111 protein-coding genes, 1 tRNA gene and 1 riboswitch (2 of these 113 only partly in view) are annotated in these 115343 nt (G+C 44.3%); of the genes, 73 read left to right on the top strand and 39 right to left on the bottom strand.

Annotation, left to right across the window (positions count from 1 at the left end; all coding sequences use genetic code 11):
* The 8 genes from AAAA78_RS09890 to AAAA78_RS09855 all read left to right on the top strand — a co-directional run.
* Nucleotides 1-217, top strand: the 3' portion of a protein-coding gene (locus AAAA78_RS09890) for a KH domain-containing protein (protein WP_041875527.1). Its footprint begins 23 nt before the window's first position; 217 of the gene's 240 nt are visible here — the last part of the coding sequence; its start codon lies off the left edge, out of view; the stop codon is at nt 215-217.
* 105 nt (nt 218-322) lie between these two features.
* Nucleotides 323-838 carry a ribosome maturation factor RimM gene (rimM, locus tag AAAA78_RS09885; RefSeq protein ID WP_340591851.1) on the top strand — a complete coding sequence of 172 codons (516 nt, stop codon included), beginning with the start codon at nt 323-325 and terminating at the stop codon, nt 836-838.
* Nucleotides 838-1665, top strand: a complete 828-nt coding sequence (gene trmD, locus AAAA78_RS09880) for a tRNA (guanosine(37)-N1)-methyltransferase TrmD (protein WP_340591849.1) — start codon at nt 838-840, stop codon at nt 1663-1665. Before rimM ends, trmD begins: the two co-directional genes overlap by 1 nt.
* Nucleotides 1658-2239: an RNA methyltransferase gene (locus tag AAAA78_RS09875; RefSeq protein WP_340591847.1), complete on the top strand. Its 582-nt coding sequence runs from the start codon at nt 1658-1660 to the stop codon at nt 2237-2239. The genes trmD and AAAA78_RS09875 overlap by 8 nt, the downstream gene beginning before the upstream one ends.
* A gap of 49 nt (nt 2240-2288) precedes the next feature.
* Nucleotides 2289-2669 carry a 50S ribosomal protein L19 gene (gene rplS / locus AAAA78_RS09870; RefSeq protein WP_340591846.1) on the top strand — a complete coding sequence of 127 codons (381 nt, stop codon included), beginning with the start codon at nt 2289-2291 and terminating at the stop codon, nt 2667-2669.
* A 159-nt stretch (nt 2670-2828) separates the two neighbouring features.
* Complete coding sequence (locus tag AAAA78_RS09865) at nt 2829-3521, top strand: ribonuclease HII (RefSeq protein ID WP_340591845.1); 693 nt, start codon at nt 2829-2831, stop codon at nt 3519-3521.
* Entirely contained in the window at nt 3406-3858 is a 453-nt protein-coding gene (locus AAAA78_RS09860; RefSeq protein ID WP_340591843.1) for a YraN family protein, read from the top strand. The genes AAAA78_RS09865 and AAAA78_RS09860 overlap by 116 nt, the downstream gene beginning before the upstream one ends.
* Nucleotides 3859-3890: 32 nt before the next feature.
* Nucleotides 3891-4229 (top strand): hypothetical protein, encoded by a 339-nt coding sequence (locus tag AAAA78_RS09855; protein ID WP_340591841.1) that lies wholly within the window; start codon nt 3891-3893, stop codon nt 4227-4229.
* 89 nt (nt 4230-4318) lie between these two features.
* Here AAAA78_RS09855 and AAAA78_RS09850 read toward each other — a convergent pair whose 3' ends face one another.
* The gene (locus AAAA78_RS09850) at nt 4319-6895 is read right to left on the bottom strand and encodes an LPS-assembly protein LptD (protein ID WP_340591839.1); all 2577 of its coding nucleotides are present in this window, start codon (nt 6893-6895) and stop codon (nt 4319-4321) included.
* On the opposite strand from AAAA78_RS09850, the gene AAAA78_RS09845 reads away from it, so the two are divergent.
* A complete protein-coding gene (locus tag AAAA78_RS09845) occupies nt 6894-7220 on the top strand; it encodes an STAS domain-containing protein (RefSeq protein WP_340591837.1) in 327 nt (108 codons plus the stop codon). The two genes, AAAA78_RS09850 and AAAA78_RS09845, sit on opposite strands and share 2 nt — an antisense overlap.
* Here the strand turns inward: AAAA78_RS09845 and AAAA78_RS09840 are convergent.
* Nucleotides 7217-8350: a hypothetical protein gene (locus tag AAAA78_RS09840; protein ID WP_340591836.1), complete on the bottom strand. Its 1134-nt coding sequence runs from the start codon at nt 8348-8350 to the stop codon at nt 7217-7219. The two genes, AAAA78_RS09845 and AAAA78_RS09840, sit on opposite strands and share 4 nt — an antisense overlap.
* 142 nt (nt 8351-8492) lie before the next feature.
* Between AAAA78_RS09840 and AAAA78_RS09835 the strand changes: the two genes are divergently transcribed.
* Entirely contained in the window at nt 8493-9080 is a 588-nt protein-coding gene (locus tag AAAA78_RS09835; protein ID WP_295900739.1) for a hypothetical protein, read from the top strand.
* Nucleotides 9081-9177: 97 nt separating this feature from the next.
* Here the strand turns inward: AAAA78_RS09835 and AAAA78_RS09830 are convergent, their stop codons facing one another.
* On the bottom strand, nt 9178-10377 hold the full coding sequence (locus AAAA78_RS09830) for a vitamin K epoxide reductase/DsbA family protein (RefSeq protein WP_340591833.1): 1200 nt from the start codon (nt 10375-10377) through the stop codon (nt 9178-9180).
* A gap of 80 nt (nt 10378-10457) precedes the next feature.
* On the opposite strand from AAAA78_RS09830, the gene AAAA78_RS09825 reads away from it, so the two are divergent.
* Nucleotides 10458-12086: a ChaN family lipoprotein gene (locus tag AAAA78_RS09825; RefSeq protein WP_340591831.1), complete on the top strand. Its 1629-nt coding sequence runs from the start codon at nt 10458-10460 to the stop codon at nt 12084-12086.
* Nucleotides 12083-12511, top strand: coding sequence for a DUF4339 domain-containing protein (locus tag AAAA78_RS09820; protein WP_340591830.1), 429 nt, complete (start codon nt 12083-12085; stop codon nt 12509-12511). The genes AAAA78_RS09825 and AAAA78_RS09820 overlap by 4 nt, the downstream gene beginning before the upstream one ends.
* On the opposite strand, the gene AAAA78_RS09815 is transcribed toward AAAA78_RS09820, so the two are convergent.
* Nucleotides 12491-12763 (bottom strand): HU family DNA-binding protein, encoded by a 273-nt coding sequence (locus tag AAAA78_RS09815; protein WP_295900749.1) that lies wholly within the window; start codon nt 12761-12763, stop codon nt 12491-12493. The two genes, AAAA78_RS09820 and AAAA78_RS09815, sit on opposite strands and share 21 nt — an antisense overlap.
* A 174-nt stretch (nt 12764-12937) precedes the next feature.
* Between AAAA78_RS09815 and AAAA78_RS09810 the strand changes: the two genes are divergently transcribed.
* The 5 genes from AAAA78_RS09810 to pyk all read left to right on the top strand — a co-directional run bounded on the left by AAAA78_RS09810 (nt 12938) and on the right by pyk (nt 18362).
* Nucleotides 12938-13651 (top strand): hypothetical protein, encoded by a 714-nt coding sequence (locus AAAA78_RS09810; protein ID WP_340591826.1) that lies wholly within the window; start codon nt 12938-12940, stop codon nt 13649-13651.
* A gap of 41 nt (nt 13652-13692) precedes the next feature.
* Nucleotides 13693-14373: an outer membrane protein assembly factor BamD gene (locus AAAA78_RS09805; protein WP_340591824.1), complete on the top strand. Its 681-nt coding sequence runs from the start codon at nt 13693-13695 to the stop codon at nt 14371-14373.
* Nucleotides 14370-15107: a hypothetical protein gene (locus AAAA78_RS09800; RefSeq protein ID WP_340591822.1), complete on the top strand. Its 738-nt coding sequence runs from the start codon at nt 14370-14372 to the stop codon at nt 15105-15107. Before AAAA78_RS09805 ends, AAAA78_RS09800 begins: the two co-directional genes overlap by 4 nt.
* 86 nt (nt 15108-15193) lie before the next feature.
* Nucleotides 15194-16870: a hypothetical protein gene (locus tag AAAA78_RS09795; protein WP_340591820.1), complete on the top strand. Its 1677-nt coding sequence runs from the start codon at nt 15194-15196 to the stop codon at nt 16868-16870.
* 4 nt (nt 16871-16874) lie between these two features.
* Entirely contained in the window at nt 16875-18362 is a 1488-nt protein-coding gene (gene pyk, locus AAAA78_RS09790; RefSeq protein ID WP_340591819.1) for a pyruvate kinase, read from the top strand.
* A 46-nt stretch (nt 18363-18408) separates the two neighbouring features.
* Here the strand turns inward: pyk and AAAA78_RS09785 are convergent, their stop codons facing one another.
* From AAAA78_RS09785 to AAAA78_RS09765, 5 genes are all read right to left on the bottom strand, one after another.
* Complete coding sequence (locus AAAA78_RS09785) at nt 18409-22671, bottom strand: tail fiber domain-containing protein (protein ID WP_340591817.1); 4263 nt, start codon at nt 22669-22671, stop codon at nt 18409-18411.
* A gap of 140 nt (nt 22672-22811) precedes the next feature.
* Nucleotides 22812-23795, bottom strand: coding sequence for a cyclic nucleotide-binding domain-containing protein (locus tag AAAA78_RS09780; RefSeq protein ID WP_340591815.1), 984 nt, complete (start codon nt 23793-23795; stop codon nt 22812-22814).
* A 110-nt stretch (nt 23796-23905) separates the two neighbouring features.
* Nucleotides 23906-24562 carry a CoA transferase subunit B gene (locus AAAA78_RS09775; RefSeq protein WP_340591813.1) on the bottom strand — a complete coding sequence of 219 codons (657 nt, stop codon included), beginning with the start codon at nt 24560-24562 and terminating at the stop codon, nt 23906-23908.
* 2 nt (nt 24563-24564) lie between these two features.
* The gene (locus tag AAAA78_RS09770) at nt 24565-25263 is read right to left on the bottom strand and encodes a CoA transferase subunit A (protein WP_340591812.1); all 699 of its coding nucleotides are present in this window, start codon (nt 25261-25263) and stop codon (nt 24565-24567) included.
* A 5-nt stretch (nt 25264-25268) separates the two neighbouring features.
* On the bottom strand, nt 25269-26444 hold the full coding sequence (locus AAAA78_RS09765) for a thiolase family protein (protein ID WP_340591810.1): 1176 nt from the start codon (nt 26442-26444) through the stop codon (nt 25269-25271).
* 81 nt (nt 26445-26525) lie between these two features.
* Between AAAA78_RS09765 and AAAA78_RS09760 the strand changes: the two genes are divergently transcribed.
* The 4 genes from AAAA78_RS09760 to AAAA78_RS09745 all read left to right on the top strand — a co-directional run bounded on the left by AAAA78_RS09760 (nt 26526) and on the right by AAAA78_RS09745 (nt 30908).
* Nucleotides 26526-27506 carry a DUF4097 family beta strand repeat-containing protein gene (locus AAAA78_RS09760; protein WP_340591809.1) on the top strand — a complete coding sequence of 327 codons (981 nt, stop codon included), beginning with the start codon at nt 26526-26528 and terminating at the stop codon, nt 27504-27506.
* Between the two features lie 29 nt (nt 27507-27535).
* Nucleotides 27536-28477 carry a hypothetical protein gene (locus AAAA78_RS09755; RefSeq protein ID WP_340591807.1) on the top strand — a complete coding sequence of 314 codons (942 nt, stop codon included), beginning with the start codon at nt 27536-27538 and terminating at the stop codon, nt 28475-28477.
* Nucleotides 28478-28619: 142 nt separating this feature from the next.
* Nucleotides 28620-28715: riboswitch (purine riboswitch) on the top strand.
* Nucleotides 28708-29187, top strand: a complete 480-nt coding sequence (locus tag AAAA78_RS09750) for a hypothetical protein (RefSeq protein ID WP_340591805.1) — start codon at nt 28708-28710, stop codon at nt 29185-29187. It overlaps the preceding riboswitch by 8 nt.
* Before the next feature lie 146 nt (nt 29188-29333).
* Entirely contained in the window at nt 29334-30908 is a 1575-nt protein-coding gene (locus AAAA78_RS09745; protein WP_340591804.1) for a hypothetical protein, read from the top strand.
* On the opposite strand, the gene AAAA78_RS09740 is transcribed toward AAAA78_RS09745, so the two are convergent.
* A complete protein-coding gene (locus AAAA78_RS09740) occupies nt 30905-31540 on the bottom strand; it encodes a hypothetical protein (protein ID WP_340591803.1) in 636 nt (211 codons plus the stop codon). The two genes, AAAA78_RS09745 and AAAA78_RS09740, sit on opposite strands and share 4 nt — an antisense overlap.
* Nucleotides 31541-31699: 159 nt before the next feature.
* Between AAAA78_RS09740 and miaB the strand changes: the two genes are divergently transcribed.
* The 12 genes from miaB (at nt 31700) to AAAA78_RS09680 (ending at nt 49393) form a co-directional block, all read left to right on the top strand.
* A complete protein-coding gene (miaB, locus tag AAAA78_RS09735; protein WP_340591802.1) occupies nt 31700-33061 on the top strand; it encodes a tRNA (N6-isopentenyl adenosine(37)-C2)-methylthiotransferase MiaB in 1362 nt (453 codons plus the stop codon).
* A 3-nt stretch (nt 33062-33064) separates the two neighbouring features.
* A complete protein-coding gene (locus AAAA78_RS09730) occupies nt 33065-33622 on the top strand; it encodes a bifunctional nuclease family protein (RefSeq protein ID WP_340591800.1) in 558 nt (185 codons plus the stop codon).
* Nucleotides 33623-33640: 18 nt separating this feature from the next.
* Nucleotides 33641-35854 (top strand): cation:proton antiporter, encoded by a 2214-nt coding sequence (locus tag AAAA78_RS09725; protein WP_340591799.1) that lies wholly within the window; start codon nt 33641-33643, stop codon nt 35852-35854.
* Nucleotides 35855-35908: 54 nt separating this feature from the next.
* Nucleotides 35909-37108: a patatin-like phospholipase family protein gene (locus AAAA78_RS09720; RefSeq protein ID WP_340591797.1), complete on the top strand. Its 1200-nt coding sequence runs from the start codon at nt 35909-35911 to the stop codon at nt 37106-37108.
* 55 nt (nt 37109-37163) lie between these two features.
* Nucleotides 37164-37679, top strand: coding sequence for a gamma carbonic anhydrase family protein (locus tag AAAA78_RS09715; RefSeq protein WP_340591796.1), 516 nt, complete (start codon nt 37164-37166; stop codon nt 37677-37679).
* 60 nt (nt 37680-37739) lie between these two features.
* Complete coding sequence (gene guaB / locus AAAA78_RS09710) at nt 37740-39203, top strand: IMP dehydrogenase (RefSeq protein WP_340591794.1); 1464 nt, start codon at nt 37740-37742, stop codon at nt 39201-39203.
* A 3-nt stretch (nt 39204-39206) separates the two neighbouring features.
* Nucleotides 39207-40727 (top strand): glutamine-hydrolyzing GMP synthase, encoded by a 1521-nt coding sequence (gene guaA / locus AAAA78_RS09705; RefSeq protein ID WP_340591793.1) that lies wholly within the window; start codon nt 39207-39209, stop codon nt 40725-40727.
* 87 nt (nt 40728-40814) lie between these two features.
* On the top strand, nt 40815-41783 hold the full coding sequence (locus AAAA78_RS09700) for a hypothetical protein (RefSeq protein WP_340591791.1): 969 nt from the start codon (nt 40815-40817) through the stop codon (nt 41781-41783).
* A gap of 71 nt (nt 41784-41854) precedes the next feature.
* Nucleotides 41855-45394, top strand: coding sequence for a DNA polymerase III subunit alpha (gene dnaE / locus AAAA78_RS09695; protein ID WP_340591789.1), 3540 nt, complete (start codon nt 41855-41857; stop codon nt 45392-45394).
* Between the two features lie 6 nt (nt 45395-45400).
* On the top strand, nt 45401-46579 hold the full coding sequence (locus AAAA78_RS09690; RefSeq protein WP_340591787.1) for a hypothetical protein: 1179 nt from the start codon (nt 45401-45403) through the stop codon (nt 46577-46579).
* Between the two features lie 11 nt (nt 46580-46590).
* A complete protein-coding gene (locus tag AAAA78_RS09685; RefSeq protein WP_340591785.1) occupies nt 46591-47517 on the top strand; it encodes a hypothetical protein in 927 nt (308 codons plus the stop codon).
* Between the two features lie 112 nt (nt 47518-47629).
* Entirely contained in the window at nt 47630-49393 is a 1764-nt protein-coding gene (locus AAAA78_RS09680; protein ID WP_340591784.1) for a sugar ABC transporter substrate-binding protein, read from the top strand.
* A gap of 5 nt (nt 49394-49398) precedes the next feature.
* Here the strand turns inward: AAAA78_RS09680 and AAAA78_RS09675 are convergent, their stop codons facing one another.
* A complete protein-coding gene (locus tag AAAA78_RS09675) occupies nt 49399-49968 on the bottom strand; it encodes a TetR/AcrR family transcriptional regulator (RefSeq protein WP_340591783.1) in 570 nt (189 codons plus the stop codon).
* A gap of 97 nt (nt 49969-50065) precedes the next feature.
* Here AAAA78_RS09675 and AAAA78_RS09670 point away from each other — a divergent pair, with 97 nt between their 5' ends.
* The 5 genes from AAAA78_RS09670 (at nt 50066) to AAAA78_RS09650 (ending at nt 54442) form a co-directional block, all read left to right on the top strand.
* Nucleotides 50066-51346 (top strand): acetyl-CoA C-acetyltransferase, encoded by a 1281-nt coding sequence (locus tag AAAA78_RS09670; protein WP_340591781.1) that lies wholly within the window; start codon nt 50066-50068, stop codon nt 51344-51346.
* Nucleotides 51347-51349: 3 nt separating this feature from the next.
* Nucleotides 51350-52180: an alpha/beta fold hydrolase gene (locus AAAA78_RS09665; RefSeq protein WP_340591779.1), complete on the top strand. Its 831-nt coding sequence runs from the start codon at nt 51350-51352 to the stop codon at nt 52178-52180.
* A gap of 20 nt (nt 52181-52200) precedes the next feature.
* Nucleotides 52201-53571 carry a CoA transferase gene (locus AAAA78_RS09660; RefSeq protein ID WP_340591777.1) on the top strand — a complete coding sequence of 457 codons (1371 nt, stop codon included), beginning with the start codon at nt 52201-52203 and terminating at the stop codon, nt 53569-53571.
* A gap of 96 nt (nt 53572-53667) precedes the next feature.
* Nucleotides 53668-53743: transfer RNA gene (locus tag AAAA78_RS09655), tRNA-Val, on the top strand.
* 84 nt (nt 53744-53827) lie between these two features.
* Entirely contained in the window at nt 53828-54442 is a 615-nt protein-coding gene (locus AAAA78_RS09650; RefSeq protein ID WP_340591776.1) for a glutathione S-transferase family protein, read from the top strand.
* On the opposite strand, the gene ttcA is transcribed toward AAAA78_RS09650, so the two are convergent.
* Both ttcA and AAAA78_RS09640 read right to left on the bottom strand, forming a co-directional pair.
* Nucleotides 54372-55205: a tRNA 2-thiocytidine(32) synthetase TtcA gene (ttcA, locus tag AAAA78_RS09645; protein ID WP_340591774.1), complete on the bottom strand. Its 834-nt coding sequence runs from the start codon at nt 55203-55205 to the stop codon at nt 54372-54374. The two genes, AAAA78_RS09650 and ttcA, sit on opposite strands and share 71 nt — an antisense overlap.
* Entirely contained in the window at nt 55202-56257 is a 1056-nt protein-coding gene (locus AAAA78_RS09640; protein WP_340591772.1) for a mechanosensitive ion channel family protein, read from the bottom strand. Before AAAA78_RS09640 ends, ttcA begins: the two co-directional genes overlap by 4 nt.
* A gap of 111 nt (nt 56258-56368) precedes the next feature.
* On the opposite strand from AAAA78_RS09640, the gene AAAA78_RS09635 reads away from it, so the two are divergent.
* From AAAA78_RS09635 to AAAA78_RS09615, 5 genes are all read left to right on the top strand, one after another.
* Nucleotides 56369-57916: a hypothetical protein gene (locus tag AAAA78_RS09635; RefSeq protein WP_340591770.1), complete on the top strand. Its 1548-nt coding sequence runs from the start codon at nt 56369-56371 to the stop codon at nt 57914-57916.
* A gap of 156 nt (nt 57917-58072) precedes the next feature.
* A complete protein-coding gene (locus tag AAAA78_RS09630; protein ID WP_295905623.1) occupies nt 58073-58735 on the top strand; it encodes a L,D-transpeptidase family protein in 663 nt (220 codons plus the stop codon).
* Between the two features lie 90 nt (nt 58736-58825).
* Nucleotides 58826-59569, top strand: a complete 744-nt coding sequence (locus tag AAAA78_RS09625) for a PilZ domain-containing protein (RefSeq protein ID WP_340591768.1) — start codon at nt 58826-58828, stop codon at nt 59567-59569.
* Between the two features lie 63 nt (nt 59570-59632).
* Entirely contained in the window at nt 59633-61435 is a 1803-nt protein-coding gene (locus tag AAAA78_RS09620) for a hypothetical protein (RefSeq protein WP_340591766.1), read from the top strand.
* Nucleotides 61436-61456: 21 nt separating this feature from the next.
* Nucleotides 61457-62086 carry an RDD family protein gene (locus AAAA78_RS09615; protein ID WP_340591764.1) on the top strand — a complete coding sequence of 210 codons (630 nt, stop codon included), beginning with the start codon at nt 61457-61459 and terminating at the stop codon, nt 62084-62086.
* Here AAAA78_RS09615 and AAAA78_RS09610 read toward each other — a convergent pair.
* Nucleotides 62063-63046, bottom strand: coding sequence for an RNA methyltransferase (locus AAAA78_RS09610; protein WP_340591763.1), 984 nt, complete (start codon nt 63044-63046; stop codon nt 62063-62065). The two genes, AAAA78_RS09615 and AAAA78_RS09610, sit on opposite strands and share 24 nt — an antisense overlap.
* 253 nt (nt 63047-63299) lie before the next feature.
* Between AAAA78_RS09610 and AAAA78_RS09605 the strand changes: the two genes are divergently transcribed.
* Nucleotides 63300-63734: a hypothetical protein gene (locus tag AAAA78_RS09605; RefSeq protein WP_340591762.1), complete on the top strand. Its 435-nt coding sequence runs from the start codon at nt 63300-63302 to the stop codon at nt 63732-63734.
* Here the strand turns inward: AAAA78_RS09605 and AAAA78_RS09600 are convergent.
* Nucleotides 63728-64381, bottom strand: coding sequence for a hypothetical protein (locus tag AAAA78_RS09600; RefSeq protein ID WP_340591760.1), 654 nt, complete (start codon nt 64379-64381; stop codon nt 63728-63730). The genes AAAA78_RS09605 and AAAA78_RS09600 overlap by 7 nt on opposite strands.
* Before the next feature lie 62 nt (nt 64382-64443).
* On the opposite strand from AAAA78_RS09600, the gene AAAA78_RS09595 reads away from it, so the two are divergent.
* A complete protein-coding gene (locus AAAA78_RS09595; protein ID WP_340591759.1) occupies nt 64444-67371 on the top strand; it encodes a M28 family peptidase in 2928 nt (975 codons plus the stop codon).
* On the opposite strand, the gene AAAA78_RS09590 is transcribed toward AAAA78_RS09595, so the two are convergent.
* Both AAAA78_RS09590 and AAAA78_RS09585 read right to left on the bottom strand, forming a co-directional pair.
* Nucleotides 67372-67812: a metalloproteinase domain-containing protein gene (locus AAAA78_RS09590; protein ID WP_340591758.1), complete on the bottom strand. Its 441-nt coding sequence runs from the start codon at nt 67810-67812 to the stop codon at nt 67372-67374.
* 160 nt (nt 67813-67972) lie between these two features.
* Nucleotides 67973-68671 (bottom strand): hypothetical protein, encoded by a 699-nt coding sequence (locus AAAA78_RS09585; RefSeq protein ID WP_340591756.1) that lies wholly within the window; start codon nt 68669-68671, stop codon nt 67973-67975.
* A gap of 151 nt (nt 68672-68822) precedes the next feature.
* On the opposite strand from AAAA78_RS09585, the gene AAAA78_RS09580 reads away from it, so the two are divergent.
* From AAAA78_RS09580 to AAAA78_RS09550, 7 genes are all read left to right on the top strand, one after another.
* Nucleotides 68823-69221 (top strand): hypothetical protein, encoded by a 399-nt coding sequence (locus AAAA78_RS09580; RefSeq protein WP_295902856.1) that lies wholly within the window; start codon nt 68823-68825, stop codon nt 69219-69221.
* Between the two features lie 44 nt (nt 69222-69265).
* Complete coding sequence (locus tag AAAA78_RS09575) at nt 69266-70150, top strand: alpha/beta hydrolase (RefSeq protein WP_340591755.1); 885 nt, start codon at nt 69266-69268, stop codon at nt 70148-70150.
* A gap of 3 nt (nt 70151-70153) precedes the next feature.
* Entirely contained in the window at nt 70154-70465 is a 312-nt protein-coding gene (locus AAAA78_RS09570) for a KH domain-containing protein (RefSeq protein WP_295902851.1), read from the top strand.
* A gap of 62 nt (nt 70466-70527) precedes the next feature.
* Nucleotides 70528-71445 carry a hypothetical protein gene (locus AAAA78_RS09565; protein WP_340591753.1) on the top strand — a complete coding sequence of 306 codons (918 nt, stop codon included), beginning with the start codon at nt 70528-70530 and terminating at the stop codon, nt 71443-71445.
* A 111-nt stretch (nt 71446-71556) separates the two neighbouring features.
* A complete protein-coding gene (locus tag AAAA78_RS09560) occupies nt 71557-72192 on the top strand; it encodes a GNAT family N-acetyltransferase (protein ID WP_340591751.1) in 636 nt (211 codons plus the stop codon).
* A 66-nt stretch (nt 72193-72258) separates the two neighbouring features.
* A complete protein-coding gene (locus tag AAAA78_RS09555) occupies nt 72259-72888 on the top strand; it encodes an FMN-binding negative transcriptional regulator (protein WP_340591750.1) in 630 nt (209 codons plus the stop codon).
* Nucleotides 72889-73018: 130 nt separating this feature from the next.
* Nucleotides 73019-73312 (top strand): hypothetical protein, encoded by a 294-nt coding sequence (locus tag AAAA78_RS09550; RefSeq protein ID WP_340591749.1) that lies wholly within the window; start codon nt 73019-73021, stop codon nt 73310-73312.
* Here the strand turns inward: AAAA78_RS09550 and AAAA78_RS09545 are convergent, their stop codons facing one another.
* Nucleotides 73313-73693: a hypothetical protein gene (locus tag AAAA78_RS09545; protein WP_340591747.1), complete on the bottom strand. Its 381-nt coding sequence runs from the start codon at nt 73691-73693 to the stop codon at nt 73313-73315. It lies immediately after the preceding gene.
* A gap of 172 nt (nt 73694-73865) precedes the next feature.
* Here AAAA78_RS09545 and AAAA78_RS09540 point away from each other — a divergent pair, with 172 nt between their 5' ends.
* Nucleotides 73866-74246: a hypothetical protein gene (locus tag AAAA78_RS09540; RefSeq protein ID WP_340591746.1), complete on the top strand. Its 381-nt coding sequence runs from the start codon at nt 73866-73868 to the stop codon at nt 74244-74246.
* 153 nt (nt 74247-74399) lie between these two features.
* On the opposite strand, the gene AAAA78_RS09535 is transcribed toward AAAA78_RS09540, so the two are convergent.
* The 8 genes from AAAA78_RS09535 to AAAA78_RS09500 all read right to left on the bottom strand — a co-directional run bounded on the left by AAAA78_RS09535 (nt 74400) and on the right by AAAA78_RS09500 (nt 84882).
* Entirely contained in the window at nt 74400-76082 is a 1683-nt protein-coding gene (locus AAAA78_RS09535; protein WP_340591745.1) for a hypothetical protein, read from the bottom strand.
* The gene (locus AAAA78_RS09530; RefSeq protein ID WP_340591744.1) at nt 76061-78406 is read right to left on the bottom strand and encodes a hypothetical protein; all 2346 of its coding nucleotides are present in this window, start codon (nt 78404-78406) and stop codon (nt 76061-76063) included. Before AAAA78_RS09530 ends, AAAA78_RS09535 begins: the two co-directional genes overlap by 22 nt.
* Nucleotides 78407-78636: 230 nt before the next feature.
* Nucleotides 78637-79017 (bottom strand): hypothetical protein, encoded by a 381-nt coding sequence (locus tag AAAA78_RS09525; RefSeq protein ID WP_340591742.1) that lies wholly within the window; start codon nt 79015-79017, stop codon nt 78637-78639.
* A 3-nt stretch (nt 79018-79020) separates the two neighbouring features.
* Nucleotides 79021-80175 carry an outer membrane protein assembly factor BamB family protein gene (locus AAAA78_RS09520; protein WP_340591741.1) on the bottom strand — a complete coding sequence of 385 codons (1155 nt, stop codon included), beginning with the start codon at nt 80173-80175 and terminating at the stop codon, nt 79021-79023.
* A gap of 12 nt (nt 80176-80187) precedes the next feature.
* On the bottom strand, nt 80188-80994 hold the full coding sequence (locus tag AAAA78_RS09515; RefSeq protein WP_340591739.1) for a tetratricopeptide repeat protein: 807 nt from the start codon (nt 80992-80994) through the stop codon (nt 80188-80190).
* Between the two features lie 265 nt (nt 80995-81259).
* Nucleotides 81260-82375, bottom strand: coding sequence for a Glu/Leu/Phe/Val family dehydrogenase (locus tag AAAA78_RS09510; protein WP_340591738.1), 1116 nt, complete (start codon nt 82373-82375; stop codon nt 81260-81262).
* Between the two features lie 144 nt (nt 82376-82519).
* A complete protein-coding gene (argS, locus tag AAAA78_RS09505) occupies nt 82520-84295 on the bottom strand; it encodes an arginine--tRNA ligase (protein WP_340591736.1) in 1776 nt (591 codons plus the stop codon).
* Entirely contained in the window at nt 84292-84882 is a 591-nt protein-coding gene (locus AAAA78_RS09500; protein ID WP_340591734.1) for a hypothetical protein, read from the bottom strand. The genes argS and AAAA78_RS09500 overlap by 4 nt, the downstream gene beginning before the upstream one ends.
* A gap of 382 nt (nt 84883-85264) precedes the next feature.
* On the opposite strand from AAAA78_RS09500, the gene AAAA78_RS09495 reads away from it, so the two are divergent.
* Nucleotides 85265-85798, top strand: a complete 534-nt coding sequence (locus tag AAAA78_RS09495) for a tyrosine-type recombinase/integrase (RefSeq protein ID WP_295902819.1) — start codon at nt 85265-85267, stop codon at nt 85796-85798.
* A 60-nt stretch (nt 85799-85858) separates the two neighbouring features.
* Here the strand turns inward: AAAA78_RS09495 and AAAA78_RS09490 are convergent, their stop codons facing one another.
* Nucleotides 85859-86191 carry a hypothetical protein gene (locus AAAA78_RS09490; RefSeq protein WP_340591732.1) on the bottom strand — a complete coding sequence of 111 codons (333 nt, stop codon included), beginning with the start codon at nt 86189-86191 and terminating at the stop codon, nt 85859-85861.
* 193 nt (nt 86192-86384) lie between these two features.
* Here AAAA78_RS09490 and AAAA78_RS09485 point away from each other — a divergent pair, with 193 nt between their 5' ends.
* The 4 genes from AAAA78_RS09485 to AAAA78_RS09470 are packed head-to-tail and all read left to right on the top strand — an operon-like array spanning nt 86385 to nt 89447.
* Nucleotides 86385-86999 (top strand): 2OG-Fe(II) oxygenase family protein, encoded by a 615-nt coding sequence (locus AAAA78_RS09485; protein WP_340591729.1) that lies wholly within the window; start codon nt 86385-86387, stop codon nt 86997-86999.
* Nucleotides 87000-87002: 3 nt separating this feature from the next.
* Nucleotides 87003-87752: an ABC transporter ATP-binding protein gene (locus AAAA78_RS09480; protein ID WP_340591728.1), complete on the top strand. Its 750-nt coding sequence runs from the start codon at nt 87003-87005 to the stop codon at nt 87750-87752.
* Complete coding sequence (locus AAAA78_RS09475; RefSeq protein ID WP_340591726.1) at nt 87749-88504, top strand: ABC transporter permease; 756 nt, start codon at nt 87749-87751, stop codon at nt 88502-88504. Before AAAA78_RS09480 ends, AAAA78_RS09475 begins: the two co-directional genes overlap by 4 nt.
* A gap of 10 nt (nt 88505-88514) precedes the next feature.
* A complete protein-coding gene (locus tag AAAA78_RS09470) occupies nt 88515-89447 on the top strand; it encodes an ABC transporter substrate-binding protein (RefSeq protein ID WP_340591725.1) in 933 nt (310 codons plus the stop codon).
* Here AAAA78_RS09470 and AAAA78_RS09465 read toward each other — a convergent pair.
* From AAAA78_RS09465 to AAAA78_RS09455, 3 genes are all read right to left on the bottom strand, one after another.
* The gene (locus AAAA78_RS09465) at nt 89444-89839 is read right to left on the bottom strand and encodes a hypothetical protein (protein WP_295906128.1); all 396 of its coding nucleotides are present in this window, start codon (nt 89837-89839) and stop codon (nt 89444-89446) included. The genes AAAA78_RS09470 and AAAA78_RS09465 overlap by 4 nt on opposite strands.
* 147 nt (nt 89840-89986) lie before the next feature.
* Nucleotides 89987-90361: a hypothetical protein gene (locus AAAA78_RS09460; protein ID WP_340591723.1), complete on the bottom strand. Its 375-nt coding sequence runs from the start codon at nt 90359-90361 to the stop codon at nt 89987-89989.
* A gap of 169 nt (nt 90362-90530) precedes the next feature.
* On the bottom strand, nt 90531-91397 hold the full coding sequence (locus tag AAAA78_RS09455) for an alpha/beta fold hydrolase (RefSeq protein WP_340591721.1): 867 nt from the start codon (nt 91395-91397) through the stop codon (nt 90531-90533).
* A gap of 167 nt (nt 91398-91564) precedes the next feature.
* Between AAAA78_RS09455 and AAAA78_RS09450 the strand changes: the two genes are divergently transcribed.
* The 10 genes from AAAA78_RS09450 (at nt 91565) to AAAA78_RS09405 (ending at nt 99288) form a co-directional block, all read left to right on the top strand.
* A complete protein-coding gene (locus AAAA78_RS09450; RefSeq protein ID WP_295906123.1) occupies nt 91565-92119 on the top strand; it encodes a YceD family protein in 555 nt (184 codons plus the stop codon).
* Between the two features lie 82 nt (nt 92120-92201).
* Nucleotides 92202-92387 carry a 50S ribosomal protein L32 gene (gene rpmF / locus AAAA78_RS09445; RefSeq protein WP_295906120.1) on the top strand — a complete coding sequence of 62 codons (186 nt, stop codon included), beginning with the start codon at nt 92202-92204 and terminating at the stop codon, nt 92385-92387.
* 32 nt (nt 92388-92419) lie between these two features.
* Complete coding sequence (locus tag AAAA78_RS09440; protein ID WP_340591719.1) at nt 92420-93406, top strand: beta-ketoacyl-ACP synthase III; 987 nt, start codon at nt 92420-92422, stop codon at nt 93404-93406.
* 3 nt (nt 93407-93409) lie between these two features.
* A complete protein-coding gene (fabD, locus tag AAAA78_RS09435; protein ID WP_340591717.1) occupies nt 93410-94384 on the top strand; it encodes an ACP S-malonyltransferase in 975 nt (324 codons plus the stop codon).
* A 79-nt stretch (nt 94385-94463) separates the two neighbouring features.
* The gene (gene fabG / locus AAAA78_RS09430; protein ID WP_340591716.1) at nt 94464-95213 is read left to right on the top strand and encodes a 3-oxoacyl-[acyl-carrier-protein] reductase; all 750 of its coding nucleotides are present in this window, start codon (nt 94464-94466) and stop codon (nt 95211-95213) included.
* 97 nt (nt 95214-95310) lie between these two features.
* Nucleotides 95311-95547 (top strand): acyl carrier protein, encoded by a 237-nt coding sequence (acpP, locus tag AAAA78_RS09425; RefSeq protein WP_041871683.1) that lies wholly within the window; start codon nt 95311-95313, stop codon nt 95545-95547.
* 6 nt (nt 95548-95553) lie between these two features.
* Entirely contained in the window at nt 95554-96822 is a 1269-nt protein-coding gene (gene fabF, locus AAAA78_RS09420) for a beta-ketoacyl-ACP synthase II (protein ID WP_340591712.1), read from the top strand.
* A 7-nt stretch (nt 96823-96829) separates the two neighbouring features.
* Nucleotides 96830-97306, top strand: coding sequence for an RpiB/LacA/LacB family sugar-phosphate isomerase (locus tag AAAA78_RS09415; RefSeq protein WP_340591710.1), 477 nt, complete (start codon nt 96830-96832; stop codon nt 97304-97306).
* Between the two features lie 60 nt (nt 97307-97366).
* On the top strand, nt 97367-98614 hold the full coding sequence (glyA, locus tag AAAA78_RS09410; RefSeq protein WP_340591708.1) for a serine hydroxymethyltransferase: 1248 nt from the start codon (nt 97367-97369) through the stop codon (nt 98612-98614).
* Nucleotides 98615-98715: 101 nt separating this feature from the next.
* Nucleotides 98716-99288 carry a M23 family metallopeptidase gene (locus AAAA78_RS09405; RefSeq protein ID WP_340591706.1) on the top strand — a complete coding sequence of 191 codons (573 nt, stop codon included), beginning with the start codon at nt 98716-98718 and terminating at the stop codon, nt 99286-99288.
* Between the two features lie 363 nt (nt 99289-99651).
* Here the strand turns inward: AAAA78_RS09405 and AAAA78_RS09400 are convergent, their stop codons facing one another.
* From AAAA78_RS09400 to AAAA78_RS09385, 4 genes are all read right to left on the bottom strand, one after another.
* Nucleotides 99652-100077 carry a hypothetical protein gene (locus AAAA78_RS09400; protein ID WP_340591705.1) on the bottom strand — a complete coding sequence of 142 codons (426 nt, stop codon included), beginning with the start codon at nt 100075-100077 and terminating at the stop codon, nt 99652-99654.
* A complete protein-coding gene (locus AAAA78_RS09395; protein ID WP_340591703.1) occupies nt 100068-101156 on the bottom strand; it encodes an RHS repeat domain-containing protein in 1089 nt (362 codons plus the stop codon). The genes AAAA78_RS09400 and AAAA78_RS09395 overlap by 10 nt, the downstream gene beginning before the upstream one ends.
* A gap of 227 nt (nt 101157-101383) precedes the next feature.
* Nucleotides 101384-103297, bottom strand: coding sequence for an RHS repeat domain-containing protein (locus AAAA78_RS09390; protein WP_340591702.1), 1914 nt, complete (start codon nt 103295-103297; stop codon nt 101384-101386).
* Between the two features lie 149 nt (nt 103298-103446).
* Nucleotides 103447-104448, bottom strand: a complete 1002-nt coding sequence (locus AAAA78_RS09385; protein ID WP_340591701.1) for a hypothetical protein — start codon at nt 104446-104448, stop codon at nt 103447-103449.
* A 445-nt stretch (nt 104449-104893) separates the two neighbouring features.
* Between AAAA78_RS09385 and AAAA78_RS09380 the strand changes: the two genes are divergently transcribed.
* Nucleotides 104894-105187 carry a hypothetical protein gene (locus AAAA78_RS09380; RefSeq protein WP_340591700.1) on the top strand — a complete coding sequence of 98 codons (294 nt, stop codon included), beginning with the start codon at nt 104894-104896 and terminating at the stop codon, nt 105185-105187.
* Nucleotides 105188-105199: 12 nt separating this feature from the next.
* On the opposite strand, the gene AAAA78_RS09375 is transcribed toward AAAA78_RS09380, so the two are convergent.
* Together AAAA78_RS09375 and AAAA78_RS09370 are read right to left on the bottom strand one after the other, a co-directional pair.
* Nucleotides 105200-105802: a hypothetical protein gene (locus tag AAAA78_RS09375; RefSeq protein WP_340591699.1), complete on the bottom strand. Its 603-nt coding sequence runs from the start codon at nt 105800-105802 to the stop codon at nt 105200-105202.
* Between the two features lie 246 nt (nt 105803-106048).
* Nucleotides 106049-106639: a YceI family protein gene (locus AAAA78_RS09370; RefSeq protein WP_340591696.1), complete on the bottom strand. Its 591-nt coding sequence runs from the start codon at nt 106637-106639 to the stop codon at nt 106049-106051.
* Between the two features lie 580 nt (nt 106640-107219).
* Here AAAA78_RS09370 and AAAA78_RS09365 point away from each other — a divergent pair.
* Nucleotides 107220-108356, top strand: a complete 1137-nt coding sequence (locus tag AAAA78_RS09365; RefSeq protein WP_340591695.1) for a patatin-like phospholipase family protein — start codon at nt 107220-107222, stop codon at nt 108354-108356.
* Here the strand turns inward: AAAA78_RS09365 and AAAA78_RS09360 are convergent.
* Entirely contained in the window at nt 108353-110218 is a 1866-nt protein-coding gene (locus AAAA78_RS09360; protein WP_340591693.1) for a potassium transporter Kup, read from the bottom strand. The genes AAAA78_RS09365 and AAAA78_RS09360 overlap by 4 nt on opposite strands.
* Before the next feature lie 284 nt (nt 110219-110502).
* A complete protein-coding gene (locus AAAA78_RS09355) occupies nt 110503-111096 on the bottom strand; it encodes an NADPH-dependent FMN reductase (protein ID WP_340591691.1) in 594 nt (197 codons plus the stop codon).
* A 76-nt stretch (nt 111097-111172) separates the two neighbouring features.
* Here AAAA78_RS09355 and AAAA78_RS09350 point away from each other — a divergent pair, with 76 nt between their 5' ends.
* Nucleotides 111173-111859, top strand: coding sequence for a PilZ domain-containing protein (locus tag AAAA78_RS09350; protein WP_340591689.1), 687 nt, complete (start codon nt 111173-111175; stop codon nt 111857-111859).
* Nucleotides 111860-111919: 60 nt separating this feature from the next.
* Nucleotides 111920-113230, top strand: a complete 1311-nt coding sequence (locus AAAA78_RS09345) for a hypothetical protein (protein ID WP_340591687.1) — start codon at nt 111920-111922, stop codon at nt 113228-113230.
* Here the strand turns inward: AAAA78_RS09345 and AAAA78_RS09340 are convergent.
* Nucleotides 113227-114579: a hypothetical protein gene (locus AAAA78_RS09340; RefSeq protein ID WP_340591686.1), complete on the bottom strand. Its 1353-nt coding sequence runs from the start codon at nt 114577-114579 to the stop codon at nt 113227-113229. The two genes, AAAA78_RS09345 and AAAA78_RS09340, sit on opposite strands and share 4 nt — an antisense overlap.
* 420 nt (nt 114580-114999) lie before the next feature.
* On the opposite strand from AAAA78_RS09340, the gene AAAA78_RS09335 reads away from it, so the two are divergent.
* Nucleotides 115000-115343, top strand: partial view of an outer membrane lipoprotein-sorting protein gene (locus AAAA78_RS09335; protein WP_445291978.1) — the 5' end (the start) only. It continues 2539 nt past the right edge of the window; the window shows 344 of its 2883 coding nt (coding positions 1-344); it begins with the start codon at nt 115000-115002; the stop codon falls past the right edge of the window.

Raw genomic sequence — 115343 nt, 5'->3', positions numbered from 1 at the left:
AGAATTCATGGCAAAGTCCTTAGTGGACAAACCTGAAAAAGTCGAAGTTGATGAAATCCCTGGTCAGCAAACTACACTTCTTGCTTTGAAGGTTGATAAAGAAGACCTCGGTAAAGTGATTGGTAAGCAAGGTAAAACTGCTGCGGCTATGAGAACAATTATCCGTGCAGCTGGTACTAAGCTAAACAAACGTTATCACTTAGATATCGTCGAATAAGCTTAAGCAAATAGATTTAATTCTCTAAGGAAGGGGTTGTCATTGAGGCAACCCCTTTTCTTTTTTCGGCGCAAGTCGAGTGGTAGAGTTAGTTGGAGTATGAAAATGAAATTAGTTGGAAAAGTTCGCGAAGCCCATGGTCTTAAAGGGGATCTTTATGTTGTCATTTTTTCTGGCGACATCACATGGGCAAAGAAAATGAAAAACTTTGGCTTAAAAGCTAAAGGTTCTGAAGAGATCAATAATTTCTCTGTGGAAAGAACGAAACCTTTCAAAAAAGGTTTTATCGTGAAAGCAAAAGAAATTGCGGATCGCACGGCTGCTGAAGGTGTTGAGCACATGGAGTTCTTCGTTGATGATGATCTCTTTGTTTCTAAACCAGGCGAAGGCATTTATCTTTCTGAAATTTTGAACTTCAAATTGAAAAATCCAGAGCAAGTCGTATTAGGTGAAATCGTCGGTTTCTCTTCCAATGGCGTTCAAGATCTTCTGGTTGTCGATATCGCAGGGAAAAAAGCGGAAATTCCATTCGTCGATGCTTTCATCAAGAAAATCGATTTCAAACATCAATCTATCGTGATGGATTTGCCTGAAGGGCTTTTGGATATCGAGAACGCTTAATGCTAACGATTGATGTGATCACTCTTTTTCCTGAGATGATTGAAACGGCCGTGTCTCACGGTGTTTTAGGTCAGGCTTTAAAGAGTGATCTCTTGTCCGTCAAAGCGCACACACCTCGTGAATTCGCCTCTGATCGTCATCGTACCGTGGATGATCGTCCTTTCGGCGGCGGCGACGGCATGATCATGCTGCCAGAGACTCTCGAAAAAACGATTCAAAAAGTGCAACATAAGAATTCCAAAATTGTGTATCTGTCTCCGCAAGGAAAAACTCTGACAGATGAAACCGCTCGCGCCCTTTCTAAAGAAGAACATTTGGTTTTTATCTGTGGCCGCTACGGTGGTATCGATCAAAGAATCATTAATGAATATGTCGATGAAGAGCTTTCTATCGGTGACTATGTGTTGTCGGGTGGGGAGTTGGGGGCACTCGTTGTGATTGATGCTCTGGCGCGTTTTATTCCAGGCGTGTTGGGTCACGACGATTCAGCTCAAAAAGACAGTTTTTCAGAGGGGCTTTTAGAGCATCCTAATTTCACAAGACCGCGTGAGTGTTTAAATCAAGAAGTGCCGGAAATTTTATTGAGCGGAAATCACAAGCTCATTGAAGAGTGGAAGCACAGGGTTTCTGCTCTCGTGACTTTGAAAAAACGCCCGGACTTATTTAAAGAATATATAAAAAAAGAAAACGAAAAGTATTACGCACAGAAGAAGAAAAAGACGGGACCTCCGTTAAAGGAACTCAAAGAATTTTTCTTTCAAATGTCGGCCCAAGAAAAACAAGTTTTGGGTTTAGAAGATGTGCGTGAGGAAGATTTAAATGGCTGAGACTCCCTATGTTCCTCGACTTGCTATAGGACTGGTTCATTATCCCGTGCGCGATCGTTTGCAGAAAACGGTGGCGACGAATATCACGAATTTCGATATCCATGACATCGCACGGGCGGCTCAAGTTTATGGGGTGGAAAAATATTACATCATCCACCCCATGCAAGAGCAGCTCATGTTCGTAGAACGGGTTTTAGACCACTGGAGAACGGGGCAGGGGGCGAAGTTCAATCCGATGAGAAAGACGGCTCTAGGCCCCGTTAAAACAGCCGAGAGCGTTGAAAAAGCTCTCGCCGACTGGAATGTTCCTGACTGTCTGACGATTGCAACCTCGGCGCGGGTCGAGTGGGCGAAGAAAAAATACTCATTTGCTGAGCTGCGCAATCAAATGCATGTAGAAAAGAAACCCGTTTTTATGCTATTTGGTACTGGCTTTGGCATGACAGAGGAACTGATTGGGTCTTGCTCTGGGGTTCTTGAGAGTATTCGAGGAGCTCCCCCCAATGATTACCGCCATCTTTCTGTGAGATCGGCAGTAAGTATCTGTCTTGACCGCGTAATGGGTCCATGGTAGACCCTTATTTTACTTTTTTGAGATAATTGACTGCTACAAGGATTAAGCAATGGCTACTAAAGAAACAAACCTCGTTCGTCGTGTAAGCGTTAAAGCTGCTAACAAAAACATTCAAGCGTTCAGCTCTGGTGATACTGTTAACGTATTCGTTAAAGTAAAAGAGGGTGAGAAAGAGCGTGTTCAGCTTTACAAAGGTATCGTAACTAAGATCCAAGGGTCTGGCGCTCAAAAAACTTTCACAGTTCGCAAGATCTCTGCTGGTGTTGGCGTTGAGAGAACTTTCCCATTCGCAAGCCCTGCTCTTGATAAAGTAGAAGTTGTGAACATCGGTAAAGTACGTCGTTCTAAACTTTACTACCTTCGTGCACTTGAAGGTAAAGCAGCTAAGATCGAATCTGAGCTTGTTTCTTCTGCTGATAAAGCAGAGTAATTTTGTAGCCAAGTTTGTTTTTACATTTAAAAGACCTAGGACATTACGTTCTAGGTCTTTTTCTTTTTGTCCGTCTACCTTTTCTCTTTTTCTTAAAGTTGTTACGCAAATAGTTCTGCAGTGACCAAAGACCAGCTCTATGTCTAATATCTGCGAACTATGGCAGTATCTAAAAAAACAGCATCTAAGAAACCCGCATTTTCGAAATCATCTAAGGCACCAGCTAAGAAAAAATCCGCAAAAAAGGAAGACTATCCTAAAGTGGACTGGCGTGAGTTTTCACCGACACCTGTGATTGGCGTTGATGAAGTAGGGCGTGGATGCCTTGCGGGGCCTGTCTATGCAGCGGCTGTCATTTTTAAATCAGATGCTCTTACTGATGTTGTCACAGATTCTAAATTGATATCCGAAGAACGTCGTGAAGAGTTGGCCGAGCTTATTTTAAAAGAACATCAAGTAGGAATCGGTCATGCAACAGTGGAAGAAATTGATGAACTCAATATTCTTCAAGCGTCGTTGCTAGCGATGAAGCGTGCGATCGAAAGCTTGGGTGTTGCCGGAGGTCACGTGTTGATCGACGGAAATATGAAAATCCCGGGGCTTGAAGGTTTTGAGCAAACGACGATCGTCAAAGGCGACTTGCGAGTGGCTCCGATTTCGGCGGCTTCTATTGTTGCAAAAGTGGCCCGAGACCGTTTGATGAAAGAACTGGGAGCAAAGTTTCCTGTTTATGGATTTGAAACGCACAAAGGTTATTCAACACAAGTCCACATGGACAGCATCGTCGCGCACGGCCCGTGCGAAGTGCACAGAAAATCCTTCGCCGGCGTTAAAGAATACGTCACCGCCTAAAACATACTGGGCCCACGAGCGTGGGCTTGATTCTGAAAAACACGTTCAAAAATTTTACGAGCGCAAAGGTTACGAACTTCTTGGGCAAAGAGTGAAAACGCCCTTTGCCGAAGTGGATCTGATTTTTAAAACTCCCGAAGGTCATGCGCTCATGGTGGAAGTGAAAACAGCCAACATCGCTGATTTTCAACCGCATCGAATTTCACAAAGACAGAAAACCCGTCAACTGCGAGCATTGCAGTTTCTGGCAGAGCGCTTGGATTCCTTGGTGGAAGCTCACTGGGCCTTCGTCACAAAAGAAGGTGTCGTAACAATCATCGAAGACATCAGTGGTTGACGAGAGGGCACCAAAGTAGGGGAGAATAGATTATGAGAAAAATCGCTCTTCTAGTTTGTATCGTCGTTTTTCAAGCCCAAACAGTCTTAGCTCAAGATCTCAAAGAATTCTTAAAAAGCTGCGCCTGGGGAACATTAGCAGGAGCGGGGGCCGGGGTTGTAAGTCTCGCTTTCACTGATAAACCGAGTGATTCCTGGAACAATGTTGCGAAGGGCGCCTCACTGGGGCTTTACGCGGGAATCGCTTACGGCGTTTATAAAATGAATAAAGAGCCGGAGAAATATCAACAACCTGATTTTGCGGTGACGCCTTCCTTTAGCAAAGGCACTGTCGATGGAGTCCAAGTTGTAAGCACTGTTTTTTCGTTTTAAAAATTTAAACAGCTGCTCTTTGTTCTTGAGATAGTCTGACCATCCGTGAGTGGCCTTTCTGAAGCGCATCGTGCGCTTCAGACCGATGTTTAGTAGAATCCGTAAGCGTCCAGCGCTTCTGGTGGCAGTGGTGGTTTTGGTGTTCCGTCGAATGTGAACTCGAAGTTGAGTTTGAATCTTGTGTCACTGCCGACAACTTGTTCGTGAATGAATGTGATCAACATACAATCCCCGGGTGGCTTGTATTGTGCGATGTAGGCCCATGACTTAATTTGTTTTCCGTTTTCTGCTTCGGCCCAGTTGGCATCGTAAACGAACTTACCCATCAAGTTGATGTAACGAGAAATAAATCCGGCAGAGAAAGTATAATCTTCCTGACGAGTGCTGGTATCCACAGGTTGTCCTGGTGTGATCTTGTACTGACGAGTCAGTTGCACTTGGAAGAATTGTCCCTTGTCATTCAATAAACGCACACGCGAAGACGCGTTGGTCACATTTTGATAAGGAAAGTAGTTAAAGATTGAATACGTTTGGAAGTGATCTAAACGCATATCCAAAGTTGCCGTGAGGTCCGACCAATTTTCGGTACTGCGGCCCTCCTGGGAAGCATCGTAGGATTGTGCTAGTTTTAAATAACCGATCTGACGATATTCAGGACGGTCGCCGACCCAGCGTTTTTCTGTGACTTTGTTTAACAAAGACACCGTCACCAGATTGCGATCGTAGACACGGTCGTTATAGTCAAATTGCACTCCGAAATCACTGCCGATATCCAAATCACTGATGCCGTCGCGAGAAGAATAAGGAGCATCCGAAAGATTTCCCGTTCCAAAGAATGGATGATTTTCTTGAGAGAACCAAGGCAGACGACTGTACGTGATCTCGGGCACGATCTCATGCTTGTAGCGAGTGGCCTTGGAGCTGACCGTGTCTCCGTAGATACGGCTGAAATTCATGCGTGTGCTTAGCTCTGTGCGCAGATAACGGCGAACCAAGTAAGGGTTTTCTTCGACGTTAAAATTATAATGAGTTTCGCGGTAGCTGAGCTTTGGTAAAAGATCTAATCCTTCGCCCATTTTGATTGGATAATAAAGTGTCGGACGGAAATCCAAGCGCTGGCCTGTGCGAATCTGATCAATGGAAGGATCGTATGTGCCGTCGTAAATACGTTTACAATTTGGATCGTCTTCCCACTTCGGAGAATGACACGTGTTTTTCGGGAAGCGAACTTTAGCGCCATCAATGATGACCTCTTCCATGTCATCGTAAGCATTTCCCGAGCGGGCGAAGTTTGTGTAAGTCAGATCCAAAGAGTAAATAAAATTGGTATCGCCAATATTTTTTTGTGCTTGGGCAAAACGGAGTTCCGGTAAACGGTGAACGGCATCTTCATTGCCCGCAAGAGGATTTCCGTGAAGCATATTCACGTAGTAGGACGAATCAACGCTGTAGTGTTGGTCTTGATTGTTCTTCGTGTATGAAACACGGTTTTCCATCGCCGAGTCCCCGAAGTTGAGAGTCTCTTCAGGGAAGTCTTTGGGATATTGTAAATCGCTCGCAAGATTTATTTGTGCGCGGTGAACTCCGCCGTCGGGCATTTCGTAATAATGATTGTAGCGCGTAAACCAACGATCAATCGGATCATTTTGCTGGCCTGCGGGACGATAGGTATTTAAGCGTGGATCATCCGCAAAAGCTTTATCGAAAATACTCGCGGCACTTAATGAGCCATTTGAGTTTTCATTTAAGACATAACGATATTCAAAGAGCGCTTTAAGACCCCGCTTGGCGTAGTCTTTGGCTTCAATCGTGGCATCACTGCTTCTTGAAATCGCCCAGAAGTAAGGAATTGAAAAAGCAAAACCCCCCGTTTCGGAGACCTCGAAATTCGGAGTGAGAAGTCCTGATTGGCGGTCACTTTTCAGAGGCACAATCAAGTAGGGAAGCCAGAAGACGGGGACGTGACCGAAACGCAAGACCGCGTTTTTAATGTAAGCATAACCGCCCAGTTCTGCGCGCACCGTGGTTCCTGAAAAACTCCAAGACGCGGGACAGTTGGTACAAGCCGTGTAGTCTGCGGTATTAACGATGTACTCGGACTCTCCGGTTTTTTGTAAGAGAGTTCCAGCAAACATCACCGAACCTGATTGAACGTAGCCGTTATAAATCACACCGGTGTTGTTTTCGTAATCCAGGAAGACTTGATCACCGACAATGGTGTTCTTTGCATCCATGATCTCGACATTGCCGTAAAGTTCGACTTGGCGAGAGCGGCGATAGACACGAGCTTTGTCGGCTTTAAGATGTTGTCCTTGGAAAACGATTTGAACTTTGCCTTCAAGTTCGGCGGTGTCTTTTTCGTTGTCGCCAAACATGCTTTCGGCGTTGATTAACATGCCATGGATTTTAGCTGTGGGAGCAGCCTCGGCAGCCCACAAAGTCGTGTCCGCAAAAAGGAACACTGCTAGAAATGAAAAGAAGAAAATCCAACGATGCAATACCAGTCCAGTTCTACGGCCCACGCCGCCCGAACTATTGTATGGAGCCCTTGGGCGTTTGTCGAGGTTGAAATCCAAAAATCCCTGGCCTCTTTTTGGACTCAAAACGTCAGAAATCTCCGCCGAAAAGAGGAGTGACAAGTTAATCCAAAGAATGAGGTCTTTCATGGAAATTAAACTCGTGCTCGACGGGGATATCACCGTTGTGTCTTTGAGCGGTCGCATCGAAATTGAAAAAACACAATCTTTCAAAAAAGCGTGTCTGCAGAATTTCTCTCAGAGAAAAGTCGTTTTCTGCATGAAAAATTTGAATTTCGTTGGATCTTCCGGAATTCAGAACTTCTTTGGTGTTCTTAATGAACTTAATTCTTCAAACAAACTCAACGCGAAAATCGCGGGTTTGAACCCGGATTTCCAACGTCTTTTTAGTTTCTCTGAGTGTGCAAATCTTGAAGTGCACGAAAGTATCGAGAACGCCCTGCAAAGCTTCTAAACAGAAGCGTCCTGTTTACGCAACTCGTTGAGTTTTTGGCTCAGCTCAAGGTTCAGACGCTCCAAAGCGGAGACTGCAACTTTGAGCTTTTCGTGTTCTTCGTTCTTGGCATTCCACATATAGCGAAGACTTTCCAATTGCTCCATATATTGGAAACTTTCTTTTTCCAACTTTTGGATTCTTTCCTGATCTTCGACAACGCGGATTTGCAGATCGGCGTGTTCCACGCCCAATTTTTGATTTTGACGAGAAAGTTCGCTGATACGCTCTTGCTGGCGCTCGATTTCTTTTTCAAAGCGCTCTTTCATGTCTTCTTTAGTGCGGCGAAGTGTCACGATTTCATTCTCAAGAGCATCTTGGCGCTCCAAAGCCGAGTGCAACTTCATCGACTTCACTTCCAATTCTTCTTGGATTCCGTGAAGCATCTGAAGTTCGCGATTCATGCCTTGAATTTGTTCTTCATAGAACTGCACCATCTCTTGGGCTTTTTTCTCGGAAGCTTCGACTTGATAGCGGGAGTTCTTCGTCACTTCGATAATTTGATGACGAAGATCGCGAAGCTGTGCTTCTCTTTGCGCAAGAGAGCCCTCAAGCTCCTGTACTTTCAGATCTTGCGTGCGAGAGTATTCTTTTAGTTGAGAGATGTAAGGCTTCACCTGGTTTTTAATGCGATCATGATACTTCACATGGCGTGTGAGTTCCGCGCCCATGTGTTGTACTTTTTCTTGAAGAGCGCGGAGTTTTTCCGTGTGGATTTCTTTTTCTCTTTCAAGCTGATCGATTTTTTGGCGCCACAAATTATCTTTTTCTTTCCAGACAAGAATTTGATCTGTCACGGAAGATTGGGACATGCGGGCTTTGTTGGCTTCTTCAGCTAGTTTTTGATTTTCCGTTTCCAGAATAGAAAGACGGCGCAAAGAAACTTTAAGTCTTGCCATCAAGTCTTCATTCTGTGAAATCAAATTTTCAACGGTGGATGATTTCAAAATCTCTTTAGGGAGATGACTGAAATCGTTTCTGCGGGGAAGCTCATCCGGCAATGGAATTTGTCCCACTGTCGTCTGTGCGGCTTCCGCCGATTCAAAATCGAGATGTCCTAATTTCGCCGTCTGGAAAGATTCGGTTTCCATAGCCCTCCTCCATGAAGTCTAGGTCGCCCAGCCTTGATTTTCTCAATATGAGTCGAGTTTAGTCAAACTAAGGTCGCAAGACTAGACTAAGATCTTGCGAAAAGGACTTCACTTATCAAATAGAATTCCGAAAAGAAAAGGTATGTCAGTACCAGCACTTAAAGAAAACAATGCAGCACCCGACGTAAAAAAGCAGGAAGACTCCGCGTTCTTTGATGTGGGTTTCGACCGAGCCGAGCTGGGAAAACCAGATTCGCTGCGTTTCAATATTCTGACGTGGGTTTTAGATGAGCGCTATGACAAAGCGATCGAAGAACTGAAAGATTTTTTGGAAAAACCCTCGGAGTATCCTAACTTTCAATCCAAGATCACTCGGTATATCCATCATGCTGTGGATTTGATTTATGCGATCAAAGCAAAGCGCAGTTTTCCTGGAATTAATTCTTTAACTCGCGCCAAACAACAAGAGTTGCGTGAGAAATTCAAAGGGCACTTTAAAGAACTTCAATATATCCTTAAAATAGTTGAGAAAATTCACGGTGATCTACGTGTGCAAGACGTGCGATCTACAATCTATGTTGTGCGTGCATTATGGTTTGCTGCTTTAGGGATCGTGATTTTAGCGTTCTGGTTGGATGTTTTTCATGGCCTTGCAAAGACAAGCTACGTTGTCTTTGATGATCTTTTTGGGCAAGTCGCCAACTTCCTTGCTGAAAAAATTGGGTTTTAGCCCGTGAGGGCACAGTGTGAAGCGGCCCGTAGGCCGCGCAACTGGAGTAGGGCCGGACGGCCACCATAGCTGAAGTAGCTCTTTAATATCTAATAAACTACTTTAAACTTCTATAAGCCGCTTCCAAAATCGGAATCAACTGGCCGCCACTTAAAAGTTTTCCATTAACAAAGACAGTCGGAGTGCCTTGAATCTGGGCCGTTTTTCCTTCGTTCGCCATTTTGCGAATCAACTCTTGAGTGCCTGGATCTTTCACGCAGGTTTTTAGTTCTTCTGCTGCAAGCCCCACAGCCTTAGAAACATCTTCAAGATTTTTATCTAAGTTCTGAGTTTGAATAACTTCCATTTGGTTTTCAAAGAAGTAGTCATGAGCGGCCCAGCCTTTTTGGCTCATTTTCTCTGCACACATCACTGCGGAAGCCAGTCCGCAAGAAATACCATCGCCACCACCTGTGATCGCTTCATTGCATGTGCCATCAAGAGGGAAAGGCTTAAAGAGGAATTTTACATCCGGATGGCTTTGCGTGAAAGCGTGGAGTGAAGGAGCCGCATGCTTACAATGTGGGCAGCGGAAGTCTGCAAATTCCACGATTGTCATCACCGGTTCGCCAGATCCTTTTTGCAAAGAAAGCCCTGCAGAAAGATCAAAGTTTTGTTGAGGGGAAGCTTGCCAGTAAGCGATTTTTTCTTTGGCTACTTTTTCGATCTCAGAGAAACCATGGCTTTCAAGGTACATAATATTTGCTAGGAATGCGAATGCCGGGATGGCGATCAAAAAGCCGCCAACCCATCTTTCCGTTACAAAAATATCTTTGATATCATTAATAAGGTTCGAAGCACTGACGTCTTCAGCGCCCAGCCATGTTCCGATAAAACCGATGATTGAAAAAGCGTAAGCACTAAGGCAGAAGATGCAAAGATTTGTCATCGTTGTTGAGATCAAACCCATCACGATAGACGCAAGAACTGTGACTCCTGAAATAAGTAAAGCATATCTTGAAGTTTTCGCACGATCTTGAACCATGTTAAAGCGAGTCACCGCAAGGAAGTAAAGAAGCACGATGTTGGTGACAATACCCCACATCGCCATTGGCACTCCCAGGAAAGCAGAGTACTTGCTGGCTGTCACAGCATCGCAGTTCATCACTTCATTGATGTTGCACACGGAGCCACCTTCAGCGCCGCCAAACTTTAACGCATAATAATGTTGCGTCAGGTAAGTATGAACGCCCACGGCGATCAAAGTAGTGAGCAAGGCCAAAAGAAGAAATTTGTTTTTGCTAGCTGTAGTTTTCATGTCCCCATTGAAACGTAGTTTCGTGTTTGAAATCAATCAAAATTATGTAAAAATCGGTAGACGCTATCAAGGAAGACAGCTTGAACGACTTACAGAAGTGGATACGCATTCGCAAAGATCTTTACCTGCAAATGAGAAAGCAGGTTCGCCATCGACTTGGAGAGGACACTCCCGAGTTGATGCACTATCACAAGGTCTATGATAAGGAATTCTCAAAAAAATGGACCGCTTCAACGAAGGAAGCCTTGTGGGAGCAAATGGCTCAATCCCAAGTCGTCATGGTCGGGGATTTTCACGCACTTCATCAATCGCAAAAAGCCCAAGTTCGAATTTTGCGCCATATTCCAAAGGATCGTAAAATTATTTTGGCCGTTGAGTTTTTTGAGGCGGCAGATCAAGAGAAAATCAATAAATACCTTGCTGGCAAAATTTCTGAGCGGGAATTTCTAAAATCCGTTCAATGGCAAAGCAAATGGGGATTTCCCTGGGAGCATTACCGTCCTTTGTTGCGATGGGCTCAGAAACATAAGATTTCCGTGCAAGGATTAAATAAGAGCTATAAAAAACGCAACGCTGCGACTTTAAAATCCCGTGATGTTTTTGCCGGAAAAAAAATCGCCGAGCTGGTTCGCCAGAATCCAGAGCATCTGATTTTTGTGATTTACGGTGATCTGCATTTGGCTTCTTCGCACATTCCAAAAGAAATTGAAAATATTCTGGGAAGATCTTTTGGAAAGAAAATTCTGCGTATTTTTCAAAACGCCGAACAGATCTATTTCCAGCTTCTCAATCGTGAACTTGAAGCGACCACAGATCTTGTGCGTATTTCCCAGAATACATTTTGCCTGATGAGCGTGCCTCCATGGGTGAAATGGCAGAACTACCTCATGTATCTTGAGCAGGCTTACGATGTGGAGCTTGATGAGGATGACGACGATGAAGATTCTTTTTTGGATTATACAGATCATGTCGGACGTTATGTGAAAATCATCTCTGAGGAGTTGGGGCTGGCCGTTACGAATGCGAACTTGTCGGTTTATACGGCCCGCGATACGTCGTTTTGGAGTCAGGTGCGTGAGCACTATGACGTTAAAAAACTTCGTTGGATCGAATCCTTGATTGCCGAAGAAATGTCTTTTTATTTGCCGGAAATCGGTGCGGCCTATCTCGCTCGGGGAACGGTCAATCACGCGGCCTCTTTAGCGATGCGCTACGTGCATGCACAAAGCAGTGGGACTAAAAGATTTCTAACTGAAATGCCCCAGGATTTTTTCGGATTTATCTGGCTAGAAGGTGTTGCGTATTTTGGTTCAAAAATTATCAATCACAAAAGAAAGGCCGACACTATTGCAGATATTAAAGCCAGTTTGTCTTCGCGGGGACCTTCGGATCTGGGAAAAGAGGCGCTGCAATTGGCTCTCGCGCAAAAAATGCATGAGCTCATGGTGATCACCGGTGTGCCTCAACATCGCTTGCAGGCAAGTCCACGTAAAAAGTGGAGCTATGTCTTGGCCGCAAACCTTCTGGGTGGAATGTTGGGTGAAAGACTTTATGGGGGATATCGCAAAAAAATGATTTCTCCAGCGACGATTATCAATTTTCTAAAAAAGCCGGTAGATGGCAGTGGATTTAACGTGGCATACTATGATCTCTTGGAAGTGATTGAATCGTTGCCCGCGCCATTTCATAGTAAAAGGGAAAAGTTATGAAGAACGTTTCTTGGTACTACAATCTGAATTTAAAACCTCAAGGTCCTCTGAGTTTTGAAGAGATGCGTGCGCGTATTCATCGCGGCGAAGTCGGTCCGCACGATTTGATTTCAAATGATGCCGATGGTTCATGGAGACCTGCTTGTGAATGGGGCGTTTTTGAAGTCACGTTGTTTCCGGCAACTCAAGCTTTCATGCAGGGGCAAGATGTTGTTGAAGATGAAAAAGAATGGGTTCTTTTAGTTCCTGCCGCCGATGGTAAAGGTGTTGTGCAAGAAGGTCCTTTTTCGGTTCGTGAAATTCGCGAGGCTTTGCGAAATCATTCTGTGAATGGTCAGCAGTATATTTGGAAATCGGGTCTCAGCGGTTGGTGTCGTATCCAAGACAGACCCGAATTTGCAGCACTAGTTGAGAGCGTCCTTTAAGTCTTTTCCTGGTTTAAAGCGCGGAACATAGGCGCTGGGAATTTTCACCGTTTCGCCAGTTTTAGGATTACGGCCTTGGCGTGGTTTGCGGGCGCTGCGAGAGAAAGTGCCGAAACCCACAAGCTTCACTTCGTCGCCTTTTTTTAAGGCTTCTTGAATAACTTTAAGTGTGGCATCGAGGATTTGTTCTGATTGGCTTTTGGTAGTCTTTGTTTTTTCGGCAACGAGTTCAACCAACTGAGCTTTGTTCATGGGCACTTGTCCTTAACTCAAAGAATCCTAACCTAGAATTCTGAGCGAAGATGGTCAAGATAAATGCAGGTGCGCAGTCTAGGATGTGATGCAGAAAAGCTTATTAATGTTAAGTATCATGCATCTTTTTAAGGTACGCTTCTTTAATATAGACAAACATCCTGGAGGTTAGCAGTGACAGCTCTTATTGCGTTTCTCATGCCTTTGTTCAGTTTTGCTCAAGACGCAACAACAAGCGCAACACTTTATGATTTGAAATCCAACCAAGCAAAAAAACTTTACACTCTGGATGTGCAATTAAGCGCTCAGGATGACGGTGTTCACAGTAAAGCGACTTATAAAGACATTGATGGCAAAGAAGTCGTTCGCGAGGACGGCGTGATAAAAGGGGCGCAAGTCTTGCGCTATGAAATCAATCAAGGACAGACTCAAGAGAAAGGACGCTTCGTTGTTGAAGGAGATCTGATTCGCTTTGAGTACGAAGGAAAAGGAAAGAAAAAAAATGCCGAAGAAAAAATCAAAGGCCCGATTCTTTCGACAGCGAATTTCAATGCGTTTGTAAAAGAGAACTGGGAAAAACTAAACAGCGGCAAAGGCATAGAAGTTCGTTTCGCCGTTTGGGATCGCCTTGAAACGGTGGGTTTTACTCTGCAAAAAATGGGTGAAGTTGAAAAGGGCAGTGATAAATGGATAGAGCTTCGTATGAAGCCGACAAGTTTTATTATTGCTGCTTTGGTGGACCCTATTTTCTTGTGGTACGCGCAGTCGGATAAAAAGCTGATGTTGATGAAAGGTCGCGTGGCTCCCAAACAATTGAAGGACGGGAAGTGGAAGGATCTCGACGCAGAAGCAGTCTATACCTATGACCAGAAGGCCGTCTCAAAATAAAACAGTCTCAATTTTTATCGGTTTTTGCCGATAAGTGAGACATGAAGAATCAAAACTCTTTATTCGTTGTTTTCTGTTTGTGTCTGACTGTGGGGTTCGTGGCTGCTTATGCGGGCTTTGTTGGACACTTTAATGGTCACGATCAGTACGAACTGCGCTTGGCTCAATTGCAAAAACAAGTGGAAAAAGAGAAGTTTAACAATGCTCTTTTAACTTATCAGTTAAAAGATTTCCAACAGTCTGTCGCCCAAGTTCTTCCTGATGATAAAAAACTTCAAGCAAATTATGAGCTTCGTAATTTTGCGGCGGTTGTAAGGTCGCCAGCCAGTGAAGATGCTATTGATTTGTCTGCGGTTCTTTATGAAAAAGGAAAGAAGTACTTTAACGATAAAGACTATGACAAAGCGATCAAAGAGTTTAACGGTCTTTTAGATAAATTCCCTCTGTCTCAGCACGGTGTTGAGGCGCATTTCTTTATTGCTGAAAGCTATTTCTTAAAGAAAGACTTCCGTAGCAGTCTTACCGAAATCGACAATATGGTGACTCAGTTTCCGCAGCACGATTTGACGGGATTTATTCTTTTAAGAATGGGTCAAATCAGCGAGTTGAATAATCAAACCGAAGAAGCTTCTGAGATCTATAAAACCGTTTCTAAAAATTTCAAAAACGAAGACCTCAAGAAACAAGCTAAAAAACTTGCGCAAAGTGTTGAGTACCGATGAAAAAGTGGGTTCGTTTAACACTCTTTTTATTAGCTTTTCAAATGGAAGTCCGGGTGCGCGCTTCCGGTGAAGTGATGCAGCAGCCATCGGCGTGTCTTAAATCAAAAGAGACTTGTGCGATTCAGGTGACGGGTTCGGGATTTCATCTTCTTCAAGATTCTTTAAAAATTCATGCGAGCGAAGGAGCGACGCTGGTTCGCCTTTCCAATAAACAATGGCGTTTTGTTAAAGGCGCTTTGTGGATGGAAAAGGGAGCGAATGTCGAAGTCGAAACTCTTTATGGCAGCTTGAAAGCCAGTCAAGGTCAGTACTGGGTGATTGAACAGCGTGATCAGGTTTTGATTCGTAATATTGATGCGACTTTAAAGGTGACTTTGCGTGACGGAAAGTCCCTGGAAGTGCCTGAGGGTTTTGAGTTTTGGATTTCCGGAATGAACTCAAAAGGTGTTTCTAGCTACGGTATGATCCAACCTATTGACATGAAAAACCATCTTCCCTTATGGAATTCCCTGTATCGTGGAAGTAAGGAAGACTTCGTGAAAGAGGTCACTCACTTGCGCGACAATTGGGGTGATCTGACTGAGAAAAGCAGTTTGATTTATAAAACTGTGGTTCAACGTGAAATCGCCTCTGAGCTTGTAAAGCAGAAGATCGTCGAGCAAAAGAAGCAACGTCTGGAAGCGGAGCGCCGCCAGGTGAAAGAACTTTACCGTCAAAGAGTCTTTGAGCGCTAGACTTCGGTCTTAATTTTAAATTCCCATGAATGTGAATTGAAGTTTCTTGTCAGGCCTCATGTTAATCTGAGGTCTGGGAGGATAGGATGTCTTCTATTTCATCATCGGATCGCTCGCGTCAGGACGAACAAATTCGCCAAACTCGTGAAGAGTATGAGAATCGCGAAAGCGAAAACGCCAAACGCCGTAACGCGGAAATCAAGCGTCTTGAAAAACGTCATAATGACGAAATCCGTAATATTACTGAAAATTATGAAGATCGCATCGCGGAGTTGAAAGACCGCAATCGCGAAACTATGAATGACAAAGACTTTGAAAACAATCGTAAGATTGAAGAAGTTCGTCAGACTTATCGCGAATCTTTGCGCAATAAAACAGAAGATGCATATAACGCTCGTCAGATTCAAAAAGAAAGCTACGAGGGGGCCCTTCGTAAGCAAAAAGAAGTATCTGAATCGCAACGTGAAAACGTCACCAGCCAGTTGAGCAATGAAATTTCGTCGCGTGATCAGCAGTTCCGCGATATGGCGGAAGAAAACCGTCTTAAATCCCAGGAAGCTATTAAAAATAATGCGCGCAAATTGAATGATGCGCATGAAAAAGAAAAAGATGCGATGTTGAATAGCTATCAGGAAATGTCGCAAACAAAAGACCGCAATGCGCGTGAGATGCGTAAGTCTTACGAATCTCGCTTGAACGCCAGTGAACGTCAGCGCGAAGCAGACAATGCTCGTTGGTCGCAAAAGTATGTCGATACAGTAAATAACAAAAACGAAGAGTTCGGCGATAATATTCGCATGAAGCAGATGATTATGAACGAAGAGCGCGAGGCGATTCGTGGCAAGTATGAAAATGCTTTAGATCAAAAAACGGCGGCTATTGACTCGCAAAATGAAGAGTTCCGCGATTCCGTGAATGATCGAGTGAATTCGCAAATTCGCTCTCGCGACAGTCAGATTCAACGCCTGAGCAGCAAGCTGAATAATGAAATGTCCAAAAATGAACGCCTGCGTGGCATTGAACGTCGCAATCTTACGAACGCTTATGAGAAACGTTTGGGGTTGGTGAATGAACAACGCGAAAATGCCGTGGACCATATGAAGGATCTGAACGACGAACGTATCGGTAAAGTTCTTGATGAAAATAATAAACTATTGCGTAATGCCGATCGTGAAAACAAATCCCAAGTAAACGTTATGAACGCCCGTCATCGTGAAGAGCGTGAGAACATGATCCAACAACATAAGGATCAGGTGACTCAAGTTTCTAACAATGCTGAAGGTCGCGTGCAGAAGATTTTGGATCTAACGAATAAAAACCAAGATCAAATGGGCAAATACTATACGGACTCCTTGGAAACCATGAAGACAAACTACATGGACCGCATGGATGTTTATCGTGATAAAACCGTGGCAGACCAGGTGGCGACCAACAAGGTTATGACTGAACGGTTTAGAAATATGGAAACCAATTTCAACTCCAAGCTTGAACAAACAGTGAAGAACTATGAGGACAAGTTGGCCCAGTTGAAAGAAGGCCAAGATCGCGAGATCAAACGCCTTGAGAATCTGTATTCACAACGTTCTGGTGATCGCGAAAAAGCCGCGAAGATGGAAAAAGAGTCTCTGGCGATGAAGTATGAAGCTAAAATTGCTCAACTCAACGAATCACACCAAGATCAGTTGGATAGAATGAATAGACGCCATCAGGAAGATATGCAAAACTTATCTGTGAAGATGAGTTCATATAGCAGGAAGGCGTAGAGGAATGTTAGCGGATCGTCGTGCAAAAATTGTGGCCACAATCGGGCCTGCGACTCGTGATGAAAAAAATCTAGAAAAAGCAATCAAGGCGGGCATGAACGTGGCTCGCCTTAACTTTTCCCACGGAAGCCATGAAGATCACCTCAAAGTGATTCATAGTCTTCGAAAACTGACTCAGGAGCTTAAAGCTCCGGTGGCAATTCTTCAAGATTTGCAAGGACCTAAAATCCGTGTTGGAAAGTTTGAAAACGGCCTTATCGAAATCAAGCCTGGTGAAAAGGTTGTGATTACGACGGCGGCGGTTTTAGGAAAACCGGGTCTTATTCCTTCTGACTTTAAAGAACTTCCTTTGGCTTGTTCCGTTGGTACCAAAATTCTTCTTGATGACGGGCTTTTGGAGTTGAAAGTACTTCAAGTACGCGGAGAAGAAGTTGATGCTGAAGTGGTTTACGGCGGAATTTTAAAAGACCGCAAGGGTATGAACTTACCGGGCGTCAATCTTCCGGTGGATTGCATGACGCCGAAGGATCTTGAAGATCTTGAATTCGGTCTTAATAACAAAGTAGATTACGTCGCGTTGAGTTTTGTTCGTCACGCTCGTGACATTCGTAAACTTCGCGAATTGATTGAAGCTAAAAAATCTTCAGCAAAAATCGTGGCGAAAATTGAAATGGTGGAAGCTCTAGAAAATCTGGAAGAGATCTGCCGTTTGAGTGACGTAGTGATGGTGGCGCGAGGGGATTTGGCAGTGGAAGTCGGGCAAAGTCGTTTGCCGGGATTCCAAAAACGCATCATTCAAGTTTGTAATCAATTAGGTAAGCCGGTTATCACAGCAACACAGATGCTCGATAGCATGGTTGAAAATCCTCGTCCCACAAGAGCCGAGATCACGGATGTGGCCAATGCTGTTTTGGACGGTTCAGATGCTTTGATGCTTTCGGCAGAATCGGCGAGTGGAAAATATCCATTTAGATGTATCCGCACGATGCATGAAATTATCACGGAAGTCGAAAACAATGAGGAAGAGTATTATAAAATTTCTCTTGAGAATGAATTCCTAAGTGCGCCCGCAGCGATTGCAGCCAGTGCTTCGCTCAGCGCTTTGAAATTAAATGCGACGGCGATTATCTGTCTAACAACGTCAGGTAAAACGGCGAATATCATTTCAAGCTTCCGTCCGCGTGCACGTGTGATCTCAATCACTCAGCATATGGACGTTTTAAATTCGATGGAAATGATGTGGGGGATTCAAACTCACGTTATTAAATCCTATAAAACCATGGAAGATATTCTTACTCAGGTCGATCAGTTGATGGTCACTCACGGATTGGCGAAAACTGGCGACCGCGTGATTTTGACTTTGGGGCAACCCATTGCTCAAGGTGCGAAGACGAATTCAATTTATGTGCATACGGTGAACGGGGAGCAGTACTCGAAACTTCCTGACAGCCAATTGCCGTTAAGATGTCAGACGATTCCAAATGTGGAATAAAAAAAGGGAGCTTAAGCTCCCTTTTTAGTTTTTATTTTCGAAGATTTTATTTCTCTTTCAAAAGAGCTTTTTCAAGTCTTTCAAGGCGCGCTTTCAAAGCCTGATTTTCTTTTTCAAGTTTTTGTACGCGAGCTTCCGTTTCAGTTTGTACGCTGGCCACTTGCCGCGATACTTGTTTTACCTGAGCCTCGCAACGGTTTTGAGCGTCAAGACGTTCTTGATGTTCTTGTTTAAGGGCTTCGACCAATGCGGCAACGATATTGCCGTATTGCACGGCTTTATATCCTGAATTCGAATCGGTGCGCACAAGCTCTGGATAAACTTTCTCCACTTCTTGTGCGATGAAACCCATCGTTTTTTGATCGTTCGCTTTCCAAGTGAAGTTCACTCCGCGAAGCTGTAAAACTTTTTGAAGAGCGTCGGGGAGAGTCACAACATCTTTTTTAAGACGTGCATCCGAAGTATACAAGAATTCTGTGGCTTTGATATTTCCAGCGACTTCCAATTTTTCTGAAGGCGCTGTCACGCCGATCCCCACATTTCCTGAATCCATAATGCGCAGGCGTTCTTGAGCGGCTCCTGCAGAGTCAGCAAGCGTGATTCCAAAAATACCGCCCGAGCCTGTGTTGTTTCTCATTGTCCAAATAGAGTTTTTCCAAGTGCCGGCAGTGTAGAAGTCCATGCTTGTTGTGGCGTAAGCTGCTGTTGAAGGATTTCTAAGAATGAATCCCGTTTCGCTTGCGGCAGATCCCGCCGTGGCAATATCCAATCTAGAAGCGGGGCTCGTCAACCCGATCCCCACGCCTGTTGCGGTGACATTAAGTCCCCCAGTTGCAAGTCCGCCAGGAGCTAGGGAAATAGTCGAAGCATCAATTTGCAAAGCGTTGTAAGCGCTCGTGTTGCGATTGTAGGAAGAAATGCCCGTTGCTCCACCTGGCCAGTCACCCGGCCAGATTTCAAGACCTTCTGCTCCACTTTTTGAAACGACGAATTTTCCGAGGGGATTTGTTGTTCCGATACCGAGATTTCCCGCGGATGTGACGCGTACTTTTTCTGTACCCGCTGTTGCTAAAGACAGGGCATCGGCTGCTGGAGAATAAATTCCTGTGTTAGGATCTCCGACAAATGAAAAGGCTGGAGAGCCTGCGGAACCCAGACTGCTGGAGGCAAAACCTGCGGCTGTCGCCACTCCACCCACGGTCATATTATTTGTGACGGAAAGCCCTGTGCCTGCGCCACCCGCGGTAAGAGTGCCTGTGAAGGTTTTGTTTCCGGCGATAGTTGTTTGATTTGTTGAAGTATCAACATAAGCACCAGGATTGAACGCTGTGCCGCCAATACTGATCGAAGTGGCATTGAAAGAGCCATTCACATCCAATGTGTAACCAGGCGTGGTTGTGCCAATACCTACTTTGCCAGCGGTATCGATGCGAACTCTTTCAGAGCCATTCACAGTGAATGTTGTAGGCTGATTTCCAGAAACCAAATTTAGACCATTTCCTGAATAGACTTTAATATCATTGTTGGCTGGGCTGGAATCGCCAAAGAAACCGTACTCCGTTCCTGCTGAGTCGCGAAGACTTACGCCCGCCGTTGCGGCTACGCCTGTGTCATTGGAATCTTCGATGGTTAAATAAGGAACAGGGTATTTAACTGTAAAGACAGCAGGGAAGGTAGGTGCGGCTCCAGCGTAAATATTGCCATTTGCTTGTACTGTGAACCGATTTGTCGATGCCGTAGAAATGCTCAATTCGTTGGCGGCAGAGCGATATATACCCGTATTAGGACTTGAATTGAAGGCGAGGCTTGGATTTGTAGCTGTACCGTCAGCAAGTTTTAAAGGAGCCGTCATCGGAACCGTACCGTTAGCCATGAAATCACCACCCGCAGGCCAAGCACTGCGACAGTTGGTGCCAATACAAAGTTCTGTGCCCTTCACTCGTCCAGCTACTTCGAGCATTTCCGTCGGATTGTTTGTGCCAATACCTACGTTACCATTGCGATCAATGCGCATTCTCTCAGTTCCAAGAGTCGTGTTTTTAGTCGGCGTTGTATAGAAAATAATATTTTGAGCTGCAGCTTGTGTGGACATATTCGTGCTACCACCGACAAGAACTTCATCGCGGTCCAAATAGGAGTTACCACCAATCAAAGTATAAACTTTATCCGTCGCAGAATCATAAGCTGGAGCCTGCGCCAAAGACTCGTGTTTGTTCACTCCATTGCCGACGTAATCACCGAGTAAAATGGAAGTGTTTGTTGAGTTCGTGATATTCAGAGGAGCTGAAGGTGTCGCTGTTTTAATACCGACGTTTCCCGCATTATAGTAAATATTTGAGCCCGAAGTGACCCACTGGCTGGCAGCTCCCGTCGGAAGAACAGAAGGATTTAATTTTCCACTGCCATCCAGTTGTGGAATCTGATTGGCTCCCGTTCCCGCATCAACAACAAGGTTTCCGGAGTTTGTTGTCAGACCATTACCAATGCTAAGACCAATATTAGTTCCGGTATCAACGAGAGGGGCCGTCACGCCAAGAGTTGTGTAGGCTGCAGCTCCAGTGCGTTTCACAATACCTGTTGAGCTTAAAGACGCGATCTCAGTTGCGGAGACATCTCCGTATTCAAGGCCTGAAGTCGTTGCTGAGTTGGCGCGCAGATATTTGAAATCAGCGCCAACAGGAAGACGAATGTTGTTTGTAGTGTCGCGAGTGACGAGATCACCTTTTGTCGTTAAAGGACTAAGAGCATTAAACGCTGCTTGCGCTGTTGTTTGTCCGGTTCCGCCTTTATTAATAGGAACGGCCGCACTTAAGCTTGCGGGATTTAAATTTGTAACGAGGCTTCCATCCACAGCGGGAATTTGTGAAGAGCCATTCAATTGAAGAATTTGACCGGCATTAGTACCGACGTTGATATTGAGTGTGCCCACGGAAGTGATTGTTCCACCGGGCCCCGCACCCACATTAAGACCTGTGCCCGCCGTGACTGAAGTCACGGAACCCGCACTGGCAGCAACCCAAGAAAGATTGCCGTTTCCGTCGTTGGATAAAACTTTTCCTGCGCTGCTCGCGTTTGTTGGCCAAACAATCGTAAAGTTCGCCGCTGCCGCTGGATCTAAATTAAATTTCACAGTCTTGTTTGAAGCATTGCGAATGTATAAATCCGTCGCATAAGTTTCATTGGAATTAATTTGATTTGCGGAAATATTGCGCGCGGAAAAATCACCGCTGGAGTCGCGCAAAACCAAAGTGTCCGGCGTATTCGCTGATGTCCCCGTTGTTGCTGAATTAGCCACTTTGCCAGCGGTTGTGATGGTTGCAAGTTTCGTGTCGACGATCGCGGCTGTGGCGGAGATATCGGCATTCGCAATTTCGCCATCTTTGATTTTTGCAGACGTTACGGCGTTATCGGCTAGTTTGGATTCGTCGATTTTTCCAGCACCCACAGTTGGATTTGGATAAGTGCCAGTGAGATCTCCACCAGCTGTACCGCTTGCAGGAATTCCAGAGATATCAACTTCGGTTACGGCCGTAATGCGACCCTTGTTGTCGTAAGTGATTTGTGGAACTTTTGTAGCAGTACCTTTCGTTCCGCCAGTTACAACGTCCTTTAAAGCGACAGAGCCCGTGGATGTGATCGTTCCGCCAGTAAAATCGCTAGGGGAGAATGCAACAGAAGTGACTCCGTTTGTCGCAGAGGTCACATACTGAGTTGATGAACCATTAATTAAATTCATCAGTTCGTTAAAGTCGGCTACGGTTAGCGGGGCAACAGCACCATCACTAACACGCAAAAGATTTTGTGAAGTGTATCCAGAGATTTGATAAGACTCGATAGCAAAAGGAACGTAAGAAATATTTTGTGAAGGAATGGTTTCAATCGTCGGACTTGAAAGTGTGAGATCCTCAAAACTCACGACAATTTTACGATCATCATCCGCATTCGGAGAATAAGTTCCACCCGTACAACCCGAAAGCCCCGTAAAGCTTCCACGATTTGTAAATACGGAACTGAGTGAAGAGCCAACATAGTTATGAATCTGTGGCGCTGGGGCAGAGCCGATGTTTAAAGAGAAAACTCCAGAAGAAGAAGAGAGGTTGACGGTTTGTGTTTCTTGATAAAGAAGGCAGTCGTTGTAACTTTTAATTTCGATTGTGAAGCGAACGTTGCTGGAATCCAATGGAGTGCCATCAGGTTTTAAAATTCTTCCCTGGTAGGTAAGGCCGATGCCAGCAAAAGCTATGGAGTGCGAAAGAAAGACAACGGTCGCAATGATCCATTTTTGCAGGAACTTTCCGGTTACGTTCATAAAGTTCTCCGTTTTATAAAGAACTTATCGGTATTTACGGACCTTTTTTTGAATGGATTCGAGCGCTTATGGAGGAAAACTCATTAAATATTTGCTAAGTTTTCACAAGCAACGTCTCAGTTTGAGAAACTCTCGACCTTTTATCTGAGCTTTCGTTTAAGATTATTAACGATAGTCCAGTTGCGAGCCAAGGATTCCACATCCTCTAGAGAGATCATAATGTAGACGCCTTGTTCATCCATGATCTTTTCTGTGAGATATTTTTTCTCAATCAAAGGATTCACATCGTCGGAGCGAATGAGGTTTCCTGTTTCTTTCATGGATTCATTTTGTACATCATTCAAATTCACTTTGCGGAAACCTTTGTTGTTAGGTTCCACTCGGCGCGCGAATAAAAGAATTCCATTAAGAACTTTTACTTCGGCATCGGTCAAAGCCGGCAAGCGGTCTTTTTCTTGTTTAAAGAGCCATTCGTTGTACCAATCAACAAAAGAAAAAAGTTCCTGAGGTTTGGAGTTGATGATTTTCTGAGTTCCGTCACCACGGTCTTCTTGCGCGATATAACCAAGATCCGTCAAAGCATTCACCACGCTTTGCATTTTGTTGGTGGCTTCCTGGAAAATTTGAATCGTGTAGTTGCGAAGAAGAACAGAGGAAAAGCTCACGCCGCCGCCTTCTTCAGGTTTTCCGTATTTATGACCCACAAGATTTAAGATCGAAATATATTTATTCACGATATGAGGCGGGAAGCGCTCTTCATCGGGATTGGCATTTTCAAGAATTTTAATTTTCTTGTTCGCTTCACGCAGATTTTCGTTCAGCGTTTTCATGATCGCGCGCACCCACACAGGCAGTTGATCCATTTGCTTCGTGAGAGATTCATAGGGGAGGGCGATCACTTCAGAGTCTTTTGTCGCTTTGACATTGGCACTGCGGGGCTTGTTGTCGAAAAGAGCCATTTCTCCCACCATCGCGCCTGCATTGATTTCTGCGAGAACGACTTCGGAAGTGCCTTTGGTTTTTGTGACTGCAAAAGTACCGGATTTAATAATGTACATGGCGTCAGGTGCATCGCCATCACGAAAAAGGTAAGTATCTTTTGCTACTTTTTTAGCTTCAGCCACGTGCAGACCTCATCTCTTGATTGAAATTTATTATCTCATCAAAAAAGACGGAGCTGCAATAGGATGGGATTATATCGAGACAACCCCGACCTTGGATCGGGGTTGGATTTTTAGAATTTCATGGGTTTGCAGTCAGGAGCGATTGTCATCTTTCCTTCCGTGGCCGCAAGAACTTTCTCAGGACTCAAATCAGGAGCGTATTCTTTGAGGACAAATCCTTGTGGAGTCACCTCAATCACGCCGAAATCGCTGACGATTTTTTTGATACAGTTCACACCTGTTAAAGGAAGCGTGCACTTCTTGCGAAGTTTGGAGTTTCCTTCTTTATCCGTGTGTTGCATAGCCACGATCACGTTGCGAGCGCCCGCAACCAGATCCATGGCGCCGCCCATACCTTTTACCATTTTGCCTGGAACCATCCAGTTGGCGATGCTGCCAGTTTCATCAACTTCCATCGCACCCAAAACAGTCAAGTCCACGTGACCACCGCGAATCATCGCAAAGCTGTCAGCACTTGAAAAGAAACTAGCCCCTGGAAGAGCGGTCACAGTTTGTTTTCCCGCGTTGATAAGATCGGCGTCGATTTCGGATTCACGAGGGAAAGGGCCCATTCCTAAAAGACCGTTTTCGCTTTGTAACATAACGAATTTGTCTTTCGGGATGTAGTTGGCAACCAATGTAGGAATACCAATTCCCAAATTCACGCAATAGCCATCTTCAACTTCTTGAGCAATACGCTGAGCGATTTGTTCTCTATTTAAAGGCATGGTTAGTCCTTTCTCACGGTCTTTTGCTCAATGCGTTTTTCGTAGTTCGTTCCTTGGAAGATACGTTGTACGTAAACGCCTGGAGTGTGAATTTGATCTGGATCAAGTTCACCAATTTCAACCAATTCTTCGACTTCAACGACAGTGATTTTACCAGCTGTTGCTGCCATCGGGTTAAAGTTGCGCGCCGTTTTTCTGAAAATCAGATTTCCGAACTTGTCGCCTTTCCAAGCTTTCACGAAAGCAAAGTCGCCTTTGATTCCGCGCTCAAGAACATAATCGCGTCCGTCGAATTGTTTGATTTCTTTTCCTTCAGCAACCAGAGTTCCCACTCCTGTTGGAGTATAGAACCCAGCGATTCCCGCGCCACCGGCACGAATACGCTCCGCCAAAGTTCCTTGAGGGCAGAACTCAAGTTCGAGTTCGCCGCTCATGTAGAGTTTTTCAAAAAGAGCATTCTCGCCGACATAAGACGAAATCATTTTTTTGATCTGACGGTTTTGCAAAAGCTGACCCAAACCAAAATCATCCACACCGGCGTTGTTAGAAACGCAAGTGAGATTTTTAACGCCCATGTCGCGCAAGACAGCAATGCAGTTCTCAGGGATTCCGCAAAGGCCGAATCCACCAAGAACCAAAGTCATTCCATCTTTAACGTCAAAGAGCGCACTCTTTGCATCTTTAAAGACTTTTTTGCTCATAAGGCTTAAACCTTCTCGATGATCAAAGCGACAGCTTCACCGCCACCAATACACAAAGTAGCAAGACCATAGCGCTTGCCGTGTGTATGAAGAGCGTGAACAAGAGTTGCCAGGATGCGAGCGCCCGAAGCGCCGATCGGATGACCGATAGCTACCGCACCACCGTGGATGTTCACTTTCGCCGCTGGGATTTCAAGTTCTTTCATCGCCACTTGAGTCACGACTGCAAACGCTTCGTTGATCTCCCAAAGATCGATATCCGCAATTTTAAGACCGGCTTTGTTCAAAGCACCACGGATCGCGCCCACAGGAGCTGTTGTGAAATATTTTGGATCATGCGCGAATGTTCCGTGCGCTACGATTTTTGCCAAAGGTTTGATACCGCGTTTTTTCGCTTCGCTTTCCGCCATCAAAACGTGAGCTGCTGCTCCGTCATTGATTTTAGAAGCGTTCGCCGCCGTGATTGTTCCTGCTTTATCGAAAGCGGGTTTCAAACCAGGGATTTTATCGAAGTTTGTATTGAATGGTTCTTCATCTTTATCAATTGTCACAGCGCCTTTTTTGCCTTCAACGACAACGGCTGCGATTTCATTTTTGAAAAGACCTTTGCTCCAAGCGTCTTGAGCTTTTTTGTAAGAATCAATCGCGAAAGCATCTTGCTCTTCACGAGTGAAACCATGCTCTTTCACACAGATCTCTGCTGCATTTCCCATGTGGAAATTGTTGTACGGATCCCAAAGACCGTCTTTGATCATAGAGTCTGTCATTTGTGTGGGTCCCATACGGTAACCAGAGCGAGAATTTTCAAGCAAGTGCGGAGACAAAGTCATGTTCTCTTGGCCACCGGCTACGGCAATTTTTGTATTACCAAGAGCGATAGAATCAGCCGCCAACATCACAGCTTTAAGGCCAGATCCGCAAACTTTATTGATCGTCATGCACGGAGTTGAATTTTTAAGTCCAGCATACAACGCCGCTTGACGAGCCGGAGCTTGACCAACACCTGCAGTCAAAACTTCACCCATAATGCATTCGTCGATTTCATTTGCGGAAACACCCGCACGAGAAATAGCTTCTTTAATAGCAATTGCACCGAGCTTTGGTGCAGCCAGAGTGGAATAACCACCTTGGAAAGTTGCTACAGGAGTTCTTACGCTGCTCACAATCACGACATTTTCCATTTTTCACCTCTATTAGTTTGTAAATGCCCGGATACTTTTTTATATTTTAACGACAGAGTCAATTTCGTAGGGAGTCAACGCATGTCAGCGATCACTTTCATTCTCGCACATCTTCTATTTCAACCCGTTATGGCAGCCACTTATGAAGTCCCTGTCGCAGAGGGAGATCGTCTGGTCCTCAAAGGATTAGAAGCCCAGGTGCAGGTTGTGGGACAGGTTGGCAATTCTTTGAAAGTATCGGGCGTAGAAGAGTCCGGCACCGAGGGCGTTTTTGTCGTTACAAAAAAAGATAATATCATTGAAGTGAAAATGAATGAATACGCAGGAAAAAGATCCTGGCTGAACATCTTGCCCAAAGCGGCTTCACAAATGAAAAAAATTGAAATTTGGGGACCAGCAATGCCTGCAGATATTCAGTTGCGCGGCGGCTCCGTGGTCGCACAAAAATGGAGCAAAGACTTGAAAGTGAGTGTGACTCAAGGGCGTGTGAGTTCCTTGGGCGGAGCGGGTTCTTTGCAAGTTTACGTGCAAAAAGGCGACGTGAATATTCAAGATCACACCGGCAAAGTGTCAGCAGACTCTTATTCAGGCTCGATGGCTCTTAAAAATATTCAAGGTGATGTGGACGCGAGTCTTTTTGCAGGCTCCCTGAATATCGAAAAGGTGAGAGGATTCCTATCTCTTTCCACTCAGCAATCCAATAGCAAGGTGAATTTGAGCAGCGGTACAATTCAGTTTGAAAATGGCAAAGGCTCTATGAATATTCAGGCGTTTCAAGGACGCATGGAGGGGCAAAATCAAGAGGGTTCTGTGGCTATCACGATGCTTTTGGACTCAGAGGTCGACGTGAAAACGAAATCGGGAAAGGTGAGTGTGCAAACGCCGCCGTCTTCGGGGGCATCCTTGAATTTGCTCACAACCGAAGGGGAGATCCTAGTTCCCTCAGAAATCAAAGTGACTAAATTGAGTGCAGAGAAAAGTGTTCGTGGACGCTTGCGGGGCGACGCACAAAGAGGTAGTATTTTTGTGCGCAGTCAAGACGGCACAATTTCAGTGAAATGAGTTGACGCCCCTCTTTAAATGATTCATTCATGAAATTGAAGTTAAAGAACACCCTAGGTAAAATTATGGCAAAAATCGTTAAAAAGAAGCCTGCGGCTAAAGCCGCAAAACCTGCTAAAAAAGCCCCTGCAAAAGCGGCAAAACCAGCGCCTAAAAAGGCAGCACCGAAAGCTGTTGTAAAGAAAAAGGCTGAAAAAGCTCCCGTTAAGGCAGCTTCCAAAAAGCCTGAAGTAAAGAAAAAGCCCGAAGTGAAAGTCGCTCCCAAAGCAGCGGCTCCTGCTAAAGCTTCTGCGGCAAAACCTGTTAAAGAAGTGAAAGAGGCGAAGGAAGTTAAGGAAAGTAAAAAGGCTTCTCCTCAACCGGCTGTTGCTGAAAAAGCTCCTAAAAAGGAAGCGAAAGCGGCAAAAAAAGGTAAAGGCAAAGGTAAGGAAAAAGAAGAATCCGATTTGGATGACGACTTTATCGCCGATGACGACCTCATGGGTGATGAGATTGGCGAGTACGAAGAGGAATTAAAAGCTGTTGAGGAAGCGGACGAAGAAGTCGAAGTCGACGAAGAGTGGACAGGCGAAGAAAAGCCGAAGACAGATGAAGAAATTATTCTGACTGATGCTGAAGGCCGCCGTTACTGCCGCGCTCGTGATTGCGATCAAATAGCTGCTGTGGATGCGTACTGCCGTTATCATTACCTTCTTTTCTGGAAGAAAATCCAAGTTCGTAAGAAGATCTTGGCTGATGGAAAACTAGAGCGTTACGTGGAAGAATTGACTTCCCGTTACCCAGATAAATTCCTTGAGATGATCCGCAGAGATCTTCGCACGGAAAAAGACTTCTTGGCTGCTATCCAAGAGCTTGAGATCGACGAATCAGCACAGGATAACGAGTTTGAAGAGGATACAAGTGCCTTCATCGAAGAAGTCCGCGGAATGGGCGACAACGGTGGAAGCGGTGTTGAAGACGACGAGTATTAATCTTTAAATATAAGAATGATCTTTCCAAAACCCTCTTAAAATAAACTTAAGAGGGTTTTTTTATGCCTTTGGCGACTTAAACCCCCTGCGTTATTCGTTGGATCGCGTACATTTTTCATTGCAAATGAGAAATCTGATCGGTAGGACTAACCGCAGTTACTCAAGTATAAGTCAGAGATTGGTCTGACGTTTCTACCTGCCACCGTAATGGCAGTCTATTTGGAGGGGAAATGTTTAAGGGCGCTGCTCTTTTCGTAACGGTGTTGTTGTGTTCAACTCTTTCTCACGCTGGTGAGAATTTTCCAAAGGGACCGGATGCAGCTTTGACTCCTGGTGTTCTTTGCTCTCATCCTGATTCTTATAGATATCCTGAAAAAATAAAATACTGCGAACGTGATGTGTCTTCATCAACAAAAGCAGGCATCTTCCAAAAGTACGATCAAATCGGTTACAGAACTCGCTCTATGAAACGCCAAGCTTTCAAGATCGATCACTACATCCCACTTTGCATGGGTGGAGCTAACGACGTGAAAAACTTGTGGCCACAGCACGAGAGCGTGTATCAGATCACAGATCAATTGGAAGCTCTTCTTTGCGAGAAAATGGCAGCAGGCCGTCTTCTTCAAAAAGACGCCATCCAACTCATCATGGAAGCTAAAAATCACCTTGATGAAGTTCCAGAAATCGAAGCTCGCGCAAGAGCTCTTTAATTCTTAAAATTTAAAATCTCTCTTCGAGGGGGTTGGCCCGCAGTCCTTTACAGGTTGCGGGCTTCTTTTTTGCGCTGGGCGCACAGGGCGCAAGCTAAGGTAGCTTGGCGCACAGCTTGAATCTTCATTTTCCATGGAGGTTCTTTATGTCTAAACCCCTTGTAAAATCGTTTTCTGTGTTGATGGCTTTAACACTGACGGTGCCAGTCTACGCGTCGACGGTTCGTCTGCCTCAAAGCGAGACACAAGGAGCCAACCTTCACGGGCTTGAAAACATCGGGATCGATTCTTGGACGAAGCTTTTGATGCATGGAAAATCCAGTGGCTTGAGTGTTCAAGAATTGCGCGAGCCTTTAATGGTGGCTCTTTCTCAAGCAAAAAATGAGCAGCATGTTTTTAAAAGTATCAAAACGGTGGTGGAGTCCGCAAAACTTGTAACGGCGGAAGACTACCGTAACCTCGGTGTTTTGCTTTTGGAATTACGCCAAGAACTTCGTACGCAAAAATCCATGGGGATGAAATCTCGTCAGGATTCATTATTCCTTATGCAGATGCTGGCTGAAGAAAGTCTTTATGCCGGAAGTAAAAAGTTTGCAAATTTCCCTTCTGAAATAAGTCTTGCAGGTAAGGCGACGAGTTCGGCGAAACTTGCTTCTTTAAGGAATTTCCAAGTGCAAACGGGAGACGTGGTTCTTTCTAAGGCGACGGGCTTTGGGTCATCTAGTTTTATTGCCTTAACTATGGATCATCCGCATATCTATTCGCACTCGACGCCGGTTTATATCGACGGCCAAGGCGAGTTGCTGTCACCAGAAGCGGATGTTGAAGACGGAGTGAAGCTTCGTAAGATGGCGAAAGACTATATCGAAGGTTCTAAGACACGTATGTATATTTATCGCTATCAAGGCTCCGATAATTCCGTGCAAGGGAAAGTCGAAGCCGGTGCGGAAAACATGATTAAAGAAATGTACGAGCGGACAGGTGGAGATCCCTTTAACAAAGCGGCTTACAAATATGACTTCTCGATGACTCCGGGAAATGTGAATGAGCGTGGGATGTTCTGCTCTGCCGTTTCTTATGAATTGTATTTGCGTGGCGGTTTTTCCGGGCCACAAAATCCTTACACTCAATCGGTTTGGAGTCCGATTTCAAAAAGTCGCGAAGAACTTTTAAAGGTTCTTAATATGAATACGAATAAGGTGCCGGCTCCAGGAGATCTGGAACTTAATTCTGAATTTAAACTTGTTGGCGCTCGCATTGATGTTTCTAAACTTTCGCAAGACCGTATTGAAATGGCGATCGTGGATGCTTTTTTAAGTGAGGTCGCAAACAATCGAGAAACGTTAAAACGCGTCGCTGAAGTTTTAAATTTAATCTCTTCAAAACCCATCGACAAAGAAGCTCTTAAAAAGATGGCGGCGTCTGGAATTCTTCCGAAAGAATTTGCAGGTAAAGTCGGTATGATTGATCAAATTCCCGATGCGATTAATGTAAAACAAATGGCTTTCTTTGTATTTCTTAATGACGTGATGACACCGAAATTAAGAGCGGCCCTGCAGGTACAAGTTGAAGCTTTGGAAAAGCTGGGAAAGCCCGTAGGCCCTATGCAGCTTCGTAAAATGGCAAAAGCCCAAGGCAAGCTGATGGTGGCTGAACTCTCTAAATTTGAAGAGAAAGTCATGGCCACAACAGGTGTAGGCTCTTGCGGAAAAGTCTTCTAGTGAAGATCGTCTTTCTTTTTTGATTTTTTACCACTGAACATGCGGGGGCCGCGATCTTCGCTGTCGGACTCTTCATCTTCCTCGTCTTCTTCAGAAGAAAAATCTTCATCTTCATCGCGGGGAGGAGAAAGTTCTTCGCTTTGTTCTGCGCGAGAAAGCGCGTCTTCATCGGATTCATCTTCATCGTGATAAAGAGATTCATCATCGACGCCCAAAAGCTTATTGGCTTGAGCTTCTAAAGAAGAATTTTCCGTCGAGAATTGAAGATAAAGTTTTTTGCCTTGGAATGGATATTCTTTCCATGTGTACGGGAAGTCGACTTCGCCGTCGTTTTCAAAGTACTCCATCATCATGCTGGCGGCTGCGTCTACGCAGTTGTGGATTCTTTTAACGGCGTCGGCGTCATCTTGAGAATAATTCATGGAAACTTCGAAGTTGGCTTGCGCAAGACGGCCTTTTTCTAGGTATCCGACGCGAAGCATAATTTCTTCGGTGTAGATACGGCCTTCGATGATAAGTTCACCTTCTTCAAGATATTGCGCGAAATTTTCTTTAAAAACGGCCTGAATCTGATCTGAGTATTCTTTAGGGAATGCAGTCCATTTTTTTGAGCTTTTAAGGCGAGGGTTCATCGGAATGCCTCCATATAGCATAATGCCGTTTTGTTACGGGCTCCTGCCCTCCACCCCCTTCGGGGGCTACGCGAAAAATGCCTTTCTGGCATTTTTTTGACATTTTTCGAAGCCTCCTCTATAACTCACTTTCTTTAATGACACAAGAGGTAAGAGTCCGTGGAAAACACAACGCAAAACCCTGAAAGCCTTAATCAAAATCACGATGTCGGACAAGGCCGTGGTGTGTACATTTCCACGTACGGATGCCAAATGAACGTGAATGACACGGAGAGAATGTATTCTCTTTTGGAGATGCAAAACTTCACTCCCGTGGACAAGCCTGAAGACGCGTCTTTGATCATCATCAACTCTTGCAGTGTGCGCGAAAAACCTGTGCATAAAGTTTATTCCGAGGTCGGCACTTTCAGAAAAATGAAAGAGAAAAATCCGGGACTTAAAATCGGCGTCGGCGGTTGTGTTGGTCAGCAAGAAAAAGAAAACCTGATCAAAAATCAACCGATGATCGATTTCGTTTTCGGAACAGATCAAATCGACAATTTGCCAAACTTGGTGGCGAAATCTTTTGAAGGTGAAAGGCGTTTGATCAACGCGAAATTCGAACACCGTGCGCCTTATCACATCGAAACGATGGTGAGAAATCCAGGTGTGGCGACATTCGTAAACATCACAAAAGGTTGTGATAATTTCTGTACGTTCTGTGTAGTTCCTTACACTCGCGGTCGTGAAAAATCTCGTCCTCTTCAGCACATCCTTACGGACATCCGTCATCTCGTGAAACGCGGAGTGAAGGAAGTCACTTTGTTGGGCCAAAACGTGAATTCCTACAAAGCCGAAGAAGGTTTGGACTTCGCGGATCTTCTTGCGAAAGTTGCAACGGAAACGGATATCGAAAGAATTCGTTATACGACGTCTCATCCAAAAGATTTCAATCAGAAGCTTGCTGACACAATGGCGGCTCACCAGGACAAGGTGATGGAGTACATCCATCTTCCATTCCAAAGCGGAAACTCGCGCATCCTCGATCGCATGAACCGCAATTACACGCGTGAGCACTACTTGGAAAAAATCGCGATGCTTAAGAAGACCATTCCGAATGTGGTTTTCTCAACAGATATCATCGTGGGTTTCCCTGGTGAAACTGAAGAAGAATTTCAAGACACAGTGACGATGGTTGAACAAGTGGGCTTTGAAACGATCTTCGCATTTAAATACTCTCCGCGTCCTTTCACGAAGGCGGCGAAGTTTGAGGAGCAAGTGGATGAAGACGTTAAAACAGATCGTTTGAATCGTCTGTTTGATGCTCACGACAAGATGGCTTTTGAGTTGGTAAAACGCTACGAAGGTCAAACGATGAAAGTCTTGGTTGAGCAAGTAGACCGCGAACACGGCAAGATCCAAGGTCGCAGTACAGGAAACAAACTTGTGCACTTCTTGGGTTCACCTGACTTGATTGGTAAAACAGTGGACGTGAAAATCACAAAAGCGTTCCCGGCGGTATTCAGAGGAGAATTGATTTAAATCATGAAAGATATTTTGGATTTAAATAACCTTAAATCTCAGATCATCTTTGCACAGCAGTCGCAGGAAGAGGAAACTTTTCATCAAAGTGATTTGGTGCAACTTTTCCCTTATGGTTTGTCCGTGACAACAGATGTGTCACGCCCGTTTTTACTTTTAAAAGACGAAGCTCATCAATACACATTGCCTGTGGCGGTGACTCCGATTGATGCTGGTGTCGCGTTGTCGCAATCGAATAAATCGATTTTGCAATCGTCTCCGCATAAGTTCACGTCTCAGTTGATGGAATCCTTAGGCATCGAAATTAAACAAGCGGTCTTTGTTGAAATCCGAGGGTCGCATCAGTATTTGCGTCTTTACATGAGTGGACATCCACAAATGAGTTCCATGAAACTTCGCGCTGATGAAGCGATGTCTTTGTGTCTTTATTTGAATGTGCCTCTTTTTGCGACAAAGAATTTCATCGGTCGCTCGCGCATCATGAGTGCGGAAGTCGAGAGCGGTGCACAAAAACTGCAAAATATAGGTTTGTTAGACAAAGGGTCTGGCTATCTGAATTAGTTTTTGTAAATATGGGGCATGCATCATCTACCTCATTTGATTACGGATCTTGGCTTTATTTTGATGATCGCAGCGCTCTCGACGCTGCTCTTTAAAAAACTCGGACAACCTCAGGTACTTGGTTATTTGATTGCGGGTCTTTTAGTAAGTCCGCACGTTCCGTTTTTTCCTACCGTGACCGACAACGAAAGCATTAAGGTCTGGTCCGAGATCGGCGTGATCTTTTTGTTATTTAGCTTGGGTCTTGAGTTTAGCTTTAAAAAATTATTTAAAGTGGGCGGCTCTGCAGGTTTTACGGCGATTTTCGAAGTCGTCGCGATGATGGGCTTTGGTTTTGTTGTAGGCCGCATGTTTGGTTGGAACAATATCGATAGCTTGTTCTTTGGTGCGATTCTTTCCATGTCGTCCACCACGATTATTGTGCGTGCGTTTCAAGAATTAGGACTGCGCGGGCAAAAGTATGTCGAATTGGTTTTCGGTATCCTTATTGTTGAAGACATTCTTGCGATCCTGCTTTTGGTCTTGTTAACAGCCGTATCGGGAAGTGAAGCTATTTCGGGAGCGGATTTGGCCTTCTCCGCTTTAAGATTATTATTCTATATCGCCTTGTGGTTTGTCGTCGGTATTTTCCTGATCCCGATTTTTCTTCGTAAAATTCGTGATCTTTTAGAAGATGAAACCATGCTTCTGGTCTCCATCGGTTTGTGTTTTATGATGGTGATGATCGCAGCGGGTGTAGGATTTTCCCCAGCGTTGGGCGCGTTCGTAATGGGTTCGCTTCTTGCCGAAACTCCCGAAGGTCATAAGATGGAACATGTCCTTCAACCGGTAAAAAATCTTTTTGCGGCCGTGTTCTTTGTCTCTGTCGGTATGATGATTGACCCGAAAGTTTTGATTGAGCGCTGGGATCTTGTGATTCTGGTGACATTGGTCACGATTGTCGGGAAATTTATTTGCTCCTTCTTGGGCGCTCTTCTTTCGGGACAAACGCGCAAGAAAGCTTTTCAAGCCGGGATGAGTCTTGCGCAAATCGGAGAGTTCTCTTTCATCATCGCCTCTTTGGGGGTGACGTTGAAGGTGACAAGCGATTTCCTTTATCCTTTGGCGATTGCCGTTTCTGCGGTGACGACATTTACGACTCCGTATCTGATTAAAATCTCTGAGCCGCTCTATCGTTGGGTGGACAGCAAGCTTCCTGCAGGCGTGCAAAGATCCTTGGATCGCTATCAAAGTTCTTTCTCTCAAGAAGGAAAAAATGGCGTGGGTTCTTTGATTATGAAAACCTACGGCGTAAAAATTCTTCTCAACACGGTGATCGTGATTGCGATTATCAGTGCTTACAAAACGTTGCTTAATCAAGAAGTGCAAAGTTACTTGCAAGAAAGTCCATGGGCGGGAGCTGTGTCGTTGTTCATCTGTCTTGCGATCTCTGCTCCGTTCTTCTGGGGAATTGTGATGGGAGGCCCATCATTGAAAGCCCAGCGAGAGTTTGAAGAGTTGCAAAAACTCCGTGGCTTGCAATTTGGAATTTTCATCGGGCGTATTGTTTTGGGGTTGGTCTTGTTGGGAGCCATCCTTGCGCAATTCGTGACTTTGAAAATGGCTTCAGGATTGACGGCCGGAGTTTTGGTGGTCTTGATTGTCGTCGGTCCTTTGTGGGTGCGCCGCCTGTATCAGTTTATTGAGAAAAATTTCTTAAAGAACTTAACTGAAAAAGAACGTAAAGAGCTTATCAGTTCTGATGTCGCAAAAAATATTCTTCCGTGGGAAACAAGTCTTGGAAATTATGAAGTCTCCCCGGATTCATCTTTAGTTGGAAAAACTTTGCGCGAGCAATCGTTTAAAGAAACTTACGGCGTGACAGTGGCAGCGGTCTTCCGCGGCTCGCACAGATACTTTGCTCCGGATGGAGAATTTGTCTTGTGGCCGTATGACAAATTGATTTGTTTCGGCAGTGAAGAAGAACTGCAAAAGTTCCACACGGTTCTTGAAGATGAAAAAAATCATCACGCTATCGACCGCGAAGGCCAAGAGGACTATAAGCTGAGTTCCTTTGTAGTGACCGACACGTCATCCTACAAAGAAAAAACCATTCGTGAGAGCGGCATCCGTGAAAAATATCACGGTATGGTGGTCGGTGTAGAGCGCGGTGCTGAAAGAATTCTTGGACCAAGGGCAAGCTTTACGCTGCTTGAAAATGATCTTGTGTGGATTGTCTCTAAAGCCAAGTAACAAGTTTTCTTTCCCTTCAGACACGCTTAAAATAAAAGTTTGAAGGAGCACACTATGTCCCAACTCGGACTCGTTCTTTCAGGCGGTGGTGCGCGGGGAGCTTATCAGGCAGGAGTTCTGGCTGCTCTTTCGCATATCGCAAGCAAACTTAAAATACCAGATCCGTTTAAGATTTATACCGGCGTCAGCGCCGGTGCCATCAATGTGGGTCTTTTAGTTGCTCATCCCGGAAATTTTGTTGAAAGCTCCAAGGAACTCACAGGTCTGTGGAGTCACATCGACAGTGATCAGGTTTTCTATGCAGATCTCATGGCGCTATCTCGTGGAGGCTTGCAATGGATGACGGAAATTTCGTTGGGTGGATTTAGAAAAGATCAGGCCTTAAGATCTTTGCTGAGCACGCATCCATTGCATAGCTTCCTCTCTGAAAAATGTCACTTCCCGGAAATAGAGAAAAAGATCAAACAAGGACATCTAAGATCCGTCGGCATTTCCGCTTTGGATTACGACAGCATTTCCACGGTGACCTTTTTTCAGGGAGCTCCAGATATTGAACCCTGGGAGCGAGGTATGCATCGCAGTGAGCGCGCGGTTTTGGGTGTTGAACACATCATGGCTTCTTCAGCGATTCCGCTTTTATTTCCGCCGATAAAAATCGGCGAACGCTATTTTGGCGATGGGTGCATTCGCAACCAATCTCCCTGTGGACCTGCGATTTACATGGGTGCAGATCATCTTATTGCGATCGGTGTGCGACGAAAACAAGATACGTCGTTCACATATCATCATCGTGAGTCCGGAGAAGTTCCGACGGTGTCGAAAGTAGCCAACGTCTTGATGAACGCCGTGATGATGGATGGGCTTGAATCTGATATTCAAAGGATTGAACAAATCAACCAGAGTTATTCTTTATTAACTCCGCAAGAAAGAAAGCGCGTGGCTTTGCGTGAAGTCAAAAGCCTTTGGATTTCACCTTCCGTAGATTTTTCAGAAATTGCCGCCAAAAAAAGTGGCGAGCTTCCTCGCATGATTCGCTATCTCTTGCGCGGTCCGGGATCTTTAGAGGAATCAAGCGAGATGTTGAGTTACCTGCTGTTTACTCCGACATACTGCAAACAGCTTATTGAAATCGGTTTTGCTGACGGGATGAAAGAACGACCGCAGATCGAACAGATTCTCGCAGAATATGAAGAAAATCATCACGTAAAGCATCATGCACATGCCGCACGAAACAACGTGCGAAGTTTGCGTTAAATCTTGCGTTGCAATACAAAAAGGTACGGCGTACCTTTTGGGAGAAGAGGTTTTTATGAGTGATATCTTTGTTCGTGCCCGTGGTATGTCTCCGGTTGTCGCTGAAAATGTTTTTATTGCGGATAATGCGCGTCTGATCAGTGATGTTGAAATCGGTGAGGGATCTTCGATTTGGTACAACGTGGTCATTCGTGGTGACGTGATGCCGATTCGTATTGGCAAAGAGGTCAATGTTCAGGACGGAAGTGTGATTCACGGCACTTATGGAAAATGGGGAACGACGCTTCATGATCGCGTGACTATTGGACATTTGGTTATGTTGCACGGTTGCGAAATCGGTCGTGGCACTTTGGTCGGCATGGGTTCCATCGTGATGGACGGTGTGAAGGTGGGCGAACATTGTTTAATTGGAGCTGGCACTCTTTTAACTGAGGGAACTCAGATTCCTCCGCGCAGTCTGGTTGTGGGACGTCCTGGCAAAGTGAAAAGATCGCTCACAGACGAGGAAGTCGATCTTCTTGAGAAATCCGCGGATAATTATTTGCTCTACAAAACCTGGTACCAAGACTGAAGTGCTTGAACTCTGAGGCGATTCATCTCAGAATGGGGAAACCCTGCCAGGAGTGAGTTTATGGAACGCCAAGTGCCTTATGCCTTAACTTTTGACGATATTCTTCTTCTTCCACAATATTCTGAAATCACGCCGACTGAAGTCGTGCCCCGATCTTTGTTTGCACGAGGAAAATATCTAAACACGCCGATTATTTCTGCTGCGATGGATACGGTCACAGAAAATCGCATTGCGCGCGTGATGGCGCAAAATGGTGGCTTGGGTATCATTCACAAAAATCTGGATATCGACAAACAAGCTCTTGAAGTTGAAAAAGTAAAAAAATACGAAGCCGGAATGATTTTAGATCCGATCACATTGGGGCCGGATCATTTAGTGCAAGAAGCTGTCGACCTGATGGAGAAATATTCGATCAGTGGTGTGCCGATCACGATTGATGGAATACTGATGGGGATTCTAACCAATCGCGATTTGCGTTTTGAAGAAAACTTCGATCAACCCATTCGCAACTTGATGACAAAAGAAAATCTTGTCACGGCGAAAATGGGAACGACTCTTGAAGAAGCTAAAAAGATTTTGCAAAAACACCGTATCGAAAAATTGCCTGTGGTGGATGCAAAAGGAAAATTAAAAGGTCTCATCACGATCAAAGATATCGAAAAAGCCAAAAACTATCCGCAAGCAACGAAAGATGAGCACGGTCGTCTTTTCGTCGGTGCGGCTGTAGGCGTGGGTGCAGATTCTAAAGAAAGAGCAGAAGCCTTGGTGGCAGCCGGTGTGGATGTTCTTTGTGTGGATACGGCTCACGGTCACTCTAAAAATGTGATTGAGATGGTAAAACATATCGCGCAAAAACATAAAGAGATCATCATCGTTGCCGGTAACGTTGTGACAGCAGATGGTACGAATGCGTTGATCGATGCAGGGGCTGAAGTCGTTAAAGTCGGTGTTGGACCTGGAAGTATCTGTACAACACGCGTGGTGGCCGGTGTCGGTATGCCACAAATTTCTGCCGTGATTGAGTGTGCGAAAGCCGCCAAAGCGCGCGGGAAAACAATCATCGCCGACGGCGGTATTAAGTATTCCGGTGATATCACAAAAGCTTTAGCCTTGGGTGCAAACTCCGTGATGATCGGAAATCTTTTGGCGGGTGCTGAAGAATCTCCAGGCGAAACGATTCTTTTCCAAGGCCGTACTTATAAAGTTTATCGCGGTATGGGAAGTATCGGTGCCATGTCTCGCGGTTCTAAAGATCGCTATGGTCAAATGGATATCGAAGAAAACGAAAAACTGGTTCCTGAAGGTATCGAAGGAAAAGTGGCTTACAAAGGGGCTGCTTCCGCAGTTATTCATCAACTTGTGGGCGGCGTGAAATCCGGAATGGGTTATCTCGGTGCGCGCAATATCGATGAGCTTCAGACAAAAGCGAAATTCGTGCAAATCACGGCCATGGGTCTTCGTGAATCTCACGTGCATGATGTGAGTATCACGAAAGAAGCTCCTAACTATCGTTTGGAGAGCTAATCCATGCGCGGTTTTATTATTCTCGATTTCGGTTCTCAATTTACACAACTGATTGCCCGCCGTTTGCGTGAACTGGGTTTTTATTCAGAGATTCATTCTTACAAATATGCGACGGAAGAAATTCGTAAAAAAAATCCTTATGGGATTATTTTAAGTGGCGGACCTAATTCCGTTTATGAAGAGGGTTCCCCTCGCAGGGACGTCGCTGAACTTCGTAACATAAGTCCTCTTTTGGGTGTTTGTTATGGAATGCAACTTTTGACTCACCAGTTAGGTGGCAAGGTTTCTCGTGCAGATCATCGTGAGTACGGCCTCAATTATGTAACATGGACTTCCGTCGTAAAGGGTGTTCCTGAAAAGCAAAAAGTTTGGATGAGTCACGGTGACGTGGTTGAAAAAGTTCCTGAAGGTTTTCAAATCATTGCAAACTCTGATGGAAATCATCCGGCAGCGATGAAGGGTCCCAATGTTTTGGCTCTTCAATTTCATCCTGAGGTTGCTCACACAGATCACGGAAATGATTTATTAAAATACTTTGCTCAAGACATGTGTGGAGCCGCTGCAAATTGGGATGCGCCTCATATCAAAGATTTATTGATCAAAGAAGCGCAAGAAAAAGTTGGACCTACAGATCACGTTCTTGTCGGCTTAAGCGGTGGTGTTGATTCCACGGTGGTTGCGACACTTTTGACCAAGGCTTTGGGTGCGGATCGTGTTCATTGCGTTTTTGTTGATAATGGTCTTCTTCGTAAGAACGAATACGAAACTGTTTTAGAAAATTATCGCAAGATTGGTTTGAATGTTCGTGGAGTGGATGCTTCCGAAGAATTTTTATCAGCTCTCGCGGGAAAAACAGATCCTGAAGAAAAAAGAAAAACCATCGGCCGTGTGTTTATTGAAGTTTTTGATAAGAGTTACGATCACAAACTTCCGATCAAGTGGTTAGCTCAAGGGACACTTTATCCAGACGTGATTGAAAGTGTCTCTTCCGTTGGTGGCAGCGTGACGATTAAATCGCATCACAATGTCGGCGGCCTTCCAGAAAAAATGAAGCTGGGGCTTGTAGAGCCTGTGCGTGAACTTTTTAAGGACGAAGTGCGTGCTTTAGGAGCGCAGTTAGGTCTTCCTAAAGAAATGCTCTGGCGTCATCCTTTTCCGGGACCAGGACTTGCGATTCGTGTTCTTGGTGAAGTGACGAAAGAAAAACTGCACATTCTTAAAGAGTGCGATGATGTATTTATTTCTGAACTTCGTCGACGTGGTCTTTATGAACACATCTGGCAAGCATTCTGTGTTTTGCTTCCGGTAAAAACAGTGGGCGTGCAAGGGGACTCAAGAACATACGACCATGTCCTGGCTTTGCGGGCTGTGACTTCCAGTGATGGCATGACGGCGGATTGGTATCCATTTGAATTTCAATTCTTACGAGAAGTTTCAAATTTGATAACTAACAAAGTTAAAGGCGTGAATCGCGTCGTTTACGATGTGACCAGCAAACCCCCTGGAACCATCGAGTGGGAATAAAGTAAAAGCACTCGTTAAGTTTTAATACTCCGTAATGAAGGCGTTGTAACTTCAACACTGCGAAGAAGCTTTGTTAGTTTTCTGCGAATGAAAACAAAAAAGTTTCTTCGCACCTCAAAGGCCCTGACCTTTTTTATTGTTCTTTCTGCGATCGTCGCATTGGCTGCGGCAGGGGAACTTCTTTATGAAAGCTCCGGCATTTCAAGTTTTAAACTTGTAAAAAGCCCTGAGGGAGCACGCACAATGACAACGATGTCGCAAGACTATGATGTGTACCGCAAATACACTCAGCAAGGCGGCGAAGAGTTGTTTTTAGTAAGCAGCGCTAAAACCGTGAATCAGTTTCTAGATGCAGAAGGTATTGCGGGAAATATTTCTTGGAGTATTCGTAAAGGGCCTCGTCTTGAAACTGTTCTTTGGGGAAAGACGGAGCAAGCCACAGAGCTGAATGTCCATGGCAGTCAACCTGTCGTGGTTTCGGGGCTTGGCGGATGCTGTGCTGAAATGACCGGCTATCGCCTTTTTGATATTGAATCAGGACGCCTTTTGATGTCGTTCAATGATTTTTCTTATCACGAAAAAGTGTTTCAACCCTTTTCGCTCGAAGTTCCAAATTCTGATTTAAGAATTCGTTATATCGGTGTGATTTCCCAAGACTCGACACGCGATCGTGATTTCGTGACTCCGGATGCGGGTAAAGAGGCGGCGATTTTAATCAAGTACGCCAACGAAGCTCTCAAACAAAAACTGCAAGTCGATATGGATGTAGCAAGCGGCTATGCGGTGAGCGTTTTGGAAGTAAAACTTGAAAAAGATCCCTCCGTTCCCGGCAGCGGGAAAATCGAGATTCAAGACGATCAGGTTCGTCTTTGGAATATCGATGGGGCGACCTCTCCGTCAGCGATTTCTGGAGTCCTCCTCAAAATCGTTTTGGATGGGGGCAAGGGCACAAAAACTCTCAAAATTCCTGTTAAAAACGATCAGTTTGATCTGAATTCGGCGCAAATTCCTTCTGGAGTTTCGGTGCATCCCATTGTGCAGTTAAGAACTCTCTAACGCGCTGAGTTTTCAGAGGTCGAGAACCCCCTTTTATTGAATAAAAAAGGGGGCTAAGATATGAAATTATCATGTCTTTTGTTCATCTTCACGTTCACTCTGAATATTCCCTTTTGGAAGCCGCTTGCCGGGTCAAAGCTATTGCTAAAAAAGCAGCAGCAATGCAAATGCCTGCGGTGGCTCTCACTGATAACGGCAACATGTTCGGCGCTGTTGAGTTTTACTTTGCTTGTAAAGACAACAACGTCAAACCACTTTTGGGTTTGGACGCCTACATCGCACCGGGTTCGCGTTTAGAGAAAAAACAAGACCGCGATCAAGTAGCGCAAGGTCCTCGTCGTTTGGTGTTCTTAGCTCAAAATATCAAGGGCTATCAAAATCTCTGCAAACTTTCGACGATTGGTTACCAAGAAGGTTTTTACTGGAAGCCGCGTATCGATTACGAAGTGATCAAAGAATACAATTCGGATTTGATCTGCTTAACAGGCGGACTTCGCGGTGAAGTCGCTGATGCTTTCTTGCGCGAGGGACCGGATGCGGCTCTGGCGAAAATCAAACAGCTTAAAGAAATTTTTGATGATCGTCTTTATCTTGAAATGTGTCGCACTGGAGTTCCTGAGTGGGATCAGATCAATCCTTTCTTGCTGGAAGCTTCTAAGATCACAGGTGTCCCTGTGGTTGCGAGCAATGACGTTCACTACATGACTCAAGACGATCAGATCGCTCAAGAAGTTTTGATCTGTATCGGAACGAATAAAACTTTGAGTGATGAGTCGCGCTTCCGTTTGGGGACGGATGAATTTTATTTCAAAAAACCGGAGCAGATGATCGAGACCTTCTCGGACATCCCTGAGGCGATCAGCAACACATTGCAAATCGCTGAGCGCTGTGATGTGAAATTTAAAATCAAAGATGATGCGGGAAAACCGATCTATCACTTGCCGACGTTCCCGACAGGATCTGAAGAGACGTTGAAAGATTTTATCGCGCGTAAATCCAAAGAAGGATTGCTTGTTCGTTTTGAAGAAGCGGAAGCTCGCGGTGAAGCCGTTCCTGATGATAAAAAGCCCGACTACTACAGCCGCCTTGATTATGAGCTGGGTATTATCGATCGCATGGGCTTTAACGGTTACTTCTTGATCGTCCAAGACTTCATCGGTTGGGCCAAGGACAACGACATTCCTGTGGGACCGGGCCGTGGTTCCGGTGCGGGTTCCTTGGTCGCTTATTGTTTAAGAATTACGGATCTAGATCCACTTCCAAATTTTCTTCTGTTCGAGCGTTTCTTAAATCCAGAGCGTATCTCGATGCCGGATTTCGATATCGACTTCTGTCAGGATCGTCGTCAAGAAGTGATTCGTTATGTGACGGAAAAATACGGGCAAGAATCCGTATCGCAAATTATCACTTACGGTAAATTGCAAACACGCGCGGCTCTCAAAGACGTGGGTCGTGTTTTGGGAATGTTGTTCTCAGAAACGGACCAAGTAACAAAATTGATTCCAGATAAACTCGGTGTGACTCTCAAAGAATCTCTTGAGATGGAGCCGCGATTGACGGAACTGATGGAAATGAATCCCACAGTGGCAACACTCATCGACCTTGCGCAGCGGGTTGAAGGAATGGTGCGAAACGCGGGGATCCATGCGGCCGGGGTTATCATCGGTGATGGGCAGCTTGTTAAGCATGCGCCATTGTATAAGGGTGCTGATGGAGAGCAAGTCGTACAGTACGACATGAAGCACGCCGAAAAAATCGGTTTGATTAAGTTCGACTTCTTGGGTTTGAAAACTCTGACTCACATCAACTTGGCTTTGAAGTTGATCAAGAAGAATCGCAATAAAGTTATTACGACAAAACAAATCCCTATGAACGACACGGCGACATTTGAAATGATGTCGCGTGGAGATACGGCGGGGGTGTTCCAGTTCGAAGGTGAGGGCATCACCGATGCCACTCGTAAAATTCGTCCTTCGTCATTTGCCGATATCACAGCGATCACTTCGTTGTATCGTCCGGGTCCGATGGCGAATATTCCTGATTTTACAGACCGTAAACACGGAAAAGCGCCTGTTGAATATCTTTTGGAAGACACTCGTGAAGTCTTGTCAGAGACCTACGGGATCATGGTCTACCAAGAGCAAGTTATGGGTATCGCCTCTAAGATCGCCGGATACTCTCTCGGTGAAGCGGATATGCTTCGTCGTGCGATGGGTAAAAAGATCAAAGAGGAGATGGATAAGCACCGCGAACGCTTCATGAAGGGGGCGGTGGAGCGCGGTCACAACAAAGAGAAATCATCTGATCTTTTCGATTTGATGTATAAGTTTGCGGACTACGGTTTCAATAAATCCCACGCCGCTGCTTACTCTGTTGTTACGTTGCAAACAGCTTGGTTGAAATGTCATTATCCTGCGGAATTCTTCGCAGCACTTCTTTCTACCGAGTTGTCTGATACTGAAAAAATCGTGAAGTACTCGAAGGATGCTGCAAAACGTGGTTTGACGGTGAAATCACCGCACGTGAATTTCTCGGATTATCTTTTCGACGTGCATGACGATGAAATCTACTTTGGTCTTGGCGCCATCAAAGGTGTCGGACAAAACGCCGTGGAGGCGATCATTGAAGCCCGTGAAAGCTTGCCAGAGAAAAAATTCTCTTCTTTGGATGAGTTCTTCAACTCGATTGATCTTCGTCGTGTGAATAAAAAGGTTATCGAATGCTTGATTAAAGCAGGCGCTCTGGATGGCTTCGGTGGTCACCGTGCGCAGTTGATGGCCGGTTATCAAAAATATCTAGATCGCGCGCAAGGTCTTCAAAAAGACAAAGAGTTGGGACAAGCTTCGTTGTTTGACTTAGGTCCTTCAACGGAAACGAAAGTTTCATTGGAAGAAACAAAACCGTGGTCGCGCACAGCTTCGCTTTCTTACGAAAAAGAAGTTTTGGGTTTTTATCTCAGTGACCATCCTTTGAAAGGTTTTGATACCTTGTCAGAGCTTTGGACTTCTTGCAAAGTGGCAGACCTTCCAGCGCAAATGCCAGCTCCAGGGTCTCCTGAAGCGGAAGCGATGAAAGCGGCTAAGAAAGACTGGAAAAATCGTGATGCGGGTAAAAAGCGCGTCGTGGTGGCTGGCCTTATTACTGAGCTTCGTGAGTTGATTACGAAAAAAGGAACGCGCATGGCATTTGGTAAGGTCGAAGACCTTACTGGAAGCTGCGAGCTTGTGATCTTCCCGGATTCTTTTGCACGCTTTGAAATGCAGCTTCGCGATGAAAGGCCGGTCTTGATCGGCGGAAGTCTTGAGGTCGAAGAAGGTAACGCCAAAATCATGGTCGATACCGTGTCTCCGATGGAAGACATTCTTAAGAAAACAAAACGTATGGTTTTGCGTCTAGATAAAATTGATCCTAACGACTATCCAAGATTACAATCTTTAATGAAGGATTATCCAGGCACAACAACTGTCAGCTTGGAAATTGAAGTTCCAGAAGTGAACCGCAAGGTTTTGATGGAAATGACCGATGCGCCGGGAATCAGTGTGAACAATGATTTCTTTGAAGGTGTGCATTCCCTATTTGGCCGTACTGATTTTATTGAGTTGAGGAGTTAGTTGAAAATGAAATTAGCTTTGATGGTTGCAGCAGCAAGTGTATTCTTCTTAGGTGGTCCCGTAAAAGCTCAACAAGCCGAACTTGTGGATAGAACCTTTTCAGGTGTCTCCAAAGAAAAAACTCCGCAAGGGGCTCGTAAAGATATTCAAGATCAGGCTGCCGTAAAGGTTTCTGAAGACATTATTAAAGAACTCATTGGTGAAGAAAGATTTCTCAAGAACAAATCTTTAATCACTTCGAAAGTTATTAAAAACTCGGCACGCTATATTCCGTTTGTGAAACCTTCACCGATCAATCAAGAAGGTGAAGAGTTTAAAATGTCCGTCGCATTGAAAGTGTCTTTAAGAGACCTTAAGCAAATGCTTCAGGAAAATTCTTTGCTCAACGAAAACGACGCCATTCCTGTGGTTTTACCTGTCATCAGCTGGGTGGACCGCGTGCAAGGACGCAGCTATCGTTGGTGGCTTCCTCTGGATAAGAACCAACAAGGCTTCCTCGTCAAAGAAGGTCGTTTGTTGGAAGAGTCTCTTCGCAACTCTTTCCAGAAAAATAATTTCTACGTGATTAAACCCATTGAATCAGGTCTTGGAGCGAATGTTCCGGCTGATTTTCAAAACGAAAAAATCGCGGGCGGTGAAGATGCGCAGTTCTTTGCCCAGTATTTCAATGCTCCGGTGTTGATTGATGGTCAGGTGCTTTTAAATAAAGGCGAACGTGGGAACAACTTCCGCATTGAAATTCGTCTGACAGCTACTCAAGTGAGTAACGGTCGCGCCATTGCCGACGTGTCTCGTCGTTTTGATACAGAGTCTGGTTCTTTAGAAAGTGCCGTTGATAAAAAACTTCGTGAGGTGATTGAAACAACGGCGAATGATTTGGCTTCTCAAGTTTTGGAAGCGTGGCAAAGAGGTTCTTTAGGAACATCGGTGATTCGTTTGACCGTGCGTGGCCGCAATGCACTTCCGATGATGGAAGGCCTTAAAGAAAAGATCCGTTCACAAATCACTCAAGTGAAAAACATTCGTGAGCGTTTGGTCAGTTCTGAGGCCGTCAGTTTTGAAGTGGATACATCCATTCCGGCGCCAGAGCTTTTAACGAAGCTTGAAGCATTGGATATTGAAGGCAAGAAGCTTTCAAAGATCTCTGAACAAAGTGATGAGATCGTTCTTAAGTGGGCACAATAGGAGGTGCGGTCATGAAGGGTTTTGTTTTAGCTCTTTTTCTTTTGTCGTTGGTCTCTTGCACAACTTTTGATCGCAGCCAGCCGACAATGCGTCGTGAAATTAAAGATGTGAGTTACGAGGCCCGTAAGGACGATTCATCTCCGCGCAAACGTTTGATGGTGCTTCCATTTTTGGATTCTTCAGACAAGCGTCCGCAAGAATTTAGAGACAAAGCCCGTTCTGCCTTTATTGCGGATTTAAATCGCACAGGTGAAGTGATAGCTTTGGATAGCAAAGAGCTGAATTTAGATCTTTCTAAGATGATGGAAGCTGGTCAGTACAAACTTCAGGATGTAGCCAAAGCGGCACAAGCCATGGGTGTGAATGCGGTTCTTGAAGGAAAAATTCAGGATATTCGTATTAAACGTAAGGCTGATAATGTCGGTGTTGTTCGTCATCTTACAACGGCGTTTGAAGTCGTGGCTCAAGTTCGCGTTGTAACAGGACGCTCAGGCCGTGAGGTTTTCAATACAGTGAAAACAGTCACGGTTGAAGAACAAGGCGTTCGCGTTGCTGAAAGAGTTGAGACTGATAAGTTCTTGGCTAACAATCCTGAGATGGTTGAGGTTATCGTTAAAGACGCGTTCTTGGATTTCACTCCGCAGGTGCTGGCTTCTTTAGATAAAGTTTCTTGGGAAGGTCGCATTGCTGCGATCAACGGGGATCGTATTTATCTTAATGTCGGCCGCGTCTCTGGTTTACAAGTCGGGGATTTATTAAAAGTCACTGAAGACGGTGATGATGTGTATGATCCCGAAAGTGGAAGTCATATTGGCCGAGTTCCAGGACGATTGAAAGGAACTTTGGAGGTCATCAGCTATTTTGGAAATGACGGCGCCATCGCCGTGATCCACTCTGGTTCGGGCTTCCGTGAAAACGACCGCGTTGAGTTGTACTAAGACATTTGCAATTTATGGGGGACGTCATGGAACGTCCCTGAACATTGTTAATGAATCGTAATATTTCAGAGCGACATTGATAATTGGTCATCCTTCGATAATACTGTTTTGAGTGAAATCTCTAGTCGCTTTCTTCTTCTTATTTTTCTCTTTTGTTTTTTCAAATGCATCCTTTGCCAAAACCTGGAAAGTTCCTGTGCTCTACTGGAGTATGAAGATTGAAGGCCAAGTGGCCATGCGCAAAGGTTTTGAAGAAGAGATTTCGCTATTTAATAAAAAAGGCAAAGACAAGGTTGAACTGATTTCTTATGTTGCAGGCGAAGGGCGAAAAGGAATTCTCAATCAAGTTTCTCAGCTTGATGAAGCGTTAAAAAAATCTCCGCAAGCTTTGGTGATTCAACCCACAGACAACTCGGCTCTTGCCAGAGGTCTGCAAGAAGCCAATGGCGCAGGTGTTCCGGTCTTTGCTTATGATCAGTATATTGTAAATGGTCAGCTGACTTCGTTTGCGACAAGTGACAACTATACCGGTGGAAAAGACAATGGCGAGTATATTGATTCGCTTTACGATAAAGACCATGAAATTCGTATCGTTGTTTTTGAATATCCGAAAGTGTCTTCAACGACAGAGCGGGTGGATGGATTTTTTGATGCTCTTCGCAAGCGCAATCGTAAATTCAAAGTTTTAAAACGTTACGAAGCTGTGGACCCGGAATCCGGCGAAAAGGCCGTTAAAGCTTTTCTTAAAAACTTTCCGGTTAAAGGCAGTGTCGACGTGATCTTCACGGTCAATGATGGAGGCGGGCTTACGATTGTAAAAAGACTGCTTGAGAAAAAGCGAAACGAAATTTTACACGCGACATTTGATGGTGATCCGCAATCAATCGAAAATATTAAAAACAAACGGCTCACTGTGATTGACTCCGCTCAGTTTTGTGCGGAACTTGGCAGGGAAATCGCACGCTCATTGGTCGCATATCTGGGAAAAGAACCTGTTCCAGAAAAGAAGCTCGTTCCCACTTATCCTGTGACAGAGAAAAACATCAATGCATACCCTGGTTGGATGGGGCGCCCGGTGCAGAAAGTGGCAACGACGTCGGCTGTCGGTGCAAATAAAGAATTAAAAAATCTGCGTGAGCCCTCTGATATTAAAGAGCGGGGCTTTTTAAATATTCGTATTGGTGTGGCGCCTCTTTGTCCGTATCTTTGTGAAAAAGGTCCTGGTGTCTGGGGCGGTTATATTTACGATATTCTCACCGCTGTCGCGAAGCTGCACGGTTTTACAGTGGAGTTAGAAAGCATTCCTAATACGAGACTCGTTTCTGCCTTACAGGCGCAAAGGGTGAATTACATCATCGGTCCGCGCTACATGGTTCGCTATCTTCCTGATGTTCGTGTCGTGGGGCCTAATCTTGGAGTTAGTTATACGGGGGCTTTGCTTTCTCCGGGCTTAAGAGAGCCGTTGATTGACAATGAATTTGTGCGCAATAAAAAAGTCGTTTTCGCGGACCTTGGCAGTGAATCGGGAAACAGCTTGAGTATTGATTATTCGGCTAGAGCGATAAAACTCACGGGTTCAGATGTGGCAGACCGTATGACAAAAATGATCAGTGATCGTCGTGTGGATTTGGCGTTGGGGGATTACAACGTTCTTCGTTATTCATTGCTTCGACGTGCTCACGTGCCTTTGCAGCTTTTGCCAACGTCACTCACGGGTTTTAACTCTTTAGTGCTCGTGAGTAATCCCAAAGAGCCCGAATTTGGATTCTTGCCACAACATCTGGATGCGTGGTTTGAAAAAGCCCGTACAAGTAACGAGCTTGATAAAATTCTTTCGCGCTACAATCTTAAAGACTGGAAAGTCTTTAATCGTTAGAGTCTTTAAATCGAGATATTTTTAATTAAAAGCCGTATCATTTTTTTAAAACTTTCCATGTCTCCACGAAGACGCGCCACCTGCAAGCCTCCCTGAATGGAGGTCAGAAAAAGATCTGCCGTCGCTTCAATGCTTAAATCCTTTCTTAAGGTTTTCTCCTGAACACCTTGCTTAAGGGTATCAATCATCCATTGGCGTTGAATATCATGAAATTCAATCAGGCGTTTTTTCATATTGTTTGGAAGAGTGTTAAAGTCAGCACAGAGCACTCCCGCCGGGCAAATCTTTTTATGATCTAAACCCATCTTGCAAAAAACATTCAGCATTTGCTCTAGCTTTTTCTCTGCAGGCAGGGAGGATACCTTTGTCGTCCAACGCTCATAAGCGTCTTCATAGTCTTTGAGTAAAGCTAAACCCATATCTTCTTTTGACGCGAAATAGTAATGAAGACTCGCTTTTTTAATACCGAGCTCATCGGCAATCGTTTGAAAACTAAATCCATTAAATCCAAGTGTTTGCAGATAATGGCGACCAAGGTCAATAGCGCGGGTTTTCGTGTCGTTTTTGGGATCCATGAACAGTCCTTGCTTTAGTTTTCGTACTGTCTTATTATCTACCTATTGGTAGGTAGATTTCAAGAACTTCCTGTAAGTCGATATAAAGGATATGTATATGAGCAATAATAAGACAATGAGACCCGTTGCAATTCTAGGTGGCTCCCGAACTCCTTTTACAAAGTCGTTCACGCATTATTCAAGAACATCGAATAAAGATCTTATGAAGGCGACTTTAAAAGATCTTGTCGCAAAAACGAATCTTCAGGGCGAGCGTCTCGGAGATGTCTCTTTAGGAGCGGTGATGAAAAACGCTTCGGATTGGAATCTCTCTCGCGAATCTTTATTGAGTTCGGGTCTTGATCCACACACGCCTGGTTATGACGTACAAAGAGCTTGTGGGACGGGATTAGAAACGGCCGCACAGATCGCTTTGAAAATTGCTTCTGGCCAAATTGAAAGTGGTATTGCGGGCGGTACGGACACGAACAGTGATATCGCGGGAGTTCTTCCTCATGAATTTTCTTGGATCATGATGGAAGCGCAAAAAGAACCATCGATGCTCGCAAAACTCAAAAAATTTGCAGAGCTTAAGCCAGAATATTTAAAACCTCGTTTCCCGAACGTACAAGAACCTCGCACGGGCCTTTCCATGGGCCAACACTGTGAATTGATGGTGAAGGATTGGAAGATCACTCGTGAAGCGCAAGATGAGTTGGCATACCACAGTCATATGAATGCTGCTCGCGCTTACGAAGCGGGTTTTTATAATGATTTGGTTTTTGAATTTAATGGTCTTAAAAAGGACACATTCGTTCGTGCTGATACAACAATTGAAAAGCTTGCGAAACTAAAACCGGCTTTTGATTTTACCGGAACAGGAACTTTAACTGCGGGAAATAGCACGCCGCTAACAGATGGTGCAGCGGCGGTTCTTCTTGGCAGTGAAGACTTCGCGCAAAAACACAATCTTCCGGTGCTTGCTTATTTGCGTGACGCTGAATATGCGGCTGTGGATTATGTGAATGGCGAAGGGCTTTTGATGGCTCCGGCTACGGCTGTAGGACGTCTATTAAAACGTAACAATTTGACTTTGCAGGACTTTGATTTTTACGAAATCCATGAAGCCTTTGCAGGTCAAGTGCTCTGTACATTGAAGGCGTGGGAATCTGATGAATATTGTCAGAAGAACTTTGGCAGCAAGGCGTTGGGTTCTATTGATAGATCAAAAATGAACGTCAACGGCGGAAGCTTGGCTTTAGGTCATCCATTCGCGGCAACCGGCGGAAGAATTCTTGCGAGTCTTGCAAAAATGCTTTCGCAAAAAGGATCAGGTCGTGGATTGATCTCGATCTGTACTGCGGGCGGCATGGGTGTTGTTGCCATTGTAGAAAGATAGTTTATGGAATCTTCGCTCAAGCAGAAATTATGGTTTCTTTTTATTCGGTATTTCTCGTGGGTGCTTCCTAAGCGAAGTGCCTCTTGGGCGGAGGATCTGTTTCTAACTCCAACAAGGGTTCCACGACCTGAGTCGGAAAGGTCCTGGTTTGAGTCTGCAAAAAAATACACTCTCGCTGGCGGCATTGCGGCGTTTGAATGGGGGCCTTCAACAGGTCCCCTTGTTGTTCTTGTTCATGGTTGGAGCGGCCGAGGTACACAGATGGGAGCTTTTGCAGAACCCTTAGTGGAAAAAGGCTACCGTGTGATCGCTCTCGACGGTCCTGCGCATGGCGGCTCTGAAGGTGAACGCACCAATGTTGGTGATTATGCAAAATTTCTTATTCGCGCTCAAAAAGAGCTGGGACCTTTTAAGGCAGTCATAGCGCATTCATTTGGTGCAGGCTGTTCTGTGCTTGGGGCTTCATGGGGCTTGAAAGTTGAAAAATTAGTTTTGGTCGCGGGGCCTTCTCGTTATGAAGTTGTTGTCGACGATTACTTAAAATTTATTTCCATCAGTCCTTCGGCGCAGAAATATTTCTTAAAAAGTCTCGCGCAAAAAGTAGGACTCACAGCCAAGGAACTCAATGTCGGTAATATCGGGAGTAAATTACAGATCCCAGCTTTGATCGTGCACGACAAAGAAGACAAAGAAGTCGGCTATACCGCGGCCCTCGAAATAAAAGAAGCCTGGCCTCACGCACATCTTCTAACAACCACAAATCTAGGGCATCGTCGGATTTTGAAAGATCCGAAAGTCACTCAACAAGTCGCTGAATTCATTGATCCCTGCTAAGTTCATGATAGGATTTTTATATGAAATCCTATTGGCAGTTTCTAAGTGGTCACAGTGACGATCTTCACCAGATTTCTTTTTCTGGTCCTGAAAAAATTCTTCCTTCGGTTTTTGACGTCTCAGGTTTTGCAAGCGATGTGATCGCAATAGCGAACCTCGCAACTGCTGAATTAAAAGCGGCGCGAATGAATTCCACAAAAATATCCTCTGTCAAAGTGGATCGCGTAGAGGCTTGCGCCGCCTTTCGCTCTGAAGCTCTTTTAAAGGGCCAAGGTTGGGAAATTCCAGCGGCATGGGATCCGATTGCTGGAGACTATATGACGGCCAATGGTTGGATTCGTCTTCACACCAATTATAGTTATCATCTTCAAGCGGTTTTAAACGTTCTTAAAGTTTCTGCCAACCGCGAAGAGGTGTCTTCCAAAGTAGCTTCCTTAAATTCGGAAGAACTTGAAAAATCCGTTGTCGAGGCCGGTGGCTGTGCGGCAGTCCTGCGAGATTATCAAAGTTGGCAAACGCATTTTCATGGCGAATATGCCGTGCAGGAGCTTCCGATATTTTTAGAAAAAATGTCGAGTCACCAGAAGCCGGCTTTCGGTGCGATTTCTTCCTCAGAAAAACCTCTTTCGGGGATTCGCGTACTGGATCTTACGCGTGTGATTGCTGGACCTGAATGCACAAGGTTTCTCAGTTCTCAGGGGGCAGACGTTTTGAGAATTGACCCGCACGGGTTTGCAGAGGTTGCAGCTCTTCTTCCTGAAACCACTGTGGGAAAGCGTTGCGCGTTTTTGGATATTTCAACTTCTGATGGAAAAAAGGTTTTCGAGGCTCTTTTAAGAGAGGCTCATGTGCTGGTCCATGGACTTCGTCCGGGAGCTTTGGATAAACTTGGATTTACCAGAGAACGTGTGTCGCAGATAAATTCTTCTTTGGTGATTGCGACTATGAACGCTTATGGATGGCATGGACCCTGGAAGCATCGTCGTGGCTTCGACAGTCTTGTGCAGATGAGCACGGGAATTGCGGCCGCCGGAGCGCTAGCCAAAAACTCTTCCAAACCATATCCTCTTCCAGCTCAAGCATTAGATCATGGCACAGGGTTTTTGCTTGCAGCGGGTGTCTGTCGCGCTCTTACGGAACTTTATAAAAACCGAACAAATTGCTTTGTGAAGGGTTCTTTAGTGGGGGCTGCTAATATTCTTTTAAAAGGTCCCAGCGGGAATATTCATTCTTCCTTACCGGAGGCATCGTATTTTGAATCCGCGATGATTGATGACATGACTTATTGGGGACCTGTAAGGCGCGTTCGACCTCCGGGAGAAATCGACGGAGAAAAAGGACAATGGATAATTCCTGCAGCTCCACTGGGAACTGCTAAGGCTGAGTTTTAAAATGCCGTTCGTTGGCCGATTCTAATCAGACACCCTGACCCTCTGCATCCATGATTGCCGCACCGAATGATCGGTGTTAGTTTTTTATTTCTTTGTGCGGATATAGCGTAGTTGGTAGCGCGCTTCCTTGACATGGAAGAGGTCACTGGTTCGAGTCCAGTTATTCGCACCATTTTTTTTCTTCATGATACCTCCTCATTAATATACAACTAAATCCAACGAAATAAGAGATGATCTAAAAACTTAGGAGGACGCTATGATCGATTTCTATACAGCCAGCACTCCCAACGGACGCAAAATCGCTTTGATGCTGGAGGAGCTTGAAGTTCCCTACACTGAACACAAGGTGGATCTTTCTAAAAACGAACAAAAATCTCCTGAGTTTTTAGAGATGAATCCCAACGGAAGAATCCCGGTCATTGTGGATCGCCACGGTCCTTACGATCATAAGACGACGGTTTTTGAAAGCGGTGCGATTCTTTATTATCTCGCTGAAAAGTACGGAAGTTTCATTGGTCATAGCCTTGAAGAAAAAGCGCACACTCTGCAATGGGTGATGTTTCAGATGTCGGCAATCGGCCCGATATTTGGGAATTACTATTACGGTGTGAATACTATGAAGCCTACAAATCCAGGATTCATTGAACGCTTCGAAAAAGAGTGCATCCGACTTGTGGGAGTTATGGAGCTTCAGCTTCAAAAAAATGAATATCTTGCCGGAAGCACTTACACGATCGCGGACATCGCGACTTACCCGTGGATCGCGGGATTCACAAAATCAAAACCGGAATGGTTTGAATCTAAACCTTCAGTTCTTCGCTGGGTTCAGAAGGTGAGTGAGCGTCCTGCGGTGAAGAAGGTTCTGCCTTAAGATTTTTAAAATCCCAAAGATTTTGATCCATCATCTGGCTAGGTTTCACGTTGGACATCGCTGTTTGAATAGAAGCGTAAATGTTAGGGATCTCTTTTTCGAGGTCTCGAACAAGTTTCTTCACTCTTTGGCGTTTAAGTCCATCTTGCGATCCGCAAAGATTGCATGGAATCACCGGGAAAGCCCAGATCGTCGCAAGTTCTTCGATTTCTCTCTCTGAAACGTAACACAAAGGACGAACCAAAATATTTCGTTCATCATCGGAGCGAAGTTTCGGTGGCATGCTCGCCGTTGTTCCAACATAGAAAAGATTCAAGAGAGCCGTGTGAACAACGTCATCGCGATGGTGACCTAAAGCTAATTTCGTAAATCCATTGTCGTAAGCGAAATCATACAAAATCGCGCGACGCAGACGGGAGCAAAGCGAACAGTAGGTTCCGCCTTGCACTTTTTCTTTCACAATCGAGTAAGTATCTTTTTCGATAACGTGAAGTTTTACGCCAAGACTTTCAACCCAGGATTTAAATTTTGCAGCATCAAAGCCCGGTTGCTTTTGATCCAAGATCGCAGCTTCAAGATGAAATTTTCTTTCCGAACGGCGCTGAATTTCCGTAAGTAAAGCCAAGAGAATGCTCGAATCCTTTCCGCCAGAAACGCAAACCATGATCTTGTCTCCGTCTTCAATCATATTGAAGTCGTTCAGAGCTTGGACGATCTGTTTACGAATTTTAATAGCTAAAGGATTTTCGAAATCTACTGTCATGTCGGCTCCACAGGAAGAGCCCTTTTATCTGAAATCTCAAAGGTTTGTCGAGCTAATTTAAGGCCCGCAGCACGTAAAGCCTCGACACCACGGACATACACCTTGTCACCGATATTGAATTGCGATCCGTAGTTATCAATAAAATAAATAATTTTCACTTCAATCCAGTGTTCATTGGTATCGCTCACGTAAGCCCAAGGCGCTGGAATGCCGCGAATTTCGCCAATTCCCGCTACGGTGCGCTCCAAAATCTGTTTTGCATGCTCGACATTCTCCCCGTAAGCCAAACGGAAGATCTGACGACGAACAATCGGATTTTCGGGCGGGGAGAAGTTTGAAATCGTCGCATTGGCCATAAAACGATTCGGCAAAGTGATCAACTCATCTGAAAAACCAACCAGAGTTGTGGAGCGCCAAGTGATCTCACGCACCTGACCTGTGGTTTTTTGAATCCCACTCACGATTTCAAGCCAATCACCGATTTCAAAGTTGCGATCAACCTGTAAAGAAATCCCCGCAAAGAGATTTCCCAACGTGTCTTGCAGCGCCAAACCCAGAATCACGGAAGCGGCCGCTGATGTCGCAAGAAGAGGCCCGACTTCCAATCCAAAGACATGAGTGATGCCCCAGAATAAAAGCACAATGGAAAGAATCAAAGAGAAGATGTTCACCAGAAGCAAAGGCACGCCGTGCTTCATTGAGCCCAAGAACAAATACTGCAAAACAATCAAGCGCGAGGTCTTAACGAAAACAACGTTGCCCCAAATGAAAGTCACGAGCGCCACATAAGGTGTGACCTTAGCAAGATTTCCCAATTGCGGTTCGGAAGTTTGTAAGAAGATAAAAACCAGAAATAAAAAGCTCAGAACGACGTAATGACGAAGCAGAGTTCTAAAATGATTGCGCAGACTGCGATGTCTTTCCTCGCTCGCTTCGCGAAGGAAGAACTTATAAAACACCCAAGTGATGGCGATCAAACAGCCCAAAAGTATGAAGGGTTCTAGCTCTAAAAGCCCATAGAGTGCTTGAATTTTGATAAACTTTTCTGCCATGGTATTTGAGTCCTCTTAAAGTCCTATTATAGTGACTATTTTTTAGTCTAGTCGAGTCTAAAATTTGTGAGGAGTGTAATCTGTGTCCTCGAAGCTGCCGATAAAGACAGCATGAAAAAACACAGTTTATACTTCGCTTTAGGGATGATGATGACAGCTTGCGCTCCGCAAGGATACGAAGCTGCAAACAACATTGCTTCACAAACGGTGCAAGACATCGCGTGTAAGGACAAGGAATTGGAAACAAAGCTCTGGGACGGCCTTAAAACCTATCTTTTGGAGCAAAAATCCATTCCCACGGCCGACACCATGAAGCAGGCTATGCATGATCAGGTGGATAAGCTTGCCGAACAAAATCCGCAACTGACTTCCAGTGATGTGAAGCGTCTTTCCGGCGATCTTGACCAATTGGTGGATTCACTTCTATCTGAAGCTCCGCAAGGAGAACGCGTTGAAACACCGGAACAACTTTTGATTCTTTTGTCAGCGATCGACGTTGGAGACCGTACAACGGTTTTCCGTTCCTACATGCAGGATAAAGTGCGCGGTAATTTCAACCAGCTTCAAAAAACAGTTCAGTCATTTGAACTCAATTGCCCAGCCTCTTCTGGTGACGGCAACTCAACGGCAGGTGTGACACCGACAACGCCAACAACAGAGACGGAAACGCCAACCCAGCCAGAACCGAATCGTGATTATGAATATCACAAGCAACAAGCTTTGAATTCAGGAACACCTTTGTCGGTTTTTGGTGGTCGTTGGGCTTTTGCGACGGCTTATCAAAGCTGCCAAAGCATTCAACTTCCATCGATGAATGATCAAACTCCTGAAGTGCAAGGTATTAGCATCGTCGGTAAACATTCCGATGGCGTTGGTAGCAAGCGTATGATCGCAAGCCTTTCCAAGGTGCAAAGCACGCACTACTATATTCGTGACATGAGTTCTTACGGACAAGGCTGCTTCAATGTTCGCAGCAATCCATTGATCTATGATTACGGTGGAAAACCTTACGCTACAACAGCGACGGATTCTCCTATTGATTTATTCAAAGACAATGGAGATGGTACAAGCGTTCTTGGTATCGATTGCTCAGGATATGTCTTCACATCCATGGCGACAGCAGGACTCAGACTCAAAGCCGGCCGCGCTCTAAAAGCTTCGGACTCTTGGGCGTGGGGATCTAGCTCTTACGTAGAGCCTCAAGATAACGGTCTGACGTGTTTAAATAAAATTTCTGTAACACCAGCGACTTCCATGAAAGCGGGAGATATCGTTGCGGTCTACGGACACGTTCTTTTGATCGATAAAGTAGGAACGGATCCATTCGGTATTGCTTCGGCGAAAACAGAAGCGGACTGCAAGAAGATCACTTCAGATAGCTTCAATTTTGTAGTTGCGCAAAGCGCTCCAAGCAAAGGTGGTATTGGTATTAACTACTATGAAGCTCGCAATTATCTGCCAACAAGCAGTAAGATGAAAATGGGTCTTGAGAAGTACGCGTACTATGCATGCATGGCGAAGGTCACTGGAAAGACCTATACGCCAAACGTAGGAACACTCTCTGTTGTGCGCCACAAGGGTACTCCAGAGTGCATGGCTCCTCGAGTGAAAATGGCTCGTGAAAGCTGTATCCAATCATGCTCTTCGTTTGTTCGATAAAAACGGCTGACGAACTTTCAGACACAAGTGACAAACAGGGTCTCTGTGGAAACACAGGGACCTTTTTATTTGTCTTTGGCAGAGAGAAAACATCACGAAAAAATTTAATTTGTAAGTCGGTGCGAAAGTCTTGGGCCTGTGATATAAATTCAATCCATGAAAAACTCTCTACTTACAATTCTAACTATTAGCTTGTTCTCTGCCAACGTATTTGCCGGCTCTAAAGCTGCGGATAAGAACTACCAATTCTGTGATGATATCACAAAGGTGGACAAGCTCTTAGATCGCTCTAGAGAGTCTGTACAAAGAATCAAAGATGAAGGTCTTAAAATCGAGCGCATCGTGGTTTCTAAAGACCGCAAAGAGCTTTATCTGATTTCCGGTGAAACAATGCTCAGAGTTTATCCGGTGGCTTTCGGTTCAAATCCCGTCGGTCACAAACAGTTTGAAGGAGACGGAAAAACTCCTGAAGGTATTTACTATGTCGATTATAAAAATCCACAAAGTGAATACACCAAAGCTCTTCACGTTTCTTATCCTAACAAGAAGGACGTAGAATTCGCCAAAGCCCAAGGCAAGTCTGCGGGCGGCGACATTATGATTCATGGTCTTCCAAGTGATGATAGAAAACGTCAGGTGGTCGGTGCGATTCATCCCATGAACTGGACGCGCGGCTGTGTGGCGGTGACGAACGAACAGATCGCAGATATTTATTCTTTAGTTCAAGAAAACACGCTTGTTGAAATTTGCAAAATGACCACAGACGACAAGAGCGATGATGGCAGAACAACGATCTCCATCCCGGCTAAAAGAAATTAATCGTTCGATAAACCCCTAGCTAAGGTCTAGCTCGCGCAAAATTCATCCTCACTCAAGCCTGTTTCGTTTAGCATCAGGTGTGGAGGTTGAATGACACAGGCGGAGCTGAAAAGACCCACAGGGGTTTTTCTTTTAGCTTTTCTTTTTATTCTCGCCCCTTTGGGAAATTTGCTGATCAGCTTTGCCGGAAGTGGTGTGTCTGGGTGGTATGAACCTTCCGTTCTTTTTGCATTCTTGCAGAGTGTTTCAGCGCTGGATTGGTTGTGGCTGAGTCTTTTGTTCCTGACAGGTTTATTGCTGTTTCGTCCCCATAAAACGTCATGGTCACTGGCGATTGTCTCTTTGAGTCTTGTTCTATTGATCAATGCTTATCGTTTCTTTTCTCATGATCTTTCTCACGAGGGATCCTTCGCCCAATGGCAGCTTGTTTTTTCAAGTCTTGTGACCATTGCGATTTTGATTCTGGCGTTTTATTTCCGTTTTCCTTACTTGGACCGTCGTGCTCGTTGGCTTTTCCCAACAGCACATCGTTATGAGTTCCGTACGCCTGTAAACATCGTCGGTCAGGATATTTTTGAAGGTGTGACGGAATCAATTTCTATCGCGGGCACGCGTGTGCTTTTAAAGCGGGACATGGAAGGCACTTCCAAAGAGCTTAGGTATGTGGACGTGATCTTTCCTAAGATTCGCAATATCAAGGTCAAGGCTAGGGTGGTTGAGTATCGCGATAATGTCTTGCGATTGAAATTTAAAGAGCTGGAGCAAAGAGATCGAAGCTATCTTTTGGACTGGTTTCGATCTCAAATTGAGACATCGAACGAATCTCCGGGATAAGTCCGGGTTCTTGTTAAGTTTTTTAAAAAGTGTACCGAAAAGACTCAAAAGCATGAGGTCGTTATGAAATGGAAGTTGAAACCTTTTTCTTTCTTTAAAAATTTCGCTGCCGGGATTTCCGTCGTTACGATGTGCATTTCTCCGTTGGCAGAAGGCGCAGCAGCAGCTTCGCAAAAGAAATTGATCAATCAATATTTGAAAGAAACAGGTCTCACGACAAAGAAAATGACTGTGGGCGAATACTGGAAAATGGTTCGTCACGTTTATCCAGATAAATTGCAGACACAAATGGATGAATGGGTTCGTTTGAACCGCAATGAACTTATGCCAAACATTGAAGCGACAAGCTTCAAAGATTCTGATGGCAATGAGCAGGTGCGTTTGACTCTCACAAAAGACGGTCAATCAGCGACTTTGACTTACACGGGTGATGAAGACAAGCCGCTTAAAGTTAACGGTGTGTCTTTCACGAAAAAAGAATTGATGAACTACAACAGCTTCAACAACGTGGCTGGAAGATTAGCTAAAGAAGATCCAGCGATCAATAAAGCTTTGAAAACAGGAAAACAAGGCCGCGTGAGCAATAATTCTGTCTTGTCATGGACTGAGTATAAACAACTCAGCCCACGTCAAAGAGCGGAGTACATGGTTCGCATGCGTATGGCGATGGAAGCCGCTGATAAAGTTCTTCAAGTAAGAAACAAATATCGTGCTTCTTATTCTGCAGAAAACAAATACGAGTACGTTCTGCAAGTCTTGTTCGGAGACACAGCTTATGCAGGTGCCTTGACGGGACAAAACTGTATCATCGCAGGTTACATCTCTAAATACGGTAAAGACGACTCTTGCGGCAGTGAGAAAAAAGGGGGCGCTTTGAACGCGGATCTTCGCGGTCAGATGGAAGCCCGCCGTGGTAGCTGCTCAGGTAATCAGGTGGCTTGTAATCCGTTGGTTTACGGTTTCAAAGCGGGCGGCGCTTCTTATTGCGTTGGTCAATCTGAAATGAAATACGCGACGGCAAACTGTAACAAGATGTCTCCGGTGGGAACTCCACAGGATAAAAAACGCATTATTGAATCTTACCTTGAGCACGCGGCAGGAAAAAAAGTTGATTTGAAATTGAATGAAGAAGGCAAAATTCCTGAGTCGCAAAAAGGCGAAATTGATCCATTCTTGACTGAGCTTAGAGACATGCTCAACGATGCCAATGCAAAATGTAATATGGTGCCGCTGAAGGACATCAAAAAGGCTCGTGAAGAACAAGACAGCGCTTGTCGTGAACTTCAAACTCGTATGATTGCTTTGGAAACATTCGCGGTAAATCCGGAGCCGGTAACACCTCCAGGAAAATTGCCAGATCCTCCGACACAAACATGTAATGACCAAACAGGTGGAGCAACTCCAACAGCTGACAGAAAAGGCTGTAAATGTCCTGAAGGTCAAAAAGAAGGCGAAGGCGGCATCTGTATGATCGTTGAGACAGGTGGCAATGGCGACCTTCCTGGCGGTAAAGATGTTAAGAAAGCTGAAGACAGTTGCGGCTTCTGGTGTCGTAACAAAAACTGGATCATCCCAGTAGGCGTGGGTATTGCAGCTCTTGGTTTGTTCTGGTGGTTGTTCAAAGATAAGAACAAAGCCAAAGCGCAAACTCCGACTTATGTTCCACCAGCTCCAGTGCCGGAGCCAACAGCGACGACTTCTCCAACAACACCTGTTGTAGAACCGCCGCCGCCTGCACCATGCCCAGCTCCAAACTCTATGATTAACGGAGTTTGTACGCCGCCAGTGATAGTTCCGCCTCCGACACCAACGACGGAGGGTGGAACGAAAACGGATGAACCAGGAAGAGCCGGCGGAGTTCGCTAGGCTCTCTGAAAAGAGACACGGATGTATATCGATAAACAAAACGATAAAATCACTCCACAGCGGGCTCCTCAAAAAAGAGAAGCCCCTGTGCCGTTAAGGGGCCCGGCGATCCGTCGTCGTCGTCCAGAACCTGCGCCTTCTAAAATCAATAACCTTTTTAGAGATCGCAAAGGTTTGCAGTTTGAAAGGACAGGATTTCACAGCGGGCCTTCTGCGCGTCGCAAAGGTTATAAATTGGCTTTGTGGTCGTGGCTGGCTTCTTTTATTGATGCCTTGATTTTAGTTTCGGCGAGCTGTGTTTTCCTTCTGGCGTTTTCAATGATTGTGAAAACATCATTTGGTGCGCTTTTAGGAGGCTTTAAACACAGTCAGCATCAGTTGATTTTCTTTGCTGAAGTTTTCTTTGTCTGTGGATGGCTTTACATGATCGCCATTCGCAGCTTTATGGGTTCAACCATCGGCGAATGGGCTTGTGATCTGCGCTTGGGGCAACCCCATGAACGCCTGCAATCCGGTTACATTCTTAAAGTGGCTTTGCGTAGCACCTTGATTTTATTAACAGGTGTTATCACTCTGCCAATTCTTTCTTTGGCGTTGGGAAGAGACCTTCCAGGAATTTTCTCAGGTCTACGTCTTTTTTCTTTGAAGTAAAGTTAAAACTTCATAGTGCGCTGTTTGCGGAAACTGATCGACGATGAAACATTCTTCGATTGTGTATCCGCATTTCTGTAAGCGCTCTAAATCCTTCACCATCGATTCGGGAAAGCATGACATATAGATAAAAAACGGCGGACGTTGTTCCACTGATAATTCTTCCAGAGGATTTAAAAATCCCATAAGACCTGAACGGGGAGGATTTGCTAAAACACCGTCAAACTCAGAAAAATCTTTTGTTAGTTTTTTCTGAAAATCTCCCCGATGAATTTCGATTTTCTCGCGCAAAGATTGCAGACTTGGTGGAAGGTTTTCTAAAGTTGTTTGTAAACCTTCGAGTGACAATTCATCAATCTCACACGCTGTCAGATGTTCAGCCGCAGCCAAGGCTGGTAGCGTGAGATTTCCAATGCCAGAACCGAACTCAATGAGGCGCGCTTTTGGAAAAGACTCAATCCATGTGTTGATCACATCACAAATAATCTTATTTGCGCGAAGACTTGGCTGCGTGAAGCTTGCAACCTGACAGTAAAGATCTACAGGGCGATCTTTCATCCATGTCTGAAACCACACGTTTAATTCCGGATCGCGAAGTTTGTACTCTTGTCCATTCCACACGGGAACCTTGCGACGTTGTCCGATTTCAACAAAGGCTTTTTCTTGAAGTTCTCTCAGAATATTTTTCTCGTCGAGCAACGTTTTAATATCGACATTGGCGAAATCAAGCCAGACACCCCTTTGTCCTTCAGGGCCGACTCTCAAACGGATGGAGCCTTTCGTAAAAGGCCATTGGATTTTACGAAACTCTGTGAGCCATTCCTGTAAGGTCGGTGAAAGTTGTGCACAAGTTTCAAGGTCCACGATCTCGCGACGGGCTTTGTGGTAAAGACCGAGGCGGCCGTTTTCGAGGCTGAAATCCAAGCGGTCACGCAAATAAGCGGGCCCTGCAGAGAGCACTTTTAAAGATTTTAAATAGGATAAGTTCTGACCCCTAAATAGTTCTAATAATTGGGTTTTTTTGGCGTCGGTCTGTGCCCCGTAAGACAGTTCCAAGGATTGACATCCCGAGCAAACATCTTTGTAGGGACAAAGTACCTTGGTGTCTCTGTCAAAGTTCTCTTTTTCTAACAAGTTTGGCATTGAATGCTTGCCCCGACCTTTGTGCTGTTATATTCCTTGGAACATATTTTACCAGTTCTTTGGGGGGATGATGAGAGTTTTATTTCTTTCATTCGTGATGATTTCTTTGGGCGCGACATCTTGGGCAGCTAACAACAACCCTTGGATGAGAACTTGCCGTATCGATCAAGGCCAATTCTGGGTTCTTAAAGGTGGTTCTGACGAGCTTTCCATGTGTTTATTCGGGGACGCTGGTATCGGAGCTGAGACTTTTTTCCTTTTTAAAACAAACGCGGGTCCTACAGAGGCCGTTCAAGCTTACAAAAATAGAAACTCTTCTTCGCCTCGCGGTGGAGTTTGTGGTGCTTTTGATGCGGAGCTTGTGACGGGCAAAGACACTCAAGGGCAGACTTTTAATATCTGCCGTTTTGAAGATGGTTCTTTGATTGAAGAAACCACATTGTGGTTGGGACCAGGCTCTGGCGCGAATGAAAATCTGGATCGCGCCCTTTCTAAGACTTACTGAGTTTTCGTTTCATCGTGGGGACGCAAAGAGTAGATACAAGAACTTGCGTCCTTAATCACGCCGTCTTCCAAGTGAAGATCTCTTTGTGTAAATCCTAATGTCACATGCGGATAAAAGGCTTCAGGATTGAAGTCTTCGGTTTTTCCACCTTTGGATGTGTAAAGCAAGTGCACGGCTTTGCGGATTTGGAAAAGACGGTCGGATTCAACAACGGCATAATATGTTGATTCGTCTTTACCGTGATCTTTAATGGAACCTTTTCCCACGCACAAAAGTTTGTAAGGCGCTTTCTGCAAACCCATTTCGCTTGCTAGAGCATTGATCTCTTTCATCGAAACTTTCTTTTGGATTTTCTTATATTCCGGCGGTGTGATGACTGTGATGTGAGCTTCTCCGCGATGTTGCAAAGACACGTGTTGAGTTTTTTCAACCTCCCCACGAAGTTTCTCAAACGCAGGGTAAGGAAGCTCTAAGGAAAGATATGATTTATTATTGTCTTTTTTAGAGTCCACTGAAGCAACACCACGACTGGGTGACGTCTTTAAATCTTTTTCAGAGTAGCTCAGTGAAGACAGTGCGTAGGGAGAAGTGCTTGCACAGGCTGTCAGTGAAAGGGAAATGATAATTCCATGAAACGTGCGCATCATATAGTTTCTTTTCCTTTGCTTGAGTTGACTTAGGAAAGCCCTCCTTTTAGGCTACACGCACTATGAAAAAAGTGAAAGTTCTTCTTACAGTTAGCTGCATTTTCCCTCTTATTTCTTCGTTAACTTCCTGTCAATTTAAGGAAGCCAAGCCCACAAAATCTCCCTCTGAGACTCCGGTTTCCTCTGGTGCTTTCTCGAGCGAAAAGAACGCTCTTGTGGGAGAAGCCCGCCAACTGACTTTCATAGGTCCAAAGTCGGGTGAGGGGTATTTCAGTCCAGACGGTAAGAAGATGATTTTCCAAAGCGAACGCGAACCAGGAAATCCCTTCTATCAGATGTTCGTGATCGATCTAGTGACGGGTGAAAGCACGCGCGTTTCTCCAGGCATAGGAAAAACAACGTGTGGCTGGATTCATCCATCGATGAAGAAGGTTCTTTATTCTTCAACACACTTAGACCCAGAAACAAAAAAGAAAACAGCCGAAGAATACGAAAACCGCAAGAAGGCTGTGAAGGCTCGCTACTCTTGGAGCTTTGATGAGAACTACGATATTTTCTCTTCCGACCTGCATGGTAAAAATATTCAGCGCCTAACCAAAGAAAAAGGTTACGATGCCGAAGGTTCCTACTCTCCCGATGGTCAATGGATTGCCTTTGCTTCAAATCGTGCGGGCTACACAGAAAAATTAGAAGGCGAAGATAAGAAATTCTTTGAACAAGATCCTTCGTACATGATGGATATCTACATCATGAAGGCTGACGGCACTCAAGTAAAACGCCTGACGACTTCAAAAGGTTATGATGGCGGTCCGTTCTTTAGCGCTGACGGCAAGAAAATCACATGGCGTCGTTTCTCACCAAATGGCGCGACGGCAGAAATCTACACGATGAACGTGGATGGCTCAGACCAAAAACAAATCACGCAATTAAAATCCATGTCTTGGGCGCCGTTCTTTCATCCGTCAGGTGATTATATCATCTTTGGGTCCAGTGTTCTTGGTTACTCCAACTTTGAACTTTTCATTGTGGACGCCAAAGGCACAAAGGCGCCAGTACGTGTGACATTTGATGATGGCTTTGATGGTCTTCCGGTATTCACGCCCGATGGCAACAGCCTTTCGTGGACTCACCGAAATGAAAAAGGCGAATCACAAATCATGATCGCAAAGTGGGACGATGTCTTAGCCAGAAAACTTCTAGATCTTCCTGCACAAGATCCGGCTGCGGGTTCTTTATCTCCAGAAATTAAAGTGGATGACGTAAAGAAATGGGTTTACTATTTGGCCTCTTCTGAATTCCAAGGACGTGGCACGGGTTCAGGTGAAGAAAAGATTTATACAGAAAAGCTCGCACAACTCCTTAAATCTTGGGGGCTTGAAGGGGCGGGTCCTAATGGCTCTTTCTTTCAGACCTTCGAATTCACTTCAGGTGTGGAGCTAGGACCTCAGAATTCACTTGAAGTCGTTGGTTCTTATCAAAAGAAATACGAAGTTTCTAAAGACTTCGAGCCGATTTCATTCTCAAAAACGGGTGAGTTTAGAGAGGCTCCAATCGTGTTTGCAGGTTATGGAATCAAAGCTCCGGCAAGCGACAAAGAGACTGAATACAATTCCTACAAAGGTCTTGATGTTAAAGGCAAATGGGTTTTGGTTCTCAATGACCTTCCTGCAGACGTTTCATCTCAACGCCGTCATTATTTAAATTTGTATTCTCGTCTGCAACATAAGGTGACTGTCGCAAGAAATGAAGGCGCGATTGGGATTCTTGTCGCAAATGGAGTTGAAAGCGGTCTGCCAGAGAAATTTGGACAGATTAAGTTTGAAGGTTCACTTTCAGAAAGCACATTGGCAGTAATCCGCCTTTCGACAAATGCAGCCACAGACCTTGTGAAATACGCGGGTCACAATCTAGGGGCTCTACAAAAGAAACTCGACCGCGGAGAAATTCTTGAAGGCATCACAATTCCTTCAGCGTATCTGAAGGCCAAAGTCGATTTGCATTTTAAAAAATCTCAAGGCACGAATGTCTTGGCGAAGCTTGCTGTGAAAGGCGCGACTTCATCTGTGATGATTGGCGCCCATGGCGACCACTTAGGTCACGGACAATTTGGAAGCAGCCTTGCTCGCGGCGCTGAAATGGGTCGCTCGCACTTTGGTGCTGACGACAATGCTTCAGGTGTCTCTGGCGTGATGGAGCTTGCTCACTATTATGCAGATCTACAAAAGAATTCTCCCCACAAATTGCAAAAGGATCTGTACTTCGCTGTGTGGTCTGGTGAAGAGCTTGGCAACCTGGGTTCATCTCATTTCACTAAAAATATGGTGAAACATAATATCTCGTCTTACATCAACATGGACATGATCGGTCGCCTCAACGGCCGAGTCTTCGTTCAAGGATTGGGTTCTGGAGACACATGGTCGCAGTTAGCCGAAGAAGTGGGAATTCGCACAGCAGTTCCGATGATCGTGCAAGAAGATCCTTATTTGCCAACAGACTCTATGTCGTTCTATATGGCGGGCGTTCCTACGGCGAATTTCTTTACGGGCTCTCATGGTGAATATCACACGCCTCGCGATACAGCCGATCTTGTCAACTATGAAGGGGTTGTTAAAGTTCTTAAGGCAGTTCGGGGCTTCACGGATCTTTTAAGCGATTCTAAAGTGCCTATGGTGAAGTACGTGAAAGTCGCTAGCTCACAAAACAAACTCGAAGGCCGCACATTCCGTGTGTACTTGGGAACTATTCCTGATTATTCGCAAGAAGGTGTGAAAGGTGTTCGCGTAACGGGAGCATCAAAAGAAAGTCCGGCTGAAAAAGCCGGCATTAAAGAAAAAGATATTATCGTTGAGTTTGACGGAACTAAGATCGAAAACCTTTACGATTACGTTTACACTCTTCAATCGGTGAAACCTAACAAGGAAACCGTGATGAAGGTGCTTCGTGACGGCAAAGTGATCGATCTTAAGATCACGCCTAAGCTTAAAGAATAACTAGTCACCACGTGAAACAAGGACGCTGCGGATAATATCTACGGCGTTCTTTTGCGCATCTAAAAGCACTGTGAACTGAATGCCTGTTTCTCCCATAGGGCGGTAAGAAATAAACAGTGTGCAGTCCGCTGATTTTTCGTCCTGTTGAACTTGGCATTTTGTATCAACATTTGAAATCGGGCTTTCTAGATTTTCGATATCACGACCTTCTTCAAGGCGTTTTAAAATTTCATCATTGTACGCTTTTATTTTTCCTAAGATGTCTGAAAGTCTTTCGCTGTCGTGAACGTCACCTGACATTCTAATAGAGTCGGCATTGTTCTCTAAAAGAGTGTAAGCCTGCTCTTGAAGTTTTTGATCATTCAAAGAGTCAAAGGCTGAAGCCTGAGCTTGAGCGGCAAATAAAAAAGGAAGAGCCAAAACGATCAAAGATTTACGCATAAAAAACCTCCAAAAATATTAAAATATTAACAAGGCGGGGAGGTGCAGGTTCTATACCCCTCCCAGAGGCTTTATATGCGAAATGAGCTGTTAGAGACTAGACAGCAACGCCCCTTTTGTCACAGGGGTGTTGCTCGTAAAATTTAATGATCTCACCTGTTTAGGGAACAAATTTGATCTGTGGACAGCGCTTTTTTAGAAAAGTCGCTAACTCCTGATCCGTGACAGTCAGACGCACATCTCCTGTTGAAGTAAGTTCGAAGATGTTACCGTTATACACTTTGCATGTCTTGCCATTTTCATCTGTAAAGACGGAGGTCGCCTTCATGTTCTCTGTTGGAGCTCGACCCATCGTGAATCCCGCATCCAAAATTAAACCCTTGTAGTTTTTAATTTCAACGCCCCCGCGATTATTGGGGTTCACACTCGAAGCCACTGTGACTTTCGCATCCGAGATTTCTGCGATCTCTGCTGTTTCATAATCGAAATGATAAACGTGTCCGTCGACCGCCGTAACTTCCAGGCGACGAGTTTCACTATTCCATTTGAACTGTGGGATTACGTTACGGTGTGGGAAAAGAAAGAACTCACGAGCTCCGGTTGTCTCAGAGATGGAGCCGTCACCGTATGAGTTAAACACCATGAAGTTGCCATCTTTTGAAAAAAGATAATCGCGATAAACTAGACCTGACGTTTTAAAACTGTGAACAGATACGAAACATTCTCCATTTCCCGTAGGGCGCATTTGTACTTGAATGCTGCCGCCTCTTTCAACTTTATTCTGGCAAACAGGATCTTGAGCGAATGCTGACGTAATCCCAACAAATGATAGGATAAAAGCGGTTTTCAGTAGTTTCATTTTCACCTCGTTCTTTAAGCTCACCTTACGTGAAATCGGCTGTCAGCCTGTATTGCACGACATCATCAAAATAACCAAATCTGGACTCGCACTTTTTTAACCATTCGTGATTCTATAGTTGTCTACTCAGTGAATGTAGCGAGGCCTCTTCATGTCTTCTTTCGTCGAAGAATTTAAAAAATACCAAAAACAAGAGCGAATCCTGACGGCAGCGATCGTTTTAGTTTCTGTGCTGGCGCCGGTGTCTTTCACGGCTTTGATGAATAACAAGATTCATTGGGTTTTACCCTACGTGGTTGCCGTTGCAATTTTATCTGCGGCTTTGTGGCTTCATTTCGTACGCAATAATGTTTCTGAAAAACTTTTGCGTAAATATGAAACTTTGGATGTCGGATCTGTGTTGGCGAAAAAACTGACGCCAAAAAATCCGCGCCGTTTTGTGATCACTAACAGAGGTTACAATCACTTCTATCTAAAATGTCTTAACACCGGCGAACAAGTGCTGGTGTCTAAAGACAGAGTCCAAGAAGATTTCGATATTGCAAATTGATTTTTCAAAAGCCTCAAGGGACTCTGCTAGCAGAGGAGGAGGCTATGAAGATCTTTTCATGTATTCTGCTCCTTCTGTGCGTTTCAGTGTCTTCCGGAGCAAATGAACCTGACGAAGTATCTCAAGATGAAGTTTCAATAGAGCGGCAAAAATACACTTGCGGGACCGAAAAACTGCAAGGTGTGAAATTTAATTTTTGCTATCGCAATCAAGAAGCCACCAATAACAACGACATTGTCTATTTCTTCCATGGGCTGAATGGTTCGGAAGACACCTGGTTTACACAATGTCTGGGGACTTTGATGATTCAACGGTGGTGGCAGTTTAAAGGCTATAAGCCGCGGATCGTGGGAATTTCTTTTGGACCGTCTTGGCTTTTGGTGAACAACAAACGTTTTCCGATTCTGCCACTTTTCGCAAAAGGCATTATCCCATTAATGGAAAAGAAAATGGGCGGACTGAATGGCGGGCGCCGGCACATCATCGGTCAATCCATGGGTGGATTTAATGGAGCTGAAATCGCTCTGCAATATCCAGAGATGTTTTCTCGCGTGGCTTTGCTTTGTCCTGCGATCACGGCCGTGGGGCCATACTCTTCAAACCAAGAGATAGATAATTATATCTATCGCACGCATGCGATTCCGAAACTTGTGCGCAAAATGCTTTCGATTTCTCGATCCATTTTTCTTAATCAAAAAGATTGGGAGAATCACGACCCCATCCGACTTCTGAAAAACTTTAAAGGAAAAAAGAAGCCTAAATTTTATGTCTCTATTGGGCTTTGGGACAGCTATGGATTTCAAGAAGGCGCTGAAGAGTTCTCAGCCTTGGCCAGTGCCATGGATTTCTTTTCAAGTTGGGTTCCCGTTCCAGGACCGCATTGCAATTTCAACCGCCGAGCCACAGCTAATTTCATCATGGGAGATTAAAGTATGAATGATATGGAAGCCTACAAATATGAAGAACGTAAAGAGAAAGGCTCTGACATAGATCAAGAGGCTTACCGTGAAGAGATTCGTCTATTGGTGGAGCACATCGTTCGCTTGCTTGTCGATCAACCGGAAACTGTGACTGTGACAACCTATGTGGGTCCAAAAACCACGGTTTATCGTGTGAATTGCGCTAAAGAAAACCTTGGGCAAGTCATTGGAACCCAAGGAAAAACAATCATGGGATTGCGGGCCGTTGTGCATGCGATGACAGCCCGCACTGGGATAAGATCGATTGTGGAGATTCCTGTTTAATCAGTAATTTGTCTTATTTCAAATAACAGTGCTAGCGTAAGCTCTCTTAAAAGGGAGAGCTTATGAAACTGATTTTATTTTCATTACTTGTAACGTGTGCTTTCTTAACGGCGTGCTCAGACAGTGGCAGCAAGAGCAAAAACAATCCAGGTCTTTATACTTTCTCAAAAGATTTCCAACCCTCACATAAACCGACCAACGCGGCTCCGATGAGTTACTTGAAAGATGTGATGGTCTCCATCAAAGATTCAAATTTATATATTCCAGGAGATGCCGCTTTCTTTAACGTGATTGCGGAGGGCTCTGACTTAAAACAAATTTGGGATGGAAGTCCAGAGCGCCAAGAGGCGTTTAAAAAACTAAATAGCGAAGGGCTGCGCTTTGTAAATGAAATCAGAACAACGTGCACCATCAACGACGCCCGTAAAACAGAAAGCGGCGACGTCCGTCAGGGTTCTACTAAAACTCAAAGCATCACAATGTCGACAAGTGGAAACACGTGCCCATTTCTTGTTAGTAAAACGGACTCCAATGCTACGACTTATGATTTGATTAAACTAGATCAAACCGCGCAATCTGTTCAGGTTGTGATGAGAATGGAAGGTACAAATTCCGAATCTCGCGAAGTTCGCAGTCAGCGTGTTTCTGATTTATCAGGACTCCGCTCTTTTGCAATCGACCTGCGCTTCAGTGGCAATGCCGATGTGATACAAACGGAGACGACACAAACAATGAAAATGCGCATTGAAGGCAGCGGCTCTTTGATGTTGACTTTATCCAACGGCGACACTGTTCGTGGTCCTCTTTCCATGGAGGCGGTAGGTACTGAGCAAGGCATGGAGTCGAGATTCCTGTTTGAAGGTCAGTCCAATCAAGGGGCGATTCGTGTGGTTGTAATTACAAAAGCCAATCAAGCGCCGGAGATTTATCTGAACGGAGAGAAACTCGACGCAGGTGCTTTCGGTGTAATTCCGTTTTAAAATGGGCTTTTCCCATTTCGTTTTCAATTACACCTCAATTCCTTTTCACTTAAAGCCCTTTTTTGAGGGCGCCTTGTCTTGCTCGCAAAGCCCTTTTAAAAAATAAGGGCTATGCGCAGTGAGTTTGAAGTCTATAACGACAAAAACGATACCTATTATTCCTTCCGACCTTTGTCTTTTGAAAAAGACTTTGCGATTTATTCTAAATGGATGAATCAGCCATATATTGCGCAGTGGTGGGGGCTTAATAAATCTCGCGAGGATTTAGCAAAGAAGCTTCTTTCTGAACTCGAAGATGCTCATCAGGAACTTTACATTGGTATGATCGATGGAAAGCCCGTGAGTTACTGGGAGAAATATTGGCTTAAAGAGGATGTTTTAAGTCAGTACATCAAAACCGAGCCTTACGATCAGGGTTTGCATTTCTTAATTGGCGAAACAGATTATCTGGGGCGCACTCACACGTCGGCTTCGATTGCGGCTTTCACAAAAATGGTTTTTGAAGATCCGCGCACGCAAAATCTGATCGGCGAACCCGACGTTCGTAATGTTAAAGTTCTACGTTATGCCAAAGACAATTGCTTTGAAAAACGCGAAGTTGTCGTGCTTCCTGAAAGAACATCTGTGATCACGGTCTGTCAGCGCGAGAAGTTTTTTGAGAAGTTTTCTAGGCAAATCGGTCAACTGTATAAAACGACCTCTTCCATTTTCCAGCCTCAAGAAATGCATCTAGGAACTGGTCTATAAAATTTTATTGAACTGGTTGTTCTTTTTCTAAAGAGTTTATGTAGACTCAAAGACGAAGGAGCCACCATGTACATTCCGAAATATTCCCAAGTACAAGATCTTAAACTGATTAAGTCTTTCATCGAAGACTACAGCTTTGGCACTTTAATCAATACGTCCTCCGAGGGCGTGACTGCAAACCACTATCCTTTTCTTGTCGATCAAGAAGGGGAGAAGCTGGTGTTCTGGACTCACCTGGCTTTGGGAAATCCTCAGTGGAAACAGCTCTCTCAAAGTTTAAAAGCCACAGTGGTTTTTACGGGGCCTCATGCTTATGTTTCACCGGTTTATTATAAAGATCCATTGAATGTTCCTACTTGGAACTATACGGCCGTTCATGCGTCTTGTGATTGCGAAGTAATTAAAGATGCAACGACAGTCCAAGGGCTGATGAATCGTTTGGTGAATCATTATGAAGCCAAAAATGGCACGAACTGGAATTACGATTTGCCGCAAGATTTTCATGAAGGTCTTTTAAAAGCCATTGTTTGGATCAAATTAAGCGCAACTTCAGTGGACGCTAAATTCAAGCTCAGTCAAAACCGCGATAAGGATGACTATCAGGGTGTCATTGAGGAGTTTTCAAAGCGCACATCAGAAAATGACCGTGAGCTTTTGAAATACATGAAGCTCACAACTCCAGAAAAGTTTAAATAAGCTGTTCACCGTTTGTGAACAAATGGCTATCTCTTGATCCCGCGAGGAAAAGAATAGCGTCCCGCGATTAATTTAAGAAATTCAGAAACTCCTTTGATATACGTTTTGCGAATTTAGCAAAGGAGTTTTTATGAAATCATTCATCGTCTTTATAATGTTACTTACGTCTTTCCAAATTCAAGCGGCACCAGCGAAGTACTGCAAAGCCCGCAAAAAAACAGCGCAGAAAATCGAGCAAATGCGTATTGTCGATTTGCCTTTTAAAACTGTGCAAGGCGAAGTCGTTAAAGCTTTGATTTCGGATAAGTGTATAAGATCTCGTCTGGATGACGAAGAGATTCTGACTCTTTCCGAAATGCTTTTATCGCCTGAATATACAGAAGATTCTGCGAATCAAATCATTGGCGAATTTTTAGCTCAATAATTAATCCGCACACGGTGGTCCAGGTCGTGATTGTGGGGGAGCAGGGGGAAAGATCGTTCTGACGTTTAAAACAGCGTCACAACGGTCGTAGTTTAACGAAGTCACTCCCATGTAAACCAGGTAATGAACCGGCCTGAGAGCACCGTTATTTTCGATCATAAAGACATCGTACTCAAAGGTTCGAGCAATTCCAGGTGTTTTGCTGAGATTTGTGCTAATCAGATTCGCTTCAAGATTAAAAGGCTGATAATCATGCAAAGTCTTTCGCGTGGATTCAACAATCTCTAAAGCTTGTTGTTTGCAGTTGTCTTCTAAAAGGCCTGCGTTTGCTGAGATAGAAAAAGATAAAATACAGACTGAAAGAGCTGCCAAGTTTTTCATAAATCCTCCGCGGGATACGCAGTTAAAATCGAATAAAAAAACCGGTCAACTTCGCCAGAAAAAATACATAAGAGACGGGGAGAGACTCACTATCCCCTTTTTCTTTCAAACTTCTAACGAACGTTGGAAGAGAGATGTGATAGGTTTCTGCGTTTTAAGGAGAATAGAATCTATGAAAGCCCCATATCTTTTCGTTATGCTGAGTTTTATCGTGGTAGCAAGTGTATCGAAAGCCTCTTTCAATCGAGCGGAATCAGTGATTCGCTTATCAAAAGAATACAAATCCCATGAAGAAAGTTACACAAAACACGGTGGCTCATTTGTATGTTCTGATTTTCAAGAATATGGATCCATAGACCTTAAGCCAACATTATCAAACTATAAAATGGTGGCGAAATCGATCGTAGCAATCTGTGTAGCAAATCCAAATGATGGACTGGATCCTATTTCAGAACGTTTGCTTGCAACGGTGATCGTGACAACAGATCCATCGTGGAAAGAAACTTGGAAGTTGAATTCCTTTGATATCGTAACGCCGCCACAACCAGATTAAGTGGCTAAAACAGGTTCAGGGGAAGGTCTACATATTCTTCTGATAAGTTATATTATGTAACGTATAGTATATGTCTTTTCTGGATATATTCGATCTGAGGCTTTAAAAGGCTCCAAATCCATCGATTTAGAGCCTGCATTTTTGATTCAATTCTTAGAATACTTTTGAGCAACTCATCGCTTTTAAATTCACTTCCGTCATTTGTTTCAGGAACTCATGACCTTCGCGATTGTATCTTTCTCTAAGGCCTTCATTATTGGCATCTGCCGCCGTAGACCAGTTCGTGAAATTAATCCCGGTTTTATCAGAGATTTCTTTTACGAAATTAGCAAATGAATATTCATTGGTAAATGATCCTTCTTTGTATTTAACAACTTCATCTGGGAATACCAACAATGGCGCCAAAAGTTCGATTTCATTGCTGTACATAGATGGCACGTTTGGAATCATTCGGCGTGAATCCATTTTAACTACCAAAAGACCACCGTATGGAACCGAAACGTTTTCTCCTTTAACTTGTTTTGTTACGTTTTGACCCATGAATCTGTAAGCGATATTTGGATCGTATGTAAATGAGATAAAGCTCGACGCCACAGGACTTCTTGCATGAGCCGTCATCTGATCTGTGATCTTTGTCGATCTGATATTTTCACCGTGAACTTTAAATCCAATATCTCCATTTTTTTCGCGGTTTGTAGATAGAGATCTCAAACGACGCGTATAACTTCCTTGGTTTTTAGTTAAAACTGTCGACATAAATCCATAAACTTCGCCATTCGCAGTTTGTTTGCGTTGGATTTTATCCGTATCGTATTTCAAACCACGGAATGCGACCGTTGATTTTGAAGCATCTGGATGCTCGATGGCTTCAAGCCAGATTTTCCATGTATTTGCTTCTACGGGCTCCATCACAGACCAAGGTAGATAAGCTTCAAGCATTTGACGAACGCCTTTACGGTCATTCTTTAAGATCAAATCATCAAGCTTGTCTTGCATAGCTTCCATTTTATCAAGCGCACCCGTCTCAGATTTCCATTTATCCAAGGCCTTTTGTTGTTTGCGCGCGTGTTGAGCGGCCGCTTCATCAAGAGCTGCAGATTTAGCTTTTAATTCTTCACGAATATCTTGAACGACATTTGAACTAAGACCCATTTCTTGAAGAATGTTTTGTTTTACAGAAACATTTTCTAAAAGATCCGCCTGCAAAGTATTCCAACGAGCTTTCGCTGTCGGACTGCCTTCGCGAACATTTGTGATAAGTTCCGCAATCGCATGCGGAGATTCCACTTCAGCACGAAGTTTTTCATTCATGGTGCCTTCAAAGATGCTGGATTGAGTGCCCCAATAATTTGAAGTCGAAGTGAGCATTCTTGCCAAAGCCAAATCTTTCACAAGAAGTTTTGGATTCTGAAGAGCCGTTTCATCATAACGAATACGGAAAATCAGACCTTTTTCCGTGTATTCTGGAATGATTTCCGTATGAGTCTCTGTCGCCACAAGGCTTACTTTTTCAGCCACGGCTTTGGACGTCTTACGAAGATCTGTTGAATAAGGCGACGGCTGAGTTTCAGCAACGATTTTTCCAATAACATCTGCTTCGACATTGAACGGTGCTTTTGCAGTACCAGACGCTTGAGTCGCATTGGCTGCCTGCGCCCCCGTCATTCCACTTTTAAGTGGTTGAGATGGAGTCGTCTTAGCATTGTTTAAAATCTGCGTTGCTGCTGACATGATCTTATCAAAAAGACCCGCGTGCGCCGGTACCGCTTGCATTGTTACAGCCAGGACCACCGCCAAACAAGGAAGAGTTCTTTTTACAAAAGGACGGCTTCGCATCTCATACCTCCAGCAAACTCAGTGACTTCGCGGAAACGAACGCCACCATTTTTATCGATTTCTTTAGTTAAACCTAATTTCTTAAGAATTTTATTTTCGTAGTGGTTTGCAAGAACTCGTTTTGAGTTCGAGTTAAAGAACACCGCTTGACGAGTTTTTTCCGCATCGAAAGTCACCATTTCAATGCTGAGTTCTTTACCCATCACAGATTGGATTTTAGAAAGTTCCGCAGCATACACTTTATTAGCATCAGCTGCAGACATGTTTCCTGCCATCACTTGCAACTTCAAAGCTTTCTTAGGATTCCAAGTGCCATTCAAAAGTTCTTCGCCACCAACGATCGCAAAGCTCACTCCAGAAATCTTTTTAGAGATCAATTCCAAAGCACCAGAATATTTCTCAAGCTTATCCATCAAAAGCTGACGATCAAAAGAAGGTTCTGCTTTAATTAAAGCTTCCAACTCAGCATCCGTTTTTAAGCCTTTGCGAAGAGCCAATTGAGTTAATTGCAATTTCGAAGTGACGTCGCGAGATGCTCTTAATGAATCAATTTTATGATACATTGCTTTAACTGCGCCTTCAGCCGAGATCATTTCAACATTTGAAACCGGAGCTTTGATTCCGTTATTCACAAACAAGCTCTCTAAAAGCTTTAGTTGACCGTTCTTGCGTTTTCCAGAGTCCGCCGCAGCCACTGCCAGTGTCTCATGCTCAGAGCCAACAACGTCTGAGACAAGAAGATATGGTTGGAAGCTGACTTTAGGACCGAGGTTTTCTTTTAAGTAACCCGTCTCAAGTTCAACAACGTCGATCTTGTTGCTCCATTTATCAAACCACTTTTTAGTTTCATCAAACGGAGACGTCACTTGCCCCAAAGTCTGACCTGTTTTTACGAAATCCGTACCGTAAGAAGGTTTTTCAAGATCAAACAATTTGCCATCTTGGGTGTAAGTCTTAGAGGGAGCAACCACGTCCCCGACTTTTAGACCTTTTCCGATAATTCCACCAGCAGTTCCGATATAAACCACTTTGTCGTGGCCGGAATTCTTGATAGCGCGAGCGACAGGAACAACTTCATCTCCCCACATATTAGAGATAAATCTCCAGCGCACGATGCGACCGTCTTTTGTTTCTAAAAGAACATCTGAAATGTCATGACTTGGCTGTTCTGAAGTTACGATTTCATAACTAGAAGCCATTGGATTTTGCATTTTTTCAAACTCTGTTTTCACAACAGGAGCTTTTGTTGTTACAGAGAAATAAGTTCCTGTCTCAGTCACACGTTGAGAAAGTTTTTGAATTTGTGATTTCTCAGGACCGACAACGGATTTAATATCTGGTTGAACTTGAGCCATCATACCAGCCATTGCAATTACGTTGCCGATCGCAGACTTTTGACCAATCACAACCATGTCTGCTTTTGGAAGAGTTTTAAATAGCTCCACAAGACGTTGTTCTTGCTGTCTGTGAACGGCATTGGCATTTCCATACACACGAACAAAATCACTCTTTAAAGCCACTTTGTTTTCGTATTTCAAAATACGCAATTGAGCGATCAAGTGTTTCACTCGGTCATCGCCAGAAATACGCGTAAACGCATAAGAATATTCTTTTGTGCGAGCATCATAGACCAAATAAATTTTATTGTAGTTCGCAGAACGAGTTTTTACTTCCGCAACGACTTCTCGGTCTTCTTGAGACACTCTTTGACGGAAGTCGCGCTCAGTACCCATGTGGAATTCAATCGCTTTACCAGTGATCGCTGCATCCCAGAAAAGTGCGCGAGTTGTTTTTTCAGAAATATATCGTTCAGCATCTAGCAAAATAGCTTTGCCATCCACATTGGGAATGGATCTTTTGTTGTAAGTCACAGGCTCGTTGTTTAAACCAGAAACAGAAGCTTCACGTTTTAAAGTGATCGGATCAGCCTTAAAGCCTTCCATTAATTTTTTACGGAAGAAGTTATAATTCCACTCGATATCTTTCAAAGTGAGGTTCTTAAATTCGGGGAATTTCTTATGTAACATGCGCAAGATCAATTCATTCCATTTATCTGGATTGTTGAGATCTTGTTGTGTGTATCGTTCTTTTGCGTAGTCTTCAGGTTCAATACGGCGAATGGCTTCAGCAGCCAATTTCTGATCGTGATCCATCAAATAATCCGCTAGACCATCTGAATAGAAATCCAAACGATCGACCGCCAAAAGATAATCCAATTGAGTCAATTGGGCTCTGTGTTCAGCCGTCATTTCAGCGCGAGCCGTGCCGCCCACTGCGCCTGTAGCGATTAAGAATGCCAGTACAAGAGTATAGATCTTACGCATAGAAAACACCTCATAGGTGTCCTATGCAAAGTCTGTGTGTCGGGTTAAGTATTTAAAATGGTTTGCTAATCTCAATCTGAGAAGGGGGCGAAATTCAAGATTTGTCACCCGCCTGTCAAGAGGGGAGACGGGTTTCGGGCTCCTGCCCTCAACCCCTTCGGGGCTTACGCGCAAAAATACCATACTGGTATTTTTGTCTCACAATGAGACCCGACTCCCCGTCTGATTTTTTATTCGAAAGTCCACTCTTTAAAGCCCGCTTTTAAAGCGGCTTCGAGGTCTTTGCGATCGATTTCATAGACGTTGTTATTGCCTGTTGGAGAACCACAAAGCTGGATTCGCATCATTCCATCGTTTTTATTTGCAGAGGAATAAACCTGAATCCCTTTCAGTTGTTTTTGCATTTCTGCAACAGGGATGGCCTTACCTTGACCACATTGAAGAGATCCATCGGGTTTATAAACTTTCACACGATCCGTTGCTGCTGATTTAGTCACAGGAACCTCACTTGTTACGGCTGTTTTTTCCGCCCCTTTTTGCGTCCTGCAATTGCCATGAGTGCAAGCACCCAAAACGAACACAAGAGGTAAAGTCATAAGCAGCTTTTTCATCTCTTACTCCTTAAAATAAGGTGTTTTAATCCAACCCGCGTTGATCGCGAAAAGGTTGGCTTCGCCTGAAATGAAATACACGCGACCAGCTTTTTCATCCACCTGAGGAGCTGAAAGAATGCCCCGACCAGGTTCCATCGCGCCCAGTTCCGCCCCAGAGTTTGGATCTAGGAATTTTAATTTCCCCTGAGACTCCCCAAACACCAGCGAACCTTTGTAAGCTTTTACTTGAGTAGCAATACCTTCTTTAAGTTTATAGCTCCAAACTTTATCGCCATTGGCTTTTTTCAAAGCCCAGACTTCACCATTGGTCGTAGGATAAATGATTTTGTCTCCAATCATAGTGACAGCACTATAACCGCCGCCATCAATACGCCAGATCACTTCGCCTTTATCTAAAGACACGCAATAAAGTTTATCATCATAGCCTGCGATATAAATTTGATTTCCATCAATCACAGGAGTTGCATCGATATCACGGAAACGTTTGTTGCGATTCAGTTGTAATTCCCAAACCACAGCGCCTGTCTTCGCATTCAAAGCCACCAAAGATCCGTCAGAGAATCCGACATACAAAGTGCCGTTATGAAACGCCGCTTGGCTGCCACCGCGAATTGAAAACTGCGATGTGTCCTGACGGGAATACAACCACAATTGACGTCCCGTCGCCGCATCAAGCGCGTAAAACACGTTGTTGCCCGCTAAGAAATAAACCACGCCTTCTTCAAGCAAAGGTGCGGAAAGATTTTCGGCCTTCGTTGGAAAACTCCACTGAATTTGACCGGAGCTGGATTCAACAGAATAAAAATTCCCGTCGCTCGCACCTACGAACAAACGATCACGAATGGATGTAGCACTGGGCTCAACACCATTTGGAATCGCCAAACGCCATTTCTGACGGCCATTTTCTTTTTCGTAAGCGACGATGCCATCAAGACCATTGCCTTGAATGACCAGATCATTCACCAAAAGAGGTGTCATGCGATTGATTTTACGAAAGCCTAGATTGTCTTTAACAGTCGTCTGACGAACCCACGCCGTTTTAACTTCGTATTCTCTTTTGCTGTTATTTTTTGAACTCCATTGCTCAAGAGTGCGATCCACTGTCACACATCCTGCCAAAGCCAGCACCAGAGATCCGAGAAGAATCGACTTCATGAAGTCCCCTGACTAAAGATTCTTTTTCGCTTTTAACAAACGCAAATATTTTTGAGCTTCACGAGAAGCCGCGAAATCTGTTGTGCCTTGATCGTCTTTTTTGCCGATCTCAGTGTAGATTTCTTCTGCTTTTGCCAAGTCATTCATAGATTCAAAGCAAAGACCCATGCGAAGTTTCGCTTCATCATGAGCAAAGGCCAAAGCTTTATTGTTTGTCAAAGTTTGCCATTTTTCAATCGCCGCTTTGCAATCGCTCTTATCTGCCAAAGCATTTCCCATCTGCATAAGAACAAGACCTGTCAGCACGTCTTTCTTATCAAGACCTTTTTCTACTTTCGCCAACGTCGCAAGCGCTTCGTCGTTCTTTTTGTAGTTCATGTAGATTTCGCTCAAATTCAAAGCCGCCATTTGAGCTGCTTTTGTATCTGGAGCTTGATTGATGAAAGCTTCAAAGCCCGTGATTTCCGTACCATAGTCTTTTTGCATGTCACCAGAAGCTTTTTTAGAAGGATCTACGGCTGGAACATTCTTTTTATCTTTAGACTGAGCAGCCATCACTTCAGCGCGAGCCGCTTCTTCAAAACCACGTTTTTTCTCACTATAGGCTTTCTCAAGAAGGAAGTATTTCTCTTGCTGAGAAACTTCTTTTTTCTCAGTCATGTAGTTCATGATCGAAGCACCAGCGCCGATCACGATAAAAACGGCAATGGCTGTGATAACCATTTTGGAATGTCCCGTTGTCCAAACAAAACCTTTTCTAAGGGTTTGTGTCACTTGATCCGGAGATTTCAACTCATCTTTTGTAAACTTAGTGCTCAAGATATTCCTCGCTGTTAATAAATACTTACACGAAGAAAGATTGTTCTTTGGTCGAGGTGGGATGTCAATAGAGTGCTTTATACAGCTGAGACAATGATGCGAGGTGCCTCCGTCCATGAGAAGGCTGTTTCCTGGCCATCGTGGCCAGGAAAGAAGAGTATGGCCCGAGGTTTATAAGTACTTTGCTCTGTCGGCCACGAAGGCCGTCAGAAAGACTGCTCACGGATGGCCACACTAAGTGCCTCCGAGAGCAGCTGAACGAAGACTAACGGTTATGTACTTCTTTAAGCGTCGTAAACGCGCGAGAAGATTTACCTGGGTGACGTTGTTTCAAGCGACCAATTGTGTTGATGCGCTCTTCAGCCAAACGGTCCGCAGCTGTGTGAGTTCCGATATTGTCGCGTTTTGCAACTTCGTAAACTTTCAAGATATTGTCGTAAACGCGTTTTGTTTTCTCAAAGGCGCGCTCTGGAGAGTAACCTTCAAGTTCAACGAATACGTTCATCAAACCACCGGCATTGATCACGTAGTCTGGAGCGTAAAGGATGCCCAATTCTTTCAATTGGTCACCGTGACGTGCTTCAGCAAGGACGTTGTTCGCGCCACCAGCGATCACTTTTGTTTTAAACTTTGTGATTGTTTGATCGTTTACGATCGCACCCAATGCACATGGAGCCAAGATATCGCACTCAGTGAAAAGGATTTCATCAGGTGAAACCGCTTTTGCAGAGTAAGCTTCCGCCACGTTTTTCGTGCGGTTCATATCGATATCAGCCACTGTGATCACAGCACCTTCTTCTTTAAGGTACTTCACAAGGTTAGAACCTACGTTTCCAAGACCTTGAACGGCGATTCTCATGCCTTTCAAAGAATCAGTTCCGAATTTTTCTTTTGCAGAGGCTTTAATCCCCATCAAAACACCATGTGCTGTGTAGGGAGATGGGTCACCAGATCCACCGAAATCCTTAGGGATACCTGTCACCCAAGGAGTTTCCATGTAGATGTGCTCCATATCTTGAACAGAAGTGCCCACGTCTTCAGCCGTGATGTATTTACCATTCAAAGAGTTTACGAATTGACCGAATGCACGGAACAATCCTTCTGATTTTTGAGTTTTTGGATCGCCGATGATAACAGCTTTACCACCACCCAAGTTCAAACCAGAAGCCGCCGCTTTATAAGTCATCCCTTTAGACAAACGAAGAACGTCGACAAGAGCTTCATCTTCATTCTTGTAGTTCCACATACGGGTACCACCCAAAGCAGGTCCCAAAGAAGTGTTATGAATAGCGATGATCGCTTTCAGTCCGACATGAGGGTCGTTACAGAATACAACTTGCTCATGGTCTCCATGCTTAGAAATAAGCTCAAAAGTTCCCAATGTAGGCTCCTTCGTAATTTAAATTGCGAGGAGATCATGGTTCCATTTGAGTAAAAAGACTAGTGATAATGCGGTCCGGCAGGACGCAGTGCTGAAGTGTCGGGACACTTCAGCTGGAGCAGTATTTTTCTTTGCTTTATTTTTCTACATTTTCTCTGGAGCCGGCATTCCTAAAACAGCCAGACCTTGTTTGAGAGTGATACCGACAGCAGAACTCAAAGCCAGACGTGCTTCGCGAATCGCTTCATCTTTTTCTGTTCCAATCGGACACTCATGATAGAAGACGTTAAATTTTTTCGCGAGTTCATACAAATAAGTGCAGATCGCAGCTGGTTTATAATTTTCTGCTGCTTGTGCAACTGAAGAGTTAAATCCAAACAACGCCTGCATCAACTGACGTTCTGAAGCGTGAGTCAGAAGTCCCCAGTTCACATCTTTTTGTGTACGCGGGAACTTTCTGCCAAGACTTGAAATACGCGCGTAAGAGTACTGAACAAAAGGTCCAGACTCCCCATCCAGTTTTAGCCACTCATTCATATCAAAAACGATTTTCTTATTCGTATCGATACGAAGCATGCCGTAAAAGATCGCCCCTTTCGCCACTTGTCCAGCGATGGTGTTGATATCTTCTTTCGTCCATTCATTTTCATAACGACTTAAGTAAGTCGTCTTCACGTGATCCTCCATGCGGTGAACAAGTTCAGTTAAAGGCACGATATTGCCTTTACGAGAACTCATCGCTCCATCGGGAAGTTCCACATAATTATATTGAAGGTGGAAGCAGTTCTTTGCTTGTTCAAAGCCTAAGATTTCAAGAACGCGGAAGACTTGTTTAAAGTGCAAAGCCTGGCGCATATCTACGATGTAAACGCTTTTTTCGATGTGCACGTCTTCAAATTTATGTTTTGCGAGCAACAAATCTTTCGTCGCGTAAAGTCCTGTGCCATCGGATTTTAAAAGCATGCAGAATCCAAGATTTTCAGATTCTAAATTCTTTCCGATAGCGCCTTCAGACATTTCAAGTTTTCCCTGAGCGTAGAGTTCTTTCACCCACGCCGCAGACGGAGAATCCATGTCTGATTCAAAATACCATTCATCAAAAGTCACATCGGCCCATTTATAGACCTTTTTCATCAATTCAATAGACCACTCGCGAGTCTCTTTCCAAAGATCGAAGTAAGGTCCTTTTTTTGATTCCAATTGATGAAGAATGTCTGTCAGTTCCTGGCGATTGATCGCCTCTTGCGGAGTGCCGTTTTGATCTTCCAAAAGCAGATTGGCTTTAGAATACATACGCCCCAGCCACTCCCCTTTTCCTGTCTCAGGAACTGGCTCTTGGTTGTGCTTTTTCATATACCAAAGACATTTCGCCACGTGAGTTCCCATATCACCAGGGAATGTAGAAGCCACAATTTCACGGCCTGCGTATCTTTGCATGCGAACGATCGCATCTCCCAAACAAAGATTTCTCATATGACCCACGTGAAGCTCTTTGTGAGTGTTTGGTTGAGAATACTCAATCATTGTCTTTGGAGATTTTTCGACAAGCTGTTTTTTAAAGAAACCGCCGCTTAATATATCACTTAAAACAAGTTTTCCGTGAAGTTCAGCAGCCACAGTGATGTTCACATACGGACCTGCGGCAACAGCCTTAATATCGGATGTATTTTTAGCAGCAATGCCGTTGGCGATTTCTTTTGCCACGTCGGCTGGCGATTTTTTCAAAGATTTTGAAAGCAAAAAGCAGCCAAAAGCGAGATCACCCAATTCTGATTGCGGAGGCAATACAAGAGCTTTGTAAATTTCGATTTCCAAAGCTTCACGTGATAAAACATGCGGCACAACGTCCGGATAAACAGAAGAAACAACTTCAAAGATGGTTTGCGTGACTAAAAGTCGAATGGTGTCGTGTTTAATCATAGACCTTTCCAAAACCAGAAAACGGCTGCCCAAGAGATACTAATAAGAAGGATGACTATACTCATCTTCTTGTGAAAATTCAGGTCTTTTTTAAGCTTCTTAAGCTCTCCTTCAAGTCCTGCGCGTTCATCCACCAAAATCTGCAATTTCTGAGAGAAATTTCCCATGTTTTCAAGGCGTTCTTGGCGTTCGTTTTCCAACTCCTTCAAAGCCTTTTGATGCAAAACCTGCGGATTTGTACTGATAAAATATTGAGGCGTTAAACCTGGGATTTTCTCCCGCAAAGCCAAATACCATTGAAGAGCCCGCCAAATATGCGGGGGAGCTTCATCGCCCTGCTTCGTCCAACGAGTCCAAGTGGACGGATCGACCAAAAGAAGTTGGGCCATTTTGCGTTGAGAAAGCCCTAAAGACCCCCGAATTTCTTCCAAATTTCCGATCTGATTTTGGATGACTGAAACCTGTGCTTCATAATGCATCCTTAAAGATGTCTTTGAACGAGGCCCTAAATCCCCCTCCAAAAAACCCCCGTCAAACGTGGCTTTTTCAAACCCTTCCTGACCTAGACCCTGAACGTCCATTTCCATTTAAACCCCATCTGGACTATTGTTTTTCACAACATTTATGTTGTTATTCACAATAAATAACGTTGTATAATACAGATATGATTCCAGAAGAGGTTTCCGGGCGTCAAGCTAAGTCATTGAAACTACAAAAGAATTCTTCCAGGTATACCCCAGGCACCCCATTTTCAAATCACACTAAAGCTTATAGTTATAAGCTTTAGTGTTAAGTATATGATTTTACTATGTATTTTATTTAGTGATTTCTGGTGGTTAGATCTTTATGCGCTGCACAATATTATGTCTAGGTGCATCTAAACAAAGTATTTCTATATATCAACACTTTGAATGCGCTGCGTCGCAAGATCCCCTTGTCAAAGGCACCTCGACTTCTGAATGATGGGTTATGGCCACGGCATCTCGGTATCAGCTTAATAAGAACAAATATCTTCTCGCGCCCGAAACGGAACGTTTGCGAAAAATTCTCGGGGATTTTCAAGATAAAGACCCACGCAATTGTTTGATGATTTGGGTGGCTTTGCGGACCGGGGCCCGTGCTCAAGAAGTTCTCAACATTCAACGCAGTGATTTGAACCCTTATGATGAAAGCATTTTTATCCGGGGTTTAAAGGGCTCCAATGATCGCGAGATTCCGGTTCATTCCGACCTTTTTAATCGACTTCATCGCTTCGCTGAACAGCAAGGCGGAACCTCGGTCTTTCCAATCTCTTACAATCGCCTCTATCAGGTCTGGGAAATGTATCGCCCCGTTCCAAAGAAGTTTCACGCTTTAAGACACACTTTCGCTATTGAGCTCTATCAAAAAACGAAGGATTTGCGCCTCGTTCAAGTGGCTTTGGGACACAGAAATATCACGAACACGATGGTCTATGCAGATTACGTCTACTCTCAACAAGAGCTTCGTAAACTCATTCTTTGACCAATAAAAAAGGCCCTCCGGATTCGGAAGGCCTTGGTGATTCAAAATTTAAACTTCTAATTAGTAGTCAGCAGAGTTGATTTCTGAAGCCAGACGCTCGAACTGTTTGCCTTCAGAAGCACGGTGACTGCGTTTTTCTTTTTTGAAAGCCAAAAGATCTTTTTTAGTAGGTGCATTGTAAGTAACACCTGAGTTTTCAACTACAACGATGCGCTCGCGAACTTGAGCGGCAGCAACTGCATCTCTCGCATCATCAAGATTGTGTTTCACCGTAGAGTGAAGTTCATTTTGAGCTTTCACGTTCTCAGAAATAAGAGCGTTAAAGTCAGAGATTTTCGCAAAGCTCATAGCAGGGATCATTGCGATAACTGTTACAAGTAATTGCTTTTTCATAATTCACTCCTTGGTAATGCCTTTACTTAAAGCAAAGGCGGTGCCACGCAGGAGTGCCTCTATTTCTATCTGACGGTGTTGCTTTGATGAAGGGGCTAACATCTGTCTAACAATTGACGTTCTGTTCTTGAATTGAGACACAATTGGCCCTATGTTGAGGATATCTCTAGAGTATTTGCGAAGGTGTCTCAAAATGATAAAGACCTTATTCCCCACTTTTATCTATTATTCTCCCCTGAAATCACGAGGCCTGGCGGAGCTCAATAAAGATTTAAAAATAGAAGCTCTAAAATTCGCAGAGATCGATGAGGAAGGTCAGGTTTGGTCGCGCAAAAACTATAAAGGCGGATACACCTCTTACGGATCAATTTCGTCTTTGCACAAAGTTTCCAGCACCTTTGAAGAGTTAGAAAAAGAAATCGATAAGCACGTTCGTAAATTCGTGAAGCATCTTGAAATGGACATCAATCCCAAAGAACTCAAGATGACCTCTTGCTGGGTGAACGTCATGCCGACGGACGTGATTCACACCATGCACTTGCATCCACTTTCCGTAATCAGCGGAACTTATTATGTTCAAACTCCGAAAAATTGTTCTTCCTTAAAATTTGAAGATCCGCGCATGGATTCCTTCATGGCGTCCCCGCCGCGCAAACACAACGCTAAAGACTATAACCAACGCTATTATTCGTTAGATCCTAAAGAAGGCCACGTGGTGCTCTTTGAGAGTTGGCTTCGTCACGAGGTCCCTAAGAACGATTCCAACAAAGAGCGTATCAGCATCAGCTTTAACTACGATTGGGTGTAATTGATGACAGAAGGACTTGGCATTCACATCAAGGATCTTGCAAAAAACTTCCCAAAGCGTGAAGTGATTAAAGATTTGAATCTTGATATTGAGCCCGGCTCTTTTGTTTCTATTGTCGGTCCTTCAGGTTGCGGTAAATCAACATTGTTAAGACTCATTGCAGGTCTAGAAAATCCGACAAGCGGGGAGGTGAGTCTCTCCCCTACCGCAAAAAGATCTTTTAGTTTTGTCTTTCAAGAGGCCAACCTACTTCCGTGGCGCTCTGTTTTTGAAAATGTCTTTCTACCATTTGAACTGAATTCTTCATTCAAAAATCTTTCTTATGAAGAAAAATCAAACCGTGTGATGGCCGCTCTTAAAAAAGTAAAACTGGAAGAATTCGCAAAACTTTTTCCCCATGAACTTTCTGGCGGTATGAAAATGCGTGTTTCTTTAGCCAGAGCCCTTGTCAGTTCTCCACGACTTTTGTTGATGGACGAACCTTTCGCAGCCCTGGATGAAACGACACGCTTTGAAATGCAAAATCAATTGTTAGAGTTGTGGAAAAACGAAAAGATGACCATCGTGTTTGTCACGCACTCATTGTTTGAATCCACTTACTTATCTGAGCGAATTATTATGTTAAAAGGAGCCGGTGCGAAAATCACTTTAGATCAAACATTGGATCTCCCGAAAAATCGCACAGAAGCTTTAAGAACCTCTGAAGACCTCAACCGTATCGTTAGATATCTTTCTGAAAGGCTGAAAGCATGAGACGTTTTCTTCCAGCCTTTATTAGTTTTGTCATCTTAACGGTGCTCTTAGAGTTCTGCGTGCGCCAGGGCGTGATTAGCGACACTTTGTTTTCTGCTCCTTCCACTGTGATTCAAACACTTCAAGAGTTAAAGGCAGACTTCCTAACAGCGTTTAAAGAAACTCTGATCAACGTGCTATTAGGTCTAGCGATCAGTATCGTAGCTGGAAGTCTCACAGCATTCTTATTTTCTCTTTCCGATCTTTTAAAAAGAGCGATCCTACCCTTTGCAATTTTCTTTCAGACTGTTCCTATTATCGCTATCGCTCCATTGCTTGTGATCTATTTTGGCTTCGGCGCTCCAACAGTGATCGCCTCAAGCTTTATTGTTTCTGTCTTTCCGATCATTGCAAACACGCTGATGGGTCTAGAGAGTGCTAGTGAATCACAAAGAGACCTCTTCCGTATTTATCACGCCAGCCGCATTCAAACTTTAATCAAACTTAAACTTCCCAGCGCTTATTCTTATATTTATTCAGGACTTAAAATTTCTGCAGGTCTTTCCATCATTGGTGCGATCGCAGGAGAATTTGTCGGGGGCGGAGGCTTAGGCGCTATGATTGACTCTGCACGCACGCAGCAAAGAGTGGACATCGTCTTTGGAGCGTTATTATTGTTATCCATTATGGGATTGTTATTTATGGGAGTTCTTGCAGGAGCTCACAAGATCATCACATGGCGACGCCCTTTTGCATCTTCATCTCAGGAATAAAGGATTTAAAATGAAAACATGGATTCTTTCTTTAGTTTTTCTTTTGGCTTCATCTGCTTTTGCGCAAAGCCCGACTCAAGTCACACTGGCTTTAAACTGGAAAGCCGAGCCTGAATTTGGCGGATTCTATGCGGCCGTTCTTCAAGGAATCTATAAAAAACACGGACTTGATGTAAAAATCTTAGAAGGCGGTTCAGGAACTCCGACGGTGCAAATGCTTGCGAATAACAAAGTTGAATTTGCGATCGTAAGTGCTGATGAAATCATTCTTTCTCAAGATAGAAATACGAAGAACAAGGTGAAAGGTCTTTTTGCCGTTTATCAAACAGCTCCCTACATCGTGATGACTCACGCTGAAAAGAACTTCAAATCACTCAAAGATGTTTTTGCCGGTGAAGGCATTCTTTCCATGCAGTCAGGTCTTCCCTATTATCAATTCCTGGTACAAAAGTTTGGGAAACCCAAAGTTAAAGTGGTTCCTTATACTGGCGGGGTAAGTAATTTCCTCAACAACAAAGACTTCTCTCAACAAGGTTTTATCACCACAGAACCCTTGAGTGCAGAAAAAGCCGGCGCGAAAGTGAAGAACTTCTTAATCGCCGACGAAGGCTTTAATCCATATCTTGTTGTGATTGGTGCAACGGAAGAGACTTTGAACAAGAAACCAGAACTGGCAAAAAAACTTGTCGCAGCTTCTCGTGAAGGTTGGGCTGCTTACTTGAAAGACCCCAAAGCTACGAATCAATACATGGCAACCCTGAACAAATCTTTAGACTTAGAGACATTTAATAAAGCAGCAGACGTGCAAAAGCCTTTGATCGAAACAAAAGAAACTTTGGGATCTATGACAGCGACTCGCTGGGAGACTTTGGTTCAGCAAATGAAAGATCTTAAGCTCATCAAGAGCACTCCGAAAGCCCAAGATCTTTTTGTGAATTACTAACGACGGCAGTTATCCAAAAATACGGTTCGTGGTTTCACCATGCTGTCCATGGTTTGAAAATCGCGAGCCGAGCCTTTACCCGTTTTATAATTGATCTGCACAGACTGCTTAGAGAAAACCATTCCCAAGCGTTTCTTTGAAGATTCCAAGTGCAAACCTTCATCATCGTTTTGTTTTACGACTTCATCTTTATCCACATTGATAAAAATCGAAGGAGTGTCTTTATACTGACCTTCAATAATTATGTTTCCACGATCCGTCAGCGAAACCTTGTACGTTTCAACAGAGGCCATAGTTGGCTTTAAAGACCCACGGCAAGTAACAACGACCTCATTTGCAAGCGCCTCTGTTGTGAACAGAATTAAGCTAAAAAAGGCGATTAAATTCATCATAACTTCCTCACACGTCCTGAGATAACACCGCCTTTATTACAAGCCTTGTGCCGACATGAATTTTGCTCAAATGAAATTAAATGAATTTATAAGACTGTTTTAACACGGGGCCATGAAGTTTTCACAGCCCTCGCCAACAAACGACACTTATCTTCTTCCGACCACCTTAAGCACAACTTCGCAGCTGTCTTGGCTTTGATTCAGAATTGTATAAACTCCCGACTTTATAAACATATCACCTGTGTAAAGACGATGGCGGTCCCACGAATTCGTTTCTATATCCAGCTTGTTAAAACAATCGCGCGTCTGAACGTCTACAATAAACCTCTCACCTCGGTTTAGTTGAATATTGTTGATAGTACCTAAACCGAAATACAGCGTTTTCTTACAACCGTTCTTCAGTTCCTCCGATGTACACGCATCAAAAAGATCCTCCGTGTTTACAGATCGTGAGTCCGCCATTGCAGCCGCAGGGCCAAGAACAGCGACTAAAAGAAACAAAGACATGATTTTCTTTTTCATAAAAACTCCTTTGCTTTGCAGATTTATAAAGCAAAGGCAGAACCACTAAAAAGAGTCCTAAAAGCGCCTTATTTTAAAGATGAAAAAAATCCTACCGAGAGTCCGACAGTTGAGACTCCGCCCCTTCGGAAAGCTGCCGAAACTTCGGCAGCCCTAAAAACGTCTCATTTTAACTCGCTTTTCTAAAACCAAACTCGCGGGGAGATTGTTTTTGTTTTGCAGCCCAGTGGTGCTCCACTCTTTCGATGAATGTTAAAATGTTTTCTGCGATCTCTTCAGGTTGCTCAATCACAAGCGCATATCCTGCATGATGAATGGTTTTAAATTCTGCATTCGGAATAGCTTTAACCATACGTCGGTAAGCTTCCAAATTCGTAGGTGAATCTTCATCACCGGCAATCACCAAAACCGCACAGCTGATTTTTGAAAGGTCTTTTGTCACATCACTGCGATGATAGATTTGCGTGGCGGCATCCAGACTTTCTGGTTTTAGTTTTCCCAGATGATTGATCCATTTTTCCCTGCGAGTGACTTGAATTGGATCTTTCGTATTGCGGAACGTAGAACCAAACCACATTTCAGAAAAAGACTTCGCACTCGATTTCATTCCGTTTTTCTTTGCATTCGTGATGAACGTATCCATATCACGAACAGTCTCGTCACTTTCAGACTCTGCCGTGGCGCCCATCAACGTACAACTTTTTAAAAGATCCGAGCGATGAATCGCCAAATGCAAACCTACAAAAGAGCCAAGACAGTTTCCAACAAAATGACAAGGACCTAAATTTAATTTTTCAATTAAAGCGGCGACATCTTTGGCGGAATTTTCAAGGCTGGCACTCGGTGCACCTGCGGATTTTCCTAAACCACGATGATCATAAACAATGACTCTGTAATCATCAGAGAACATACGAATGAGAGGCTCATAAACTGAAGTGTCTGTATAAAGAAGTGGACTGAGTACAATTGCCGGAGCCTCTTTGGGACCGTGCTCTTCATAGTAGTATTCGGTACCGTTAACTTTGAGAGTTGCCATAACTACCCCCTTTTTGCTTCCAGCCCAAGACTACTCCCTCTAGAGGCTGTCACAAGGGAGCCCCGACCAAAACAGACCTTGACCAACCGCCCCATTTAAACTAAAACGATCTCCCCCACATATATCACTCTATTTAAGGTCCTTAGTGGGGTGTTTAGGAGTTTTTTATGAAAATCAATCTAACTGAAATTCCCGAAGAAGGCCGAGCGTATCACTGGAATTCACAGACAGCAGAGCTCAACTCCGTTTTAGCGGATCTGATTGGGAAAACTCCCCACGAAGCTGAGTTTTTTATTAAACCGTTGAATTCCAGAGACTTTGAACTTGTCGGAACAATGAAAACCAAGCTTCCTGAGCAATGCGCTCGTTGTGGGATTGATTTCGCATTCCCTGTGGATACAAAGTTCCATGAATTCCTGATCCCGAAACAAGATCACCCTCGCGGCAGTAAATATTCCAAGGTCAACCATGTGAGTGACCTTCCAGAGAACGGCCCTGACGTCTCTGAATATGAGGGAAATTTGTTTGATATTGGGGAATACCTTCATGAGGTCGTCGCTCTTGCTGCGCCTTTTAATCCAGCAGGCCCTGAAGATGAAAATGGCGACTGCTCAATTTGCAAGATTCCTGTGAAAGGACGCAGCTTTAGCTACGACGAGCAGATGCCTGAGGATAAGCCTCAGAATCCTTTCGCTGTTTTAAAGAATATCAAAATCAACTAACCCCAATTAAAGGGTTGATTTTTATCATTCTTTGGTTAAATTAACGTGCTTCGATTATAAATGACTCAAAAAGAGGTTTGAAATGCCAACTCCTAAGAAGAAAACATCTCGTGCTAAACGTGATATGCGCCGTTCACATGACGGTTTGTCTACTCCAGCAGTATCTGTAGAAAAAAAGACTGGCGAATTGACTCGTCCACACCGTGCACACAAAGGTGCTGACGGTGCTTTGTACTACAAAGGCAAACAAATCAGCGCAGCTAAGTAATCTCTTACAGAACGGTTGACTCCATGGCAGGAATGTTTCGGTCTCGTGTAGCAGGGATAGGCTCGTATCTACCAGAGAAGGTTCTCACGAACCAAGATCTCGAAAAAATGGTAGAGACGAGCGATCAGTGGATTGTTGAAAGAACTGGGATCGAACGCCGCCATATCGCAGCTGAAGGTGAAGCCACATCGGACCTTTGCCTTCAGGCTTCTCGCAGAGCTCTTGAAGACGCAGGATTAAAACCCGAAGACATCGATATGATTGTTGTTGGCACTGTTTCTGGCGACCGCCAGATGCCGTCGACAGCATGTTATCTGCAAAGCAAGCTTGGTTGCCGCAACATCGTTGCGTTTGATTTGAATGCCGCTTGCTCTGGTTTTATCTACGGTGTTTCTATCGCTGATCAATTCATCCGCACAGGAATGTATAAGAATGTTCTTGTTGTCGGCGCTGAAGTTCTTCATCGTTTCGTCAATTACCAAGATCGTGAAACTTGCATTTTGTTCGGTGACGCCGCCGGTGCGTGGGTTTTGTCCCGCGCTCAAGATGGCGACAAAAATGTTGTTGAAAGCACACATCTTCATGCCGATGGAGATCTTGCGGATCTTCTCACTCTGCCAGGTGGCGGAAGTGCGATGCCACAATCTCAATATGTCATCGACAATAAGTTGAATTATGTTTCTATGCGTGGCCGTGAGATTTTCAAAAACGCGGTTCGCACAATGGCTCTTTGTTGCAAAGAAGCCCTTGAACACAATCAAGTCTCACCTGAAAGCGTGGACTGGATTGTTCCTCATCAAGCCAACAAGCGCATTATTGAAGCTGTGGCTGATCAGTTTAAATTTCCAATGGAGCGTGTGATTGTGTACCTTCAGGAAACTGGTAACACATCGGCAGCTTCTATACCTGTGGCCTTCGACTGGGCCGTCAAAAATGGAAAAATCAAAAGAGGACAGACAATTTTGCTCACAGCATTTGGAGCTGGTCTGACTTCTGGCAGTATTCTTTTGAGGTACTAAAGCATGTTTACATTGGCATTCCCCGGACAAGGCAGCCAGCAACCTGGTATGGGCCGTTTTTTATTTGATAACTTCAAAATCGCTCAAGAAATCTTCGAAGAAGGTTCTGAGGCGCTAAAGCAAGACATGAAAAAACTCTGCTTCGAAGGTTCTGAAGCAGATCTTGCTCTGACTGAAAACACTCAACCGGCTCTTCTTCTTGTTTCTACAGCAACACAAAAAGTTTTACGCCACGATTTCGGTGTTAAAGCTGTTGCAGCTGCGGGTCACTCCATTGGTGAATATGCAGCTCTTGTTGCTGCTGACGTGATCCGCTTTGATGAAGCGATGAGAGCGGTTCGCACTCGTGGTCAAGCGATGCAATCAGCTGTTCCTGTCGGACAAGGCGGAATGGTGGCGGTTCTTGGATTAGAGCCCGATCAAGTTGAAACTCTTTGCAATTACGTTGTGAAGAATTCCGGTTTTGGTCCTTTGTCTCCGGCGAATTTTAATTCTCCAGGACAGATTGTTATTTCTGGTTCACAAAAAGCGATCAACTGGTTGAAAGACAATTTCAAACCAGAAGTGATCTTCACGGAAGCTCCAAAACGCGCAAAGCTGATCCCACTCACGGTTTCAGCGCCTTTCCATTGTGAAATGATGAAACCTGCCGAAGACAAAATGCGCATGGTCTTGACCGCGATGGAATTTAAAACAGCAGCCTTCCCGGTCATTCAAAACTTCCACGCAAAAGCGGAAACAGAAGGTTCTGTTTTGCGTGAAAACTTGATCCGTCAGGTTTCGGCTCCGGTTCGTTGGACTCAAAGCATGGAAGTTTTAAAAGCCATGGGTCACGCCAATGTGATCGAATGTGGCGCTGGAAAAGTGCTTCAAGGTCTGCTTAAAAAGATCGACGGTGATTTCTTCAAAGTCATGACTACAACAAGCATGGAAGATATTAAAACTATTGAAGAATTTTTGAAAGCTTCGAGTCATTGAAATTTCTTGAGCTTTGCTCGGAGTTCAGTCAGAGTGTGCTGAAAACAACACAAGGTTGCGCAGAAAAAGGATTTTGCACATGAGCGGAAAATCGCTTCAAGGAAAGAAAATTGTTGTCACTGGCGGAAGCCGCGGTATCGGCGCTGCCATCGTAAAGCTTTTAGCTGAAGAAGGCGCGCAAGTTGCTTTCACTTATTCCTCTCGCGAAGAAGCTGCTCAACAAGTCGCTCACTCTTTAACGGGTGAAGGTCACTTCTACATCAAAATGGATATCGCCAACGAAACTTCTGTAAATGAAGCTGTTGAGCACATCCTTGAAAAATGGCCTGAAGTGGACGGCGTTGTGAACAATGCCGGCATCACAAAAGACCAACTTCTTCTGCGCATGAAAGCGGAAGACTTTGATTCTGTTATCAACACAAACCTTCGCGGAACATTCTTAGTAACAAAAGCTTTCACAAAACCAATGATGAAAGCGCGCAAAGGTTCGATTGTTAATATTACTTCTATCATCGGCGAAACTGGAAACGCAGGACAAGCCAACTACGCAGCTTCGAAAGCAGGAACAATTGCTTTCGCGAAGTCTGTGGCGTTGGAACTGGCTTCTCGCAACGTGCGCGTGAATAACGTTGCTCCAGGTTTTATCGGCACTGAAATGACAGACATTCTTTCAGAAGACGTAAAAGCAAAAATGATGGAACGCATTCCTCTGGCAAAAATCGGCGAAGGCAACGACGTGGCGCAAGCGGTGCGTTTCCTTTTGAGTGATGAATCTAAATACATCACAGGCCACACGCTGGATGTGAATGGCGGAATGCATATGAATTAAAAGTTTTTTGCAGAATAAAGTTCTAATTTCGACTTTACTCGCAATGAGCTTACTAGACTTGAAGATTAAATTAGATGAACGCATATTAGGAGGACAAATGGCAATTCATCCAAAAGTAAAAGACATCATCGTTGAGCAATTAGGCGTAGATCCAGATAAAGTTAAGCCTGAGGCTTCTTTCATCGACGATCTTGGCGCTGACAGCCTTGATATCGTTGAACTTGTGATGGCAATGGAAGAAGAATTCGATCTTGAAATTCCAGACGAAGACGCTGAAAAGCTTAAGACTGTTCAAGACGTAGCTTCTTACCTTGAGAAAAAAGGAAAAGCTTAATTTTTTATGAACTCCCGATTTGAACGTCCATCAAAACCACAAAGAAGAGTTGTCGTCACTGGAGTGGGCGCAGTCACTCCCCTTGGTAACAACATTGAGGACAGCTGGACTGCTGCACTTCGTGGCCAATCTGGTATCGCGAAGATCACAAAATTCGACACAACAGGCTTTGATGTGACTTTTGCCGGTGAAGTGAAGGGCTTTAACCCTGATCTTTACATTGAGAAAAAAGAGCAAAAGAAGATGGATTTGTTTATTCACTACTCTATCGCTGCTTCTAAGATGGCTGTGGAAATGGCCAAACTAGAACTGACAGAGGATGTGAAAAATCAAGCGGGAGTTATTATTGGTGTGGGCATCGGAGGTCTCCAAACCCTCGAAGAAACATCAATCAAAATGAAAGAGAAAGGTCCTGGTCGCATCAGTCCTTTCTTTATTCCTTCTGTCATCACAAACTTGGCAGCGGGACAAGTTTCTATCGAGTTGGGACTTAAAGGTCCTAACTACTCTGTGACCTCAGCGTGTGCTTCGGGTGTGCACTCTATTGGTGATGCCGTTCGCTATATTCGCGAAGGTTTGACGGATGTGATGCTCGCTGGTGGCGCTGAGAGCACGGTGTGCGGACTTGCTGTTGGAGGATTCGCAGCGATGCGAGCCCTTTCTACTCGCAACGACGCTCCCGAAAAAGCCAGCCGTCCTTGGGATAAAGACCGTGATGGTTTTGTTCTTGGTGAAGGTGCTGCGGTTCTTTGCATTGAGTCTCTTGAGCACGCGGAAAAACGCGGCGCTAAAATTCTTTGTGAGATCACAGGCTATGGCGTTTCTTCAGACGCTTACCACATGACGTCCCCAGCTCCAGAAGGAGAAGGTGGATACAGAGCCATGGCTGCGGCTGTGAAAGACTCTGGATTGCAGGCATCTGAAATTCAATACATCAATGCTCACGGCACAAGCACTCCTGTGGGAGACGGCCTTGAGACAGCTGCGATCAAACGTCTTATGGGCGATCACGCGAAGAAAGTATGGGTTTCTAGTACGAAGTCCATGACGGGACACGCGTTGGGTGCCGCTGGTGCAATTGAGTCGGCTTTCTGTGTGATGGCCATTCGCGATCAAAAAGTGCCTCCAACAATCAATTTGGAAAATCCTAGCGAAGACTGTGATTTGGATTACGTTCCTAACAAAGCTCGTGAAGGAAAAATCGACAACGTTCTTAATAACAGTTTTGGATTCGGCGGCACAAACGCCTGCATGATTTTCTCAAAACTGAAATAGGTGAAACATGGTAGTTTACACAGGTTGTGATCACGCTGGGTTGGATTTAAAACTTAAAGTGATGGCAGCCTTCCCGGAACTTTCCTGGAAAGATGTGGGAACCCACAATGGAGACTCTGTAGATTACCCTGACTATGCCGATCAAGTTTGCAAAAACATTGTTCAAGCAGAACTTGAAAATCACAAAAACAAAATCGCAGACTCTTTAGAAGGACCCGCAATGGGAATCCTCATCTGTGGCTCAGGCCAAGGTATGGCTATTCGTGCAAATCGTTATCCACAAGTGCGTGCTGCGCTTTGCTGGAATGAGGATATTGCTCGTCTTTCACGTGAACATAATAATGCGAACATTTTAGTTTTAAGTGCTCGTTTTACTGCGCCCGATTTAGCAATCAAAATGATTAAAGTATTCCTTCAATCCAAATTTGAAGGCGGCCGCCACCAACGTCGTGTTGATAAACTCTCTAGCGACACTGGTTGTTGAGGCTTTTAATTTTCGCCTGTACGAGGGATACTTTAGACAGATTATCTAATGGAGATCCCTATGCATTCAACGTCATTGTCTTTAGCTCAAGTAGATCCTGAAGTTTTATCTGCGATTCAAAAAGAATCTGAGCGCCAACAATTCGGTCTAGAAATGATCGCTTCAGAAAACTACACGTCACGTGCCGTGATGGAAGCGCAAGGCTCTATTCTGACAAACAAGTATGCAGAAGGTTATCCTGGCAAACGCTATTACGGCGGTTGCGTGAATGTCGACACAGTCGAATCTTTAGCTATTGAGCGCGCAAAAAAACTTTTCGGAGTGGGCTTTGCCAACGTTCAACCTCACTCAGGCTCTCAAGCCAACATGGCGGTTTACTTAGCGGCTTGTAAGTCTGGCGACACGATTCTTGGAATGGATCTTTCTCATGGTGGTCACTTGACTCACGGTTCTCCTGTGAATTTCAGTGGTCTTTTGTTTAAAGCCGCTTCTTACAAGTTGGACGCGGAAACAGGACGCATCAATTATGATACAATCCGTGCGACGGCAAAAGAAGTTCAACCGAAATTAATCATCGCTGGTTACAGTGCTTATCCACGCACTTTGGATTTTGCGAAATTTAAAGAAATCGCTGATGAAGTGGGCGCACAGTTGCTAGTGGACATGGCGCACTTTGCAGGTCTTGTAGCGACAGGGCACCACCCGTCTCCAGTTCCTTATGCTGATTATATCACGACAACAACACACAAAACTTTGCGTGGTCCTCGTGGTGGCATGATCCTGACGAACTCTGAAGAAAAAGCGAAGACAATGAATTCGCGCATCTTCCCTGGCATTCAAGGGGGACCACTTGAGCATGTGATCGCGGGTAAAGCTGTGGCCTTCGGTGAAGCATTGAAACCAGAATTTAAAAAATACAGTGAACAAGTGATTCAGAATGCAAAAGTGTTAGCTGATGAAATGCTTTCTTTAGGTTTCAAACTTGTGACTGGTGGAACAGACAATCACTTAATCCTTGTGGATTTAAGCGATCGCGAAATCACAGGCAAGCTTGCGGAAGCTTCTTTGGATGAAGCGGGAATCACTGTGAATAAAAACACAGTGCCAAATGAAAAACGCTCACCGTTTGTCACAAGTGGTGTTCGTATTGGAACCCCGGCTTTGACCACAAGAGGAATGGGCACAACAGAGATGAAGCAAATTGCAAAATGGATCGCGCAAGTTCTCAATAATCCAGAGGATGTTGCGATGAAAGCGAAGATCCATGAAGATGTGAAGCAACTTTGCAAACACTTCCCCATTTATTAATGCTTAATAAGTAATCTCTTCTTGAGATTTTTTAAGAAATACACCGGGCTATTTTCAAAATATTGCTTTGGATCCAAGGACTTATTAAGTATACTCAAAGCATGTCACCAGGATGGAAGCAGCTCGTTAGTTTTGCAGGAAGCATTGTCGTTGTAGGAACATTAGGTTCCTGCACTACTTTTCATACACCTTTGTCTCGCGAATATTTTGCGGCGGGAAATCAGCCACCAAACTCCCCGCGCAACGCCGCCTCAGACCAAAGCCCCTATATTCAGCAACAGTTGACGTTTGACTGGCCGGTGGATCGCGCGCGCATGACTCGTGGATTCTTACCCAATAAAAAGCGTCCTCATTTAGGGATTGATCTAGCAGCTCCTAAAGGCACGCCTATTTTGGCAGCCCAAGGCGGTACTGTGATCTATGCAGGTCGTGAGTTCCGTGGTTACGGAAAAATGGTTCTGGTGGAGTCTGGTGACGGCTGGGCGACTCTCTATGCGCACTTTGATAAGATCTTAGTAGCAGAAGGACAAAAAGTCCGCCAAGGCGAAGTGATCGGCGCCATGGGCCGCACCGGAAGAGCTACCGGCGTTCACCTGCACTTCGAAATCCGCAAAGACCGAGGACCGATTGATCCTCTTCCGCTTTTGCCTCACTCGGCGACTGCGGGTTTATAGAGTTTATCTGTGCTAATGCTTGCAAAGCATTAGCGGTATCAACGAGTTTTCGGAACCTTTAGCACGTGATAAAAAGCACAATAAGGTCAATTATTCCTATACATAAAAAAACTCTAAATCTCATTCGAAGCCTGGATGACGCTACAAGATTTGCGTTAGGCTCACCTACTTTCAATTGAGTATTGGCTTTCCTAGAAAGGCTTCTTACCTCGAGCGCAGCCGGGATAAGAAAAGAAAACGATATAATCGTAATAAAAAGGAGAAAAATGTAAACTACGTTCATTGCAAATTTCTTTCATTAAAATTACGGACCTGCAACGTCGGAGCCAACGGAAATTCTCTCGCATCAACTGTGCGATAAATTTATTCTTCACTCCGACTAAATATTTCTGGATTCAGTCCATCCAAACTACCTTCAATTCCTCTATCAAGTTGAACTTCGATCTCAAGTCCCTGCGACAAGTCTGGCTCTAACTTAATAAAGTATTTATCGCCTTGAAAGAATAAATACCAAGCCTTGGAAGCTGGACCAATAATGGTCATAACAGTTCCTACTGGCACTTCCGTTTGAAATGCTACGAAGGATTTTTCTACGTACTTTTCCGCATGAAGATATGCCTTCGCTGTGTCTTTGCTAAGTGTTTTATTATTATGACTGTTATACACACCCATCAAATAAACTGGTTTAATGATTTTATACTTTTGCCCTGCCTTAAGATCTTCTGCGTAACTCCTACTGAAGAGGAAAAACACAATCATTATGAGGTTTATTTTTTTCATCATTTGCATATAGGCTCCGGTTGGCTAGCTAATCCTTGGGTACGGTTAATTTCCAGACCTATAGAATACACATATGCCGGGATCATTGAAGGAATATTGGCTAGCCAGTCGGGCACTCCTTTTGAGGTCGCCCAATCTACAAACGTGTCATGACTTTGGCCAAATGTATAACCCGCAGGTATATACCTCTCAATGGCTTCGCTTATTATACCCCCTGGCGGCACGATCGTACCGGGCCGCCCAACAGCGCCCGGAGTTTGCCAATCTTGGCGAAACCAATAAAGACCACTTGGGTCGATTAAGTTGATGGGATCATTGACAACGTATCCATAAAGATTCGCATCCCCACCTCTGAAAAGAATCGGATCTTTGTTCGTCCAACGCCCAATAGATGGATCATAATCACGAGCACCAAAACGTACTAATCCTGTATCTCGATCATTTACTCCGCCAGCGAAACCAAAAGGAAGATAAGCGCTATGTTTTCCATCTAATGAAATACCGAACTCGTCATAATTTAATGACTCAACGATTTTTCCTGTTGCCGCTTCGACAATTACTTTCGGTGTTCCGACTTGGTCGGAGATAATACGATACTCTTTGCCCCCAGTTACAACATAATCAGGAGTATTGAATTTTGATCCGTACACGAAACGGCGAATGATTTTGCCAGCTCCATCGGTTTCGGCATCGATTTGATATTGAGATTGAAATATAAATCCCTGAATAAGTTTTCCGTTTATCTTTTTACCAATTCGGCGATTTTGGCCGTCGATAACATATTCAATTAAACGTCCGTCAGGCAGCTTTACGGCGCGAAGATTTCCCACAGAATCATATTCGTACTCAGTGATTCTTGGTTGTTGCGACGGTGAAACGTATTCTTCAACTTTGGAGAGATTTCCGAATTTAGAATAGACGTATTTATTCTGACCATAGGAAATTAAACGATCTTGATCATCGTATTCGCCTTTAATAGCAACCGAACCAGATTTAAAACTTAAACGGTTGCCGTTATCATAAATGACTTTATCAAATTTGCCGAATATTTTTGGCACGCTATAGTTTGAAATCCGGGAGCCATCCAAGTCGCGCCCCAACAGAGTAGGCCAAAGCAAACAACAAAAAAGCGCAACAGAACAGCCCAAGGCCTAACCAAAAAAGAACAAATCTGCGCATTCCAGGCGTGGACTTGGGATTATTCCTGTCATTTAAGACAATTTTGAAAGTATTTAATATTGGCTTGAATCCGAAGATACAAGCCAATATTAAGACGACTACTATAGTTATGTCTTTCGTACTCATTAATATGACTCTACCTGCAAGCGCCGACTCCCTCAATAGTTGTTCCAATTGCAGTACCAGTTAGTAGCGATGCCCAGAATTCATTGGTTCGTGCAAGACCAAGCCCGATGCTTCGCCCAATGACCGGCGTACCGTAAAATGCGGCTGTTCCAACCCCCAATCCGACGCCTGCTCCAATTCCACCAGCCAGAGCACCTATACCAATCTGGGAATAATTCAGGGCGCTAAGCGAGGTCCCTGTTGCGATCTGATTTACTACACTAGCGCTACCCCCAATTACCGCATTCGCAGCAATTGCAGCTGTCGCTGATGAGGTGAATGCACTTACCCCCATGGATGCGGCTCCAGCAACAGCTCCCACCGCAGCAGAAACCGCGATTGTTTTCACGTCACCGCCAGCTAAATAAGCTGACACTCCGGAGGCCACACCGCCTACAACCGCGCCTATACACCAAGGACAATTCCCAGTTGGGTCAATATAGCTCACAGGGTTATTGGCAACATACCCATACAAATTCGTATCTCCGCCATTAAATCCGATAGGATCTTTATTTGTCCACCTTCCAACGATAGGAGAGTAATCACGAGCGCCAAAGCGTACTAACCCGGTGTCGCTATCATTTACTCCGCCCGCAAAACCAAAAGGAAGATAAGCGCTATGTTTTCCATTTAAAGAAACACCGAACTCGTCATAATTTAATGACTCAATGATTTTTCCTGTTGCCGCTTCGACAATTACTTTCGGTGTTCCGACTTGGTCGGAGATAATACGATACTCTTTGCCCCCAGTTACAACATAATCAGGAATATTGAGTTTTGATCCGTATACAAAACGTCGGATGATTTTGCCAGATCCGTCGGTTTCGGCAGCGATTTGATATTGAGATTGAAATATAAATCCTTGAACAAGTTTTCCGTTTATTTTTTTCCCAATTCGGCGATTTTGGCCGTCGATAATGTATTCGATTAAACGTCCGTCAGGTAACTTTACAGCGCGAAGATTTCCCATGGAGTCATAGTCGTACTCGGTGATTCTTGGTTGTTGCGACGGTGAAACATATTCTTCAACTTTTGCGAGATTTCCGAATTTAGAATAAGTGTACTTATTCTGACCATAGAAAATTAAACGATCTTGATCATCGTATTCGCCTTTAATAGCAACCGACCCAGACTTAAAGCTTAAGCGATTGCCATTATCATCGTAGGAGTATTCGCGAATGCCGTTGCTACTTTGAACTGCAACTAGTCTTCCTAATTTATCGTAGCTATAATTCAATTTTTGAGATGGATATGATGAGACTGTTGTCGAAATTCTTCCGAGAGGATCTCTAGAATAGGTTAAATTTGCAATGGTCTTTCCATTTACTGAATAAGCATCGCTAACGACATATCCATTTAAGTTGTATTGCGTTTGTCCTTTAATTACGCCATGAGATGAGCCTTGAACTCGCCCAACTGTATCCAAGGCGAAAGAAATACTTCCTACTTTTATCGGAAGACCGTCGAGATCATAGCCAAGAGCATATGAAAAAAGCTTTCCATCCGCCCCTGCTACATCAATACTGGCCAAGGTCGCATCTGCATTATATTTATAACGTAGAGAAGATGATACAGGGCCTTGCGTATCCACAGCCACTGGCAACTTCCAAAGATATGAATAGTTTATTCTAACGCCATCGGAAGTTACCAGAGAGCTTATTAAGTTCGTCGGTTTCTTATTTTCATTCACGGCGTAAGCAATTCCAACTGTAGCATGACTATTTTTAACTTCAAACAATCTGGACTCTTGAGCTCCATATTTGTAAGAAGTTGCTGAGATACCACCAATCAAAATTTCCGAAACTCGATCTTCATTATCATAGCGATATTCAATGCCGTTATTTAATTGCTCCGACAACGGAGGATAATAAGCGCCAAAAAGCACAACACCTTCATTTTGAACTCCAAACTTTTGCTAGTTTATAAGAGTTTTGATAAGGACAGTAAATAAATGAATAAGTGTTTGTAAGAAAAATAATAAAAAACCCACAGCTTTTAACTGTGGGTTTTTGAATTTGCATTTGTATCTGCAGATTAGAACAAGTTGATGTTCGTAGACAATGCAACGTTTGTTCTGTCAGCTCTGATATCAAGCGGAGTGAACTGAACGTTTGGATACAAGTAGATGTCACGAGTTACAGAGATACCTACGCCCATAGATTGGTAAGGTGTTTGTGACTCAACTTGACCAGCAGGCAATGCACCTGGTTGACCATCTTTGTAGTGAACAGCTTCGAAGTAACCGAATACAGTTCTGAAAGAGTAGGTGTCGTTGAAAGAGTACTCAGCAAATGGGTAGATACCATAGCCGTAGTCATCTTGCTGCCAACCGTTTTGAACACCGATATCTGGAGTATCAGCGCTGTAAAGTGAGTAGTAGAAAGAGAATGCCAAACCACCGGACCAATTAGAAGTACCGAAGTCAGCCAAAACAGTTTGATCCAAGCTGATAGAGCCAAGAGCTGCTGTATTTTGGATTGAATCTGGGTCAGTCACGTGAGTGTAACCAGCAGAGCTGATCATTTGAAGGCCAGCAGCTTTATAAGCGCGGCTCCAGTCAACAGATGGGTTGCTTACGTAGTAACGGTCAACCTTTTTACCAGCTTTAGCTTTACGAGGATCCGCAAAGTCAGAACGGCCAGTTTCATCGTGGAATGGATTTCTCATCGCAACACCAGTGCTCAAAGAAAGGCTGTCTCTGTCATTCATACGGTAGTTGATACCGATAGAACCAGAAAGAGTTGTCAAAGCTTCTGCAGAAGCAGATGCACGGTAGTTAGGACGGATTCTTTCGAATGGTTTTTGAACAGATCCACCGTTGTAAGCAAGAGCAGATTTGAAAGACCATTTAGACTTAGAACCCAATTGTGCTCTCATACGAGCATTCGTGATCTCTTCGTCGATGTCTTTTCTTTGCTCATCTTTGTTTTGAACATCAGTCACTTTAATAGTGCTTGTGTTTGAGCTTTGGTTTTGAGCTTGCTCTTCAGCGTGAGCCGCTACAGTAACCATTGATCCCGCCAAAATCAGTGACATTAGAACTTGTTTTTTCACTGGTTTCCCTTTCCTTCGTGGTTATTTATTTATGTTTTCCTTAAACTATTTAAGTTTCTTCAATTCAAATTCAAATTCAAATACGTTCCATCATTTCGGAGACCTGAATACCTTCAGTTCCGAAAAGGGTCAACTTGGTCCCAATTTGGAGCCACCGATCCCTAATGAGCAAGTAAGGTGCCATGACTTTGGTCCCGTTTCAACACCATTTCTTAACGAAATCCTAAAATGTTCCGCGGTTATATTCGATTTAAAGGCGTTTTGGCGTCATTTATTTCAATGCGGACATATGGGATAAAGAAGTTGTTCTGTGGAAATCACAATCGCTGATGAAAATTATTCACCTTCTCCGGCCGGCTTCCGGACGTGCAAATCTACAAGTTGCACTGGTTCTGAGGTCTCCGAATACTGTTTTGAGGAGGTCCTTATGATTGACCCGCACAGTCAGCTTTATCAGGAACGCGACTTTCTTCATGATGTAGGGGTCTCATTAAATGCGGCTCTCTTTATCGTCGATCGCCTGATTGAAGAAATCAAAGAAGAGGAAGGACGCTTGGAAACGGATGCGGAAATCGAAAAGCTCTTTCATCACCTGGCGGGCTATTTAGTCAAAGTCGATAAACTTGTGAAGACTCGTCACACACATTTAGCGGAAGTTTTAGATGAAGAGATAAAAAAAGAAAAGGAGAGTCAACGCAACTCTCCTTCCCGTCAGTTATAAAATTTAAATCATTTATTTAATTCCAGAGCTTGTCGAATTCCCGCTGGAGTTCAAGAACCCCACCATACCGCGCGGATCCATGGAGTCTGAGCCCATCAATGGTAAAGCTTTCTCTGGAGTGAACCATTGATAGCGATCTCCATCAGCCGCTCTTTCGTCGAAATACTTTCTGACACCTTCTTGAATGACCATTTGATTGTTTTTATAGATTTCCATGGCAGCGTAATAAGGTTGGCAGTCGACAGTTCCGCACATCGCATGAAATACAACAGTAAAGCCTGCGACATCGACACGCCCTTCAACAGTCTCAGTTCCCCAGTGATGAGTCGTCACGGGCATCTCTTGATTATTAATGAGAATCTTTGCCATCACCACGCGAGGACCCGGTTGTCCTTCGGGAGTGAAGTATCTTTGAATATCTACAACGTCAGCCAAAAGACCTTGAGCTTCAGCGCGCTCACCGGCTTCCTGGGTTTTGGCTCCGTCAGCCACACTGGCGCCCATTTTATTTTTCGCGTAACGAGCCGCAAACTCAGAGTCCTTTTTAGCACAAGCACTCATTGTCATAGCAGCTGTAGCAAGCAGAGCGATAAATAAAAATTTAAAGTTTTTCATAGGGCACTCCTCATTCAACGAAGTGAAATGCAAAGCCTTCGCCAGAGGAAGAACACGGTTAAGCACTCGAGACTACAAATGAATCTCATCTTGAGACAAACTCATTTAAAGAGATAACAAAGAAAAAAGACATTTTTGGGAAAAGTTCGAACAGACTTTCGACATTAATTCTAAGAGAGAAAACAGATGCACAAAATAAAAAAGGCGCCGGGAGTCAGCGCCTTTCGTTTTCATTGAAAGAAAAAACTATTTCTTAGCAACAAGTTTCAAATTCAATTCAAACTCGTCGTTGATGATCTTGTCACCAGCAAGTTCTTTAAAGAAGTTGCCAGAACCATATTTAAGACCCCACTTCGTACGATCAATTTTCACAAGAGCTTCACCAGTGGCAATTCCCTTATCAACAGTAAACTTCACAGGGAATTCGATAGGATTTGTTTTACCGATCATCGTCAATTCACCTTTTACAACAGCTTCTGTCTTAGACTTCGCAGTCACATTAGTGATCTTAAAAGAAGCCGTAGGGAATTTTGTGACGCTAAAGAAATCATCACTAGAAAGATGACCAACAAGTTTCTTCTGATAGTCAGGACTGTCTTTCAAATCATCATTAGTCACAGTCGTCATATCAATAACAACATTACCACCCGTCAATTGCCCTTTATTGAAAGTAACATCCCCATCCTTAACAGAGATCCCACCATGATGAGAACTCCCCATCTTCTTAGACCCCTTCCAAGCCACAGAACTAGCCTTAGCATCAATCTTATAAACATCAGCAGCATGAACAGAACCAGCCACCACCAAAACAAGAGCACCCAAAACAAACTTCATCATCGTAAAACTCTCCTTCAAAAGTTACATCCATGAACAAACAAACTATTTCGCAATTGATTAACAAGATCAACTTTTGACAAAAAGAATTAAACTTAGATCCATAAACCACTCTCAAAAAGCTTTCATCACCAAGACCAAAGAAACAAAAAAACTAAAAACAAACCGATCAAAAGAATCAAACAAAAGGCGAAAGCTCTTTTGTCCCCCTCCTTACGTGGACGTCGTCTTTCAAAGTTGGTTATGTACTTACCTGCGGAGTGAGACCTCCGGCCCCGCAGGATGCGGTATTCCAGGCCGGCGAGCGCCGGACGCGCGAGTCTCACGCAGCGGGTAAGTACATAACCAACTTTGAAAGCAACCGAGAACCAACGAAAGAAGAAAGGGGATAAAATAGAAGAGAGCCGCTCGGGCTCCCTTTGACGAAGCAGGTTTTCCTTCAATGGAATCAATAATCGAGTGAATGATTATTGTGGCTTCGTTTCATCTTCATTATCTCCCCTTTGTATTTTTCTACAAGTCTAGAAATCACTGTTAAAAAGAACACGAACATATTAGTGTTTTAACAAGGGGGTGAAAGAAGATGTCGTCCCTAAGTCTTGTCTTATCTGGTGGCGGAGCGCGCGCGGCTTATCAAGCGGGCGCGATGGTCGCCATTGCAGATATCTGTGATGATCTGGGAATCGCCCATCCATTTACGTACTACACCGGAATCAGTGCCGGTGCCATTAATACAGCGATGCTCGCTGCGACCGAAGGTTGTCATATCGCAGAGGGTAGTAAAAAACTTGCGGATCTTTGGAGTCGTGTCAACTCGGAGCAAGTTTACATCACAGATCCAGTTTCACTTTCCGTTGGTGGCTTGCAATGGATTGCCGATCTTTCTTTGGGGGGATTGATGAAGCCAACGCCGCGAAAATCTCTTTTAGATCCGAGTCCTCTTAAAAAACTTGTTCACGATAATTGTCATTTTGAAAACATACAAAAAAATATTCATGATGGAAAATTTAAAGCCGTTGCGGTTTCCGCTTTGGAATATTTCTCCACCTCTACGGTGACTTTTATTCAAGGTGGAAATGAAATTCCGATGTGGCAAAGAGTGCGAAGACAATCTGAAAGAAGTGATATCAAGATTGATCATGTTCTGGCTTCTGCGGCGATTCCACTGCTGTTTCCACCTATTCAAATTGGCGACCGTCATTTTGGCGATGGCAGTATTCGCAATCAGTCGCCCTGCGGGCCTGCGATTTTTATGGGGGCAAACAAACTTATCGCCATCGGAGTCAGAAAGCGACAAGATGTCTGCTTTACTTCTCGCCATCTCAATGAAAACAAGCCTCCGTCCGTGGGACGTGTTGTGAGCGTCCTTTTGCACACCTTGATGATGGATGGTCTTGAGATTGACATTGAAAGACTGGATCGCATCAATGCGAATATCGCAAAGCTCTCTGAAAACGAAAGACGCAATCTTTCAGTTCGTTCTATTGAATATTTATGGATTTCGCCATCGCGGGATATTTCCGAAATTGCGTCTCACCACGTGCGACGTTTGCCGGGAATGATTCGCTATCTTTTGCGTGGCTTTGGATCTCTTCAAGAGACCACCGAAGTCGCCAGTTTTCTTTTATTTGATCCGGCTTATTGCGGGCAATTGATTGAGCTTGGTTTTGAAGATGCGATGCGATCAAAAGACGATATCACTCGCCTTTTGACGTCTTAGATTTCAACTTGAATACCCACTTCAATCACTTGATTCGGAGGAATACGGAAGAACGCCGTTGGTCTTTGCGCATTTTTCGACATCACGGCAAAAAGACGCTCGCGCCAATGCGACATCCCCGGTTCATCACTGTTGTTCGGGCCTTTATCGGCGATGATTGTTTCACGGCCTAACACAAAAGTCGTATCGTGCACGTTGAAATTAATGTCTTTTTGTCGGCACGCCTCAAGAATGTGTTTCATCTTCGGCGTCTCCATAAATCCGTAGTACGCAAGAATGCGGTACATATTCGGAATGACTTCCTGAATGGAGATGCGATCTTTTTTCGTCACAAAAGGAACTTCGCGCGTTTGAATCGTAAGAATCGCCACACGCTGATGCAGAACCTTGTTGTGTTTTAAATTGTGAAGCAACGGCACTGGCACACCCCAAGGATCTCCGGTCATATAGATCGCCGTTCCTGGAGCGCGCAGAGGCGGCTCACGCAAAATTTTCTGACAGAACTCTTCAATCGGCATGGAGCGTTCTTTCAAACGGCGGAATAAAACCTGACGGCCTTTTTGCCATGTCGTCATCAAAAGATAAATGATTGCACCAATCACGAGCGGCACCCAGCCACCGTGTGTGATCTTACGAGCATTGGCTCCGAAGAAAGCCATGTCCATAATCAAGAAAGCGCCAAAGATAGAAGAAGCTTTTAGGAGGCTCCAATTCCATTTTTGTCGGGCGACTTCGTAAGCAAGAACTGTCGTGATGACCATTGTTCCCGTCACGGCGATACCGTAAGCTGCCGCCAAGTTGCTGGAAGTTTTAAATGTTAAGACAAGCCAGATAACACCCGCAAAAAGAGCCCAGTTCACGGCAGGCACATAGATCTGACCGATTTCCTGACTTGAAGTGTGAATGATTGAAATACGCGGACAGAAACCCAATTGAATGGCCTGGCGAGTGATTGAAAATACGCCCGAGATCAAAGCCTGCGAAGCGATCACGGTAGCTAACGTCGCTAAGATAACCATCGGAAGAAGCGCCCACTTTGGAGCGAGAAGGTAAAACGGATTTGAAACCGCATCCGGATGATTGAGGAGCAAAGCACCTTGACCGAAATAATTTAAAGTCAAAGCTGGAAGCGCAATTGTGAACCACGCCAAACGGATCGGTCTTTTTCCAAAGTGTCCCATGTCAGCGTAAAGGGCCTCACCACCTGTTACGACTAGGAACACAGAACCAAGAACGATAAAGCCATGCCAGCCATTGCGGAAGAAGAATTCAAACGCATGGTGCGGAAGAAGAGCTTCAAAGATGTGAAGATTTTCAGACATGCCGTTGATGCCTAAAGCCCCGAGGGCAACGAACCAGATCAGAAGGATGGGGCCGAAGATCACACCAATACGACCCGTGCCGTATTTTTGCATCAAGAACAGGGCATTCATCACGAAGATGGTTAAAGGAATGACGAAGGATTCTAAATTGGGCGCGACAAGAGAGAGACCTTCCATCGCAGATAAAACCGAAACGGCGGGAGTGATAATTCCGTCTCCGTATAAAAGAGCCGCACCGAAAAGTCCTAAGATGGTCATGATCCAACGACGATGAGTGACGTCTTTATTGTGCTGACTGCGAACAGCAAGAGCCATCAAAGAGAGAATTCCTCCCTCCCCTTTATTGTCTGCTCTCATCACGAACGCCATGTACTTGATGCAAATCACGGTGATAAGAGTCCAGAAAATCAGAGAAAGAATTCCGATCACGTTTTCCGGCGTGGGTGCGAGACCGTATTCTCCAAAGCACTCACGAAGGGCGTATAGAGGACTCGTTCCGATGTCCCCAAAGACCACACCAAGAGCCCCCAGCGAGAGCATTAAAATATTTGCATTCTTATTATGGCCCGGTTTTTCGATGACACAAACCCCGTCTAAATTTTCGCAATAAGCCCTGAGTCTAGAGCGGAACCAGACGCTTGTCAGTAGGTGCTCATTAAAAATGACGCACAATCCCTCATTACAAGAAGTTTAGTTGCCTTCATTTTGAGCGGTTTGAGATCATAGAACTACTATGACACCGATATTTCGTTCTAAATGGTTACTAGCAGCCCTTCTAATCCTAGGATTAATTTATTTTGAGGGCCGCGTTCACGATAAGATGGTTAACCGCGAGCCGACGGCTGCTTCTTTTGCTCGATAACCGCGTTAGCATCAATCTTAAATGAACTTAAAGCCTGCGTGAACTTTTGGAAGCCCTCGGCTTGTTTGACCAAAAGCTGCTTAATCATGTCGTCCTGCACCTGTCCGTCAGCACTTAGTACTTTATGCACATTCATAATGAAAACGCGCTCTGGATAGATAAAGGAATTTCTGTATCCGAAAACTTGCTGCAGATGTTCCACTGGGCGAAGAGCACCAAACATTCCGCCAAGACCTACGAAACATACCGGACGAAATTCAAAAGACTCGGGATAACGCCAGTGATCGATAAAGTACTTAAGAACGCCCGGCATAGAGCCATTGTACTCGGGACAAACAACAATCAAACCTTCGCTCTTTGCGATCTTTTCCAGATACGGCTTTAAACTTTCGCTGGTTTTTCCGTATTGCATGTCATCGTGAAGATCTTTTTTCATCACTTTAAGATCCATGATCTCGACATCTTCACCCAAGTTTTTGTAGATGGCTTGGATGTATTTTGAAACTTTCAGAGTGTTCGAATCAGGGCGATCTGTTCCAGCGATAATGTACTTCATGAATTAATTCTCCTAGACAAAGTGATATACCTTTCGCTGTAATAAAACACAAGAGTCAACTGCGAGGAGCACGTTCGTGGCGCATCCAAAGATTTGGTTTATTCTCAGCGAAGGTCAAGTAACGGGACCTTACGATCATGAAGAGATCGAAGCACGTTTAAATTCTGCAAAGGAACCGCAGATCTGGGGGCGTGGTCAATCTGAATGGATGACTCCTTCGCGCTGGAGACAATCTCTTAAAGAAGCGTTCCAAATCACACCTCCGTCAGCGGAATCCCAAGGCATTTGGAAAATGCGCATTGAGGGGCAAGAAAAAAGCCCGATGAAGTATTCAGATATGATTGCTCATCTTAAGACCCTTAAAGATTACTCTGCAGTGGATCTTCTCCCTGAAGGCAGTTCTTCTTGGAAAGAGGTTTATGCCATCCCACGTGTTGTGGAAGATTTGGGCATCAGTCGTCGATCCCATCCGCGCGTCCCAATCGTTGGAACCTTGAAATGTGAAAGCGACAAAGGTGAATTCACTTGCCGCGTGATTTCTATTAGCGAAGGCGGCTTGGGTGTCAATGATGCGCGCAACCTGCAAATTGGTGAGCGTTTCGAATCCACTCTGACCAGTCCGAATTTATTTGTCACCATCACGGCCACTTGTGAGGTCGTCTATGTGGGAAATGATGGATATGCGGGTCTTCGTTTTGTTGGACTTCCTACAGAGTTTAAAAGTTCCATCATTGAGTACGTGAATAAATTTGCCACCACTTAGTGATATTTCACACGCAAGTTCGTGTGGTTTTCTAAATCAGGGTATGGTGTTCTTAAGGGTATGAGAAAAGTCCTCTTTGTTTTATTTTTTCTTTTAAGTGCAAAAGCTTTGGCCGCCCGCTCGAACACGGAGTGGAGTTTGCACTTGGACACAAAGTTGGATGTCACGTATTTCCGTGAAGTGTATGGCGAGGACACCAATCAAGAATTCTACAAACTGGAACTTGATCCCATTTACGACTGGAAATACAAAGATTTTTTTCGTTTTTATTTAAAACCTACTTTTATCGCGGACCCCAACAATAAATCCGATGAAGAAAAATATTTTTTTGATTTAAGCGAAGCCTACGTTCGCTATCAGACGGAAAGCTTTTCGATCAAAGCTGGAAATAATATTTTCACCTGGGGAGTCACTGACGGATACAACCCGCTGGATGTGATCAATTCCAGACAGTATTTTGATCCACTTCATAGTCGCAAATTAGGAGCCACCTCTTTGGTTTATGCTCACACTTTCGATAATTGGGATTTAGAAGCCGTTTATATTCCCAAAAATCGCGGATCTACAATGCCAGGCCCGCAAAGCCGTTGGTTGCCTCGCGAAGTGTTTGTTCCTGAAACTCCTGATAACGATATCGTTTTACTTTTACCGAAAACATTACGTTACAGTTACACCTCAAGGCAGGATTTGGATCACGCGCTAGATAACAATGCCGCTCTTCGCATTCAAAGACGCGGGAGCTTTATTGATTTGGGCTTAACGTATTTTGAAGGGGTGGCTTCATTTCCTTTAGTTCAACCCATGGTGACTGGGACGATTGTGCAAGTGTCACCAAAGACCGTGGTGCAAGTCGATCCTGACGTGGTTCTTAACACCAAAAATTATCGCATTCGTCAGGGTGGATTTACTTTCGTGAGCAACCAATGGGATTTTTTATTTAAATATGCGACGGCCTATACGCAAAGTCTTGGCGACGACAAAAATCTTCCTGGGTGGACCCATGAAAATGTTTTGGGTTTAGAAAAGACTTTCAATATTGGTTCTGACGCTGTTTTAATCGCGATACTTCAACATTCTTTTATTTCTTCTCAGCGGGAAAACGACTCGAATCTTTCTTACACGGAAATCTTCCGTCGTGCTTGGATGCTAGGCGGAAGAATGACTTGGAAAGAAGTTTGGAATTTTTCTCTTTTGGGTCTTTACGATGAAATTCACGGTAGCAACTACGAAGAAGTGACGTTAGGCCGCCGCTTCTTTGATGCGTGGCTTGTTTCGCTCACGGCGAGCCTTATTCAAGGCCCGAGTGATACACCGCTAGGAGTGTACGAGAAAAATGACTCGTACACTCTGTCGGTTTCTAGATCCTTTTAAGGCGAGAGTTGCAGAACGATATCCTGATTTGCTGGAGCAAGAACCTTTTTGATTTTCAGTGAAAGATCATCGCTTAAAGGAATATTCGGAACGGCCACACTCACCGTCTGCCCCCAAAGAGAGCCCACGATGCGATCCCGGATGGTTCCTGAAGAGAATTTTCTATTGGCTCCATATTTATTCACGTAGCTGGAATCCCATTGCGGCGTCAGTCCCATAATAGGATCGACAAATGTGGCTTGAGCTTTTCCGCTTTCCACTTTAAGTCGCACTGTTGAATTTAACGGAATAGAAAAATTCATAAACGGAATATAATTTCCGCTCATCGGAGCATTCATTTTTGCAAGAAGTGTCGACTTCATTTTGTATTCAAGACCTGAACCTTGAATGTCCACGTCTTTATTAGAATACACATCAAAGCGGAACTTCGCTGACTTTGAGAAGTTCATAAGTTCCGGCCAGACCCACCATTGCGAAAATCGGGAGTTCATCAAAGTAGAAAAACCGGGAAGCTTGTCCGATGTTACCTGATGCAACCAAGAGTTTGCAGAATAAGCTCTTCGCATAACTTCTTTGACAAAGTTTTGTGGAAGACGCAAACGTGCCTGGTCTGTTTTAACGTCATTAGCCTTGGGATCTAAAGTTAAAACTTTGAAATCCGCATCAGCAGACTTTTGAAATTGAATTTCTAAAACACCTTTAATCTTGGCACCATCATTTCCAAGATCTTTGTATTCATCTACTTTCATCACGATACTCAAATCGGGACGAGCCACAATGAGTTGACGTGGTTTTGAAAAATCAATTTGAATATCTTTGAGATAATCTTGGACGTATTTTTTTAATAATTCTTTTTGCGGCTCAACGAAACTTTTTGAATCATTGGCGACTTTATTAATCTCTTGCTTAATAAGATCCGCAAAACCTTCCACTCCTGAACACTGAATTCCTTGCGAAGTCCAACTTCCCGGCAACCAAGAAAGATTCACGGCTTGAACTTCCGTTCCTGCGCGCGTGTTTTCCAACGACGGCGCAATCACCACAGAGAAAGAGCCTTTTCCCGGAGTCAAATTAAGAACGACATCTTTACAAAGCGCCTGAACACGAAAGCGACCGATGATGCCGCCGACTTCACGCTCTACAATATGATCAACTGAAACTTCGCCCATATGCAGTTCTGCTTGCATATTCTTAGACATCAATTCCAACATGCTTTGACCGTCGCTCAGAGACGGTTTTTGCAAATTCGTTTTAATCTTTAAAGAGATCTGTTTGAGTCTTACTGGGACATCTTGAGAAACGATCTCCTGATCAGGAAATTGCCAGTTTCCCTGGAATTCTTTGTTCATGAGCGTTTCCCATTTTTTATCAATGATATTTTGTTGAAACTGTCTAGGTAGCGACAATTCAAATTCTGAATTAATTTGCGAAAAACAAAATCCGTGTGAAGATATAAAGAATGTAAATAGCGCGGCCGATAGGCCTTTCGTCGTTATCATTGTTTTTTTCATCATTGTTCCCATCATCATGTTTCAAGAATACGGCGAGAGAAGAAATTTCTAAAGGATCTTGTGCAACAAGAATCGAAAGAAGACATACGCATGAAGAAAAAGAAAACTGAAAATTCTAATTTTCCAAATTCCGTCAAAAGAATTTCCATTTCCTCTCTACTTGTAGTTTTCGTTCTTACAGTCCTAGGACTTTTCGCTCTCCCAAAATTACAGACGCAGTACAGTTTAAAACAGTTTCTTCCCCAGGATAATCCGCTATTGAAGAGGGATGAACACACACGACAGCTGTTTCAGCTTTCTGACTCGCAACCGTTCATCATTACAGCAAAAATTCCTTCCGAGAGCGAGACCTGGTTTCAAAAAGAAAAGATTCAAAGCTTAGAAAGGCTCACAGATCTTCTTGCGCACTTCCCAGGAGTGAAAAACACTCTGAGTTTGGCGACCGTTCAGGGTGCAATAAATAGTGACCATGGTCTAAGTGTGGGACCGCTTCTGCAAAGTTTACCTACAGAAAAATGGCAGTCTGAAACTTTGAACAATCCTTTAATTTCTCCGACACTGATTTCTAAAGACGGAAAAACGGCTTCGATCATTGTGAACAT

The organism is Bdellovibrio sp. BCCA, from assembly GCF_037996825.1.
In the GTDB taxonomy this organism is placed as follows: domain Bacteria; phylum Bdellovibrionota; class Bdellovibrionia; order Bdellovibrionales; family Bdellovibrionaceae; genus Bdellovibrio.
The sequence above is the reverse complement of the archived record's forward strand: the minus strand, read 5'-3'. Positions and strand labels throughout refer to the sequence as shown.

Coding starts and splice junctions, on each gene's coding strand:
- AAAA78_RS09605 (WP_340591762.1), top strand. CDS start 63,300: ATGAGAGTTTTATTTCTTTCATTCGTGATGATTTCTTTGGGCGCGACA.
- glyA (WP_340591708.1), top strand. CDS start 97,367: ATGCATTCAACGTCATTGTCTTTAGCTCAAGTAGATCCTGAAGTTTTA.
- AAAA78_RS09740 (WP_340591803.1), bottom strand. CDS start 31,540: ATGAACCCTCGCCTTAAAAGCTCAAAAAAATGGACTGCATTCCCTAAA.
- AAAA78_RS09600 (WP_340591760.1), bottom strand. CDS start 64,381: ATGATGCGCACGTTTCATGGAATTATCATTTCCCTTTCACTGACAGCC.
- AAAA78_RS09595 (WP_340591759.1), top strand. CDS start 64,444: ATGAAAAAAGTGAAAGTTCTTCTTACAGTTAGCTGCATTTTCCCTCTT.
- AAAA78_RS09375 (WP_340591699.1), bottom strand. CDS start 105,802: ATGAAAAACTTTAAATTTTTATTTATCGCTCTGCTTGCTACAGCTGCT.
- AAAA78_RS09520 (WP_340591741.1), bottom strand. CDS start 80,175: ATGAAGTCGATTCTTCTCGGATCTCTGGTGCTGGCTTTGGCAGGATGT.
- AAAA78_RS09365 (WP_340591695.1), top strand. CDS start 107,220: ATGTCGTCCCTAAGTCTTGTCTTATCTGGTGGCGGAGCGCGCGCGGCT.
- rplS (WP_340591846.1), top strand. CDS start 2,289: ATGGCTACTAAAGAAACAAACCTCGTTCGTCGTGTAAGCGTTAAAGCT.
- AAAA78_RS09440 (WP_340591719.1), top strand. CDS start 92,420: ATGTTTCGGTCTCGTGTAGCAGGGATAGGCTCGTATCTACCAGAGAAG.
- AAAA78_RS09370 (WP_340591696.1), bottom strand. CDS start 106,639: ATGATGAAGTTTGTTTTGGGTGCTCTTGTTTTGGTGGTGGCTGGTTCT.
- AAAA78_RS09815 (WP_295900749.1), bottom strand. CDS start 12,763: ATGAACAAAGCTCAGTTGGTTGAACTCGTTGCCGAAAAAACAAAGACT.
- AAAA78_RS09630 (WP_295905623.1), top strand. CDS start 58,073: ATGAAAAACTCTCTACTTACAATTCTAACTATTAGCTTGTTCTCTGCC.
- rimM (WP_340591851.1), top strand. CDS start 323: ATGAAATTAGTTGGAAAAGTTCGCGAAGCCCATGGTCTTAAAGGGGAT.
- AAAA78_RS09545 (WP_340591747.1), bottom strand. CDS start 73,693: ATGAAAAACTTGGCAGCTCTTTCAGTCTGTATTTTATCTTTTTCTATC.
- AAAA78_RS09480 (WP_340591728.1), top strand. CDS start 87,003: ATGACAGAAGGACTTGGCATTCACATCAAGGATCTTGCAAAAAACTTC.
- AAAA78_RS09490 (WP_340591732.1), bottom strand. CDS start 86,191: ATGAAAAAGCAATTACTTGTAACAGTTATCGCAATGATCCCTGCTATG.
- AAAA78_RS09725 (WP_340591799.1), top strand. CDS start 33,641: ATGCATCATCTACCTCATTTGATTACGGATCTTGGCTTTATTTTGATG.
- fabF (WP_340591712.1), top strand. CDS start 95,554: ATGAACTCCCGATTTGAACGTCCATCAAAACCACAAAGAAGAGTTGTC.
- AAAA78_RS09570 (WP_295902851.1), top strand. CDS start 70,154: ATGAATGATATGGAAGCCTACAAATATGAAGAACGTAAAGAGAAAGGC.
- AAAA78_RS09750 (WP_340591805.1), top strand. CDS start 28,708: ATGTTTAAGGGCGCTGCTCTTTTCGTAACGGTGTTGTTGTGTTCAACT.
- dnaE (WP_340591789.1), top strand. CDS start 41,855: ATGTCTTTTGTTCATCTTCACGTTCACTCTGAATATTCCCTTTTGGAA.
- AAAA78_RS09670 (WP_340591781.1), top strand. CDS start 50,066: ATGAGCAATAATAAGACAATGAGACCCGTTGCAATTCTAGGTGGCTCC.
- AAAA78_RS09405 (WP_340591706.1), top strand. CDS start 98,716: ATGTCACCAGGATGGAAGCAGCTCGTTAGTTTTGCAGGAAGCATTGTC.
- AAAA78_RS09345 (WP_340591687.1), top strand. CDS start 111,920: ATGAGAAAAGTCCTCTTTGTTTTATTTTTTCTTTTAAGTGCAAAAGCT.
- AAAA78_RS09540 (WP_340591746.1), top strand. CDS start 73,866: ATGAAAGCCCCATATCTTTTCGTTATGCTGAGTTTTATCGTGGTAGCA.
- AAAA78_RS09650 (WP_340591776.1), top strand. CDS start 53,828: ATGATCGATTTCTATACAGCCAGCACTCCCAACGGACGCAAAATCGCT.
- AAAA78_RS09700 (WP_340591791.1), top strand. CDS start 40,815: ATGAAAACAAAAAAGTTTCTTCGCACCTCAAAGGCCCTGACCTTTTTT.
- AAAA78_RS09785 (WP_340591817.1), bottom strand. CDS start 22,671: ATGAACGTAACCGGAAAGTTCCTGCAAAAATGGATCATTGCGACCGTT.
- AAAA78_RS09765 (WP_340591810.1), bottom strand. CDS start 26,444: ATGGAAAATGTCGTGATTGTGAGCAGCGTAAGAACTCCTGTAGCAACT.
- AAAA78_RS09755 (WP_340591807.1), top strand. CDS start 27,536: ATGAAATTGAAGTTAAAGAACACCCTAGGTAAAATTATGGCAAAAATC.
- AAAA78_RS09525 (WP_340591742.1), bottom strand. CDS start 79,017: ATGAAAAAGCTGCTTATGACTTTACCTCTTGTGTTCGTTTTGGGTGCT.
- AAAA78_RS09620 (WP_340591766.1), top strand. CDS start 59,633: ATGAAATGGAAGTTGAAACCTTTTTCTTTCTTTAAAAATTTCGCTGCC.
- fabD (WP_340591717.1), top strand. CDS start 93,410: ATGTTTACATTGGCATTCCCCGGACAAGGCAGCCAGCAACCTGGTATG.
- AAAA78_RS09625 (WP_340591768.1), top strand. CDS start 58,826: ATGACACAGGCGGAGCTGAAAAGACCCACAGGGGTTTTTCTTTTAGCT.
- AAAA78_RS09690 (WP_340591787.1), top strand. CDS start 45,401: ATGAAATTAGCTTTGATGGTTGCAGCAGCAAGTGTATTCTTCTTAGGT.
- AAAA78_RS09855 (WP_340591841.1), top strand. CDS start 3,891: ATGAGAAAAATCGCTCTTCTAGTTTGTATCGTCGTTTTTCAAGCCCAA.
- AAAA78_RS09775 (WP_340591813.1), bottom strand. CDS start 24,562: ATGCCTTTAAATAGAGAACAAATCGCTCAGCGTATTGCTCAAGAAGTT.
- AAAA78_RS09530 (WP_340591744.1), bottom strand. CDS start 78,406: ATGCGTAAGATCTATACTCTTGTACTGGCATTCTTAATCGCTACAGGC.
- AAAA78_RS09660 (WP_340591777.1), top strand. CDS start 52,201: ATGAAATCCTATTGGCAGTTTCTAAGTGGTCACAGTGACGATCTTCAC.
- AAAA78_RS09805 (WP_340591824.1), top strand. CDS start 13,693: ATGAAGAATCAAAACTCTTTATTCGTTGTTTTCTGTTTGTGTCTGACT.
- AAAA78_RS09585 (WP_340591756.1), bottom strand. CDS start 68,671: ATGAAACTACTGAAAACCGCTTTTATCCTATCATTTGTTGGGATTACG.
- AAAA78_RS09865 (WP_340591845.1), top strand. CDS start 2,829: ATGGCAGTATCTAAAAAAACAGCATCTAAGAAACCCGCATTTTCGAAA.
- AAAA78_RS09455 (WP_340591721.1), bottom strand. CDS start 91,397: ATGGCAACTCTCAAAGTTAACGGTACCGAATACTACTATGAAGAGCAC.
- AAAA78_RS09355 (WP_340591691.1), bottom strand. CDS start 111,096: ATGAAGTACATTATCGCTGGAACAGATCGCCCTGATTCGAACACTCTG.
- AAAA78_RS09340 (WP_340591686.1), bottom strand. CDS start 114,579: ATGAACAAAGAATTCCAGGGAAACTGGCAATTTCCTGATCAGGAGATC.
- AAAA78_RS09380 (WP_340591700.1), top strand. CDS start 104,894: ATGATTGACCCGCACAGTCAGCTTTATCAGGAACGCGACTTTCTTCAT.
- AAAA78_RS09460 (WP_340591723.1), bottom strand. CDS start 90,361: ATGAAAAAGAAAATCATGTCTTTGTTTCTTTTAGTCGCTGTTCTTGGC.
- AAAA78_RS09470 (WP_340591725.1), top strand. CDS start 88,515: ATGAAAACATGGATTCTTTCTTTAGTTTTTCTTTTGGCTTCATCTGCT.
- rpmF (WP_295906120.1), top strand. CDS start 92,202: ATGCCAACTCCTAAGAAGAAAACATCTCGTGCTAAACGTGATATGCGC.
- guaA (WP_340591793.1), top strand. CDS start 39,207: ATGCGCGGTTTTATTATTCTCGATTTCGGTTCTCAATTTACACAACTG.
- AAAA78_RS09720 (WP_340591797.1), top strand. CDS start 35,909: ATGTCCCAACTCGGACTCGTTCTTTCAGGCGGTGGTGCGCGGGGAGCT.
- AAAA78_RS09575 (WP_340591755.1), top strand. CDS start 69,266: ATGAAGATCTTTTCATGTATTCTGCTCCTTCTGTGCGTTTCAGTGTCT.
- AAAA78_RS09485 (WP_340591729.1), top strand. CDS start 86,385: ATGATAAAGACCTTATTCCCCACTTTTATCTATTATTCTCCCCTGAAA.
- AAAA78_RS09500 (WP_340591734.1), bottom strand. CDS start 84,882: ATGGAAATGGACGTTCAGGGTCTAGGTCAGGAAGGGTTTGAAAAAGCC.
- AAAA78_RS09590 (WP_340591758.1), bottom strand. CDS start 67,812: ATGCGTAAATCTTTGATCGTTTTGGCTCTTCCTTTTTTATTTGCCGCT.
- AAAA78_RS09800 (WP_340591822.1), top strand. CDS start 14,370: ATGAAAAAGTGGGTTCGTTTAACACTCTTTTTATTAGCTTTTCAAATG.
- AAAA78_RS09635 (WP_340591770.1), top strand. CDS start 56,369: ATGAAAAAACACAGTTTATACTTCGCTTTAGGGATGATGATGACAGCT.
- AAAA78_RS09535 (WP_340591745.1), bottom strand. CDS start 76,082: ATGCGAAGCCGTCCTTTTGTAAAAAGAACTCTTCCTTGTTTGGCGGTG.
- fabG (WP_340591716.1), top strand. CDS start 94,464: ATGAGCGGAAAATCGCTTCAAGGAAAGAAAATTGTTGTCACTGGCGGA.
- argS (WP_340591736.1), bottom strand. CDS start 84,295: ATGATTAAACACGACACCATTCGACTTTTAGTCACGCAAACCATCTTT.
- AAAA78_RS09555 (WP_340591750.1), top strand. CDS start 72,259: ATGTACATTCCGAAATATTCCCAAGTACAAGATCTTAAACTGATTAAG.
- AAAA78_RS09400 (WP_340591705.1), bottom strand. CDS start 100,077: ATGCAAATGATGAAAAAAATAAACCTCATAATGATTGTGTTTTTCCTC.
- AAAA78_RS09875 (WP_340591847.1), top strand. CDS start 1,658: ATGGCTGAGACTCCCTATGTTCCTCGACTTGCTATAGGACTGGTTCAT.
- pyk (WP_340591819.1), top strand. CDS start 16,875: ATGTTAGCGGATCGTCGTGCAAAAATTGTGGCCACAATCGGGCCTGCG.
- AAAA78_RS09550 (WP_340591749.1), top strand. CDS start 73,019: ATGAAATCATTCATCGTCTTTATAATGTTACTTACGTCTTTCCAAATT.
- AAAA78_RS09385 (WP_340591701.1), bottom strand. CDS start 104,448: ATGTCACTGATTTTGGCGGGATCAATGGTTACTGTAGCGGCTCACGCT.
- AAAA78_RS09845 (WP_340591837.1), top strand. CDS start 6,894: ATGGAAATTAAACTCGTGCTCGACGGGGATATCACCGTTGTGTCTTTG.
- AAAA78_RS09715 (WP_340591796.1), top strand. CDS start 37,164: ATGAGTGATATCTTTGTTCGTGCCCGTGGTATGTCTCCGGTTGTCGCT.
- AAAA78_RS09835 (WP_295900739.1), top strand. CDS start 8,493: ATGTCAGTACCAGCACTTAAAGAAAACAATGCAGCACCCGACGTAAAA.
- AAAA78_RS09580 (WP_295902856.1), top strand. CDS start 68,823: ATGTCTTCTTTCGTCGAAGAATTTAAAAAATACCAAAAACAAGAGCGA.
- trmD (WP_340591849.1), top strand. CDS start 838: ATGCTAACGATTGATGTGATCACTCTTTTTCCTGAGATGATTGAAACG.
- AAAA78_RS09565 (WP_340591753.1), top strand. CDS start 70,528: ATGAAACTGATTTTATTTTCATTACTTGTAACGTGTGCTTTCTTAACG.
- guaB (WP_340591794.1), top strand. CDS start 37,740: ATGGAACGCCAAGTGCCTTATGCCTTAACTTTTGACGATATTCTTCTT.
- AAAA78_RS09415 (WP_340591710.1), top strand. CDS start 96,830: ATGGTAGTTTACACAGGTTGTGATCACGCTGGGTTGGATTTAAAACTT.
- AAAA78_RS09820 (WP_340591830.1), top strand. CDS start 12,083: ATGAAGAACGTTTCTTGGTACTACAATCTGAATTTAAAACCTCAAGGT.
- AAAA78_RS09360 (WP_340591693.1), bottom strand. CDS start 110,218: ATGCTCTCGCTGGGGGCTCTTGGTGTGGTCTTTGGGGACATCGGAACG.
- acpP (WP_041871683.1), top strand. CDS start 95,311: ATGGCAATTCATCCAAAAGTAAAAGACATCATCGTTGAGCAATTAGGC.
- AAAA78_RS09465 (WP_295906128.1), bottom strand. CDS start 89,839: ATGATGAATTTAATCGCCTTTTTTAGCTTAATTCTGTTCACAACAGAG.
- AAAA78_RS09615 (WP_340591764.1), top strand. CDS start 61,457: ATGTATATCGATAAACAAAACGATAAAATCACTCCACAGCGGGCTCCT.
- AAAA78_RS09830 (WP_340591833.1), bottom strand. CDS start 10,377: ATGAAAACTACAGCTAGCAAAAACAAATTTCTTCTTTTGGCCTTGCTC.
- AAAA78_RS09795 (WP_340591820.1), top strand. CDS start 15,194: ATGTCTTCTATTTCATCATCGGATCGCTCGCGTCAGGACGAACAAATT.
- AAAA78_RS09475 (WP_340591726.1), top strand. CDS start 87,749: ATGAGACGTTTTCTTCCAGCCTTTATTAGTTTTGTCATCTTAACGGTG.
- AAAA78_RS09450 (WP_295906123.1), top strand. CDS start 91,565: ATGAAAATCAATCTAACTGAAATTCCCGAAGAAGGCCGAGCGTATCAC.
- AAAA78_RS09850 (WP_340591839.1), bottom strand. CDS start 6,895: ATGAAAGACCTCATTCTTTGGATTAACTTGTCACTCCTCTTTTCGGCG.
- AAAA78_RS09770 (WP_340591812.1), bottom strand. CDS start 25,263: ATGAGCAAAAAAGTCTTTAAAGATGCAAAGAGTGCGCTCTTTGACGTT.
- AAAA78_RS09745 (WP_340591804.1), top strand. CDS start 29,334: ATGTCTAAACCCCTTGTAAAATCGTTTTCTGTGTTGATGGCTTTAACA.
- ttcA (WP_340591774.1), bottom strand. CDS start 55,205: ATGACAGTAGATTTCGAAAATCCTTTAGCTATTAAAATTCGTAAACAG.
- AAAA78_RS09675 (WP_340591783.1), bottom strand. CDS start 49,968: ATGGATCCCAAAAACGACACGAAAACCCGCGCTATTGACCTTGGTCGC.
- AAAA78_RS09685 (WP_340591785.1), top strand. CDS start 46,591: ATGAAGGGTTTTGTTTTAGCTCTTTTTCTTTTGTCGTTGGTCTCTTGC.
- AAAA78_RS09840 (WP_340591836.1), bottom strand. CDS start 8,350: ATGGAAACCGAATCTTTCCAGACGGCGAAATTAGGACATCTCGATTTT.
- AAAA78_RS09560 (WP_340591751.1), top strand. CDS start 71,557: ATGCGCAGTGAGTTTGAAGTCTATAACGACAAAAACGATACCTATTAT.
- AAAA78_RS09760 (WP_340591809.1), top strand. CDS start 26,526: ATGTCAGCGATCACTTTCATTCTCGCACATCTTCTATTTCAACCCGTT.
- AAAA78_RS09730 (WP_340591800.1), top strand. CDS start 33,065: ATGAAAGATATTTTGGATTTAAATAACCTTAAATCTCAGATCATCTTT.
- AAAA78_RS09640 (WP_340591772.1), bottom strand. CDS start 56,257: ATGGCAGAAAAGTTTATCAAAATTCAAGCACTCTATGGGCTTTTAGAG.
- AAAA78_RS09665 (WP_340591779.1), top strand. CDS start 51,350: ATGGAATCTTCGCTCAAGCAGAAATTATGGTTTCTTTTTATTCGGTAT.
- AAAA78_RS09495 (WP_295902819.1), top strand. CDS start 85,265: ATGGCCACGGCATCTCGGTATCAGCTTAATAAGAACAAATATCTTCTC.